Source organism: Dechloromonas sp. ARDL1 (assembly GCF_051122455.1).
Taxonomy (GTDB): Bacteria; Pseudomonadota; Gammaproteobacteria; order Burkholderiales; family Rhodocyclaceae; genus Azonexus.
This window is the reverse complement of sequence record NZ_CP168939.1, coordinates 57,672-169,703: the sequence shown is the minus strand read 5'-3', so window position 1 is coordinate 169,703 and position 112,032 is coordinate 57,672. Positions and strand designations below refer to the sequence as shown.

Annotated in this window: 111 protein-coding genes, 1 tRNA gene and 1 pseudogene (2 of these 113 running past the window's edge); 27 read left to right on the top strand and 86 right to left on the bottom strand. The window is 61.6% G+C overall.

Annotated features, from left to right (window positions below; genetic code table 11):
* From AB6Q56_RS00825 to motA, 5 genes are all read right to left on the bottom strand, one after another.
* Positions 1-1,936, bottom strand: partial view of a chemotaxis protein CheW gene (locus AB6Q56_RS00825; protein ID WP_434517110.1) — the 5' portion only. It extends 332 nt beyond the left edge of the window; the window shows 1,936 of its 2,268 coding nt (coding positions 1-1,936); it begins with the start codon at positions 1,934-1,936; the stop codon falls past the left edge of the window.
* 152 nt (positions 1,937-2,088) lie between these two features.
* Complete coding sequence (locus AB6Q56_RS00820) at positions 2,089-2,454, bottom strand: response regulator (RefSeq protein ID WP_434515315.1); 366 nt, start codon at positions 2,452-2,454, stop codon at positions 2,089-2,091.
* A gap of 18 nt (positions 2,455-2,472) precedes the next feature.
* Positions 2,473-3,177 carry a methyl-accepting chemotaxis protein gene (locus tag AB6Q56_RS00815; protein WP_434517109.1) on the bottom strand — a complete coding sequence of 235 codons (705 nt, stop codon included), beginning with the start codon at positions 3,175-3,177 and terminating at the stop codon, positions 2,473-2,475.
* Between the two features lie 547 nt (positions 3,178-3,724).
* The gene (motB, locus tag AB6Q56_RS00810) at positions 3,725-4,672 is read right to left on the bottom strand and encodes a flagellar motor protein MotB (protein ID WP_434515314.1); all 948 of its coding nucleotides are present in this window, start codon (positions 4,670-4,672) and stop codon (positions 3,725-3,727) included.
* Between the two features lie 26 nt (positions 4,673-4,698).
* Positions 4,699-5,556, bottom strand: coding sequence for a flagellar motor stator protein MotA (gene motA, locus AB6Q56_RS00805; protein ID WP_434515313.1), 858 nt, complete (start codon positions 5,554-5,556; stop codon positions 4,699-4,701).
* Positions 5,557-5,717: 161 nt separating this feature from the next.
* Here motA and AB6Q56_RS00800 point away from each other — a divergent pair.
* A pseudogene (locus AB6Q56_RS00800) lies at positions 5,718-5,801 on the top strand (hypothetical protein); the annotation flags it as partial.
* 96 nt (positions 5,802-5,897) lie between these two features.
* Positions 5,898-6,275: an NUDIX domain-containing protein gene (locus tag AB6Q56_RS00795; protein ID WP_434517108.1), complete on the top strand. Its 378-nt coding sequence runs from the start codon at positions 5,898-5,900 to the stop codon at positions 6,273-6,275.
* Positions 6,276-6,280: 5 nt separating this feature from the next.
* On the opposite strand, the gene AB6Q56_RS00790 is transcribed toward AB6Q56_RS00795, so the two are convergent.
* From AB6Q56_RS00790 to AB6Q56_RS00740, 11 genes are all read right to left on the bottom strand, one after another.
* Positions 6,281-6,895 carry a hypothetical protein gene (locus AB6Q56_RS00790; protein WP_434515312.1) on the bottom strand — a complete coding sequence of 205 codons (615 nt, stop codon included), beginning with the start codon at positions 6,893-6,895 and terminating at the stop codon, positions 6,281-6,283.
* 98 nt (positions 6,896-6,993) lie between these two features.
* On the bottom strand, positions 6,994-7,098 hold the full coding sequence (locus tag AB6Q56_RS00785; protein ID WP_434515311.1) for a hypothetical protein: 105 nt from the start codon (positions 7,096-7,098) through the stop codon (positions 6,994-6,996).
* Positions 7,099-7,164: 66 nt separating this feature from the next.
* A complete protein-coding gene (locus AB6Q56_RS00780; RefSeq protein WP_434515310.1) occupies positions 7,165-7,686 on the bottom strand; it encodes a FixH family protein in 522 nt (173 codons plus the stop codon).
* A gap of 1 nt (position 7,687) precedes the next feature.
* Positions 7,688-9,094: a cytochrome c oxidase accessory protein CcoG gene (gene ccoG / locus AB6Q56_RS00775; RefSeq protein ID WP_434515309.1), complete on the bottom strand. Its 1,407-nt coding sequence runs from the start codon at positions 9,092-9,094 to the stop codon at positions 7,688-7,690.
* Positions 9,095-9,227: 133 nt separating this feature from the next.
* A complete protein-coding gene (gene ccoP, locus AB6Q56_RS00770) occupies positions 9,228-10,127 on the bottom strand; it encodes a cytochrome-c oxidase, cbb3-type subunit III (protein ID WP_434515308.1) in 900 nt (299 codons plus the stop codon).
* Positions 10,128-10,141: 14 nt separating this feature from the next.
* On the bottom strand, positions 10,142-10,318 hold the full coding sequence (locus AB6Q56_RS00765; protein ID WP_434515307.1) for a cbb3-type cytochrome oxidase subunit 3: 177 nt from the start codon (positions 10,316-10,318) through the stop codon (positions 10,142-10,144).
* A gap of 5 nt (positions 10,319-10,323) precedes the next feature.
* Positions 10,324-10,965, bottom strand: a complete 642-nt coding sequence (ccoO, locus tag AB6Q56_RS00760; RefSeq protein WP_434517107.1) for a cytochrome-c oxidase, cbb3-type subunit II — start codon at positions 10,963-10,965, stop codon at positions 10,324-10,326.
* Between the two features lie 10 nt (positions 10,966-10,975).
* Complete coding sequence (gene ccoN, locus AB6Q56_RS00755; protein ID WP_434515306.1) at positions 10,976-12,403, bottom strand: cytochrome-c oxidase, cbb3-type subunit I; 1,428 nt, start codon at positions 12,401-12,403, stop codon at positions 10,976-10,978.
* 295 nt (positions 12,404-12,698) lie between these two features.
* A complete protein-coding gene (gene ccoS, locus AB6Q56_RS00750) occupies positions 12,699-12,890 on the bottom strand; it encodes a cbb3-type cytochrome oxidase assembly protein CcoS (protein WP_434515305.1) in 192 nt (63 codons plus the stop codon).
* Positions 12,890-15,331: a heavy metal translocating P-type ATPase gene (locus AB6Q56_RS00745; RefSeq protein ID WP_434515304.1), complete on the bottom strand. Its 2,442-nt coding sequence runs from the start codon at positions 15,329-15,331 to the stop codon at positions 12,890-12,892. The genes ccoS and AB6Q56_RS00745 overlap by 1 nt, the downstream gene beginning before the upstream one ends.
* Before the next feature lie 58 nt (positions 15,332-15,389).
* A complete protein-coding gene (locus AB6Q56_RS00740) occupies positions 15,390-16,157 on the bottom strand; it encodes a 3-hydroxyacyl-CoA dehydrogenase (protein ID WP_434515303.1) in 768 nt (255 codons plus the stop codon).
* A 151-nt stretch (positions 16,158-16,308) separates the two neighbouring features.
* On the opposite strand from AB6Q56_RS00740, the gene AB6Q56_RS00735 reads away from it, so the two are divergent.
* On the top strand, positions 16,309-17,295 hold the full coding sequence (locus AB6Q56_RS00735) for a GGDEF domain-containing response regulator (protein ID WP_434515302.1): 987 nt from the start codon (positions 16,309-16,311) through the stop codon (positions 17,293-17,295).
* 41 nt (positions 17,296-17,336) lie between these two features.
* Here AB6Q56_RS00735 and AB6Q56_RS00730 read toward each other — a convergent pair whose 3' ends face one another.
* Both AB6Q56_RS00730 and AB6Q56_RS00725 read right to left on the bottom strand, forming a co-directional pair.
* On the bottom strand, positions 17,337-17,594 hold the full coding sequence (locus tag AB6Q56_RS00730; protein ID WP_295008375.1) for a transcriptional regulator: 258 nt from the start codon (positions 17,592-17,594) through the stop codon (positions 17,337-17,339).
* Between the two features lie 152 nt (positions 17,595-17,746).
* Positions 17,747-17,822 (bottom strand) — tRNA-Thr (locus AB6Q56_RS00725).
* 103 nt (positions 17,823-17,925) lie between these two features.
* Here AB6Q56_RS00725 and murJ point away from each other — a divergent pair.
* Both murJ and AB6Q56_RS00715 read left to right on the top strand, forming a co-directional pair.
* Positions 17,926-19,476: a murein biosynthesis integral membrane protein MurJ gene (gene murJ / locus AB6Q56_RS00720; protein WP_434515301.1), complete on the top strand. Its 1,551-nt coding sequence runs from the start codon at positions 17,926-17,928 to the stop codon at positions 19,474-19,476.
* A gap of 16 nt (positions 19,477-19,492) precedes the next feature.
* Positions 19,493-20,119, top strand: a complete 627-nt coding sequence (locus tag AB6Q56_RS00715) for a YbhB/YbcL family Raf kinase inhibitor-like protein (RefSeq protein WP_434515300.1) — start codon at positions 19,493-19,495, stop codon at positions 20,117-20,119.
* Between the two features lie 93 nt (positions 20,120-20,212).
* Here AB6Q56_RS00715 and AB6Q56_RS00710 read toward each other — a convergent pair whose 3' ends face one another.
* Both AB6Q56_RS00710 and AB6Q56_RS00705 read right to left on the bottom strand, forming a co-directional pair.
* Positions 20,213-22,072, bottom strand: a complete 1,860-nt coding sequence (locus AB6Q56_RS00710; protein ID WP_434515299.1) for a TolC family outer membrane protein — start codon at positions 22,070-22,072, stop codon at positions 20,213-20,215.
* Between the two features lie 566 nt (positions 22,073-22,638).
* The gene (locus AB6Q56_RS00705) at positions 22,639-23,958 is read right to left on the bottom strand and encodes a sigma-54 interaction domain-containing protein (protein WP_434515298.1); all 1,320 of its coding nucleotides are present in this window, start codon (positions 23,956-23,958) and stop codon (positions 22,639-22,641) included.
* A gap of 355 nt (positions 23,959-24,313) precedes the next feature.
* On the opposite strand from AB6Q56_RS00705, the gene ccoG (AB6Q56_RS00700) reads away from it, so the two are divergent.
* The 5 genes from ccoG (AB6Q56_RS00700) to AB6Q56_RS00680 all read left to right on the top strand — a co-directional run bounded on the left by ccoG (AB6Q56_RS00700) (position 24,314) and on the right by AB6Q56_RS00680 (position 28,464).
* Complete coding sequence (gene ccoG / locus AB6Q56_RS00700; RefSeq protein WP_434515297.1) at positions 24,314-25,729, top strand: cytochrome c oxidase accessory protein CcoG; 1,416 nt, start codon at positions 24,314-24,316, stop codon at positions 25,727-25,729.
* 161 nt (positions 25,730-25,890) lie between these two features.
* On the top strand, positions 25,891-26,934 hold the full coding sequence (locus AB6Q56_RS00695) for an inorganic phosphate transporter (RefSeq protein ID WP_434515296.1): 1,044 nt from the start codon (positions 25,891-25,893) through the stop codon (positions 26,932-26,934).
* Positions 26,931-27,575: a DUF47 domain-containing protein gene (locus AB6Q56_RS00690; protein ID WP_434515295.1), complete on the top strand. Its 645-nt coding sequence runs from the start codon at positions 26,931-26,933 to the stop codon at positions 27,573-27,575. Before AB6Q56_RS00695 ends, AB6Q56_RS00690 begins: the two co-directional genes overlap by 4 nt.
* Before the next feature lie 84 nt (positions 27,576-27,659).
* Positions 27,660-27,896, top strand: a complete 237-nt coding sequence (locus tag AB6Q56_RS00685) for a hypothetical protein (protein WP_434515294.1) — start codon at positions 27,660-27,662, stop codon at positions 27,894-27,896.
* 10 nt (positions 27,897-27,906) lie between these two features.
* A complete protein-coding gene (locus tag AB6Q56_RS00680) occupies positions 27,907-28,464 on the top strand; it encodes a 1-acyl-sn-glycerol-3-phosphate acyltransferase (protein WP_434515293.1) in 558 nt (185 codons plus the stop codon).
* 3 nt (positions 28,465-28,467) lie between these two features.
* Here the strand turns inward: AB6Q56_RS00680 and AB6Q56_RS00675 are convergent, their stop codons facing one another.
* The 6 genes from AB6Q56_RS00675 to AB6Q56_RS00650 are packed head-to-tail and all read right to left on the bottom strand — an operon-like array spanning position 28,468 to position 33,154.
* A complete protein-coding gene (locus AB6Q56_RS00675) occupies positions 28,468-28,683 on the bottom strand; it encodes an RNA-binding S4 domain-containing protein (RefSeq protein ID WP_434515292.1) in 216 nt (71 codons plus the stop codon).
* Entirely contained in the window at positions 28,680-29,330 is a 651-nt protein-coding gene (locus AB6Q56_RS00670) for a LutC/YkgG family protein (RefSeq protein ID WP_434515291.1), read from the bottom strand. Before AB6Q56_RS00670 ends, AB6Q56_RS00675 begins: the two co-directional genes overlap by 4 nt.
* On the bottom strand, positions 29,327-30,238 hold the full coding sequence (locus AB6Q56_RS00665; protein WP_434517106.1) for a D-2-hydroxyacid dehydrogenase: 912 nt from the start codon (positions 30,236-30,238) through the stop codon (positions 29,327-29,329). Before AB6Q56_RS00665 ends, AB6Q56_RS00670 begins: the two co-directional genes overlap by 4 nt.
* A gap of 44 nt (positions 30,239-30,282) precedes the next feature.
* Positions 30,283-30,981, bottom strand: coding sequence for an aldehyde dehydrogenase family protein (locus tag AB6Q56_RS00660; RefSeq protein ID WP_434515290.1), 699 nt, complete (start codon positions 30,979-30,981; stop codon positions 30,283-30,285).
* A gap of 2 nt (positions 30,982-30,983) precedes the next feature.
* Positions 30,984-32,429 carry a lactate utilization protein B gene (locus tag AB6Q56_RS00655; RefSeq protein ID WP_434515289.1) on the bottom strand — a complete coding sequence of 482 codons (1,446 nt, stop codon included), beginning with the start codon at positions 32,427-32,429 and terminating at the stop codon, positions 30,984-30,986.
* Complete coding sequence (locus tag AB6Q56_RS00650) at positions 32,426-33,154, bottom strand: (Fe-S)-binding protein (protein ID WP_434515288.1); 729 nt, start codon at positions 33,152-33,154, stop codon at positions 32,426-32,428. The genes AB6Q56_RS00655 and AB6Q56_RS00650 overlap by 4 nt, the downstream gene beginning before the upstream one ends.
* 131 nt (positions 33,155-33,285) lie before the next feature.
* Here AB6Q56_RS00650 and AB6Q56_RS00645 point away from each other — a divergent pair, with 131 nt between their 5' ends.
* Positions 33,286-34,014 (top strand): IclR family transcriptional regulator, encoded by a 729-nt coding sequence (locus AB6Q56_RS00645; RefSeq protein WP_434517105.1) that lies wholly within the window; start codon positions 33,286-33,288, stop codon positions 34,012-34,014.
* 65 nt (positions 34,015-34,079) lie between these two features.
* Here AB6Q56_RS00645 and pbpG read toward each other — a convergent pair whose 3' ends face one another.
* Together pbpG and AB6Q56_RS00635 are read right to left on the bottom strand one after the other, a co-directional pair.
* Entirely contained in the window at positions 34,080-35,189 is a 1,110-nt protein-coding gene (gene pbpG / locus AB6Q56_RS00640; protein WP_434515287.1) for a D-alanyl-D-alanine endopeptidase, read from the bottom strand.
* 102 nt (positions 35,190-35,291) lie between these two features.
* Complete coding sequence (locus AB6Q56_RS00635; protein ID WP_434515286.1) at positions 35,292-37,571, bottom strand: NADP-dependent malic enzyme; 2,280 nt, start codon at positions 37,569-37,571, stop codon at positions 35,292-35,294.
* A gap of 246 nt (positions 37,572-37,817) precedes the next feature.
* On the opposite strand from AB6Q56_RS00635, the gene AB6Q56_RS00630 reads away from it, so the two are divergent.
* Together AB6Q56_RS00630 and AB6Q56_RS00625 are read left to right on the top strand one after the other, a co-directional pair.
* A complete protein-coding gene (locus AB6Q56_RS00630; protein ID WP_434515285.1) occupies positions 37,818-39,662 on the top strand; it encodes a phosphoenolpyruvate carboxykinase (GTP) in 1,845 nt (614 codons plus the stop codon).
* Positions 39,663-39,724: 62 nt separating this feature from the next.
* Positions 39,725-40,915: a pyridoxal phosphate-dependent aminotransferase gene (locus AB6Q56_RS00625; protein WP_434515284.1), complete on the top strand. Its 1,191-nt coding sequence runs from the start codon at positions 39,725-39,727 to the stop codon at positions 40,913-40,915.
* Here the strand turns inward: AB6Q56_RS00625 and ampD are convergent.
* The 4 genes from ampD to AB6Q56_RS00605 are packed head-to-tail and all read right to left on the bottom strand — an operon-like array spanning position 40,892 to position 44,614.
* On the bottom strand, positions 40,892-41,458 hold the full coding sequence (gene ampD / locus AB6Q56_RS00620; protein ID WP_434515283.1) for a 1,6-anhydro-N-acetylmuramyl-L-alanine amidase AmpD: 567 nt from the start codon (positions 41,456-41,458) through the stop codon (positions 40,892-40,894). The two genes, AB6Q56_RS00625 and ampD, sit on opposite strands and share 24 nt — an antisense overlap.
* Positions 41,458-42,813: a sigma-54-dependent transcriptional regulator gene (locus AB6Q56_RS00615; RefSeq protein ID WP_434515282.1), complete on the bottom strand. Its 1,356-nt coding sequence runs from the start codon at positions 42,811-42,813 to the stop codon at positions 41,458-41,460. The genes ampD and AB6Q56_RS00615 overlap by 1 nt, the downstream gene beginning before the upstream one ends.
* The gene (locus AB6Q56_RS00610; RefSeq protein ID WP_434515281.1) at positions 42,771-44,384 is read right to left on the bottom strand and encodes a sensor histidine kinase; all 1,614 of its coding nucleotides are present in this window, start codon (positions 44,382-44,384) and stop codon (positions 42,771-42,773) included. The genes AB6Q56_RS00615 and AB6Q56_RS00610 overlap by 43 nt, the downstream gene beginning before the upstream one ends.
* Positions 44,381-44,614 (bottom strand): PP0621 family protein, encoded by a 234-nt coding sequence (locus AB6Q56_RS00605; RefSeq protein WP_434515280.1) that lies wholly within the window; start codon positions 44,612-44,614, stop codon positions 44,381-44,383. The genes AB6Q56_RS00610 and AB6Q56_RS00605 overlap by 4 nt, the downstream gene beginning before the upstream one ends.
* A gap of 476 nt (positions 44,615-45,090) precedes the next feature.
* Here AB6Q56_RS00605 and paaX point away from each other — a divergent pair, with 476 nt between their 5' ends.
* Positions 45,091-46,038, top strand: a complete 948-nt coding sequence (paaX, locus tag AB6Q56_RS00600) for a phenylacetic acid degradation operon negative regulatory protein PaaX (protein WP_434515279.1) — start codon at positions 45,091-45,093, stop codon at positions 46,036-46,038.
* A gap of 18 nt (positions 46,039-46,056) precedes the next feature.
* On the opposite strand, the gene paaY is transcribed toward paaX, so the two are convergent.
* Positions 46,057-46,674: a phenylacetic acid degradation protein PaaY gene (gene paaY, locus AB6Q56_RS00595; protein ID WP_434515278.1), complete on the bottom strand. Its 618-nt coding sequence runs from the start codon at positions 46,672-46,674 to the stop codon at positions 46,057-46,059.
* Between the two features lie 73 nt (positions 46,675-46,747).
* Between paaY and AB6Q56_RS00590 the strand changes: the two genes are divergently transcribed.
* Positions 46,748-47,548, top strand: a complete 801-nt coding sequence (locus AB6Q56_RS00590) for an IclR family transcriptional regulator (protein WP_434515277.1) — start codon at positions 46,748-46,750, stop codon at positions 47,546-47,548.
* A gap of 54 nt (positions 47,549-47,602) precedes the next feature.
* Here the strand turns inward: AB6Q56_RS00590 and AB6Q56_RS00585 are convergent, their stop codons facing one another.
* The 15 genes from AB6Q56_RS00585 to paaN all read right to left on the bottom strand — a co-directional run bounded on the left by AB6Q56_RS00585 (position 47,603) and on the right by paaN (position 62,540).
* Complete coding sequence (locus tag AB6Q56_RS00585) at positions 47,603-48,730, bottom strand: ABC transporter substrate-binding protein (RefSeq protein ID WP_434515276.1); 1,128 nt, start codon at positions 48,728-48,730, stop codon at positions 47,603-47,605.
* 124 nt (positions 48,731-48,854) lie between these two features.
* Complete coding sequence (locus tag AB6Q56_RS00580; RefSeq protein ID WP_434515275.1) at positions 48,855-49,637, bottom strand: enoyl-CoA hydratase/isomerase family protein; 783 nt, start codon at positions 49,635-49,637, stop codon at positions 48,855-48,857.
* A gap of 8 nt (positions 49,638-49,645) precedes the next feature.
* Positions 49,646-50,419: an enoyl-CoA hydratase gene (locus tag AB6Q56_RS00575; protein ID WP_434514226.1), complete on the bottom strand. Its 774-nt coding sequence runs from the start codon at positions 50,417-50,419 to the stop codon at positions 49,646-49,648.
* A 70-nt stretch (positions 50,420-50,489) separates the two neighbouring features.
* On the bottom strand, positions 50,490-51,587 hold the full coding sequence (paaE, locus tag AB6Q56_RS00570) for a 1,2-phenylacetyl-CoA epoxidase subunit PaaE (RefSeq protein ID WP_434515274.1): 1,098 nt from the start codon (positions 51,585-51,587) through the stop codon (positions 50,490-50,492).
* 12 nt (positions 51,588-51,599) lie between these two features.
* Entirely contained in the window at positions 51,600-52,103 is a 504-nt protein-coding gene (paaD, locus tag AB6Q56_RS00565; protein WP_434515273.1) for a 1,2-phenylacetyl-CoA epoxidase subunit PaaD, read from the bottom strand.
* Positions 52,104-52,106: 3 nt separating this feature from the next.
* Positions 52,107-52,889: a 1,2-phenylacetyl-CoA epoxidase subunit PaaC gene (gene paaC / locus AB6Q56_RS00560; RefSeq protein WP_434515272.1), complete on the bottom strand. Its 783-nt coding sequence runs from the start codon at positions 52,887-52,889 to the stop codon at positions 52,107-52,109.
* Entirely contained in the window at positions 52,889-53,182 is a 294-nt protein-coding gene (gene paaB, locus AB6Q56_RS00555) for a 1,2-phenylacetyl-CoA epoxidase subunit PaaB (protein WP_434515271.1), read from the bottom strand. Before paaB ends, paaC begins: the two co-directional genes overlap by 1 nt.
* On the bottom strand, positions 53,179-54,192 hold the full coding sequence (gene paaA / locus AB6Q56_RS00550; protein ID WP_434515270.1) for a 1,2-phenylacetyl-CoA epoxidase subunit PaaA: 1,014 nt from the start codon (positions 54,190-54,192) through the stop codon (positions 53,179-53,181). Before paaA ends, paaB begins: the two co-directional genes overlap by 4 nt.
* A gap of 100 nt (positions 54,193-54,292) precedes the next feature.
* A complete protein-coding gene (locus AB6Q56_RS00545; RefSeq protein ID WP_434515269.1) occupies positions 54,293-55,438 on the bottom strand; it encodes an ABC transporter substrate-binding protein in 1,146 nt (381 codons plus the stop codon).
* A gap of 69 nt (positions 55,439-55,507) precedes the next feature.
* Positions 55,508-56,713 carry a 3-oxoadipyl-CoA thiolase gene (gene pcaF, locus AB6Q56_RS00540; RefSeq protein WP_434515268.1) on the bottom strand — a complete coding sequence of 402 codons (1,206 nt, stop codon included), beginning with the start codon at positions 56,711-56,713 and terminating at the stop codon, positions 55,508-55,510.
* Positions 56,714-56,723: 10 nt separating this feature from the next.
* Positions 56,724-58,049, bottom strand: a complete 1,326-nt coding sequence (paaK, locus tag AB6Q56_RS00535) for a phenylacetate--CoA ligase PaaK (RefSeq protein ID WP_434515267.1) — start codon at positions 58,047-58,049, stop codon at positions 56,724-56,726.
* 29 nt (positions 58,050-58,078) lie between these two features.
* On the bottom strand, positions 58,079-58,543 hold the full coding sequence (gene paaI / locus AB6Q56_RS00530; RefSeq protein WP_434515266.1) for a hydroxyphenylacetyl-CoA thioesterase PaaI: 465 nt from the start codon (positions 58,541-58,543) through the stop codon (positions 58,079-58,081).
* Positions 58,536-60,008 (bottom strand): 3-hydroxyacyl-CoA dehydrogenase PaaH, encoded by a 1,473-nt coding sequence (gene paaH, locus AB6Q56_RS00525; RefSeq protein ID WP_434517104.1) that lies wholly within the window; start codon positions 60,006-60,008, stop codon positions 58,536-58,538. The genes paaI and paaH overlap by 8 nt, the downstream gene beginning before the upstream one ends.
* A 61-nt stretch (positions 60,009-60,069) precedes the next feature.
* Positions 60,070-60,864 carry a 2-(1,2-epoxy-1,2-dihydrophenyl)acetyl-CoA isomerase PaaG gene (paaG, locus tag AB6Q56_RS00520; RefSeq protein WP_434515265.1) on the bottom strand — a complete coding sequence of 265 codons (795 nt, stop codon included), beginning with the start codon at positions 60,862-60,864 and terminating at the stop codon, positions 60,070-60,072.
* Positions 60,861-62,540 (bottom strand): phenylacetic acid degradation protein PaaN, encoded by a 1,680-nt coding sequence (gene paaN, locus AB6Q56_RS00515; RefSeq protein ID WP_434515264.1) that lies wholly within the window; start codon positions 62,538-62,540, stop codon positions 60,861-60,863. Before paaN ends, paaG begins: the two co-directional genes overlap by 4 nt.
* A 372-nt stretch (positions 62,541-62,912) precedes the next feature.
* Here paaN and AB6Q56_RS00510 point away from each other — a divergent pair, with 372 nt between their 5' ends.
* From AB6Q56_RS00510 to AB6Q56_RS00480, 7 genes are all read left to right on the top strand, one after another.
* Entirely contained in the window at positions 62,913-63,941 is a 1,029-nt protein-coding gene (locus AB6Q56_RS00510; protein ID WP_434515263.1) for a hypothetical protein, read from the top strand.
* A 274-nt stretch (positions 63,942-64,215) separates the two neighbouring features.
* A complete protein-coding gene (locus tag AB6Q56_RS00505) occupies positions 64,216-65,265 on the top strand; it encodes a 2Fe-2S iron-sulfur cluster-binding protein (protein WP_434515262.1) in 1,050 nt (349 codons plus the stop codon).
* 266 nt (positions 65,266-65,531) lie between these two features.
* Positions 65,532-66,407, top strand: coding sequence for a branched-chain amino acid ABC transporter permease (locus AB6Q56_RS00500; RefSeq protein ID WP_434515261.1), 876 nt, complete (start codon positions 65,532-65,534; stop codon positions 66,405-66,407).
* A 2-nt stretch (positions 66,408-66,409) separates the two neighbouring features.
* On the top strand, positions 66,410-67,342 hold the full coding sequence (locus AB6Q56_RS00495) for a branched-chain amino acid ABC transporter permease (protein WP_434515260.1): 933 nt from the start codon (positions 66,410-66,412) through the stop codon (positions 67,340-67,342).
* 2 nt (positions 67,343-67,344) lie between these two features.
* The gene (locus tag AB6Q56_RS00490) at positions 67,345-68,106 is read left to right on the top strand and encodes an ABC transporter ATP-binding protein (RefSeq protein ID WP_434515259.1); all 762 of its coding nucleotides are present in this window, start codon (positions 67,345-67,347) and stop codon (positions 68,104-68,106) included.
* A 14-nt stretch (positions 68,107-68,120) separates the two neighbouring features.
* The gene (locus AB6Q56_RS00485) at positions 68,121-69,437 is read left to right on the top strand and encodes an ATP-binding cassette domain-containing protein (RefSeq protein WP_434515258.1); all 1,317 of its coding nucleotides are present in this window, start codon (positions 68,121-68,123) and stop codon (positions 69,435-69,437) included.
* Between the two features lie 114 nt (positions 69,438-69,551).
* On the top strand, positions 69,552-70,094 hold the full coding sequence (locus tag AB6Q56_RS00480; RefSeq protein ID WP_434515257.1) for an isochorismatase family protein: 543 nt from the start codon (positions 69,552-69,554) through the stop codon (positions 70,092-70,094).
* Between the two features lie 61 nt (positions 70,095-70,155).
* Here AB6Q56_RS00480 and AB6Q56_RS00475 read toward each other — a convergent pair whose 3' ends face one another.
* Both AB6Q56_RS00475 and AB6Q56_RS00470 read right to left on the bottom strand, forming a co-directional pair.
* Positions 70,156-72,816, bottom strand: coding sequence for a PhnD/SsuA/transferrin family substrate-binding protein (locus tag AB6Q56_RS00475; protein WP_434515256.1), 2,661 nt, complete (start codon positions 72,814-72,816; stop codon positions 70,156-70,158).
* A gap of 50 nt (positions 72,817-72,866) precedes the next feature.
* Complete coding sequence (locus AB6Q56_RS00470; protein WP_434515255.1) at positions 72,867-73,709, bottom strand: ABC transporter substrate-binding protein; 843 nt, start codon at positions 73,707-73,709, stop codon at positions 72,867-72,869.
* An 81-nt stretch (positions 73,710-73,790) separates the two neighbouring features.
* Here AB6Q56_RS00470 and AB6Q56_RS00465 point away from each other — a divergent pair, with 81 nt between their 5' ends.
* Positions 73,791-73,973, top strand: coding sequence for a hypothetical protein (locus AB6Q56_RS00465; protein WP_434515254.1), 183 nt, complete (start codon positions 73,791-73,793; stop codon positions 73,971-73,973).
* A 305-nt stretch (positions 73,974-74,278) separates the two neighbouring features.
* Here the strand turns inward: AB6Q56_RS00465 and AB6Q56_RS00460 are convergent, their stop codons facing one another.
* On the bottom strand, positions 74,279-75,460 hold the full coding sequence (locus tag AB6Q56_RS00460; protein WP_434515253.1) for an acetylornithine transaminase: 1,182 nt from the start codon (positions 75,458-75,460) through the stop codon (positions 74,279-74,281).
* A gap of 254 nt (positions 75,461-75,714) precedes the next feature.
* Between AB6Q56_RS00460 and AB6Q56_RS00455 the strand changes: the two genes are divergently transcribed.
* Positions 75,715-77,703 (top strand): acyltransferase family protein, encoded by a 1,989-nt coding sequence (locus AB6Q56_RS00455; protein ID WP_434515252.1) that lies wholly within the window; start codon positions 75,715-75,717, stop codon positions 77,701-77,703.
* Positions 77,704-77,733: 30 nt separating this feature from the next.
* Here AB6Q56_RS00455 and AB6Q56_RS00450 read toward each other — a convergent pair whose 3' ends face one another.
* The gene (locus tag AB6Q56_RS00450; protein WP_434515251.1) at positions 77,734-77,889 is read right to left on the bottom strand and encodes a hypothetical protein; all 156 of its coding nucleotides are present in this window, start codon (positions 77,887-77,889) and stop codon (positions 77,734-77,736) included.
* 122 nt (positions 77,890-78,011) lie between these two features.
* On the opposite strand from AB6Q56_RS00450, the gene AB6Q56_RS00445 reads away from it, so the two are divergent.
* The gene (locus AB6Q56_RS00445; RefSeq protein ID WP_434515250.1) at positions 78,012-78,230 is read left to right on the top strand and encodes a hypothetical protein; all 219 of its coding nucleotides are present in this window, start codon (positions 78,012-78,014) and stop codon (positions 78,228-78,230) included.
* A gap of 95 nt (positions 78,231-78,325) precedes the next feature.
* Here the strand turns inward: AB6Q56_RS00445 and AB6Q56_RS00440 are convergent, their stop codons facing one another.
* From AB6Q56_RS00440 to AB6Q56_RS00335, 22 genes are all read right to left on the bottom strand, one after another.
* On the bottom strand, positions 78,326-78,754 hold the full coding sequence (locus AB6Q56_RS00440; RefSeq protein WP_434515249.1) for a GlcG/HbpS family heme-binding protein: 429 nt from the start codon (positions 78,752-78,754) through the stop codon (positions 78,326-78,328).
* The gene (locus tag AB6Q56_RS00435) at positions 78,739-80,010 is read right to left on the bottom strand and encodes an MFS transporter (protein ID WP_434515248.1); all 1,272 of its coding nucleotides are present in this window, start codon (positions 80,008-80,010) and stop codon (positions 78,739-78,741) included. Before AB6Q56_RS00435 ends, AB6Q56_RS00440 begins: the two co-directional genes overlap by 16 nt.
* Before the next feature lie 22 nt (positions 80,011-80,032).
* Complete coding sequence (locus tag AB6Q56_RS00430) at positions 80,033-80,425, bottom strand: MAPEG family protein (protein ID WP_434515247.1); 393 nt, start codon at positions 80,423-80,425, stop codon at positions 80,033-80,035.
* 26 nt (positions 80,426-80,451) lie between these two features.
* Complete coding sequence (locus tag AB6Q56_RS00425) at positions 80,452-81,666, bottom strand: Bcr/CflA family multidrug efflux MFS transporter (protein ID WP_434515246.1); 1,215 nt, start codon at positions 81,664-81,666, stop codon at positions 80,452-80,454.
* Between the two features lie 38 nt (positions 81,667-81,704).
* Entirely contained in the window at positions 81,705-83,159 is a 1,455-nt protein-coding gene (locus AB6Q56_RS00420; RefSeq protein WP_434515245.1) for an NAD-dependent succinate-semialdehyde dehydrogenase, read from the bottom strand.
* Positions 83,160-83,824: 665 nt separating this feature from the next.
* Positions 83,825-84,622 carry an aldolase/citrate lyase family protein gene (locus AB6Q56_RS00415; protein WP_434515244.1) on the bottom strand — a complete coding sequence of 266 codons (798 nt, stop codon included), beginning with the start codon at positions 84,620-84,622 and terminating at the stop codon, positions 83,825-83,827.
* A 17-nt stretch (positions 84,623-84,639) separates the two neighbouring features.
* Positions 84,640-85,443 (bottom strand): 2-oxo-hept-4-ene-1,7-dioate hydratase, encoded by an 804-nt coding sequence (gene hpaH / locus AB6Q56_RS00410; protein WP_434515243.1) that lies wholly within the window; start codon positions 85,441-85,443, stop codon positions 84,640-84,642.
* A gap of 16 nt (positions 85,444-85,459) precedes the next feature.
* Positions 85,460-85,855: a 5-carboxymethyl-2-hydroxymuconate Delta-isomerase gene (locus AB6Q56_RS00405; RefSeq protein WP_434515242.1), complete on the bottom strand. Its 396-nt coding sequence runs from the start codon at positions 85,853-85,855 to the stop codon at positions 85,460-85,462.
* A 19-nt stretch (positions 85,856-85,874) separates the two neighbouring features.
* The gene (gene hpaD / locus AB6Q56_RS00400; RefSeq protein ID WP_434515241.1) at positions 85,875-86,771 is read right to left on the bottom strand and encodes a 3,4-dihydroxyphenylacetate 2,3-dioxygenase; all 897 of its coding nucleotides are present in this window, start codon (positions 86,769-86,771) and stop codon (positions 85,875-85,877) included.
* A gap of 63 nt (positions 86,772-86,834) precedes the next feature.
* Positions 86,835-87,686 carry a 3,4-dihydroxyphenylacetate 2,3-dioxygenase gene (hpaD, locus tag AB6Q56_RS00395; RefSeq protein WP_434515240.1) on the bottom strand — a complete coding sequence of 284 codons (852 nt, stop codon included), beginning with the start codon at positions 87,684-87,686 and terminating at the stop codon, positions 86,835-86,837.
* Between the two features lie 3 nt (positions 87,687-87,689).
* Positions 87,690-89,144, bottom strand: coding sequence for a 5-carboxymethyl-2-hydroxymuconate semialdehyde dehydrogenase (hpaE, locus tag AB6Q56_RS00390; protein ID WP_434515239.1), 1,455 nt, complete (start codon positions 89,142-89,144; stop codon positions 87,690-87,692).
* A 19-nt stretch (positions 89,145-89,163) separates the two neighbouring features.
* Positions 89,164-89,937 (bottom strand): fumarylacetoacetate hydrolase family protein, encoded by a 774-nt coding sequence (locus tag AB6Q56_RS00385; protein WP_434515238.1) that lies wholly within the window; start codon positions 89,935-89,937, stop codon positions 89,164-89,166.
* Positions 89,934-90,578, bottom strand: a complete 645-nt coding sequence (locus AB6Q56_RS00380) for a fumarylacetoacetate hydrolase family protein (RefSeq protein ID WP_434515237.1) — start codon at positions 90,576-90,578, stop codon at positions 89,934-89,936. The genes AB6Q56_RS00385 and AB6Q56_RS00380 overlap by 4 nt, the downstream gene beginning before the upstream one ends.
* Before the next feature lie 15 nt (positions 90,579-90,593).
* Positions 90,594-91,922 carry a TRAP transporter large permease gene (locus tag AB6Q56_RS00375; protein WP_434515236.1) on the bottom strand — a complete coding sequence of 443 codons (1,329 nt, stop codon included), beginning with the start codon at positions 91,920-91,922 and terminating at the stop codon, positions 90,594-90,596.
* Positions 91,919-92,461: a TRAP transporter small permease gene (locus AB6Q56_RS00370; RefSeq protein WP_434515235.1), complete on the bottom strand. Its 543-nt coding sequence runs from the start codon at positions 92,459-92,461 to the stop codon at positions 91,919-91,921. Before AB6Q56_RS00370 ends, AB6Q56_RS00375 begins: the two co-directional genes overlap by 4 nt.
* A 22-nt stretch (positions 92,462-92,483) precedes the next feature.
* Positions 92,484-93,506, bottom strand: coding sequence for a TRAP transporter substrate-binding protein (locus AB6Q56_RS00365; protein WP_434515234.1), 1,023 nt, complete (start codon positions 93,504-93,506; stop codon positions 92,484-92,486).
* 104 nt (positions 93,507-93,610) lie between these two features.
* A complete protein-coding gene (locus AB6Q56_RS00360) occupies positions 93,611-94,141 on the bottom strand; it encodes a GNAT family N-acetyltransferase (protein ID WP_434515233.1) in 531 nt (176 codons plus the stop codon).
* A gap of 76 nt (positions 94,142-94,217) precedes the next feature.
* A complete protein-coding gene (locus AB6Q56_RS00355) occupies positions 94,218-95,648 on the bottom strand; it encodes an aldehyde dehydrogenase family protein (RefSeq protein ID WP_434515232.1) in 1,431 nt (476 codons plus the stop codon).
* Positions 95,649-95,682: 34 nt separating this feature from the next.
* Positions 95,683-96,681, bottom strand: coding sequence for a WD40/YVTN/BNR-like repeat-containing protein (locus tag AB6Q56_RS00350; protein ID WP_434515231.1), 999 nt, complete (start codon positions 96,679-96,681; stop codon positions 95,683-95,685).
* A 13-nt stretch (positions 96,682-96,694) separates the two neighbouring features.
* Entirely contained in the window at positions 96,695-99,088 is a 2,394-nt protein-coding gene (locus AB6Q56_RS00345; protein ID WP_434515230.1) for an efflux RND transporter permease subunit, read from the bottom strand.
* An 81-nt stretch (positions 99,089-99,169) separates the two neighbouring features.
* The gene (locus AB6Q56_RS00340; RefSeq protein WP_434515229.1) at positions 99,170-100,807 is read right to left on the bottom strand and encodes a DUF1302 domain-containing protein; all 1,638 of its coding nucleotides are present in this window, start codon (positions 100,805-100,807) and stop codon (positions 99,170-99,172) included.
* 32 nt (positions 100,808-100,839) lie between these two features.
* Entirely contained in the window at positions 100,840-102,228 is a 1,389-nt protein-coding gene (locus AB6Q56_RS00335) for a DUF1329 domain-containing protein (protein ID WP_434515228.1), read from the bottom strand.
* A gap of 450 nt (positions 102,229-102,678) precedes the next feature.
* On the opposite strand from AB6Q56_RS00335, the gene AB6Q56_RS00330 reads away from it, so the two are divergent.
* Both AB6Q56_RS00330 and AB6Q56_RS00325 read left to right on the top strand, forming a co-directional pair.
* Positions 102,679-102,891, top strand: a complete 213-nt coding sequence (locus tag AB6Q56_RS00330; protein WP_434515227.1) for a hypothetical protein — start codon at positions 102,679-102,681, stop codon at positions 102,889-102,891.
* Positions 102,892-102,911: 20 nt separating this feature from the next.
* A complete protein-coding gene (locus AB6Q56_RS00325) occupies positions 102,912-103,265 on the top strand; it encodes a hypothetical protein (RefSeq protein WP_434515226.1) in 354 nt (117 codons plus the stop codon).
* A gap of 186 nt (positions 103,266-103,451) precedes the next feature.
* Here AB6Q56_RS00325 and AB6Q56_RS00320 read toward each other — a convergent pair whose 3' ends face one another.
* From AB6Q56_RS00320 to AB6Q56_RS00265, 12 genes are all read right to left on the bottom strand, one after another.
* The gene (locus AB6Q56_RS00320) at positions 103,452-103,898 is read right to left on the bottom strand and encodes a c-type cytochrome (RefSeq protein ID WP_434515225.1); all 447 of its coding nucleotides are present in this window, start codon (positions 103,896-103,898) and stop codon (positions 103,452-103,454) included.
* A 10-nt stretch (positions 103,899-103,908) separates the two neighbouring features.
* Positions 103,909-104,355 carry a c-type cytochrome gene (locus AB6Q56_RS00315; RefSeq protein ID WP_434515224.1) on the bottom strand — a complete coding sequence of 149 codons (447 nt, stop codon included), beginning with the start codon at positions 104,353-104,355 and terminating at the stop codon, positions 103,909-103,911.
* Complete coding sequence (locus AB6Q56_RS00310; protein ID WP_434515223.1) at positions 104,352-104,897, bottom strand: methylamine dehydrogenase light chain; 546 nt, start codon at positions 104,895-104,897, stop codon at positions 104,352-104,354. Before AB6Q56_RS00310 ends, AB6Q56_RS00315 begins: the two co-directional genes overlap by 4 nt.
* Positions 104,898-104,900: 3 nt before the next feature.
* Complete coding sequence (mauD, locus tag AB6Q56_RS00305) at positions 104,901-105,521, bottom strand: methylamine dehydrogenase accessory protein MauD (protein ID WP_434515222.1); 621 nt, start codon at positions 105,519-105,521, stop codon at positions 104,901-104,903.
* On the bottom strand, positions 105,518-106,063 hold the full coding sequence (locus tag AB6Q56_RS00300; RefSeq protein WP_434515221.1) for a MauE/DoxX family redox-associated membrane protein: 546 nt from the start codon (positions 106,061-106,063) through the stop codon (positions 105,518-105,520). The genes mauD and AB6Q56_RS00300 overlap by 4 nt, the downstream gene beginning before the upstream one ends.
* Position 106,064: 1 nt before the next feature.
* Positions 106,065-107,231, bottom strand: coding sequence for an amine dehydrogenase large subunit (locus tag AB6Q56_RS00295; RefSeq protein WP_434515220.1), 1,167 nt, complete (start codon positions 107,229-107,231; stop codon positions 106,065-106,067).
* Between the two features lie 89 nt (positions 107,232-107,320).
* On the bottom strand, positions 107,321-108,316 hold the full coding sequence (locus AB6Q56_RS00290) for a helix-turn-helix domain-containing protein (RefSeq protein WP_434515219.1): 996 nt from the start codon (positions 108,314-108,316) through the stop codon (positions 107,321-107,323).
* A 358-nt stretch (positions 108,317-108,674) separates the two neighbouring features.
* A complete protein-coding gene (locus AB6Q56_RS00285) occupies positions 108,675-109,730 on the bottom strand; it encodes an NADH:ubiquinone reductase (Na(+)-transporting) subunit F (RefSeq protein ID WP_434515218.1) in 1,056 nt (351 codons plus the stop codon).
* 61 nt (positions 109,731-109,791) lie between these two features.
* Positions 109,792-110,151 (bottom strand): phenol hydroxylase subunit P4, encoded by a 360-nt coding sequence (locus AB6Q56_RS00280; protein WP_434515217.1) that lies wholly within the window; start codon positions 110,149-110,151, stop codon positions 109,792-109,794.
* 12 nt (positions 110,152-110,163) lie between these two features.
* Positions 110,164-111,708 carry a YHS domain-containing protein gene (locus tag AB6Q56_RS00275; RefSeq protein ID WP_434515216.1) on the bottom strand — a complete coding sequence of 515 codons (1,545 nt, stop codon included), beginning with the start codon at positions 111,706-111,708 and terminating at the stop codon, positions 110,164-110,166.
* A 25-nt stretch (positions 111,709-111,733) separates the two neighbouring features.
* Complete coding sequence (locus tag AB6Q56_RS00270) at positions 111,734-112,003, bottom strand: MmoB/DmpM family protein (protein WP_150430686.1); 270 nt, start codon at positions 112,001-112,003, stop codon at positions 111,734-111,736.
* A 10-nt stretch (positions 112,004-112,013) separates the two neighbouring features.
* A protein-coding gene (locus tag AB6Q56_RS00265) for a phenol hydroxylase (protein WP_434515215.1) crosses the window boundary here: on the bottom strand, positions 112,014-112,032 show its 3' end. Its footprint extends 974 nt past the window's final position; only the last 19 of its 993 coding nucleotides appear in the window; its start codon lies off the right edge, out of view; its stop codon occupies positions 112,014-112,016.

Genomic DNA, 112,032 nt, shown 5'->3' with positions numbered 1-112,032 from the left:
TGATGTCGCCGCTCTGCGGCTGGAAGGACTCGATCACATACGACAAGGGCAAAATGTAGGTCTGGTCGCCAACGGCAATCGACATGCCATCCAGAATCGCCAAGGTGAGCGGGAGCCGCACCGTCATCCGAGTCCCCACTCCGAGCATCGAATCGATTTCGACACGCCCGCCCATGGATTGGATATTGCGACGCACCACATCCATCCCGACGCCCCGACCGGAAACATCGGTCACCTGCTCCGCTGTCGAAAATCCCGCTTCGAAAATCAGGTTGAAGACCTCCTGATCGGTCATCTGGTCTGAAACCTGCAGGCCGCGCTCGCGCGCCTTGGCCAGAATCTTGTTGCGTGGCAAGCCACCGCCATCATCGCCGACCTCGATCACGATGTTCCCACCTTGGTGGTAGGCCTTCAGGGTAATCGTCCCGATCGGATTCTTGCCAGCGGCAATGCGCTTCTCCGGCAGCTCGATCCCGTGGTCCAGGCTATTGCGAATGAGGTGTGTCAGCGGATCCGCGATGCGCTCGATCAGCCCCTTGTCCAGCTCGGTCGTCTCCCCCGACGTCTTGAGCTCGACCTGCTTGCCGAGCTTGCCGGACAGATCACGAACCACACGCGGGAAGCGGGAAAACACGAAGGAAATCGGCAGCATGCGAATGGACATGACCGACTCCTGCAAATCACGCGTATTGCGCTCCAGCTGGGCCAATCCATTGACCAGACGCTCCGGCGCGCTCTCCTGCATCTGAGCCGCTGTCTGCAATAGCATGGCTTGTGTGATTACCAATTCACCAACCAGATTGATCAGCTGATCCACCTTTTCGACGCTTACCCGGATGGAGGAGTCCCCCCCAGCGGCAGCCGAAGCTGCCTTGGTCGCGCGCACCCTCGTCTCGGCCTGCGGCTTTTCCTGCACCGCGGCAGGTACAGGAGTAGCTTGCTCGACGACTGGGGAATCTGGTGGCGTCTGCAGCGAAGGCACATCGGGCAATGGCTCGAAAAACCCGAATCCCTCCCCCTCTTCGGCCACCTCTGGCAAAGTGTTCGAAGCTGAAGGCAGCAGTTCGAAGAAGCCGTAGCCCTCCCCCTCCTCTACACCCACCGTGACGCTGGGCGTTTCTTCGCGCGCCGGGAGGGGCTCGAAAAAGCCATAGCTTTCCTCTTGCACACCTGCAGCAGACAAATCTTCCAGTTCAGCCGGCTTTTCGAGCGGAGCGAAAAATCCGTAGGCGGCATCGTCCTCGGGAGCCCCTGGCGAATCATCGAAAAAGCCGAACGCAGCATCCTTCGCTTCGCTGGCAGGGTGATTTTCAAGCACCCTCCAGGCGCCGTTGTCGGCAACAAAATCGATCTGATCGGCAAATGCCTCCTGACCACAATCACCATTCAGGCGCAGTTGCCAGTATCCAACGTTGTGTACGCCATCATCCGGCTGACTCAGAATTTCAAGTTCGCCAAGCGAGCGCAGTTCGGCCAACAGATTCGTGACCCCCTCTCCCTTCGCCGACACCTCCGTTGGCACGAACTGAATGTCGAAGACCCGAGCTCCGGCCTTGGGGGGCATCGCACCGGGAAGAGGGGCACTAGCTCCAGCCGGCTGCGTCGGCACCTGCCCATCCGTGGACAACTTGCGTAGACGAGTGCAAATAGCCTCTACCGCTACAGCGTCGACTTCTCCTCGCCCCTGGTGCGCCTCCAACATGTCACGCAGGAGATCGCCGCTCTCCAGAAAGGCGTCCACCATTTCGGCGCGCAGACCGAGCTCCTGTTTACGGATACGGTCCAGCAAGTTTTCCAGAATATGCGTTGTTTCCGCGAGATCGGTAAACCCGAATGTTCCCGCGCTCCCCTTAATGGAATGCGCGGCGCGGAATATGGCATTGAGTTGCTCCGGATCCGGATTTTCGATATCCAGATCAAGCAGCAACCCCTCCATTGCCGCCAGGTGCTCCGCCGACTCATCGAAGAACACCTGATAAAACTGACTCATGTCGATAGCCATGCTACCCCCCGAGCACAACCGCCACCCCTTGGCAGCCGATATTGGTATGCAAACGACCTGCCTTTGGCAGGCGGATCGGCCGTTGGTCAGCCGATGACTTTGCGCACGACTTCAATCAGTTTCTGGGGGTCGAATGGCTTGACCAGCCATCCCGTCGCACCGGCAGCTCTGCCTTGTGCCTTCATGGCATCGGACGACTCGGTCGTCAGCATCAGGATCGGCGTCTTGGCATACTGCGGCAGGCCGCGCAGGCTCTTGATCAAGGTCAGCCCGTCCATACGCGGCATGTTCTGATCCGTCAGAACCAGATTGATGCTTTTGACCTTGGCCTTATCCAAGCCATCCATCCCGTCCACTGCCTCAACCACGTCGTATCCAGCGCTTTTCAAGGTAAATGAAACCATCTGGCGAATGGAGGCGGAATCATCAACTGCTAGAACGGTTTTTGCCATCGTTACCTCTCGATATATTCAGAACAACTCGACTTCACCGCTGGCAAAGCCTGTTTGATTAACCGGATTATTATCCACCTTTTGAGAAATCACACCCATTTTTTGCGAAATCTGGTCAACGTGAAGGCAGATTTCTGAAAGAGCGACCAATGCAGCCTCCGGATTGACGGTATCGTTCATGATGCCTGCCATTCGCTGCTCGTCGACAAGAATCTCATCCAGCACGTCTAGACGACGCTCGGCATGCCCCAATAGTTGAGTCACCATATCCTGAAATTGCAGCGACATGATGGCCTGATTGATCGATTTTTCAACCTGATCGGCGATATTGTTCAATTCAGCGACTCGTTCTCCGGTATGCCTATTCATCTCGTTAATGCCAACCATGGCCACCTCGACGTCGCTCTTCGAGGTAAGCGCAAATGTCATGTCCTGCGCCGCCATCTGGTTAATGGCTCGTTCGGTTGCCTCGATGGTGGTCTGCATATTGCCCAGAGAGCCCCGAATTTGCTGACTGAAATGATTGGTCCGACCGGAAAGATCCCGAACCTCATCCGCCACGACGGCAAATCCCCGTCCCGCCTCGCCGGCGCGGGCAGCCTCAATCGCGGCATTGAGCGCCAATAGATTAGTCTGCTTGGCAATGCCTTCTATTTCCCCCAACATACCCCGGACCTCACTCATCTGCTGAATGATGCGATCAGTCATTTCAACCAACGACATAGCCAGTCTGGAGTTTTCGACGACGCTATCGACGAACTGACGCAGCGTATCCGATGTCTTGGCCGCAAAATTCTGAAACTCGCTGACTGCCCCCTCTTCGCCGCCTCCGCTGATGACCTGCAGACCCAATGACTGCTGACGCTGGAGTTGAGCATTCATGCCATGAAAGCTCGCCACAAGCTTTTCAATGGCCTCGCCAAAAATCCCCTGAGTCCGCCGGATTTCGTTTCTCATCTCGAGAACCTGCCTGGAGGCCTCTGCCGACACATGCAGGATTGCCTCGCCACTTCGCTCAACGATTTCCCGGCGAGCGCTTGCGCCATCGCTAGCGCCTTGGCTCGCTATTTTTGTTTTTCCCGAATGCAAACCAACAAACACCCAGCCTGCAAGTAGCAGGACGAAGACACCAATGATCAAGGGAGAGCGGGCCGCCGGCTCCCATACGACCAATCCGCCCATTACCGCAAAGGAGGCTGCAACAGCCCTCCATACCACCTTACCACTTGAGGCCATTCCCTCTCCCTGTGATTCAGCCAGCCTCAGCAGGTCAGCCGGCAGTCCCCTTGCCGGCATTCGGCAAGGTCAGCCCCTCGGGCAGCGACTCTTCGCCCCCCACCTCGGATTCTGGCCCCTCCTCCTGGAGAATGGCCTGTTCCGTTTTTTTATTCAGCACGACAATGCTGATACGACGGTTGATTGAACTTAACGGATCGTTCTTATCGAAAAGCACCGTCGAAGCGAGGCCGACTACCCGCAAGACCTTGCTGTCATCCATTCCACCGAGCACCAACTCGCGTCGCGAAGCGTTGGCCCGATTGGACGACAATTCCCAATTTGAAAAGCCTTTTTCGCCTCCGGCAAACTGCGCCGCATCGGTATGACCGGCGAGACTGATCCGGTTCTGCACCCCGTTCAAAGCCTTGCCAATCTGATGCAGAATGTCTCTGGTATAGGGTTTGAGCTCTGCACTGCTTGAGTCAAACATAGGCCGATTTTGCTCATCGACGATCTGGATACGCAAACCTTCGGAGGTGATATCTAGCAGCATCTGTTTCTTGAATTGGGCCAACTGTGGGCTCTTTTCAATCATTTTCTCGATATCTGCCTTCAAGGCCTCGAGGCGCTCCTGCTCCTTGCGACGAAACTCGGCCTGCGCTTCCTTGGAGAAGGATGTGGATTTTTTTGCTTCAACATCCCCTCGCTTGACCTGTCCGGCCTGGCGGGTAAGATCCTTGCCCCCCCCCTGCAGCACGCTGGTTGCGTCCCCGGAGCCACTGCCGCCCTGCTGGGAAACCTTCAGCGGATTCTGGAAAAACTCTGCAATACCCTGCAGATCACCTTTTGCCGTAGAGCCCAGCAGCCACATCAACAGGAAGAACGCCATCATCGCCGTGACGAAGTCGGCATAGGCGATCTTCCAGGCGCCACCATGGCCGCCGCCGGCGACGACCTTTTTGCGCTTGATGACTATGGGGCGTGTGGAATCGTCGCTCATCGAATCGACTCAAGGGTTGGGCAAGTTTACTTGCCTTTGCGGGCCTTCAATTCTTCCTCCAGCTCGCGGAAGCTGGGGCGCGAATGGGAATCAAGCGTCTTGCGCCCGAACTCAATAGCCACCTGGGGCGCATAGCCGGACATCGAGGCCAGCAGCACCATCTTGATGCACTTGTAGATGGTTCCCTCCTCCGCAGCCTTCTGCTCAAGAAGTTTGGCGACCGGCTCCACAAAACCGTACGAAATCAGAATACCAAGAAAGGTACCGACGAGAGCCCCCCCGATCATCTTGCCAAGAACTGCGGGAGGCGAGCCGACGGACCCCATCACGTTCACCACGCCCATCACCGCGACAACGATACCGAATGCCGGAACGGCGCCGGCCACTGCTGCCACCACATGCCCGGGCTCGGCTGCCTCATGGTGATGCGTTTCGAGCTCGACATCCATCAGCCCTTCGATTTCCACTGTGTTCAGGTTGCCCCCCACCATCATCCGTAGATAGTCGGTGACGAACTCCATGATGTGGTGATCGTGGACCAGATTTGGATACTTGGAAAAAATCGGGCTGGCTTCGGGATTTTCGATATCGCCTTCAATGGACATCAAGCCCTCTTTCCGAACTTTCGCAAGCACTTCGAAAAGCATTGCCAAGGCATCGATGTAAAAGGCCTTGTTGAACTTAGAGCCTTTCAGTATCCCGGGAACCGCCCCGACAGTAGCCTTGATGATCGTAATGTTGTTGGCTGCGACAAAATACCCAATCGTCAAGCCGATAATGGCAACGTACTCCGTTGGAACCCAGAGGGCGAGCAGACTCCCGTGGATCGCATACGTCCCCAGAGCCGAAGCCAAAATAATGACATACCCGACGATCAAAAACATTCAAGCCCCCCCCTACGCCGATTAGCAAACCGGCGCAAATCCATCCCGGCATTAGTTTCCGCTATTGTAGCCACATGAATTGCCGGAGTGCAAAGAAAGAAATGCCCGCCACAAGGGCAACTCCGAGGGGCCGGAAGGCAAGGTGTTAAACTTGGGCACCCGTGAAATACCTCGGAGTTGTTGTGATTCAATTTTGCGCTCGATGCGGCTCCAGCGTCTTATTCGCCATTCCCACCGGCGACAACCTCCCTCGACACATCTGCAGCACATGTGGCCACATCCACTATGAAAACCCACGTCTTGTCATATGCTGCGTCGCCGAATGGAAGGGGAGCATCCTGATGTGCCGCCGCGCCATCGAGCCGCGCCACGGTTTCTGGACGCTACCGGGCGGCTTCATGGAAAACGGAGAAACCACCAGCCAGGCAGCCTGGCGCGAGACCCACGAGGAAGCTGGAGCAGACGTCGCCGTGGATGCACCATTCGCCATGGTCAATATCCCTCACATTAACCAGGTCCATCTCTTCTATCGCGGAAACCTGCGGACAGCAGAAGTAATGGCGGGAGAGGAAAGTCTCGAAGTGCGCTTGATCCCACCCAATGAGATTCCATGGGACAAACTCGCGTTCCGCAGTGTCCGCCTTTGCCTCGAGCGTTACCTCGCCGATCGCGAAAGACAGTGCTACGGCTTTCACGAAGCAGTTCTTTCTCCGCTGTGATTGGCTCACGGAGCCTGGCGAAACTCCATCACGAAAAGCATTCTGAAACCGTCGGCATCAGGTAGCTGCACCCTTGTCACGGCCTCCCTCAAGCTAGCCACAGCCATCTCATCGAGATTTGCATGGCCGCTTGAGCGTTCGACGGACACTACCGGCGCGTACAAACCGGCTCGATACGAGATGACGAGGCGAACGCTGGCGCCCTGCGCAAACGTACCCCCCTCATGCGACAGTTTTCCTGCCTTGCGCAACTCTCGTGCGATATTGAGCCGATAGGCGCCCTCAACCTCGGCCGGCAAGCCGGGCACGCTTTGCAACTCAGGCGACGTCAAGGGCTCTACCCGATGTGAAGCTTGCAAACGCATCCCGGAAGGTCGCTGCCTGCTGGCCGTTGTCGAAAATATACGCCTCTCGGAATGCGCCTCAGGGGCAATCCTTGGCGCATTGCCCGGACGATCTGAGACAGCACTCTCCAACGCCTTCAAGACGGCAAGCTCCACCGTTATCACCGATCGCCCCTTGTCCGCCGAATGCGTATAGGCGGGGAGTAGCCGCAACTCTGACAACCCCAAGAGCACGAGCACATGAACGACAAGAGATATGACAATGCCACGACGCATGTAGCATATCTTACTTCCAAAAAAACAAACCCCTGCCCGAGCTAACGGAACAGGGGTCTTGTATTTCTCCCGCTCGAGGCAGGCGATTGCAAGCGATATTACTTGCCACCGAGTTTGCGAGACTCCTCTTCGATCTTGTTCGAATACATCTTGCCCATCACAGCGCCGATAACCAGAACGCCGACAATGACAACAAGGCTCATCAAACCGATATCGCTACTAAACAACAGTTCCCATGCCATAAAGTCACCTCCCAGTAACAAAAAAAATTACTTCCCCGCTTGCGCCGTCAGACGCAGTGGCTCCACCGAGTCAGCCTGCCACTCCCCATGAAGCCGCCACTGCCCTGCAGGATCTTCGATGGAAACAAGCCAGCGCCCCGTCATCTCTCCAGCGATTTTCCCGCTGTAGAAACCCTGCCCCTCCGACCCCATGGCAACAATCTGATCTTGACCAGCCCGGGTTGGGTGCGCCAGCTTGAGATCAATAGCCGAAGGAAGAACGACACCATCATTGCCTCTGATGAGCAGGCGGACACCGCTACCCGCTCGCATAACGTCTGCCTGCAAGCCAAGACTGAACGCACGATGATCCCGTTCCAACGCCTGGTTCACGGCAAGACCTTGCTTGTAATAGTCGTCGGTCACCAAGCCATCGTTACTGATCACAGCCAACCAAACCGTAATAACGCCAGCAACGACAACCAGTCCGGGGCCGACCATGAGTAGCCACGGCCAACGTTGTTTGTACCAAGGCTGATTGTCACTGCGTAGGGTCATCGTATTACTCATGTCATGGCATCAGGAAAGTGGCTTTTTCATGAACCGCTATTCCGTCATGGTTCATGGCTTTGATATCAAAATAAATCGTATTGGCTCCCGCCTTGCCCGATTCCGCAGGCACGCGCACGACAACTGTTACTTCATGATTCTCCGCGCTGGCAACCTCAACGATACGATCACCAGCAATCTCCATCCCCTCTATCCCTTCAACAGAAAGGGCGTAACGCTTCGGCTCCTCGGTAGTATTCATTATTTTGAGGTTGTAGACGTTCTCAATACGCCCATCGTCGGCCTCACGAGCCAGTATGGAGCGGTCGCGAATAACATCGACCTTGAGCGGGACGCGCGTAGCCAGCGACCAGATTGAGGCCACGGTAATAGCCACCAAAATTGCGGTGTACAGAAGGATACGCGGGCGCATGATATGCCCGACAACCTCCTTCGGAGAAAAATGCCGCTCCAGCGCATTCTCGGTCGTATAGCGGATAAGGCCTCTCGGCTTGCCAACTTTGTCCATGACCGGGTCGCACGCATCGATGCAAGCGCCGCAACCAATGCACTCGTACTGGATTCCCTTGCGGATATCGATCCCCGTGGGACAAACCGCCACACATAGGCCGCAATCCACACAGTCGCCCAATGCCTTCGCATCGCCCCCCTTCTTGCGCGCCCCGCGCGGTTCGCCACGCTCAGGATCATAGGTAATCACCAGGGTATCGGGATCAAACATCACCCCCTGGAATCGGGCGTAGGGGCACATATACTTGCACACCTGCTCACGCAAGAAACCGGCCTGCATATAGCAGAATCCGCCATAGAAAAAAATCCAGAACAGCTCCCAACCAGAGAAATTGATAGGCAAGGCCGCCAGCAACTCATCAACGGGCGTGAAGTAGGCGACCAGCGTGAATCCAGTCCAGATTGAGATCAACAGCCATACGGCATGCTTGAGCGCCTTCAGGGCAAACTTGCGCAACGTCAGCGGCCCCTTGTCGAGTTTCATTCTTGCAGAACGATCCCCTTCGATGCGGTTCTCCACCCACATGAATATTTCCGTATAGACCGTTTGTGGGCAGGCATACCCACAGAACAATCGACCGGCGATCGCGGTAAACAGAAATAGTGCGTAAGCCGAAATAATCAACAGCAGTGCAAGATAGAAAACATCCTGTGGCCACAAAACCAAGCCAAAGAGATAAAACTTGCGCTCAACCAGATGAAAGAGAACAGCTTGGCGGCCGTTCCATTCAATCCATGGGGCGCCATAGAAAATAATTTGGGTAACCCAGACGAGAACCCAGCGCCACGTATTCCACCAGCCTTTTACGTCCCGGATATATATCTTTTTATGTTTCTCATAGAAAGAAACCGGTGCTGGAGCGGGGACTGACTGTGTTGTATTTTCTTTTGGGTCCATCAGGGCTATATCCGTATCGAAATTACGCTGGGTGGTAGCAACTCAGGGAGAAGACGAACGCAATTTTGATACAGATCAGACATCACTGGTATAGGAATAAACGGGGCGGCGTCGCCGCCCCGTTCGAGAGCTATTACTTGGCGCCCTGGCTCAGACTAAGCACGTAGGCAGACAGCAAGTGAACCTTGGCATCGCCGAGGAACTCCTTCCAAGCCGGCATCTGGTTCTGACGTCCCTTGGTAATCGTCTCGGTGATGACAGCCTCGGAAGAACCATACAGCCAGACCTTGTCGGTCAGATTCGGGGCTCCGATAGCATGCATACCCTTGCCTTCCGGACCATGGCAACCTACGCAGCCGGCGGAGGTAAAGGCTTCCTTGCCTTTGGCGGCACGGGTAGCATCGTTCGGCAAACCGGACAGCGAGCGAACGAAGTTGGCCACATCCTTGATCGTATCGCCACCAAGTTGGGCATGCGGAGGCATAACACCCATGCGGCCATTGGAGATGGTTTCCTTGATCTGCTCCGGTTCGCCGCCGTACAGCCAGTCGGAATCGGTCAGATTCGGGAAGCCCTTGGCCCCACGAGCATCAGCACCATGGCACTGCATGCAGTAGGTCAGATACAGGCGCTTGCCCATTTCCATGGCTTGCTTGTCGGCGGCTACCGCTTTCAGATCCATGGCCATGAACTTGTCGAACAACGGCTTGACGGTATCGTCCATTTTCTTGACTTCCGCCGTATGCTGACCGGCCGAGGTCCAACCCAGCATGCCCTTGAAGTTACCCAGACCCGGATAGAGCGCCAGATAGACAAAGGCAAAGATGACCGTGATGATGAACATCCAGCTCCACCACTTCGGCATCGGGTTGTTGTATTCCTCGAGAGTTTCATCCCAGACGTGACCCATGGTCTTGCCCGGCGTGAAAGTCGCCTTGCCCTGCACAACCAGTAGAACCACGCAGAAGAGGATACTCCCCAGCACGATAGCCACGACATACAGGTTCCAAAAATCGCTAACGAAATCGCTCATTTGCTTTCCTTTTTTCAGCGCGGGTGCGTCGTTTTTGACGACGCACCGTGATCATCATCCCCGGAGAACGGCAGGTTCGCAGCCTCGTCAAACCCCTTTTGGCTGCTACGGCCGTAGGCCCAAGCCACAATCGCCAGGAAGCAGAGCAACCCGACAACAGTGACGACGGATCGGAGATCGTTGATGTCCATGGCTATTACTTGACGTTCTTCAGCGCCAGACCCAAGCCTTGCAGGTAGGCAATCAGGACATCCATTTCAGTCTTGTCGCCGATGGCAGCCTTGGCACCCTTGATTTCCTCATCGGAATAGGTCGGAATACCACGCGCCTTGGCATAGCCACGCATGATTTCCATCTTCTTCTCGATATCGGCGCCAACCGAATCCTTGGCCTTGGTCGCTGCCAGGAAGGCAAAAGCAGGCATGTTGGATTCCGGAACCACGTCACGCGGATTCATCAGGTGAGCACGCTGCCATTCATCAGAATAGCGACCGCCAACGCGATGCAGGTCAGGACCGGTACGCTTGGAGCCCCACTGGAACGGGTGGTCATAGACGAACTCACCAGCGACTGAATAGTGACCATAACGCTCGGTTTCGGCACGGAAAGGACGGATCATCTGCGAATGGCACAGGAAGCAGCCTTCACGGATATATACATCACGACCAGCCAAACGAACGGCATCGTAAGGCTTGGTACCTTCAACCGGATTCGTGGTCGACTTCTGGAAGAACAGCGGAACGATTTCGAGCAGACCGCCCCAAATCACGGTGAGCAGCGTCAGCACAATCAGCAGGCCTACGCTCTTTTCAATTTGCTCATGCTTAAGCATTGTTATCTCTCCCTAATCAGGCGTGATGACCAGCCGGAGCAACTACCGGCATATCCTGGGTCTTGCCGCCAGCCATGGTCTTGAACATGTTGTAAGCCATGATCAGCATGCCGGACAGGAACAGGACACCCCCCAGCCAACGGATCGCCCAGAACGGATAGGAGCCCTTGACGGATTCGACGAAGCTGTAAGCCAGCGTGCCGTCGGCATTCACCGCACGCCACATCAGGCCTTGCATCACACCGGCGATCCACATGGAAGCGATATACAGAACGGTACCGATGGTGGCAATCCAGAAGTGTGCAGTCACCAGCTTGGTGCTGTACATCTCGGATTTACCGAAGAGACGCGGCAGCAGGTAGTAGATCGATCCGATGGAAACCATGGCCACCCAACCCAGGGCACCCGAGTGCACGTGGCCGACAGTCCAGTCGGTGTAGTGCGACAGGGCATTGACGGTCTTGATCGACATCATCGGACCTTCGAAGGTAGACATGCCGTAGAAGGAAAGCGAGGTGATCAGGAACTTCAGGACGGGGTCGTCGCGCAGCTTATGCCAGGCACCTGACAGGGTCATGATGCCGTTGATCATGCCACCCCAGGACGGAGCCAGCAGAATCAGGGAGAACAGCATACCGACGGACTGAGTCCAATCAGGCAACGCGGTATAGTGCAGATGGTGCGGACCCGCCCACATGTAGGTAAAGATCAGCGCCCAGAAGTGCACGACCGACAGGCGATAGGAATAGACTGGACGACCAGCTTGCTTCGGCACGAAATAGTACATCATGCCCAAGAAGCCCGCAGTCAGGAAGAAGCCCACAGCGTTGTGGCCGTACCACCATTGAATCATGGCATCCTGCACGCCAGAGTACATGGAGTACGACTTAGTCAGGCTAACCGGCATAGCCATGCTGTTGACGATGTGCAGCAGCGCCACGGCGATGATGAAGGCGCCAAAGAACCAGTTCGCCACGTAGATATGCGAGACCTTGCGAACGGCGATGGTGCCGAAGAAGACCAGCGCATAGGACACCCAAACAGCGGTAATCAGCAGGTCAATCGGCCACTCCAGCTCGGCGTATTCCTTGCCGCTGGTGATACCAAGCGGCAGGGTAACTGCTGCCAGGACGATAATCAGCTGCCAGCCCCAGAAGGTAAAAGGAATCAGCGGGCCACCCCACAGACGGGCGTGGCTGGTGCGCTGAACGCACCAATAAGACGTTGCAAACAAAGCGCAACCACCGAACGCAAAAATAACTGCGTTAGTGTGCAACGGACGCAGGCGCCCGAAATGCAACCAGGGCCCAATGTTAAGCTCCGGCCATACTAGCTGAGCTGCAATGATGACACCGACAAGCATACCGACGATGCCCCAAATGACGGTCATGACGGCAAATTGCCGTACGACCTTATCGTTATATGTGGTTTGCGTTCCAGACATGAACCCACCTCTCGTTAATAAAAAACGGGATGCCCACCTCCCTGAGACCAAGGGGGCACATAGAAACGGATGGTATTCTAGTTGAGTGGAGGCGTTTTGACCTAGATCAACCTACCGATTATCTAAGTCAAATTAGTCCGAATTGCCTAGCCCCACCTTGCAATCCGGGCATATCTGTGGACAAAAAAAGGGTGCGTCGTAACGCACCCCAACCCCAACAGAGAATTGCTGCGAAGCACTCACCTCGCAATACGCGCATTATTGGCTTTGGGCACAAATAGCACGTTGACACAGGTCAAACTTTCTCTGCTTTCTCCGTCGCCGTTTTTTCGACTGGGGGTTGCGGGAGATCATCATCCATCAGAACCCGGAATCCCGGCCCTTCCAGATCATCGAATTGGCCGCTACGCACCGACCACCAAAACGCGAGTGCAATCCCGAAAACGAGAAGCACAGACACCGGGATCAACAGATAGACGCTTTCCATCAGTCGTCAGCCTCCTGGCGCTGAATGCGCAAAGAATTAAGAACGACCAGCAAGGAGCTGGCCGACATGCCGATACCCGCCAACCATGGGGTCACATACCCGGCAATAGCCAAAGGCAAGGCCACGAAATTGTACGCGAAGGACCACCAGAGATTTTGCCGAATAATCGACAGACTTCGTTGCGCACGCCGTACCCCGCGACGCAGATGATCAAGATTCTCCGACAGCAGGACGAAATCGGACTGCGTGCGCGCCAACTGAGCGCCACCGCCCATTGCAATGGAAACCTGCGCCTGTGCGAGCACCGGGGCATCATTGACGCCATCACCAACCATCGCCACCACCGCCCCCTGCGCCTGCAAGGCCTTGACACACTCATGCTTGCCCTGCGGCGTCACCCCTGCGCGCACGTCGTTGATCCCCAAGGTCGCTGCGACACGAAGCGCCACACTTTCTGCATCCCCGGTCAACAACACAACATGCCTACCCTGCCCGCGCAACTCGGCAACCAGACGCGCCGACTCCTGGCGCACCTCGTCACCGATACGAAACAACGCAAGACACCCCACCTCGCCCCCAAGAACGACAACGGTATCGCCACTCTGCAGCCAATCGCCTGCCGTTTCTGGCAAACGAGCACCAGAAAGTGTCAGCGCATAATCTGGCCGACCAATCCGGTAGCGTCGACCATCCACCTCAGCCTCGACGCCCTGCCCCGGCTCACTCCGGGCATTTATAGTCGCCCGCTGCCCCCCCTTCGCGGCACGCTTTAGCGCACCGGCCAACGGATGCTCTGATGCCTCTTCGAGAGCCGCCGCCAAGGCCAGGCACTCTTCGCGACCAAGATCCGCCGTCGGCAATACATCAACCAAATGCATCTGGCCTGTGGTCAGCGTCCCCGTTTTGTCGAACACAAAGTGTGTGGCCCGAGCCAGGGTTTCGATGGCATGCCCACGCGTAACCAGCAAACCATCCTTGGCAAGCGCCCCCGCCGCAACCGTCAGGGCAATCGGCGTCGCCAGCGACAGGGCACAAGGGCAAGTCACCACCAATACCGAAACGGTAATCCACAGCGCGCGCGACGGGTCGATCACATACCAGGCAATTGCAACCAGAATGGCGACAGCCAGCAAAGCCGCGACGAAATAGCTGGCAACACGATCCGCCATCTCGACGATTTTCGGCTTTTCCGCTGCCGCCCGCTCCATCAACTGGATAATGGCCGAAAGACGCGTTCCCTCACCCACCTGCTCGACGCGAACAACCAAGGGGCTTTCGGCATTGATCGAACCGCCGGTCACCGGATCGCCCGGCATTTTCGTTACTGGCTTACTCTCGCCAGTCAGCAGCGACTCGTTGGCGCAACTACGCCCCTCGATCACACACCCATCAGCCGGCACGATGTCGCCAGCCCTCACCAGCACGTGATCGCCAGCGCGCAGATCGGCCACCACGCATTGCTCGACCGAGCGATCCGCCGGAAAAGCCCGCATCTTTTGTGCGAAGGCAGGCAGCAACTTGGCCAAGGCCTCCGTCACGCTGACGGCCTTTTGGCGCGCAGTCATCTCAAGGAAGCGCCCCCCGAGCAGGAAGAAAACGAACATGGTGACCGAGTCGAAATACACCTCGCCAGCCTGGACAAAGGTTGCCCAGCAACTCGCCAGAAAGGCCGCCCCAACGCCAAGCGCTACCGGCACATCCATACCGACCCGACGCAGCTTGATATCCCGCCAGGCATTTTTGAAGAAAGGTGCCGACGAGTAAAAAACGACCGGCAAGGTCAACAGCAAACTGGCCCAGCGCATCAGACTCTCAATATCGGGCGCCATGTCGCCGTCGGCGATGTATACCGGGTAGGCATACATCATCACCTGCATCATTCCAAAACCAGCTACCCATAGACGCCACAGTGCGTCACGACGCTCCTTGCGTGAAATCTCCTCGTTCTTCGCGGCATCGTAGGGATACGCGCGATAACCAATGGCCGCGATGGCCGCCAGGATATCGGATAGCTTGATGCGCGACTCATCCCAGCGAACCCGGGCACGGCGCGTCGCATAATTGATATCGACCGCAGTCACGCCGGGCAATCGGCCAACATGCTGCTCGTTCAACCAGATGCAGGCCGCACAGGTAATCCCCTCGAGCAGCAGCGATGCCTCACGTTCACTCTCACCCAATTCCTTGACAAAGCTCTTCTGAAATTCGGCGTGATCGTACAAGGCCAGTTGATCCAGAACGGCCGGCATGGCCTCGCGCGGCGACTCCGGTAGCGCATCACGGCTCCGGTAATAGTCCTCCAGGCCATTGTCGACAATCGACTGCGCCACCGCCTGGCAACCATAGCAACAGACCGACCTCGCCTCCCCCGTTATCCTGACCGACAACTCGACATCATCGGGAATGGGTAGGCCGCAGTGGTAGCACGAACTCAGGGACATAAAAACCAAAAAAGGCACCGAAGTGCCTTTCGAATCAAGGGCGGAGCCGCAGTATAGATTATTTGGCGCCCATCCGGATGGCGCCATCCAGGCGAATGACCTCTCCATTGAGATAAGCATTCTCCGCAATATGCTTGACCAGTGCAGCGTACTCCGCCGGCTTTCCCATGCGTGTTGGGAACGGAACCATCTTGTTCAGCGCATCCTGCACCTCGGCCGGCATGCCGAGCAGCATCGGTGTCTCCATGATCCCCGGAGCAATGGTCAGGCAGCGAATGCCGCTGCGCGCTAACTCTCGCGCCACCGGCAGGGTCAATGCCACGATGCCGCCCTTGGAAGCCGCATAGGCAGCCTGTCCAAGCTGCCCCTCGAATGCCGCGACAGATGCCGTATTGATGATCACCCCACGCTCAGCGCCAGCATCCGGCTCGTTCCTGAGCATCGCTTCGGCGGCAAGGCGGAGCATGTTGAAGGTACCCACCAAATTGATGTTGATGGTGCGCGCGAAGCTCTCCAACTTGTGCGGACCTTCCTTGCCAACGACCTTTTCAGCCGGAGCCACGCCAGCGCAGTTCACCAGGCCATGCAGGGCACCGAATTTTGTGACGGCGGCATTCACCGCGCTAACCGCGGAAGCCTCGCTGGCCACATCGGTCTCGACGAACATGGCATTGGCGCCAAGCTCACCCGCCAGCTTTTGGCCGGCCTCGCGATTAAGGTCGGCCAGAACCACTTTGGCTCCAGCCTCAATCAACGCCACCGCTGTCGCCGCGCCCAGCCCCGAACCGCCACCTGTGACCAGAAAAACCTTGTCCTTGATCTGCATTTGCCGCTCTCCTCTGTGTTACCGGCCGTTATCCCAGACGGTACCGTATGGTAAAGACAACATATTACTCCGGGATCAACGAAAGAAAAATCCCCGCACCGGGTCCGATGCTATGATTGACAAGTGATCACCTGCAGTCCGCTTTCCGACCATGCCTGATCGTCCCACCGTCCGCAGCCACCACGCCGTCGTACTGGTCATCGACCCATCGCTGGCGGATCGCGCCCAGATTTGCGAGTGCCTGAACCAACTGCCGGACATCAAGGTCATCGCCGCAGGAGAGGCCGAGCAGGCACTCCAGATCGTTCGCGAGGCCAGGCCGAGCATGGTCCTGCTCGACAGCGCACAGAAAGGCATCGACGGAATATCGCTGACACGCGCCATCCGCAATTGGGAACAGGCTGGCGGTAGCGCAGCCTATGCCCCTTGGACGCCGATCGTATTTCTGTCGTCCGTAAACGACGAAAATCTTCTCGCGCAAGGGATTCTGGCCGGTGGCGACGATTTCATTTGCAAGCCCGTCTCGGAAGTCGTACTGCTCGCCAAGGTGCGCGCCATGCTGCGTATCGCGGCACGCCAACGCGAGATTTGCGACGTCCATCGCCAACTCAAGGACATCGCAACCCTGGACAGCCTGACCGGGATTCCCAACCGGCGCTACTTCGACGACACGCTGGCTGCCGAATGGAAGCGCTGCCTGCGTACGGAAACACCGCTCAGCATCATCCTCAGCGACGTCGACTTCTTCAAGCAGTTCAACGACATCTACGGACATCAAGCCGGCGACGCATGCCTCAAGGCAGTCGCCAGCACGCTGAGTGAATCGCTTTTCCGGGTGGAAGACAGCGTCGCCCGTTACGGCGGCGAGGAGTTTGTCGCCATCCTGCCCGGAACGGATGCCGATGGCGCCTATGCGGTGGCCGAGCGCATGCGGCAATCGGCCCGCGAGCTCTGCATCCCGCACGAACGCGGAATTGGCGGCCAGCTGTCTTGCAGCTTCGGGGTCGCCAGCACTCATCCACGCGCTGACAAGGCCCCGCAGCAACTCCTGCGCTTTGCCGACGCCGGGCTATACGCCGCAAAGCGCGGCGGACGAAACCGCGTCGAAATCAACAGCGACACGGCTAGCTACGCCTAACCCCTCCCAGCACATGGAAGGGGCACTCTCAATAGCGGAGTTTATTCGGCCGGCTTGCTGGCCGGCTTGCGCCCCGGAGCGGGCTTGGGGAAGTAGCCAAAAATACGGCACTGAATCGCCTCAACAGGCTTGCCGTTCTTGAAGCTGGTCACGCTGCACATCGAGATTTCCTGTTGCGCGGAAAGCTCGGAAAGCGCCACGCGCACTTCCTCAAGGGGAATCTTGATCGCATTTGCGATTTCGAGGTCGAGCAACTGCCCGTGCTTTTTCAAATGATCAAGAACCTTGGGAGTAGTCATCGCCAATCCTTTACTTCGTTTGTTGCATGGCGCCACCGGGTATCTCAATAGGGGCAGGAGCCCCGGTGAGACAAACCGGAAACGGCTGAACCACACGGATGAACGCAAAAAGGCCAACTCCGCGCGGAGTTAGCCCAAGTGCATGGAATTACTGGTGCCGTTGAAGTGAATCGAACACTCGACCTACTGATTACGAATCAGTTGCTCTACCAACTGAGCTACAACGGCACGCTTACCAAAAGCCTCGGAATATCAGGCTTTCGCCGCTTCCGAAAAAGCAGAGCGTAGAATTATAGCTTTTTCGCCCACGTTCAGGCAACGTCACCAACCCATGAATCTGCTTCGCGCGCTGGCCACGGTCAGCGGAATGACCTTGTTGTCGAGAATTCTCGGCTTTGTTCGCGACTTCGTCATCGCGCGCGCCTTCGGCGCCGGGCTGGCCACCGACGCGTTTTTTGTCGCCTTCAAGTTACCAAACCTCCTTCGCCGCATGTTCGCCGAAGGGGCTTTCTCACAGGCCTTTGTCCCCATCCTGGGAGAGTACAAAAACAAGCGCAGCATTGACGACACTCGCACACTGGTCGATCACGTCGCCAGCCTGCTATCGATGCTGCTGTTCGCCATCACTGCCCTCGGCATTGCCACCGCTCCGCTACTGGTCTGGCTCTCCGCTCCTGGCTTCAGCTCCGACGCCGGCAAGTTCGAACTGACCGTCACGCTGACTCGCATCTGCTTTCCCTACATATTCTTCATGTCGCTGGTGGCGCTGGCCGGCGGGCTACTCAACAGCTGGAGCCGATTCGCCCTGCCTGCCTTCACCCCCGTGCTGCTGAACCTTTCGTTCATTGCCATGGCGCTGTTCGCGGCCCCTTATTTCGACCCGCCCGTCTTGGCGCTGGCCTGGGCCGTCTTCATCGGCGGCCTATTGCAACTGGCGATCCAGATTCCGGCTCTGCGCAAGATCGCCATGCTGCCGCGACCAACGCTGAATTGGCGCGCCGCATGGGCCGACCCCGGCGTACGCCGCATTGCCACACTAATGGGACCAGCCCTGATCGGCGTTTCGGTCTCCCAAGTCAGCCTACTGATCAATACGATCTTTGCCTCGTTCCTGAAAACCGGTAGCGTCTCCTGGCTCTATTATGCCGACCGCCTAATGGAGTTCCCTTCCGGCATGCTGGGCGCTGCGCTCGGTACAATCCTGCTCCCCTCGCTGTCTCGTTACCACGCCAGCGCAAACCATGTCGAATACTCCCGCCTGCTCGACTGGGGGCTGCGCCTAACCTTGTTGCTAGCCGCTCCGGCCGCCGTCGGGCTGGCCATCCTCGCTGTGCCGCTGATCGCGACGCTGTTCTTCCATGGCGCCTTTTCCCCCGAGGACGTCTTCCGCACCCGCGAAGCCCTGGTTGCCTATACCGTCGGCCTGACCGGCCTGATTCTCGTGAAGGTCCTGGCACCGGGCTTCTACGCCCAGCAAAACGTCAAAACCCCGGTACGCATTGCGCTGATCTCGCTCACCGCCACACAGATCATGAATATTGCCTTCATCGGCTGGATCGGCCACGCCGGGCTAGCCCTCTCAATCGGGCTGGCCGCCTGCCTCAACGCCGGCATGCTCTATCGCGGCCTGCGCCGACTCGATATCTACCACCCCCAGCCGGGCTGGATGGGATTTCTGCTCAAGCTGACAGGAGCGCTGGCCGTCATGGCTACCGTACTCTGGTTCGCCATGGGCACCGAGACCGGCTGGCTGGATGCCTCCTTTGCAACCAGAGGCCTCCGTCTCGCCTGGCTGGTGCCGCTTGGCTGCGGCGCTTATTTCGCTACACTATGGCTTCTCGGCTTCCGGCTTCGCGACTTCAAAAGACGCACAGCCGCCTAAACAGGAGACTACACCGATGAAACTGAGCAGCACCAGTTTTGCAGATGGCCAGAAAATCCCCGGCGACTTCGCCTTCTGTACGCCCGACCCCGCGCACCATGTCTGCCTCGGCCGCAACGCCAACCCGCAACTGGCCTGGAGCGAGCCGCCCACCGGCACCCGGTCGTACGCAGTGATCTGTCACGATCCCGACGTGCCGAGCCAGGGAGACGACGTCAACCAGGAAGGGCGCACCGTTCCGGCCGCGTTGCCACGCGTTGATTTCTTCCACTGGGTTCTGGTCGATCTTCCCGCCTCGCTCACCTCCTTAAAGGAAGGCGAGTTCAGCAACAAGGTCATCCCGCGCGGCAAACCGGGCCCCCTCGCCGCCCATGGCGCCCGCCAGGGAATCAACAACTATACCGACTGGTTTGCCGGCGACAACGACATGCGCGGCGACTACTACGGTTACGACGGCCCGTGCCCGCCATGGAACGATGAAATCGTTCATCGCTACGTCTTTACCGTCTACGCCCTGGACGTGGAAAAACTCCCCGTCGATGGCCGGTTCGGCGGCCCGGAAGTGCGCGCCGCCATGCGGGGACACATCCTTGCTGAAGCCAGCCTGACCGGTACCTACACCCTGAATCCGACGCTGGCTTAACAAGCTTCGCCGGAAATGCAAAAGGCCATGCAGAAATGCATGGCCTTTGTTGTCTTATGACCACCGGCCGAAAGCCGGCAGCCTCATCGCGCATCAGCGCACAGGTTTGCAGCCGCCGACCGTATTGCCAACGCAAGGCACCGAGCTTTCGCGGTTGATCAGCCACTTGCCACCGACACGGATCATCTCCAGCGACTTCTGCGTCGTATCGCGGAAAGCATTCGAACTGTAGACCTGACGGAACTCGGCGAAGGCACGATCGTTGCCATCCATGCGGATCTTCAGATCCTGAATCTCGACGCTGATATCGGCACGCGTTGAAATACGGCTACGACGGAGTTGCGCCCAATCTTCACGGGACAACCCGCCATCCGGCGTGAAGCTCGGTGCGTAGAAGCTCGAATAAGCCGAGTAATCACGTGCCGACCAAGCCGCAGCCCAGGATCTGACCCGACCTTCAACCTCGACATCAGGGCCGGCAGTCACCGCAGGAAGGGGCGCAGGAGCGACCGGCGGACGCACCGCATTCATCGCGGCAGCCCGGGCATCGAGCGCCTCGCGATCGGTGATATCCAGCGCGATCGGATCAGTCGGACAGAGCTGCGCAGGGTCGACGTCAGCCAGCTCCCCGGCTTCCGGCGTCCTGGCGTCGAGACGTTGCAGCCCCAGGTACTGCAGCAGCGTCCCCATGCCGGCATAAGTCCGCAAATAAGCCAAGGTCAGATCACTATCGGCGTTGACAGCGGAACGACGCGCCGACAACAGTTCGTTTTCGGTATCGAGAAGGTCCAGCAGGGTACGCTGGCCGACATTGAACTGGTCGCGATAGGCATCGCGTGTTTTTTCGAGCATCGACACCTGGCGGGCATGGTGGGCCGATTGCTCCTTCAGGCGCAGAACATCGTTGTAGGCAATCAACAGGGTCTGGCGGGTATCGCGACAAGCCTTCTCACGCATGTCGAAAGCCAGATTTTTCTTTTCGATGGTCTGCTTTTCGCGGGCGCGATCAGAACCGCCATTGAACAGGTTCCAGCTGACCACCAGTTCGGCCACGTTGTAGTCACGCTGACCGATATCGCCGAGATAATTGCGAGTCTGGTCGGTGCGCGCCCGGAAATCGAGCTTGGGCGAATAGGCAGCACGACGCGCATCGATTTCATACTGACTGGCTTCGATGTTTTCGCTGGCCGCCAGCAAGGCCGGGTTGTTGCGCAGCAAGGTGTCGAGCGCGGCTTTCGCCTGCCCCGGGAAGGCACCGTTCACCTGCGTCGGCGCAATGATCGTACCGCTCGGCTGGGCACCAACGAGGCGCTGGTAGCGCGCCGACACATCGTGCAAATTGGCGTTTTCGGTCACCAGATTGATTTCGGCCAGCGCCAGACGGCTACCCGCCTGCTCAAAGTCAACGCGACGCCCAACGCCGCTCTGCACACGACGTTGAATCTGTTCATGAGTTGCCTTGTGCTGGACATAGTTGTCCTTGGCAAGATCGACGAGATGCCGGTAGCGGAGAACGTCAAGGTAGGTGCGAGACGCTTCGAGCGCCACGTTTTCCGATGCGTCGAGCAACTCGTAATAGCGAACCAGCCTGGCCTTGTCGAGTCGACGCACCTCGCTGCGTGTCGCAAAACCGTCGAACAGCATCTGGTTCAGACTGAGCACATAGCCAGTGCGGTTGTAGTCTCGCTCGGCCGCCGACGGCGTACGTAGGCTTTCCCGCCCGCTGCCGGCCGTCAGATCAATACGCGGAAAATAACCGCCACGGGCCACGCCGATTTCCTCTTCGGCAGCCCGATAGTTGTGCCACTTGGAAGTAACTTCCGGGCTGTTGATGACGGCACGCTGCGCGACATCCTTCAGCGTCGCCTGAACAGGTACGGAGGAAGAGGAAACCTGAGCAATCGCCGGTATGGCAGAAAGCGTGCAGAGGACGGCAATGGCTTTATTGTTCATGGGAGGCAACCAGAAAGTTGAAGCTTGAAGCCGAGCATGGCGCAATCGACCAAGGTAAAAACAAGCTTGAAACGATCACCACTCGGCCTTAATGCCCACAATTATAGGTAGCACATCCTATGTGATTGTAAGAATTCGTAAAACCAACCGAGAAATAAATCACACACCAGCCAAGATTTTGAGTCTTCGGCACCTTGAGCGCCGGCAAAAAGTCGCACCAGAAGAGACAAATTCGGGTTATCGCCCCCTCTCCCCCATGGCCGCGACCTAGATAACACTAATACCAAGCATCGGCAAAAAAAAACAAAAAACCCACAATCACCCAAAAAACAACACAAAACCAACCTTTGAACAAGCCTTAACAAAAACGCAACAAACTGAATAAAAACACTTATTTCAATGACAAATGAATTTTAATTTAAGTGTGAAAATCAAATTTTTTCACATTATCTACCCCCCTCCCGGCACCCAGGGGACAAATAACGTACTTATGCGAAATGCCGGACAGGCAACCAAGAACAGGGGAAAAGCCTTTCCCCACGCAACCCGGCTTAATGAACAGGCCATCAGCCTAAGCGCAGCGCTCGAACTTTCCGGTATAGCGTCCGCTGACTGATCCCCAAACGTTCGGCCAGGCCGGCCGTGCCATGCTCCGGCCGCGACTTGAGCCAAGCGAGATAACGACGCTCCAGTTCCGCAAGGGGAAGCACTTCGTCGACCACGAAATCACCTTCTGCCGAAACGGCCTGGGTGGGCTGCTCGTCAGCCAGTTCAGTCAGATGCGAACGATCGATCACGTCGCCATCGGCAAGCAAGCTGGCCCGCTCGATCAAATTTCGCAGTTCGCGGATATTGCCCGAAAACCGTCGCCCCGACAGCCAAGCCAGGGCTTCCGCCGAGATACGCCGGCCGGCGCGTCTATCGACGCGCTCGAGCAGCGATTCGGCAAGCAGCGGGATGTCGTCGCTACGCTCGTGCAACGCCGGCGTGCGAATCGGAAAGGTGTTGATCCGGAAATACAGGTCGCGGCGAAAGCTCTCGGCCTGCACCATGGCGTGCAAATCGCGATGCGTGGCCGTCACCAGCCGGAAATCCACGGGCAACCAGTCCACTCCACCGACCCGGCGATACGTCCCGGTTTCCAGCAAACGCAGCAACTTGACCTGGAGCGCCAGCGGCAATTCGCCGATCTCGTCGAGAAACAAGGTGCCTCCGGACGCGGCCTCGACCAACCCCTGCTTGCGCGTCATCGCCCCCGTGAATGCGCCCTTCTCGTAACCAAACAACTCGCTCTCGAACAGCGTTTCCGTCATGCCGGCGCAATCGACCGCCACGAACGGTCCATCCTCGCGCACACTGGCTTCGTGAATGGCGCGCGCCACCAGTTCCTTGCCGGTCCCCGTTTCGCCAAGCAACAGGACTGCCGCATTCGAATTGGCGACTCGCAGGATTTTTTCGAGCATCCCGACAAAAGCCGGCGAGCGCCCGACGAGTCCCTGCGCGGCTGCCCGGCTGCTGGCCTGGCGCACGACCCGCATGGTCTCGACAAAATAGACGATACGCCCCAGAGCATCGCGGATCGGCGTCGTTTCGACGGCGACATGCTCCTCGCCGCGCGGCGTGTGATGCAGGTGCAGGACGCGCTGCGCCCCCCCGCTCTCCATACTCAGCCGGAGCGGACAGGACTCCCCGGCTTGATCGCAAGGGACGTCGAAATGGTGCGATACCTCGTAGCAAAAGCGACCGGGCAACGCCTTGCCCACACCGAATTCGCGCATGTACGCCGCGTTTGCAGCAACGATCCGGTAATCGGTACCCATCACGATACGTGGCTCCGGCAGGCCGTCGAGAAAGGAAATGAGTTCACTCAGCACAGGATCAGTCATGTCAATTTTGTCACCAATGTCAGCCAACGATGACATTATTGTCACAAGCCACCCTGCCAACACAAGTACCACGCTCTCGAGCAACGACAGGGCATTGATTTAATGGAACTTAGCAAAGCCAATGGCGACAGGCATGCATCTTGATAAGAAGCCCGGCGGAAACCGGCGAAAGGCTGCACCCGACGCGCTCCTCAGCACGCGCAAGGACAACCATGGGCGGCATCGAAAATCCAACTGGCGGCATATCCCCCTTAGTTCGCCCCGCAGGCAAGCTTGATGCGGCCAGTTGGCTCCGATATCGCCCATCCCGGTTTCCACCCCGATTCATAACCAGCCCCACGCCAAACGAGGACCGATGAGCCAGCCCGAAGCCACCACGCAACCGGAGAACGTTGTCAAAGTCTCCTTTTACGAAAAGCGCAAGAAGATATTCGCCAAGGGCATCCGAGGCTATTTCGACAACTGGCGGATCGCCCTCGTCCTCCTCACCCAGGCCATCTTCTACGGCGGCCTGTGGCTGGAATGGAACGGACGACAGGCCATCCTGCTGCACCTGGTCGAGCGCAAGTTCTATATCTTCGGCGTCGTTTTCTGGCCGCAGGACGTGATCTACCTCGCCGCCCTGCTGATCGTTTCGGCCTACGCCCTGTTTCTCGTCACCGCCATCGCCGGACGCCTGTTCTGCGGCTACGCCTGCCCGCAAACGGTCTACACCGAACTTTTCATGTGGATCGAAAACTGGATCGAAGGCGACCGCAACGCCCGCATCAAACTCGACAAGGCCCCGCTCGACGCGCGCAAGCTGAGAATCCGGGGGATCAAGCACGCGCTTTGGCTGCTGCTCTCTCTGTGGACGGGCTTCACGCTGGTCGGCTATTTCACGCCAGTCAGCGAACTGATCAACAACGTGCGGACCGGCAACCTCGGCCCGTGGGAAACCTTCTGGATCTTCTTCTACGGCGGCTTCACCTACCTGATGGCCGGCTTCATGCGCGAACAGGTCTGCAAGTACATGTGCCCCTACGCCCGCTTCCAGAGCGTGATGTTCGACCCGGATACGCTGATCATCACCTACGACCCGGAACGCGGCGAAACGCGCGGGGCGCGCAAGAAGGGTGTCGACGCCAAGGCTGCGGGGCTGGGGGACTGCGTGGACTGCGGCCTATGCGTCCAGGTCTGCCCGACCGGCATCGACATCCGCAACGGCCTGCAGTACGAGTGCATCGGCTGCGCCGCCTGCATCGACGTCTGCGACCAGGTGATGGACAAAACCGGCCAGCCGCGCGGCCTGGTGCGTTACTCGACCGAAAACGCGATGTCGCAGCACCTCGACCGCAAGGCCATCCTGGCCCATATCGTTCGCCCGCGCATCCTGCTGTACTCGGCCATCCTGGCGATCATTCTCGGCGCCTGCGCCTGGTTCCTGGCGAACCGGATTCCGCTCAAGGTGGACATCATCCGCGACCGTTCGATACTGGCCCGCGAAGCCGACGACGGCCGCATCGAAAACGTCTACATGCTGCAGATCATGAACACCGAGGAGCGCCCCCACCGCTACCGCATCAGCGTAGACGGCCTGCCCGGCGCCGAGATTGCCGGAAATCCGGAGGTCGACGCCGCAGCGGCCGGGCTGACCTCACATAACACCATCGTCCGCGTGCCGCCCGATGCCGGCAAGGTCGGCTCCAACCCCATTCACTTCGATATCGTCGCCGTCGACAACCCCGACATCAAGGTCCGGGAAAAAGCTGCTTTCCTCCTGCCCCAGTAGCACCGAGGCAGACTCCGCTTGGGCGGGAGGCGATCTCCCGCCCTTTTTTCGTCTCGCGAGAGCGCAACCATGCCTGGCGCAAACGCCACAGCACAACGCCTTCTTCGGCGATATACTGAAAAAAATAACCGGAGACAACGCCCTCACCGGGATCGATGCGCATGGACACGATCTTCCTGCTCGCTGTCGTCACTGTCGTCGTCGTGTTGGTGTTCGACTACACCAACGGCTTCCACGACGCCGCCAACATCGTCGCCACGGTCATCGCATCGCGTGCGATGACGCCGGCCCAGGCGGTAATCATCGTCGGCGTCTTCGAATTTCTCGGCCCCTTGCTGGGCGGCACCGCCGTCGCCAACACCATCGGCAAGTTCGTCGTCCTTGACGGCGTTCTCCCCATCCTCTCCCTTTCCATCCTGCTGTGCGGGCTGATCGGCGCCATCACCTGGAATCTCGCCACCTGGTACTTCGGCATCCCGTCGTCGTCGTCGCACGCGCTGGTCGGCGGGCTGATCGGCGCCATCGTCGTTTCGGTGGGTGCCGACCATGTCCTCTGGGGCTTTGGCGAACTGGCCGCCGGACACCTGACCGGCATCGTCAAGGTACTCGCCGCCCTGATCCTGTCGCCGCTGATCGGCTTCTGGGTCGGTTTCCTCATCCACCGCCTGCTCCACGCCCTGCTCATGGCCGCCAACCCGGCCGCCAACGCCCGCCTGCGCGGCCTGCAGTTCGTCACCGCGGCCGGCCTGGCCTTCTCGCATGGCGCCAACGACGCCCAGAAGAGCATGGGCATCCTGACCCTGGTCCTCGTGCTCGGCGGCTTCATCCCGTCGTTCGAAGTCCCCTTCTGGGTCATGCTCGCCTGCGCCTCGGCGATTACCCTCGGCATCCTCTCCGGCGGCTGGCGCATCGTCCGTACACTGGGCTTCGCCATTTATCGCGTGCGCCCCATCCACGCCCTCGGTTCGCAACTGACCTCGGCAGCCGTCATCATGGCCGCCTCGGCTGTCGGGGCACCGGTATCGACCACCCATGTCGTCGCCACCTCGATCATGGGGATAGGCGCCTCGGAACGCCCACGTGCCGTGCGCTGGGCCAAGGCAAAGGACATCGCCACCACCTGGCTGATCACCATTCCCGGCGCGGCCATTGTCGCCATTCAGGCCTACGCGCTGGTTCATCTCTTTCTCGGAGGCACGCCATGAGCGATGAAAAACGACAATCGATCGTCAGCCGCCTGTTCGAACGGGTCTTTCCGAAAATGCCCGATTTTTTCAGCCTGCTCGCCGAGCAATGCCAAAACGTCGCCCAGACCGCCGGGCGCCTGGTCGAATTCATGGAAACAGGGGACCCCGCCGTCGGCCAGAGCATTCGCCAGGATGAGCACGACGCCGATCGCATCAAGATACGCAACCTGCACACGCTGAATGAGGCCTTCTCGACGCCGATCGACCGCGAGGACATCTACCGCGCGATCGTCGATCTCGACGAAATCGTCAATTACTGCAAGAGCACGGTCAGCGAGATGGAGGTTCTCGGCCTCGCCCCCGACAAGCACTGCCTGGAAATGGCCATGCACATCAAGCTGGGCACCGACGCGCTGGTCCAGGGCTACTCCCGATTGGCGAAGGCCCCCCAGGCCGCTGCAGCCGATGCCGACACTGCGCGCAAGGCCGAACGCAGGGTGGAAAAGAACTACCGCCGCGCCATCTCCGAACTGTTCGTCGGCGACGACTACATCCACATGTTCAAGCGCCGCGAAATCTACCGGCATCTTTCCAACGCCGCCGATCGCATGGCCAACTGTGCCAATACCCTGCACGACATCGTGGTCAAGATGTGCTGACGACCGTTAAAAGGAACACGGAAAAAGACATGGAAGGCCTCCTACAATAGCACCTGCAAAGACGGGGCAGAGGGGAATTGGGGCATGGAAAAGGAACAAAAGGCACGCGCGACGAGCGACCGTCGCGACGACGATTGCGGGCCGCCCAGCGGCTGGAAGGAACGTCGGCGAACGCCCGAACGACGCATTCCGTCCGTCGAGGAAACCGACATGACGGAAGCTGAATGGATCAGCTACTTCGGCGCAAAGGAATCCGCCCCGGCGCCATCCGCCGAGGCCCATGAAATCGCCGCCGAAATACTCGGCAAGGCACGCCGCTGAAGCCCTCCCCATGCTGCAAGCACTTGCACGCCTGCTCCTCGGAGCGCTCGGCTGGCGCCTGATCGAGCCGATGGAACGTCCGAGCAGGATGCTGATCCTGGCCTACCCCCACACCTCCAACTGGGATGCGCTGTATGCCCTGCTCACCGGCCTGTGCCTCGGGTTACGCGCCAACTGGGCGGCCAAGGACAGCCTGTTTCGCTGGCCCCTGGGCGGCATTTTGAAGAAGCTGGGCGGCATTCCCGTCAATCGGCGGCAGCGCACCGGCTTTGTCGAGCAGATGACCGAACGCTTTGCCGGCGATGTGCATTGCGCGCTGATCATGGCCCCGGAAGGCACCCGCCGCCGGACGGACGGCTGGAAAAGCGGCTTCTACCGGATCGCACTGGCCTCCCAGGTTCCCGTCGCCCTCGGTTTTGTCGACTACGCACGGCGCGAAGCCGGCATACTCGCCTACATTACCCTGAGCGGCGATCCGGTCGCCGATATCGCCACGCTGGCCAAGCATTACGCCGGCCGCTCGGGCAAGCACCCCGAGCTCGCCTCGCCGGTGTGCTGGCTGGACTAGCGCCTACTCGGCAACGAGTTCCACCGCTTCGCCGGCGAACTGAACCGCCTGCCCCGGCCGCAGCTTCGCCCGCTTGCGCGTATCGACCGTTCCGTCGACCTTGACTCGCCCTTCAGCAATGGCCGCGTGAGCGGCGCCACCGGATTCGCACAGGCCGGTGGCTTTGAGCAGTTGGTCGAGCTGGATAAATTCGCCGCGTACGGCAAAACGGATGGTCATGACGAGGTTCCGATCAGGATCAGATGTACGCGGCAAGGCCCGTGGGCGCCGAGGACGATGGTTTGTTCGATGTCGCCGGTCCGCGACGGGCCGGAAACGAAGTTGATGGCCCGCGGGATCTCGCCCCGCTCGGCCCGCAGCAGGGCAAAGGCGTCTTCCATCGTGGCAACGACGCGAGACGCGTCGACCAGCGCAATGTGGGTTTCCGGCAGCAGGCTGACCGTGGCCGGAGAGTCCGGCGCGGAGAGCAGCATCAGCGTCCCCGTTTCGGCCACCGCGCAAAAGCAGGCAGTTACGCCAACCCGGTCGGCATCTGCCGCCGCACGTGCCGTGCCCCGTACGCCGTGAGCGATCCAGTTCAGGGCAGCAACATCCGGGGTCATGACGACCTCCGTACCCAGATTCTGCGCGGCGAGGTAGCGCGCCACGGCAGCCGGCACCGCGCCACGATCGGCAACCGCCTCGACGGTGCTGGACAGGCTTTCCGCCTTGTTCCGGAAACGTTCGAGCAAGTCGCCCGCCAGAGCGGGCTGCGGCCCTCGCGTTCGCGCCGTCAGCCAGGCTTGCGCGTCGATCTTGCGCTGGGCAAAGTCGCCCTTGCCGACGCCCTTGCGGACACGCCCGAGAATTTCGTCCCTGGCCGTCATGCCACCCGGTTCCTCGGTGATCCCGCCGCGAAGGCTTCGATATTGTCGATGAGCTGATCGGCCAGCGCCTGCATGGCCGGTCGGCTGGACCATGCCACATGCGGCGTCAGCAGGAAGTTGGGCAAGGCCAGCAGCGCCGGATCGACCAAGGGATGATCGTCGGCCGGCGGCTCGGCGGTGAGCACGTCGAACCCGGCGCCGCCTATCCATCCTTCCCGCAGCGCACGCGCCAGTGCCGCTTCATCGACAATGCCACCACGCGCCGTATTGATGAGCAGCGCCGAAGGGCGCATGGCCCGCAGCTCGGCCTCACCGATCAGCCCCCGCGTCTCGGGCGTCAGCGGGCAATGCAGGCTGATCGCATCGGCCTGCGCCAGCACTTCTTCGAAGGCCGTATAGCCGGCGCGAACGCTGGCAGCCCCCTTGCGCTCGGCGAGCAGGACGCGCATCCCGAAAGCCTCGGCCAGGCGGGCGACGCCATGGCCGAGCGTGCCGCTGCCGATCAAACCCAAGGTCGCCCCATGCAGGTCGCGGATCGGGTGGTCAAACAGGCACCACTGGCCGGATTGTTGCCACCCTCCGGCAATCAGGGTCTCGCGCCAGGCGACGAGATTGCGGGAGAGTGCGAGCAGCAGCGACATGACATGCTCGGGCACGGTATGCACCGCATAGCCCCGGATATTCGAGACGACGATACCGCGCGCCTTGCACGCCTCCAGGTCGACGCAATTCGTGCCGGTCGCCGCGACGGCGATCATCTTCAGATCGGGCAAGCGCCCGATCGTCGCGGCGTCGAGCACCACCTTGTTGATGAGGGCCACATCCGCCCCCAGCAGGCGCACGACGACCTCCTCGGGGCGCGTCTTGCCGTACTCGACCCAGTCGTGGGCAAAGCCCGGACGACGCATGCCGGGAATGACGAAATCGCCTTCGAGCTGGACGATGCGCACGCTCAGGCCGCCTTCATCTCGAAGGCTTTGCCGACGGCCTCGGCCATCGCGCCTACTTGCGCCCCGAGCGTGGCATTGCCGCAATAGAGCAGGCGATCAACGGCGCTGGCACACAAGCCCTCGACGGCGGCGGAGTCCCCTTGCAACAGGTTCACCACGCCAGCCGGCCACTCCTCGCGAGCGGTCAGTTCGCACAGGGCAAACACCGCCGACGGCGCCTTGGGACTCGGCTTGACGACCAGCGTGGCACCCGCCATCAGGGCAGGCGCCATGACTTCGGCAAAGCCGGCCAGCGGGCGGCTGGCATCAAGCACGATGCCGAGCACGCCGGTCTGCCCGACCGTGGCCCCGCGCAGTGCAGCGACCGCCTCGCCGACTTCGGCCGTCGCCCGTGCTTCGTCGAAGCCGCACTCCTGGATCAGCAACTTGGCGAAATGACCGGCATAGCGATCGAGCCCTTGGGCGAGCCGCTCCAGGCAGACGCGGCGGGCCGGCATGCCCATCATCGCCCACTCCGGTTGCGCAGCCTGCGCGGCTTTCACGGCCTCAGCGGCCTCCTCGCCACCGCATAATGGCACACGCCGCAGCGCTTCACCGGTCGCCGGGTTGGTGACGGTAAAAAACGCCGGGGTGACGGTCAAAAAGGCGTGACCGTTAACCCACATGGGGATGGCCATCGGGCCGTCGGGGGCAAATTCCATGCTCAAGCTCGCTTTCTTGCTTTGTAGAGTTCGTTGAATGTTCGGCCGGAGGCGACCGGCAGATCGCGCCCGGCGGTCCACCCAGGCGCCAGGCCGAAGATACGGATACGGCCATCATCGCCGGCCAACCAGTTCAGGTAACGCACCGCACGGCGCATCACCCAGCCGTAGAGCGCGGGGCGGGCGGCCACCCACGCCCAGGCCTTGAGCGCCAGGCGCTCGGACCAAGGGCGCAAACCGCGCTCGACCTGTTCCTCGCGCAGTCGGTGCATCAGTTTGGGTAGCGGAATGCGCACCGGGCAAACGCTACCGCACTGGTTGCAGCCGGTGGAGGCGTGCGGCAGGTCGAGGGCGTTCTCGATTCCCGTGTAGAGCGGCGTCAGCACCGAGCCCATCGGGCCGGGGTAGACCCAGCCGTAGGCGTGGCCGCCGAGCGAAAAATACACCGGGCAATGATTCATGCAGGCGCCGCAGCGGATGCAGCGCAGCATGTCCTGATAGGCCGAGCCGAGCAGATTGGCGCGGCCATTGTCGACCAGGATGAATACCGTCTTTTCCGGGCCGTCCCGGTCGCCTTCCCGCTTCGTTCCGGTCAGTAGCGACACGTAGTTGGAAATGCTCTGGCCGGTCGCCGAGCGCGGCAGCAGGCGCATCAGCGTCGCGAAATCCTCCAGCGTCGGAATCACCTTCTCGATACCGGTGACCACCACATGCACCTTGGGCAGGGTCGTCACCATACGGCCGTTGCCCTCGTTGGTGACCAGCGCCGCCGTCCCGGTTTCGGCAATCAGGAAATTGGCGCCGGAAATGCCCATTTCCGCCGTCAAAAAGTGCTGGCGCAGCACTGCGCGCGCCTCGCGGGTCATGTCCGGGATGTCGGCCGAGGTGCGCGTTTCGATGGGACGGCCATGCTCGGCCGCAAACAGGGCCTCGACCTCTTCGATCGTCTTGTGCACCGCCGGCGCGATGATGTGTGACGGCGTTTCGCCAGCCAGCTGGACGATGTACTCGCCAAGATCGGTCTCCACCGGCCGGATGCCGGCAGCGGACAGCGCCTCGTTAAGGTGCGCCTCTTCAGAGAGCATGGACTTCGACTTGGTGGCCTTGGTCACACCGTGACGGCGGGCAATATCGACGACCAGCCGACCGACCTCCTCGCCATCGCGCGCCCACAGCACCTCGGCGCCGCTCGCTGTGGCCCGTTCCTCGAAAATATCGAGCCAGACATCGAGATCGGCCAGCGTCCGGTTGCGTATGCCCTCGCAAGCGCTGCGCAGGCTCTCGAATTCGAGGCCATCGTCGGCCAGCGCCGCGATGCCCTTGGCCCGCTTGCCGACAAACAAGGGCTTGGCTTTCTGCAAGGCCCGCTGCAGGACAGGATTACGCACCTTCTCGCCAGCCCGTGCCTGGAAATGCATGGCCTGCGAATGTTTTGCGGCAGCACTCACGCGTCGCCCCCGGCCAGCACCTCGGCGATGTGCAAAACGCGCGTCGTTTCGTCGCCGCGCCGACGCAGCCGGCCCTCGATATTCATCAGGCAGCCCAGATCGCCGCCGACGACGGCATCCGCCCCGGCGCCGGCAATCGCATCGCATTTGCGGTCGACAATCCGGGTCGATACATCACCAAATTTCACCGAAAAGGCACCGCCGAAGCCGCAGCATTCCTCGCAATCGCCCATCTCCTTGAGCGCCAGGCCCGGCACGCGCTGCAGCAAGTCGCGCGGCTGCCGCTTGATACCGAGACCGCGCAAACCCTTGCATGAATCGTGATAGGTCACGCTGCCGTCGAAAGCACCGGGGACGGCCGACACCTTGAGGACATCGACCAGAAAACTGGTCAGTTCATAAGCCCGCCCGGCGAGTGCCCGGGCGCGCGGCCCCCACTCCGGATCATTGGCAAAGAGTTGCGGATAAACATTACGCAACTGGTCGGCACACGAACCAGAGGGGATGACCACATAGTCGAAAGTCTCCAGCTCGACGACGGCCTTCTTCGCCAAGCCTTCGGCAGTGGCGCGCTCGCCCGCGCTCCAGGCCGGCTGGCCGCAGCAGGTTTGTCCTTCAGGAACAATCACTTCGCAGCCGGCTTCCTCAAGCAGGCGCAACGAGGCGAATCCGACCGACGGTCGCATGAGGTCGACCAGACAGGTGACGTAGAGAGCTAAGCGCATGCTAATATTGCGGCGCACAAGAAAAGTGAAGTGGCTAATGCTACTCAAACCACACCAATAAAGGAATCCAGTTGTCCGAAGCAGCCAACGGATCCGGCAAAGCCCCCGGATCCATCCAGGTCATCGAGCGCATGATGTCGTTGCTCGACGCGCTCGCCGCATCGCCCGATGCCGCCAGCCTGAAACATTTGGCACTCGCCACCGAACTCCACCCGTCGACAGCGCACCGCATTCTGGCAGCCATGACTGCCGCCCGCTTTGTCGAACGTCAAGACACCGGCTCTTACCGCCTCGGTATCCGCCTGCTCGAGCTGGGCAATATCGTCAAGTCGCGCATCAACGTCCGTGAGGTCGCCCTGCCTTACATGCAGGAATTGCATGAACGCATCGGCGAGGCGATCAATCTCGGCACCCGCCACGACGACGAAATCGTCTATCTCGAACGCACCTCATCGGGCCGCGCCCTGGTGCGCGTGGTCTATCTGGTCGGCGGCCGGGCACCGCTGCACCTGACTTCGCTGGGCAAGCTTTTCCTCGCCACCGACGGCCCCCAACGGGTTCGCGACTATGCCAAGCGCACCGGCCTGCCCGGCAAGACGCCGCACTCGCTGACCTCGCTGGCCGCGCTGGAAAAAGAACTCGACAAGGTCCGCCGTCATGGCATCGCCTACGACGACGAAGAAGCCGAACTCGGCCTGAAGTGCGTCGCTGCGCCAATCCACGACGACGAAGGTAGCATCGTTGCGGCACTCTCGGTGTCTGCGCCAGCCGACCGGCACGACCCGGACTGGGCGCTGCAGGTCAAGACCACGGCCGACGCCGTATCCCAGGCGCTCGGCTATACCGGCTTGCGCAAGTAAGTTCGTAGCCGCTCCGACATGAAAAAGGCCGCTTGCAAGCGGCCTTTTTGCTAACTAGAGGCCAATCAGGCCTTGCGGCGATCCGCCGCCAGCGACGCGCTTTCCATCCAGCGCTTGATCCGTTGTGCGTCACCGACGCGGGTCATCTTGCCGACCGAATCGAGCAGCACGATGACGACCGGTTTGTCGGCGACACGTGCCTGCATGACCAGACAGCGGCCAGCCTCGGAAATATAACCGGTCTTGGAAACGCCAATCTCCCAGTTGTCGCTGCGTACCAGCGCATTGGTATTGTGGAAATCGCGAATGCGGCCATTCAGCTCGACCTTGGCTTCGGCAGTCGTCGAATACTGACGAATTTCCGGATAGCGCGCAGCAGCGGCAACCATGCGCGCCAAGTCATGCGCTGTCGACACATTATTGCTCGACAGGCCAGTCGGCTCCTCGAAGCGCGAGTGGTACATGCCCAAGGCATGGGATTTCTTGTTCATGGCCTGCACGAAGGCAGGCAATCCGCCAGGATAGTGGCGGCCCAGCGCATTGGCGGCGCGGTTTTCCGACGACATCAAGGCCAGCAGCATGGCCGCTTCACGGGTCATCGTGGTTCCCACCGGTAGGCGCGAACGCGTTCCCTTCAGGCCATCGACATCCTCTTCGCTGATGGAGATAACCTCCTGCAGGTCGAGTTTGGCATCGAGCACGACCATGGCCGTCATCAATTTGGAAATCGACGCGATGGGAACCACGGCATCGGGCTGCTTTTCGATCAGCGGTTGACCGCTGGTCTGATCAATCACCAGCGCGGAAGCTGAATACAACGCCAGGCGACGCGGATCGACATCCAGTTCGGACATCGCAACATGGCGAACCGGCTTGGCCTGAGGTTTGGAGGCGAGCGAAGCCGACTTGCCCGAGGGTTTTGCCGCCCCCGCAACCGCCTGCCGTTTCGAGGAGTTGGCTGAAACCGCCTGGCTTTGCGCGGCCTTGCCCGCTGATTTGGACAGCGACCTACCGGTGGACTTGCCGGTTGAAGCAGCCGCCACAGGCGCTTTCTTGGCTGCCTTTTTCTGGGCGCCCTGTTCGACCTTCTTGGTCTGCGCCGCAAGAACGGGGGCTTGCACGCACAACCCCAGGACAGCGCCGACCAGCAAGGCAGATTTCAATTTTCGCATCATTCAACATCCCCTGCCAATTGCGGCAATTTTACCCCAGTTTAGCAGGAGACGAAGAATTTTCAATAAAAATAAATAGATACAAAAACAAATTAAAGCAATAACTTACCCCGCATCAACCACAGTCAGGGCCGTCATATTTACAATTCGACGCACTGTGGCGGTCGGCGTCAATATGTTCACCGGTTTTGCGGCGCCGAGCAGGATGGGGCCTACAGTCAGGTTGTCACCGGCAGCCACCTTGAGCAGGTTGAACGAGATGTTGGCGGCATCGAGCGTCGGCATCACCAGCAGGTTGGCCTGCCCCTTGAGGCGGGAGTTCGGGAAGGCCTTCAGGCGAATCTGCTCGTCGAGCGCCGCATCGCCGTGCATTTCGCCCTCGACTTCCAATTCCGGAGCGCGCTGATTGAGTTGCGACAGCACCTCGCGCATCTTCAACGACGTCGGCGTATCCTCGGTACCGAAGGTCGAATGCGACAGCAGGGCCACCTTGGGCGTGATGCCGAAATTGCGGATTTCCTCGGCCGCCAGCAGCGTCATCTCAGCCAACTGATCGGCGCTCGGGTCGTAGTTCACGTAGGTGTCGCCGATGAATACCGTGCGCTCCGGCAGCATCAACAGGTTCATTGCGTAGTAGCGATCGTGGCTGGCCCGCATGCCAATCACGCTCTGCACATATTCGCGGTGCGTTTCGTGGCGACCGAAGGTGCCGCAAATCAGCCCATCGGCGTAACCCAGATGAACCATCAGCGAACCGTACAGCGTATTGCGGCGACGTACTTCACGACGGGCGAACTCGGGCGAAACGCCCTTGCGCTCCATCAGGCGGTGATAGGTCGTGCAGAATTCCTCGTAATGCGCATCGAAGAAGGCGCAATTCTCGGAATGCACCACCTCGAAATCCTCGCCTTCGCGGATGCGCAGGCCGGCTTCCTCAATACGGCGGTTGATCTCGGCATGGCGACCGATCAGCACCGGCCAGGCGATGCCTTCATCACGCACCACCTGCACGGCACGCAACACGCGCTCATCCTCGCCTTCTGCGAAGACGATGCGCTTGGGCGCCAGCTTGGCCTGCGAGAACACCGGCTTCATGATCATGCCGGAGTGGTAGACGAATTCGTTCAGGCTCTGGATATAGGCATCCCAGTCGGTGATCGGACGGGTGGCGACGCCGGAATCCATGCCGGCCTTGGCCACAGCCGGGGCGATCTTGACGATCAGGCGATGATCGAAGGGCTTGGGAATCAGATATTCCGGACCGAAACCGGAGATCTTCTCACCATAGGCGGACGCCACGACTTCCGACTGCTCGGCGCGGGCCAGTTCGGCGATCGCCTTGACCGCCGCCATCTTCATTTCCTCGGTGATGGTCGTCGCACCAACATCGAGCGCACCACGGAAGATGAAAGGGAAGCAGAGGACGTTGTTGACCTGGTTTGGGTAGTCCGAACGACCGGTGCAGATGATCGCGTCATCGCGGACGGCCTTGACCAGTTCAGGGGAAATTTCCGGCGTCGGGTTGGCCAGCGCCATGATCACCGGGGTCGGGGCCATCTTGGCGACCATGTCCTGCTTGAGGACGCCACCGGCGGAGAGACCGAGGAAGACGTCGGCCCCCTCAATCACTTCGCCCAACGTGCGGGCGTCGGTCTTCTTGGCGTAGCGGGCCTTGATCTCATCCATTTCCTCGACGCGACCTTCATAGACCACGCCCTTGATGTCGGTGACCCAGATGTTTTCGACCGGAGCACCAAGCATGACCAGCAGGTCGAGACAGGCGAGCGCAGCAGCGCCAGCACCCGAGGTGACGATCTTGACCTTGGACAGGTCCTTGCCGATCAGGTGCAGGCCATTGAGGATGGCGGCGCCGACGACGATGGCGGTGCCGTGCTGGTCGTCGTGGAAGACGGGAATCTTCATGCGCTCGCGTAGCTTCTTCTCGATATAGAAGCACTCGGGCGCCTTGATGTCTTCCAGGTTGATACCGCCGAAGGTCGGTTCGAGCGAGGCGATGGTGTCGATCAGCTTGTCCGGGTCGCGCTCCTCGATTTCAAGGTCGAAAACGTCGATATTGGCGAACTTCTTGAACAGCACGCCCTTGCCTTCCATGACCGGCTTGGCGGCCAGCGGACCGATGGGGCCGAGGCCGAGGACGGCCGTGCCGTTGGTAATGACGCCGACCAGATTGGCGCGCGAGGTCAGCGTGCTGGCTTCGGACGGATCGGCGACGATCTCTTCACAGGCGTAGGCTACGCCCGGCGAATAGGCCAGCGACAGGTCGTACTGGTTGGTCAACTGCTTGATCGGCGTGACCGCGATTTTCCCTGGCTTCGGCTGGCGGTGATAGTAAAGCGCTGCTTCACGTAACTGGCGAGGATCCATTTTGTCTCCGTTTTACATTATGAAATGCCATCTCGAATTATGGAATATCTTAGCATGCCAAACGTGAAATTCCACACTATCGGATATCACGTAGCCCGCCAAGTCAAGTAGATGTTTACCCTAATTTGATGCATAATTACGCGCTTCCCAGCCGACGGCCTCCAGCCGCTCGAAGTCTTGGTGGCAGCTCCCGGCGACTGGCGTGAAACCTAGCTTTATCAGCAACTTAGAGAGAGACATATCGCCATGACCGCACCGCTGAACGCGCCCGATTACGTCAAACACGAAGGCCTGAAAAAATGGGTCGCCGAAATCGCCGCCCTGACCCAACCTGACCGTATCCACTGGGCCGATGGCACGCAGGAAGAATATGACCGCCTGTGCGCCGAAATGGTCAAGGCCGGCACCCTGATCAAGCTCAACGAACAAAAGCGCCCGAACTCCTACCTCGCCTTCTCCGACCCGTCCGACGTTGCCCGCGTCGAAGACCGCACCTACATCTGCTCCGAGAAGAAGGAAGACGCCGGCCCGACCAATAACTGGGAAGAGCCCGCCAAGATGCGCGAAACCCTCAACGGCCTGTTCAAGGGCTGCATGAAGGGCCGCACCATGTACGTCATCCCGTTCTCGATGGGCCCGCTCGGTTCGCCGATCGCCCACATCGGCGTCGAGATTTCCGACTCCGCCTACGTCGTCGTCAACATGCGCACCATGACCCGCATGGGCAAGGCCGTGCATGACGTGCTCGGCACCGATGGCGAATTCGTACCCTGCGTGCATACCGTCGGCGCCCCGCTCGAAGCCGGCCAGCAGGATGCCAAGTGGCCGTGCAACCCGACCGTCAAGTACATCGTGCACTACCCGGAAACCCGCGAAATCTGGTCCTACGGTTCCGGCTATGGCGGCAACGCCCTGCTCGGCAAGAAGTGCTTTGCCCTTCGCATCGCCTCCACCATGGCCCGCGACCAGGGTTGGCTGGCCGAACACATGCTCATCCTCGGCGTCGAATCGCCGGAAGGTGAAAAGTCCTACGTCGCTGCTGCCTTCCCGTCGGCCTGCGGCAAGACCAATTTCGCCATGCTGATCCCGCCGAAGACCCTCGACGGCTGGAAGATCACCACCATCGGCGACGACATCGCCTGGATCAAGCCGCGCGTCGACAAGGATGGCGTCACCCGCTTCTACGCCATCAACCCGGAAGCAGGTTTCTTCGGCGTCGCCCCGGGCACCAGCGAGAAGACCAATTTCAACGCCCTGGCCACCCTGAAGGAAAACATCATCTTCACCAACGTCGCGCTGACTGACGATGGCGACGTGTGGTGGGAAGGCCTGACCAAGCAGGCGCCGGATCACCTGATCGACTGGCAGGGCAACGACTGGACGCCGGAAGACGGCAAGGCCGGCAAGAAGGCGGCCCACGCCAACTCCCGCTTCACCGCCCCGGCCGGCCAGTGCCCGTCCGTCGATGCCGCCTGGGAAGATCCCGCCGGCGTGCCGATTTCCGCCTTCATCTTCGGTGGCCGCCGTGCCACCACCGTGCCGCTGGTCTACCAGGCCTTCAACTGGAACTATGGCGTCTACATGGCCGCTACCCTCGGTTCCGAAACCACCGCTGCTGCCTTCGGCCAGCAGGGCGTCGTCCGTCGCGATCCGTTCGCCATGCTGCCGTTCTGCGGCTACCACATGGGTGACTACTTCAACCACTGGCTGCGCATGGGCAAGACCGTCGATGCCACCCCGAAGATCTTCTGCGTGAACTGGTTCCGCATGAACGAGAAGGGCGAATTCATGTGGCCGGGCTTCGGCGACAACATGCGCGTCCTGAAGTGGATCGTCCAGCGTTGCAAGGGCACCGTCGCCGCCAAGGAAACCGTCCTCGGCTGGATGCCGAAGTTCGAGGATATCGACTGGACCGGCCTGGAAATCAACAAGGACGAGTTCGAGGCGCTGACGACCATCGACGCCGATGCCTGGAAGTCTGAACTGGCAGGCCACAAGGAGTGGTTCGACAAGATGGGCGAAAAGATGCCGCGCGAACTCGTGCTCAAGCGCGAACTGTTCGAAATGGGCATTTTCAAGGACGCTGCCTGATCATCGCCTGAGCGATAATGCAACGGCCACCTCCGGGTGGCCGTTTTTATTTGAGGATTGCCATGACCTACCGCCCCGCCCGCCGCCTGGCTGATATCGAGCCTTTTCACGTCGTCGAGTTGCTAACCCGGGCCCGACAACTGGAAAGCGGAGGACACGACATCATCCACATGGAAGTGGGCGAACCCGACTTTCCGACGCCCGAGCCGATTGCCCGCGCCGCCATACGCGCCATCGAAGGCGGCAAGACACTCTATACGCAGGCCCTCGGCCTGCCTGAGTTGCGCGCTGCAATCTCGACCTTCTATCGCGAACGCTACGGGGTTGCCGTACCGGCCGGCCGCATTGCCATTACCAACGGCGCCTCGGGCGCGCTGAACCTAGCCTTCGCCGCGCTCGCCAACCCCGGCGACGAATGGCTGCTGGCCGACCCCGGCTACCCGTGCAACCGCCACATCCTGCGCACGTACGAAGGCTGCCCGGTCAGCATCCCGGTCGGCCCGGAGAGCAATTTCCAACCGACACCGGCCATGCTTCGCCAGTACTGGACCGACAAGACAGCCGGGCTGCTCGTCGCCTCGCCGGCTAATCCGACCGGCACCCTGCTGACGCTCGCCCAGATCGAGGCGCTGGCCGCCACATGCCGGGAGCTGCAGGGCCACTTCATCGTCGACGAGATTTATCACGGCCTGACCTACGCCCCGAAGGAAGCCCCCGAGGGGAATGAAACGGACGCACCGACTGCCTGCGCCGCCGGCAACGACATCTGGGTCATCAACAGCTTCTCCAAATACTTCCAGATGACCGGCTGGCGCCTCGGCTGGATGGTCATTCCGGAAACCTATGTGCGCGACGTGGAGAAACTCGCGCAGAACCTGACGCTCTGCCCGTCCACCCCTGCCCAGCATGCCGCACTCGCCGCTTTCGAACCGGAAACGATTGCCATCCTGGAGGAGCGCCGCGCCGAATTTCGTCGCCGCCGCGATTTCCTGGCCCCCGCCCTCGAAGCACTCGGCTTGCGCGTCACGGCCCGCCCGGAAGGTGCGTTCTATCTGTATTGCGACTGTTCGGCCTTGTCCGACGACAGCTACACGCTGGCCCGCGACCTGCTGGAAAAGGCCGGCGTCGCGGCGACACCGGGACTGGACTTCGGTAGCAACGCCCCGGAGAAACACATCCGCTTCGCCTACACCACGCAAATACCGCGGCTGGCCGAAGCCGTCGAGCGCCTAGGCCGTTACTTCGGGCGGTAAGGCCAGGTCGGGATGGCGGGCGACCAGCGCCGCCCAGTCGAAATGCGACCCCGGGTCGGTCTTGCGCCCCGGCGCCACATGGCTGTGCCCGGCAACGGCGGTCAGCGGGTAGCGCTCGCGCAAGGCTTCCAGCAGCGACCACAGTGCCACGTACTGCTCGGGCGCGAACGGCGTCGTGTCGGCGCCTTCGAGTTCGATACCCACGGAATAGTCGTTGCAATTGGCGCGTTCGCACCAGCACGACTGACCTGCGTGCCAGGCGCGCCGGTCACAGCCGACGAACTGGATGACCCGTCCGTCGCGCCGGACGTAGAAATGGGCCGACACCTGCACATCGGCGATGGTCGCGAAATAGCTATGCGCATTGCGGTCGAGCCGGTTCAGAAAGAAGTCCTCAACCCAGTTGCCGCCGAACTGATCCGGCGGCAAGCTGATATTGTGGATCACGACCAGCGACACCTCGGCATCGGCCGGGCGTTCACCAAAGTTGGGCGAAGGCAGCCAGTCGACACCTTCCAGCCACCCGTCGTCCCGCCAGGCCATCAGTCGATACCCAGGCGTTCAAGGCGATAGCGCATCGAGCGGAAGGTTACGCCAAGCAGGCGCGCCGCCGCCGTGCGATTGCCTTCGGCCTTCTGCAGCGCCTCAAGGATAGCTTGGCGCTCCAGGCGATTCAGGTAATCGTCGAGCGTTTCGCTACCCCTGCCCTGGGCTTCGCCCTCGTGTATTTCCTCCGGGCCAAGATGCAGGTCGTCGACCTCGATGCTATCGTCGGAACACAGTGCAGTCGCCCGCTCGAGGATGTTTTCCAGCTCCCGTACGTTGCCGGGAAACGAATAGAACTGCAGCGCCTTGAGCGCGCCGCTCGACAGCCGCGGCGGCGTGTCGCCGAAAACCCGGCGCAAGATGGCCTCGAGCAGCGGCGGAATATCCTCCAGCCGCTCGCGCAGGGGCGGCATGCGTAGTTCGATGACATTCAGGCGGTAGTACAAATCCTGGCGGAAGGCCCCTCTGTCCACCAACTCGCGCAGATTCTTGTGCGTCGCGCAGATAATGCGGACATCGACCGGCTCTTCGGTCACGCTGCCAACCTTGCGCACCCGTTTTTCCTGGATGGCGCGCAGCAGCTTGACCTGCATGGCGAGCGGCAGGTCGGCCACTTCGTCGAGAAAGAGGGTGCCGCCGCTGGCTGCCTGGAAGAAACCTTCCCGATCATCCTGCGCGCCGGTAAAGGCGCCCTTGCGGTAGCCGAAGAACTCGCTTTCCATCAGGTTTTCGGGGATGGCGCCACAGTTCACCGGCACGAATGGGCTGGCCGCGCGTGCACTGCGGCCGTGGATCAGGCGCGCCGCCAGTTCCTTGCCGCTACCCGACTCGCCGGAGATGTAGATCGGTGCCTGGCTGCGCGCCAGTTTCTCGATCATCGTCCTCACCTGCTGCATGGCCGGCGAATCGCCGATCAACGCCTGCAAGGGGTTGGCCTCGTCCTGGCTGCCGCCCGGCAGGCGCAGCGCCGACTTGATCAGCGCCCGCAACTGCTCCAGCCCGACCGGTTTGGCCAGGTAATCGAAAGCGCCGGCCTTCAGCGCGGCGACCGCATTCCCCGCGCTGCCAAAGGCAGTGATCACGGCAACCGGTGTCTGCGGGCAGTGCTCGGTGATGTAGCGAACGATCTCCAGCCCCTCGCCGTCCGGCAGCCGCATATCGGTCAGGCACAGCTGAAAATCGCCAGCCTCCAGCGCCGCCCGCGCCTCGGCGACCGAGCCGGCGCATTCCGTGGCCAGCCCCATCCGGGCAAGTGTCAGATCAATCAGTTCGCGGATGTCGGCCTCGTCGTCAACGACGAGCACCCGGCTCATTTCGCCGCGGGGGCGTCGTTCGGATTTGGCAGCTGACACGTGTCGTTTCTCCCTGCAACAATAAAATGCGCCCCCTGGTCCGCAACCAGCAGCTCAAGGCTCGCGCCGTTGGTGGCGCACAATTCCCGGGCAATGAAAAGCCCGAGGCCGGTTCCTTGCGTATGCGTCGTGAAGAAGGGCTCGAAAATCTGCTCGCGCACGGACTCCGGAATGCCCTGGCCATCGTCGATCACGTGCAATTCTACTCGCCCCGGCGTCGCGCCGTTCTGAAACACCACGCGAACCGCCCCCGGCCCGCCTGTCGAGTGGCGGACAGCATTGCTGACAAGATTCCACAGCACCTGGTGCAAGTGCGAACGATCGAAGCAGATACTGAAATCGTCGCGCACCTCAAGCACAACCACGCCATCGGGAAGACTGTCGCAACCCGCCAACTCATCCAGGAAAGCAACGCAAAAGGCTTCGACGGCCAGGGTTTCCGGCTCCGCCCGGTTTTGGCGGCCGAGCTCCAGAACATCCTTGACGATGCGATCAAGGCGGATCACGTTGTCGTTCAGTATCCGCAGCAGGCGATCCTGCATTTCGCCCCGGCGCTCCTCACGCAGCAGTTCGCCGGCATGACCGATGGCCGACAGCGGATTGCGGATTTCGTGGGCGATGCTCGCCGTCAGGCGCCCCAACGAAGCCAGCTTGAGCTGCTGCGCCCGCTCCTTGATGCGCCCAAGATCCTCCAGAAAGATCAGGATCTCGCCATCAGAACTACTGGTGGATTCGAAGCGCGCATGCAAGTCGCGACCGCCCGCCCGGGCAAAGTTCAACTGGCCGATCTTTCCCGTACCACGCCAGGCGGCCAAGGCGTCGGCCAGGACGCCTGAGGACTCGGCCAACGGCGCCGGAACACCGGTATCCGGCAGACCGAGCATTTCCTGTGCGATGGGATTACAGCGGATTACCTCGCCATCCCGACCGACAATCACAACGCCGTGCTGAACCCGCTCGACAACCCGCTGGCTGATCAGTATCTGGTTTTCCAAGGCCACGCCCCGGCGCCGGGCCAGATCTTCGTTGATCATCACGCGCTGGCCGAGCAAGCGCGCCAGAACAGCTGTGGCGAAAAAACCGGCGGAAATGAGGCCGGCCTGGACGATGGTCGCCGGTTCGAACTGCTCGGCGAGGATGCCGTAGGACTGCATCAGCAGTACCGCCAGGGTGGCAATGGCCGCGTAGAACAGCACCAGGCGCCCGCGCCCGACCAGGCTGGCCGCAGCCAGGGAGACCAGCAGCAGGATACCCAGCCCGCTGCCGACGCCGCGCGCCTGCAGCATCAAGGCCGTGACAACCGCAATATCGATCATCACCTGCGCCGAGAGCTGCTTGTTGAAATGCTGCTGCCAGTGCGTTGCCAGGAGCAGGCCGCCCAAGGTTGCCGACAGGTAGAAAGCCGTCAGCACCAGAATCGGCGATGTCGGCAGGAGATTGAGACGGGCGGTCCATTCGTTGGGAAAAAGCAGCGCCAGGCAAAATAGCAGTGCAAGAACCAGCCGATACAGATTGAAATACTGAAAGGAGCGCCAGTTGGCCTCCCAGGTCGACGAGAGCCAGTCGGTCATCGACGCTCGGCCGATCGGCCCTGTGCGCGGTGCGCCTCGCAGCAATACGCCTGCCCGCCCTCGGAAATGCTGTCGCTTTCCGGCAAGTAAACCCCGCACTGCGCGCAGCTGACCATTTTTTCCGCATCCGGCGACGCCGGCCGCGCCGGCGGCACGTCGGCTGAGGCCTTGCGCTTCGACCAAACCCACCAGATCACTGCAAACAGCCCGAACAACAACAGATATTTCATCGCATATCCCACTGTGCGGCCAAACACCCAGCCATTGGCCTCGGATGCAAACCCCGCTCGCAAGCAAGCGGCTGCACGCCTCGCCCGACAAGCATATCCAGCACGCAACAGATCATTGAATTCAAATACTTGGAAGAAAATTTACCAAGAGCGGAAATGAATCTACCACACTTCACCCATTCGCCTGGAGCGGCTCCGAGCCGCAACGGGAAAGCCCCCTCCATCGCCCATGCCTCCGCCTTGACGGCCTGCAGCCAAGCGAGGGGATTTTTTTTGCTGCAAAGCAAGGCAAACGCGATACACCAAACAAAAACTTGCAAACAACTTTGTATCGACAAATCACGAAATCAATCGAAAATGCCCAATTTCAGCGAGCAAACCGCGCCCGGAACCGATACGCAACTGCAGTATAATTTGCCTCGAACTGCACAGGGCTCGCCTAGAGCCCCCTTTCCGTTTCATCGCCGCCAAACATCGTGAGCACTCTCGTTCAGCAACGCCTCGACACTTTCCGACAACAGCGCCGGGTTCAAGCCGGTTCGCTGATCATCACCGTGTTCGGCGATGCCATCCTGCCGCGCGGTGGACGGATCTGGCTGGGCAGCCTGATCCGTTTACTCGAGCCATTGGAACTGAACGAGCGGCTGATTCGCACCTCCGTTTTCCGCTTGGCCAAGGATGAATGGCTAAGAACGGAAACCATCGGCCGACGTGCCGATTACGTTTTGACGCCATCCGGTCGACGCCGATTCGAGGAGGCCGCCCGGCATATCTACGCAGCGCATGCTCCCTTGTGGGACCGACGCTGGCGCCTGATCCTGGTGGTCGGCGAACTTGACCCGAAGACCCGCGAACACGTGCGCAGCGCACTGTTCTGGCAGGGTTTTGGCGCACTCGGCGCCGACTGTTTCGTCCACCCGAGCGCCGAACTGCCGAGTGTTCTCGACGCCCTGATCGCCGAAGGCCTGTCGTCGTCGCTGAGCGCCTTGCTGCCGCTGTTCGCGGCCGACTCACGCTCCGCCCAGTCGGCAAGCGATGCCGACCTCGTTGGCCGTGCCTGGAATCTCAGTGCGCTGGCCGACGACTACAGCCAGTTCGTCGCCGCCTATCAGCCCATTGTCGACGAGCTTCGGCGCGACCACCTGGCGACGATCACCGACCAGGATGCCTTCCTGTTGCGCATCCTGCTCATCCACGACTATCGCCGACTGCTGCTGCGCGACCCGGAACTGCCCGAAGTGCTGCTCCCCGCCGACTGGCCCGGCCAACAGGCCCGGCTCTTGTGCAAGGAACTCTACAAGCGCCTCGAATTGCCATCCAACCGGCATCTCGACGAGCTGCTCTGCCTTGCCGACGGCAGCGTTCCGGTTGTCGACGTTTCGCTGGCCGCTCGCTTTTCGCAATACGACCCGCTCAAGGCCTGAGTCTTGGCGAAGCGCGGATCAGCCGCTCCGTTTTTTCAATTCGACCAGCGGAACCACATCGGGCATTTCGATGCGCTTGCGCCCCGCCTCGACTTCAGTCAGCGGTACCGTCTCGACCATGCTCGCCAGGCAGCGACGGGTCAGATCCTGATAAGTCCGCGTCCCTTCCGTCTTCCAGGCGATTTCCTCGTCGCTCAGCGGCCGGATGACCTTGGCCGGCATACCCGCCACCAGCGTACGCGCCGGGATTTCCTGGCCGGCCTTGACGAAGGCCGAAGCCGCCACGATGCTCGCCTCGCCGACCACGGCATTGTCCATGACCACCGCATTCATGCCGACCAGGGCATTGCGTCCGACGCGACAGCCATGCAGCACGGCCCCGTGGCCGATGTGGCCGTTCTCCTCGACCACCGTATCGGTACCGGGAAAACCGTGCATCACGCAGGTATCCTGCACATTGGCGCCAGCTTCCAGGACCAGGCGCCCGAAATCGCCGCGCAGGCTGGCACAGGGACCAACATAGCAGCCGGGGCCGACGATGACGTCGCCGATCAGCACCGCGCTGGGATGTACATAGGCCGTCGGGTCGACCACCGGAACGATGCCATCGATGGCATAGACTCTCAAGGCTTGCATGGGAATACTCTCTTCGGAATGGCAGTGCTATATTATAGAACCGATTTTAAATAACAGAACTTAAGGAGATGCCATGAACGACGACATCGACGGCAAGCACGGCGTACAGTCGCTGGAGATCGGCATGGGTATCCTGCGCGCCATGGTGAACGGCCAGCGCTCGATGATGCTCAAGGAAATCGCTGCTGCGGCCGACATGCCGGCCTCCAAGGCCCACCGCTACCTGGTCAGCCTGATCCGCGCCGGGCTGGTCGAGCAGGATCCGATGTCCTCGCGCTATGACCTCGGCCCCTTTGCCATGAACATCGGCCTGGTCGCCCTCGACCGGCTGGATCGCGTCCGCCTGGGTCTTGCTGCCATCGCCGAGATGCGCGACGAAATCAACCAGACTACCGCCCTCGCCGTGTGGGGGGACAAGGGACCGGTCATCGTGCGCTGGGAGCGGCCGCGCCGACCGATCACGGTCAACGTCATCACCGGCACCGTACTCGATTTGCTGTCCTCCGCAACAGGCCGCGTCTTCGCTGCCTGGATGCCCAAAAAGACGGTGGCGCCGATGATCGCCGACGAACTGAAACATGCCAGGCTGCCGCCCGAGCTAAGCACCCGTACAGCTGTCGAGGCCATGCTGACCGAAGTCCGCACACAAGGTTTCGCCGCCACCGGAGGGCAACACAAGGTTCCCGGCGTCGAAGCCGTAGCCGCGCCGGTCTTCAACTTCAAGAACGAAATCAGCATGGCCGTACTGGTCGTCGGCGTGCAGGGGATGTTCGACACCCACCCCGATGGCGAGGTGGTCAGCAGCCTGAAACGCCATGCCGAAGCCTTGTCGGTCAGACTGGGCGCGCACGGCGAGCCGAAGATTCCGACCTGATCACTGAATCTCCAAAGCGTTCCGGAGCGCCAGCCCCCGGAACGACAGCAAGGCCTACTGAATAAACTGCCCGTTGCCGCGAATCATCGACAGGTCAACGAACGTCGAACCGACATGCCGGCCGTTACCGTAGTCGACCACGAAATCCCCGAGGTCGAAACGACGCAATCCATCCAGCGCGCCAAGCAAGGAACTGCGCGTCGGGTTCTGACCGGCTCGCCGCAACCCCTCAACCATCACGCGAGCGGCAACGAAGCCTTCCAGGGAAGCGTAGTGCGGCTCCTCGCCTTTGCTGGCGAGCGCCTCACGATACTGGCGCACGATCCGGTATTTGCTGCTCCATGGCGAGGGAACCACCTGTGCGACGATGATACCGGCCGTATCGCCCTTCAGGTCATTGAGCAGTTGCGCCGCGCTGACCACGGAAAGCCCGATGAGTTGTGGTCGAAGCCCACTTTTCAGAGTCTCGGCAATGACCGCCGACGAGACCTTGCCGGCCGTCGCCAGGACCACCGTGGCCGGCTTGCCCTTGCCCAATTCGGCAACCTTTGCGGCTACCGACTCATCCAGCCTGGCGGGATCGACCGCCAGCACCGCGGCCGGCTTCAGCTTGAAATGGCTCATCGCCGCCTCAAAGCCTTTCAACCCGGCTTTGCCGAAATTGTCGTCCTGATAAACGATGGCTATATCCTTCACGCCGAGCGTAGTTTGATGCTCGACGATCTTGAACATTTCGTCGCCGTAGCTCGCCCGGAGGTGAAACAAAACCGGGCTCACCTTGGCCCGCAAGCCGTCCGAGCCCGAATAAGGCGCAATGAATGGCGTCTGGGTTTTCTCGGCCAAAGGCAGCGATGCCATGGTTGACCCGGTTCCCGCATAGCCGAGCAGCGCAAAAACCTGCTTCTGTTCGATCAACTGCCGTGTGTTCTCTTCTGCCTTCTGGGGGCTGTACGCATCATCAAGGGTCAGTAGCTCGATCTTGCGACCGTTAACGCCGCCGCTCTTGTTGACCTGATCGAGATAGAGACGAATGCCCTTGGTGTATTGAACGCCGTTCTCGGCGAGCGGCCCGCTCAGGACGACGGATTGGCCGAGCACAATGCTGTCGCCGGTAACGCCGTTTTCAGCGCTTGCCGTGCTCAGCAGAGAGAGTCCAACGAGTAGCGAGATACCAAGTTTCATGCGTTCTCCTTTGGGTTTATTACCGTTTGACGATCCGCTTCCCGATTGACGAAGCCGACCGTTGTTGTCGCTTCGATTTGGTGCGCGACTCGGCCAGGCGAGCGCGCACACCAGCACGAACGGTTCAGGACAACCAGCTCGCCGGCCGCTTGTCGAGGAAGGCGCCGATGCCGTCCTTTGCCTCGTCGGTGGCGCGCTGGCGGGCGATGCGCTGCGCGGTTTCCTCGCTGACAGCGTCGTCAATGGGCCTGCCGCTGACCGCGGCGATCAGGTCCTTGGCCGCTTTCTGGGCCAGAGGGCCGCACTGGAGCAAGGTGTCGACCAGCTTGCCGAGGCAGGCGTCGAGCTCAGCGAGCGGCACGACATCGCCGACCAGACCGATGGCCAGGGCGCGTTCGGCGCTTATCCGCTCGGCACTCTGGAAATAGCGCAGGGCGTGTCGGGGGCCGATGGCACGCAGCACGTAGGGGCTGATCACCGACGGAATAATGCCGAACCTGGCCTCGGAGGTAGAAAACACGGCATCGTCGCTGGCCACAGCCATGTCGCACGCTGCCGTCAGACCAGTGCCGCCGCCCAGAGCCGCCCCCTGCACGCGGGCGATGGTCGGCTTGGACATGCCGGACAAGGCACGCAGCATCCCGGCGAACTTGCGGGCATCCTCGACGTTTTGTTCGTGGGTAAATTGCGAGGCGCGCTTCATCCAGTTGAGATCTGCACCGGCCGAGAAGTGCTTGCCGCGCCCGCCGAGGACAACGACACGCACGCCGCTGTCGGCATCGAGTTCTTTGCAGGCGGCGGCCAGTTCAGCGATCAGTTGTTCGTCGAAGGCATTGAAGACAGCCGGACGGTTCATCCAGATGGTGGCGACCTTGCCTTGGCGTTCGATTTCGAGAGTCTGGTACATGGTTTGCCTCAGCGGTTCTTGAACGTTGGTTTGCGCTTCCCGGCGAAGGCGGCCATGCCTTCCTTCTGGTCTTCGAGGGCGAAGGCGGAATGGAAGACGCGGCGCTCGAAGAGCAGTCCTTCGTTGAGGCTCGATTCGAAGGCGCGATTGACCGATTCCTTGATCATCATGACCACGGGCAGCGAGAAGCTGGCGATGGTCTGCGCGGCCTTGAGCGTTTCTTCGAGCAGTTGATCGGCCGGGATGACGCGGGCGACCAGGCCCGACTTCTCGGCTTCGGCCGCGTCCATCATGCGGGCGGTCAGGCACATGTCCATGGCCTTGGCCTTGCCGACAGCACGCGGCAGGCGTTGCGTGCCGCCGGCACCGGGCAGGGTGCCGAGCTTGATCTCCGGCTGGCCGAACTTGGCGGTATCGGCGGCGAAGATCATGTCGCACATCATCGCCATCTCGCAGCCGCCGCCCAGGGCAAAGCCGGCTACTGCAGCGATCACCGGCTTGCGGGCCGTCTTCACGCGTTCCCAGTTGCGGGTGATGAAGTCGGTCTTGTAGGCGTGCATGTAGTCGAAGTCCTTCATGAAGCCGATGTCGGCTCCCGCAGCGAAGGCTTTTTCATTGCCGGTGATGACGATGCAGCCGATGGCTTCGTCGGCTTCGTAGCGGTCGATGGCGGCACCGATGCCGTCGACGACGTCGTTGTTCAGGGCGTTCATCGCTTCCGGTCGGTTGATGCGGATCAGGCCTACCTTGCCGATGACTTCGGTGAGGACGACTTGGGACATGGGGTTCTCCAAAAAAATGGCCGCCCCCGAAGGGACAAGAGGGCGGCCCAAGTGCAGTGTCTTGAAAAAATCAGCGGTCGTCGAAGCTGACCGTCAGTTGCGGCGTGGTAGCGCGGGCCTGACAGCTCAGAACATAGCCCTGCTGCATCTCGTCGGCCTCAAGCGTGAAGTTCTTGTCCATGACCACCTCGCCGCACAGCACCTTGGCGCGGCAGGTGCAGCAGACGCCGGCCTTGCACGAGAACGGCAGATCGAGTCCGGCCTCGATGGCGGCATCGAGTACATGCTCGTCGGCGCCGATCTGCAATTCATGCTGCTTGCCGTCGAGGACGATGGTCAGCGCGATGTCCTTGGCGGCAGCCTTGCGGCTGGCCGAGGAGTCGGTATCCGCCTGAATCTTGGCCGCCTGTGCCGGGCCGCTGGTGAAACGCTCGGTATGGACGCGGCTGTCCGGCACGCCGGCTTCGATCAGCGCCTTTTCGGTCGCATCGATCATGGCTTCCGGGCCGCAGATGAACACTTCGTCCATGCTGGCCACCGGCAACAGCGCCTTGATGATGGCCTTGACCTTGTCGCCATCGATGCGGCCTTGCAGCAGATCGACCTCCTGCGCCTGGCGGGACAGGATGTGGATCAGCGTCAGGCGATCGGGATAGCGGTCCTTGAGATCCTGCAGGGCTTCGTTGAACATCACGCTGGACATGCGGCGGTTGCCGTAGACCAGGGTGAATTTCGATTCCGGCTGTTCTTCCAGCGTGGTGGCGGCAATCGACAGGATGGGCGTGATGCCCGATCCGGCCGCAAAGCCGACGCGGTGGATGGCACGCGCTTTCTTGACGACGAAGCGCCCGTCCGGCGGCATGACGTCGAGGCGGGCACCCGCCCTCAGGGTTTGCGCGGCCCAGTTGGAAAACAGGCCGCCCTCGACCGGGCGGATGCCGATTTCCAGCTCGCCGACCTTGTCCAGGCGGCTCTTCGGGCTGCTGATCGAGTAACTGCGGCGGACTTCCTGTCCTTCGACCTTGGCCCGCAGCGTGAGGAACTGGCCGGGCTGGAAGCTGAAGGTCTCGCGCTCGGCGGCGGGAATGTCGAAGGTGATGGCCACCGAACCGGCGGCCTCGGGGCTGACCCGCTTGATGGTGAGTTCGTGAAAACGGAGGGCTGACATGACGATGCCTCGCTAGTAAGGCTTGAAGTAGTCGAACGGTTCCTGGCAATCGAGGCACTTGTAGAGCGCCTTGCAGGCCGTCGACCCGAAATGTGAGGATTCGACCGTATGGCCCGATCCGCAATGCGGACAGGGCACGGTCTCGGCGGAAGCCGGTTTGCTGATGAAGCGAACGACGCTACTGCCCGGCGGCGTCCGGTGCGGTGGCGCGATACCGTAGGCACGAAGCTTTTCCTTGCCGGCATCGCTCATCCAGTCGGTCGTCCAGGCCGGCGACAACTGCGTGAAGACGCGGGCGGCAATGCCGGCATGGTGGAGCGCGGCACGCACATCGTCCTCGATTTGTCCCATCGCCGGACAACCGCTGTAGGTCGGGGTTATGACCACTTCCAGGCCACCATCCGCTGCCGGGCGGACATCGCGCAGGATGCCGAGTTCGCGCAGGGAAATGACCGGGATTTCCGGGTCGGTCAGTTCCTCCAGCGCAGCCCAGGCCGCCTCGACGTTCGCATTCATCGCTTACCAGACGCCGTTCGGGTGGGCGCGGGCCAGGCTTTGCATTTCGGCCAGCAGAAAGCCGAGATGTTCCGAATGGATGCCCTGCTTGCCCTCGGTGACGTAACCGCTCATCGCCGGACGCTGCAACGTGGCTTCGTCCAGTGCCGCATCGACGATGGCATCCCAGTCGGCCTTCAGCGTCGTCACATCGACGCCGATGCCGGCGGCGATGGCGGCTGCCTCGGCCGGGCTGTGCGCCCAGAACTCCTGGGTATAGGCGAACAGATGGTCGAGCGAAGCCTGCACGCGGGCATGCGACTCGTCGGTGCCGTCGCCGAGGCGCACTAGCCAGTCGCGCGAATGGCGCAGGTGGTAACGCACTTCCTTCAGCGACTTGGCGGCAATGGCAGCCAGATCGGCATTGGTCGACTTTTCCAGCGCTTCCCAGAGCAGCGCCATCAGGGCGCTGTACAGAAAATTGCGGACGATGGTCGTGCCGTAGTCGAGGCTGCTCTGCGCGTAGCCAGACAGCGGGCCGTGGTGCGGCAATTCGAGCAGCGTGTAGTTGCGGAACTCGTGCGTGTCGCGGAAATAGGCCAGCTTGTCTTCGGTGCAGTCGCCGCCCTTGAGCGTGGCGACCAGCTGGTAGAGCAGGCGGGCCTGGCCGATCAGGTCGAGGCTGACATTGGACAGCGCGATGTCCTCTTCGAGGATCGGGCCGTGGCCGCACCACTCGGCATTGCGCTGGCCAAGGACCAGGGCATTGTCGGCGAGGTGCAGCAGGTAATCGACGGCGGCGCTCATTACATGTGCCCCATTTCTTCCGGGATTTCGTAGAAGGTCGGGTGGCGGTAGATCTTGTCGGCCGCCGGATCAAACAGCTCGCCCTTTTCGTCGGGATTGCTGGCGGTGATCGCCTTCGATTCGACAACCCAGATGCTCACGCCTTCCTGGCGGCGGGTATAGACGTCGCGCGCCATTTCCAGCGCCTGGGCGGCGTCGGCGGCATGCAGGCTGCCGCAATGCTTGTGTTCGAGGCCCTGCTTGCTGCGGACGAAAATTTCCCAGAGGGGCCATTCTTTCAGTTGGGTGCTCATGCTGCCTCCTTGATGCTACGGGCTTGTTTTTTTGCGGCGTGGGCCAGCGCGGCTTCGCGCACCCACTGCCCTTCGTTGTGCGCCTTGACGCGGGTGGCCAGGCGTTCCTTGTTGCACGGGCCGTTGCCGTTCACGGTTTCCCAGAACTCGGCCCAGTCGATCTGGCCGTAGTCGTAGTGCTGGCGCTCCTCGTTCCACTTGAGGTCGGGATCGGGCAGCGTGACGCCGAGCACCTTGGCTTGCGGGACGGTGGCATCGACGAATTTCTGGCGCAGCTCGTCGTTGGAGACGCGCTTGATACCCCAGCGCATGCCAAGCGCGCTGTTCGGGCTGTCGGCGTCGGGCGGGCCGAACATGGCCAGGCACTTCCACCACCAGCGATTGACGGCATCCTGCACCATCGCCTTCTGTTCATCGGTGCCGGTCATCATGACGAGCAGGGCTTCGTAGCCCTGGCGCTGGTGGAAGGATTCTTCCTTGCAGACGCGGACCATGGCGCGGGCGTAGGGGCCGTAGGAACAGCGGCAAAGCGGCACCTGGTTCATGATCGCGGCGCCGTCCACGAGCCAGCCGATAACGCCGACGTCGGCCCAGGTCAGGGTCGGGTAATTGAAGATGGAGCTGTACTTGGCTCGGCCGCTGTGCAGGCCTTCGAGCATCTGGTCGCGGCTGGTGCCCAGCGTTTCGGCGGCGGAATAGAGGTAGAGGCCGTGACCGCCCTCGTCCTGCACCTTGGCAATCAGGATGGCCTTGCGCTTGAGACTCGGGGCCCGCGAGATCCAGTTTCCTTCGGGCAGCATGCCGACGATTTCGCTATGGGCGTGCTGGCTGATCTGGCGCACCAGGGTCTTGCGATAGGCCTCGGGCATCCAGTCCTGTGGCTCGATGCGTCCATCGGCATCGATGCGGGCATCGAAAGCCGCCTGCAGGGCGGAATCTTCGGCGGAAGGAGCCAAAGCGACGCTCTTCGCGCCGGGAGAATCCGGCACGTTGAATGACTGTGTATACATGATGTTCTCCGTGGGGTTGGAGGGGTTTGCCGGGTTCGGCCCCTGAGGGGTCCGCACCCGGCTTATGATTTTTTTGTACTACCGGTACTGCGCTAACCGATTACTGGGCAAGGCTCCAGTCGCCGTTCTTGATTTCCAGCATGCGGAAGGCCGACAGGTCGAGACCCATGTGGTCGGTAGCCGACATGTTCACGACACCGCCGGTACCAACGTAGCCCTTGGTCGCTTCGATGGCGTCGCGGACCTTGGCCTTGTCGGTGGAGTTGGCGCGCTTGATGGCGTCGACCACGATCATCAGGCCATCGTAGGCATGGCCGCCGAAGGTCGACACATCGGTTTTCCACTTGTCCTGGAAGGCCTTGGTGTAATCGACGGCAACCTTCTTCTGCGGGTCGTTGGCCGGCAGCTTGTCGGCGACGAGCAGGGCGGCGGCAGGCAGACGGACACCTTCGGCAGCCGGACCGGCGAGCTTGATGAACTCTTCGGAAGCGACGCCGTGGGCGTGGTAGAGCGGCAAGGTGACGCCCAGCTGCTTGTAGTTCTTGGTGGCGATGGCCGGACCCTGACCGAGACCGAAGATGAAGACAGCCTGGACACCCGGCGTGCTCTTGATCTTGGTCAGCTGCGGGCTCATGTCGGTATCCTTCGGGCCGTAGGTTTCGCTGGCCACCAGGGTGATGCCGTACTTGGCGGCGACGCCTTCGGTTTCCTTCTTGCCCGATTGACCGAAGCCGGAGGTTTCGGAGAGCAGCGCCACCTTGCTGATGCCGCGCTTCTTCATGTCCTCGAAGACCTTTTCAGCGGCCATGCGGTCGGTGTGCGGGGTCTTGAAGACGAATTTCTTGACCGGCTCGATGATGACCACGGCGCCAGCCAGCGAGATGAAGGGCACGCCGGCCTTTTCCACCAGCGGCACCATCGACATGGTGGCGCCCGTCGTGGTGCCGCCGACGATGACGTCGACCTTGTCGTCGTCGATCAGGCGCTTGGCGAAGCCGTTGGCCTTGTTGGCGTCGCTACCGTCGTCGTAATGAACGAGCTGCAACTGGCGACCGAGGACGCCGCCCTTCTTGTTGATCTCGTCGACATACTGCTGCAGGGTTTTCAGTTCCGGATCGCCCAGAAAAGCGGCTGGACCGGTCACGGACAGGACCGACCCGACCTTGATCGGATCGGCGGCGAAAGCACCGAATGCAGCCATGGTCAGGGCAGCGCCGGCGACCAGTTTCTTCATCATCTTCTTCATTGGGTTTGTCTCCTTCGTTAAGATATTAGCGTTCCTTATTATGGAACGCATTCCAGAAAAAGCAATAGCTCAGATACGCTCAATGACCATGGCGATGCCCTGCCCAACCCCGATACACATGGTGCACAAGGCATAGCGGCCGCCACGACGCTTGAGTTCGTAAGCTGCGGTGGTGACCAGTCGGGCACCGCTCATACCGAGCGGATGGCCGAGCGCGATAGCACCGCCATTGGGGTTCACATGCGCAGCATCGTCGGAGAGCCCAAGGTCGCGCAGCACGGCCAACGCCTGGGCGGCAAAGGCCTCGTTGAGTTCGATGACATCCATCTGATCGAGCGTCAGGCCGGTCTGGGCCAACACCTTGCGTACGGCCGGGGCCGGGCCGAAACCCATGATGCGCGGCGCTACACCGGCGGTCGCCATGCCGACCACGCGGGCCAGCGGCTTGAGCCCGTATTTGCCGGCGGCTGCTTCCGAAGCCAGCAGCAGAGCGCAGGCCCCGTCGTTGACACCCGAGGCGTTGCCGGCGGTAACGCTGAGGTCCGGGCCATTGACGCCCTTCAGCTTGGCCAGTTGCTCCAGCGTGGTTTCCGGACGCGGATGCTCGTCCGTGTCCACAACCTTGGGGTCGCCCTTCTTCTGCGGAATGACCACCGGCACCAGTTCGTCAGCGAAACGGCCGGCGGCATGGGCAGCGCCCCAACGCTGCTGCGAACGGACGGCAAAGGCGTCCTGGTCGGCGCGGCTGATGTTGAAATCGGCAGCGACGTTGTCCGCCGTCTGCGGCATCGAGTGCGTCTCGTACAGCTTCTTCATCAGCGGGTTGATGAAGCGCCAGCCGATGGTCGTGTCGTAGATCGCCGCCTGACGGGAGAAGGCCGACTCGGCCTTGCCCATCACGAACGGGGCGCGCGACATGCTTTCGACACCGCCGGCGATCATCAGGCCGGTTTCGCCGGATTTGATCGAACGGGCGGCCAGACCGACCGCATCCATGCCGGAACCGCACAGGCGGTTGACCGTCGTGCCAGGCACCTCGATCGGCAGGCCGGCGAGCAGGCCGGACATGCGGGCGACGTTACGGTTGTCTTCGCCGGCCTGGTTGGCATTGCCGTAGATGATGTCATCGACGGCCGTCCAGTCGACCTGCGGGTTGCGCTCCATCAGCGCCTTGAGCGGGATGGCACCGAGATCGTCGGGGCGCACGCCGGACAAGGCGCCGCCGTAACGGCCGATCGGGGTGCGGATGGCGTCGCAGATAAAGGCTTGGGTCATCGTCATTTCCTCAGTTTTGCTTCGGGCGCTCGTCGAGCACGCGCTTGGCCTTGCCGACCTGGGTACGCGGGATGGCGTCGAAATCCATCACGGTGATCTTGGTCGATACGCCGATATTGGTCTTGATGCGGTGCTGCAATTCCTTGCCGATCTGCTGGATGTCGGCGGCCGCCAACTTGCCGGACAGCTCGCGCTGGATCTCGCAACGCACTTCGAGGTTGTCCATGTGGCCATCGCGGGTGACGACCACCTGGTAATTGCCGGCCAGACGCGGGTCGCGCAGGATCATTTCCTCGATCTGGGTCGGAAAGACATTGACGCCACGGATGATCAGCATGTCGTCGGAACGGCCGGTAATCTTGCCGATGCGACGGAAGGAACGGGCGGTCGGCGGCAGCAGGCGAGTCAGGTCGCGGGTACGGTAGCGGATGACCGGGAAGGCTTCCTTGGTCAGCGAGGTGAACACCAGCTCGCCTTCCTCGCCGTCGGGCAACACTTCGCCGGTTTCCGGATCGATAATTTCCGGGTAGAAGTGGTCTTCCCAGATCACCGGGCCGTCCTTGGTCTCGATGCACTCGTTAGCGACGCCCGGGCCCATCACTTCGGTCAGGCCATAGATGTCGATGGCGTCGATGCCCAGCTTGCGCTCGATTTCGGCACGCATGCCCTCGCCCCAGGGTTCGGCCCCGAAAATGCCGACCTTGAGGGAAATGTCCTCGGGGGCAATGCCCTGCTTCTCGAACTCCTCGGCAATGACCAGCGAGTACGACGGGGTGACCATGATGGCGTCCGGCTTGAAATCCATGATCTGCTGGACCTGCTTTTCGGTCTGCCCGCCGGACATCGGCACGGCGATGCAGCCGGCGCGCTCGATGCCGTAATGGGCGCCAAGACCACCGGTGAACATGCCGTAGCCGTAGGCGTTATGCACCATGTCGCCGGGGCGGACGCCGGCGGCACGCAGCGAGCGGGCGACGACATTCGCCCAGTTGTCGAGGTCGTTCTTGGTGTAGCCGACGACCACCGGCTTGCCGGTGGTGCCGGACGAGGCGTGCAGGCGGGCCAGCTTGTTGCGCGGCACCGCGAACAGCCCGAACGGGTAGTGATCGCGCAGATCGAGCTTGGTCATGAACGGAAACTTGCTCAGATCGGACAGCGTCTTCAGGTCATCCGGATGCACACCCTTGGCGACACATTTCTGGCGATACGGTTCGACGTTATCGTAGGTGTGGCGCACCGACCACTTCAGGCGCTCCAGCTGGAGGGCGGCGATTTCGTCGCGACTGGCGGTTTCGATTGGCTCGAGATCGCCGGGCAGGGGCTTCTTGACGGGCATGGTTGTCTCCTCTCTCTGGTCAGGTCGGCTTAGTCGGCCTGTTGCAGGCCGGCGATGACTTCGCCGTTGATACGATAGCTCTTGCCCCGGAATAGGGCGATGGTTTTGCCACCTGTGGTACGCACCGTGATGTCATAGACCCCGGTACGCCCGGAGGCCGATTGCTCGACGGCTTCCGCTTCCAGCGTCTCGCCTTCCTTGGCGGGCGCCAGGAAATCGATGTGGCAGGCGGAAGCGACGGTGTTCCTGTTGTAGCTGTTGCAGGCATAGGCGAATGCCGTATCGGCCAGGCTGAAGATCATGCCGCCGTGGCAGATGTGGTGGCCGTTAACCATGTCGGAACGCACGGCCATGGTGAGCAGCGATGCGCCCGGCTGGACACGGACGATCTTGATGCCTAGCGCCTGGGCGGCACGGTCACGCGAGAACATGGCCTCGGCGGTTGCCTCGGCCAGTGCCTGCGCTTCGGCCGGCGAAAGCTTGTGTTCAGTCATGAATCTTCCTTCCGGCAAACACGGCACGCTGGATCAGCGGCGAAATGCGATAGCGGTCCTCGCCATAGCTGGCGCCGAGATTGGCCAGCACGTCGCGAATCGCGGCGACGCCCACCTGATCGGCCCAGGCCAGCGGGCCTTGCGGATAATTGACGCCGAGGCGCATGGCCTGATCGGCACCCTTTTCGGTACACACGCCCTGATTGACTGCGTCGGCAGCCTCATTGGCCAGCATGGCCACGGTACGCATGACCGCCAGACCGGGGACATCCAGGAAACGCGACACGGCAAAGCCGGCCGCCTGCAGCAGGCCGACCGCCGCCGACATGGCCGAGGGATCGCACTGCTCCGCCGCAGCGACCGCAAGGCGGGTGGCCTTGGCGTAGTCGAGGGCCAGGTCGATCAGCACCGTATTGGCGACGCCGCTTTCGCTGGCCCGCTGCGTGGCGCTGCGCCCGTCGGTGATGTAGAGCACGGCGCGGCCGATTTCCAGCAGCCGGCCATCGGAAGCCAGCGCCCGCCCGAAGGACAGCCCGCTGTGCTGCAGACGCTCGACCATGGCATCGGCAATGTCGCATTCGCCATAGACGGTGATCTTGCCGGCCGGCGTTTGCGGCGCCTCGGTCTGCGGCACGGGTTTTTCGGCACCGTCCCGGTAGTCGTAGAAGCCGCGCCCGGTCTTCTTGCCGTAGAAGCCGGCATCGACCAGTTCCTGCTGGATCAGCGACGGCAGGAAGCGCGGGTCGTTGTAGAAGGCCCGCCAGACCGAATTGGTCACGGCGAAATTGACGTCGTGGCCGATCATGTCCATCAGCTCGAACGGCCCCATGCGGAAACCGCCGGCCTCGTGGCAGCAGGCATCGATGGTGGCGTAGTCGGCGGCGCCTTCCTGGGCGATGCGCAGCGCTTCGGCGTAGTACGGACGGGCAACGCGATTGACGATGAAGCCCGGCGTCGACTTGGCATGCACGGCCGTCTTTCCCCAGGCATTGGCGGTGGCGAACAGGGTTTCGGCAACCACCTTGTCGGTCGCCAGGCCGGAAACGATCTCGACCAGCGCCATCAGCGGTGCGGGATTGAAGAAATGCAGGCCGGCCAGGCGCTCAGGGCGCTGCAACGCCGAACCGATGGCGGTCACCGAGATCGACGACGTGTTGGTGCCGAAGATGCAATCGGCGCCGACGATGGCTTCGAGGTCGGCATACAGCTTCTGCTTGGCTTCGAGATTCTCGACGATGGCCTCGACGACCAGCGCGGCATCGGCCAAGTCGCTCAACTGCTCGACGGCAACCAGACGCTCGCCGGCCGCCTGCGCGGCCTCGGCGGAAAGCTTGCCCTTGTCGGCCAGCTTGGCGAACTGGGCACGAATGCCGTCAACCGCCTTGGCAGCGGCCCCCGGTCGGTTATCGAGCAGCTTCACGACGTGGCCGGCCTGGGCGGCGACCTGGGCGATACCGGCGCCCATGGCACCGGTGCCGACCACAGCGACGACGGCCTGTTGGGATAGGGGTGCGTGGCTCACGATTTCACTCTCCGGTGAATTTCGGTGCGCGCTTTTCCATGAAAGCCTGGACGCCCTCGGCGTAGTCCGGGCTCCAGCCCAGTTCGCGCATGAAGCTGCCTTCGAAGGAAAGTTGCTGCTCGAGCGTATGCCCCGGCGCGGCATGCATGGCCTGCCGGGTACGGACCAGGGCCTTGGTCGGCATCACCGACAATTGCTTGGCCAGCGCATCGATGCGGGCGGCGAAATCGGCGTCCTCAGTGCATTCCCAGATCAAGCCCCATTCGGCGGCCTTTTCGGCCGGCAGCTTGTCGGCGAGCAAGGCCAGGCCCATGGCGCGCGCCATGCCGACGCGCTGCGGCAGGAACCAGGTGCCGCCGGTATCCGGCACCAGGCCGATCTTCGAAAAGGCCTGCAGGAAGGAGGCTGACTTGGTGGCGACAACGAGGTCGCAGGCCAGCGCCACCGAGGCGCCTGCACCGGCAGCGATACCATTGACCGCGGCGATGGTCGGCACGCGCAGGTTCTGCAAACGCATGACCAGCGGCTTGTAGTTGCGCTCGACGACATTGCCGATATCCGGCATGCGGCCGTCGATCTTGGCCATGTCCGGATCGGCCAGATCCTGGCCGGCACAAAAGGCGCGCCCGGCACCGGTGAGGACCAGCACGCGGATCGAATGGTCGCTCTGCACGCGATCCAGCGCTGTGCGCAACTCGGCGTGCATGTCGCCGGTGAAGCTATTCAGCTTGTCCGGCCGGTTCAGGGTCAGGCGGGCGATGCCGGCCTCGACGGTGAAGGTGATGTTTTCGAAATTCATGCTGCGTTCTCGATGTGGTAACGACGCTGGACAACCACGAAACGGTTGGCAACGAAGGCTGCATCTGCGTACGAAGCGTTGGCAGCCGGGTTGCCGCCGGTACCGTGGTAGTCGGAGTAAGCCGCCGACTGGTTCACGAACACGCCGCCGGTCAGGTTGATCGACAGGGCGACCTTGGAACGCATGGTGGCGGCGGTCATGGCATCGATCACTTCCGGCTTGGTCGAGTAGATGCCGGCGGTCAGCGCGCCGTGGGTCGATACGATGCGCTCGGACAGGGCGATGGCAGCCGCCGTATCGGCGACCTTGACGATGAAGCTGATCGGGCCGAAGCGCTCTTCCATGTAGGCATGCTCGTCGGCGGCATCGCAGGCGAGCAGCACCGGGGTACGCACGACGGCCTTGGGGAATTCCGGGTTTTCCAGCTTGCTCGAGGCCAGCACGACCTTGCCCAGCGTACCGCTGTCAGCCATCTCGATGCGCTTCAGGGTATCGGCCGACTGCACGGCGCCGAGCACGGCATGGGCGACTTCCGGCTTGGACAGGAAGCCGGAAACGGCCTTGGCCAGGTCGGCACAGACGTCGTCGTAGGACTTGTGGCCGTCTTCGGTTTCGATGCCGCCGGCCGGGACGAAGATGGCCTGCGACGTGGTGCACATCTGGCCGGAATACAGCGACAGCGTGAAGGCCAGGTTGCGCAGCATCGGCTTGTAGGCGTCGGTAGAGTCGACGACGATGTTGTTCACGCCGGCCAGTTCGGCATAGACGCGGGCCTGGCGGCAGTTGTCGATCAGCCACTGGCCGAAGACGTTGCCCCCCGTGAAATCAATGGACTTGACGGCCGGATGGGTGACCAGCTTCTGGGTCGTCGCGCGATCGCCGGCGACGCACAGGGTCACCAGGTTGGGGTCGATGCCGTTCTCGGCCAACACGGCGCGGATGGTGCGTACAGTGATGGCGGCCGGCAGGATGGCATTGCTGTGCGGCTTGACGATCACGGCATTGCCCGTCGACAAGGCGGCAAACAGGCCGGGATAGGTATTCCAAGTCGGGAAGGTGCCGCAGCCGACGACGACGCCGACGCCCTGGCCGACCTGCTCGAAATGCTTCTTCATGACCAGCGGCGGGTTCTTGCCCTGCGGCTTCTCCCAAACCGTTTCGGTCGGCACGAAGCTCATTTCGCGATAGGCGTAGGCCAGCGTTTCGAGGCCGCGATCCTGCGCGTGCGGGGCGCCGGCCTGGAAGGCCATCATCCAGCCCTGCCCGGTCGTCATCATGACCGCATGAGCCAGCTCGAAGCTTTGCTTGTTCAGGCGATCGAGGATCTCCAGACAGATGCCGGTGCGGCCATCGGCCCCGACCTTCTGCCAGCCGACCATGGCCTGCCGGCCAGCGGCGATCAAGGCCTCGTGGTCACAAACGGGATATTGCACGGCCATGTCGATACCGTAGGGCGACTGCTCACCGCCAGCCCAGCCCTTCTGCCCCGGCTGATCCAGCACGAACTGCTTGCCGAGGTGCGCCTCGAAAGCCTTCTTGCCATCGTCGGCCGCCGTTTCGCCATAGGCCTTCGGGCTTGGCATCTCGTTATAGGCCGACCAATAGCCGCGGGTGGCGATGGCGTTCAGGGCGCCATCCAGCGTGGCGCGGTGTTTCTCGAGCAGGGGGTGGGACATCGATATCTCCTAGTTGAAGCTTGTTCTTGGGCGAAGGCGCGTTGGATGGCACCAACTCAACACACGATACGAATGATATTGAAACAAGTCAATCAAAAGTATCGTAAAAAATGACGCGATTTGCAATTCCGTTTTGAGGAACAAGTTTCCAAATTGCAAAAATGTCCTTTTTAATCAATAAATTTTATCCGACAAAAAAGTCATTGATCTTTTGAGTTTTAAAATTCAGAATTGGTTCCCTGAAAATTATTTTGCGATTTGATACAAAATTTGTTGACTCAAACCACGAACACGTATCATTATTCACCCCACGCCACCCGGATACCGGACTGGCTTACCGAACCATTGATGAAGCCCTATAAGGAGTGAGACATGGCAAGCAACAAGGAACGTTTTGCAGACAAGATGGAATTCCCGCCGGCTACGCCGCAGCCGAACATCTACCCGCTGTCCTGGACCAGCAAGACCAAGAAGCTGCAGGAAGTCTGGGAAGCCGCGCTGCGCGAGAACTGGGACCCGGAAAAGCTGCCCTGGGACACGCTGGACGTCGACAGCTACACCTGGGAAGAGCGCGAATCCATCGCCTACTGGTGGAGCCTGCTGTCGGTGTTCGACGCCTCCGCCCCCCCGGTCTTCGCCGAAGCGCTGATCAAGACCTATGAAGTGCACGAGGAAGATCCGGTCCGCAAGTGCTTCTTCTCCGTCACCCGCGACGAGCAAAACCACGAAATCATGTGCGGCCTGGCCATCACCAAGCTGCTCGGCCATTCGGACCCGCTGACCTACACGCCGAAGACCGAACTCGGCAAGCGCCTGCAGAAGAACGTGCAGTGGCTGTATTTCAACGGTGGCCGTTACTGGACCGGCTACAAGCAGGCCGTGCCGAAGTACGACCTGGCCGTGCTGTTCTCCTCCTTCCTGATGGGCGAAATCGCCGCTGCCACCATCTTCAAGCAGATGTACGACAACTCCCGCGAAGCCGTCTTCAAGGAAGGTTTCAAGAACATCGGCCGCGACGAAGGCCGCCACATGGCGATCTGCATGGCCGTCATGGAGCGTGACTACCCGGGCCTCGACGAGTCCACCAAGGCCATCGTCACCAAGCAGATCCGCGCCGGCTACCTGTTCCTGTCCGCCGTGCTGTTCGAGCCGCCGATGGAATTCTGGGACCTGCCGTCCGACTTCATCGCCAACCAGCGTGAAGCCGAGGAAGTTGCCCGCGGCGCCGGCTTCGGCATCCCGACCTACGAGGCCAAGCTGCAGAACTGGAAGAATGCGATGATCAACCTGAAGGGCGTGCTCGATCGCTACAACATCCCGTTCCCGGCGATTCCGGAAGTCGGCATCACCGGCCAGGAAGTCTCCGAGATCGACATGGAAGACATCATCCCGGTGTTCTAAACCGCAAAAACCAGACGATTTGCTTCGGCCGACGTCCCGACAAAGGGCGTCGGCCTTGCCGCAACAGAGAAACAACCCGGAGTGTTCGTTAGGGCTTGGGATGGCAGCGAGGACAGTTGCGAGGCAGTTTTGCCCCGACTGAGGAACCGATACCCAATGGTATCGGCGACGAAGAGGGGAAAAAATGACCGCAAATGGCCCGCTGACACCCAAGCAGCGCCAAGGGCGCGCCTAATGGACAATCCGGGTTCCAAACCAACAGGGGAAGACGAAAATGGCTCGTATCATCATGCAACCGTCCGGCAAGTCGGTCGACTGCGCCTACGGCGACACCGTGCTGATGGCACTCGAAAAGGCAGGCTATGCACTGCCCAACAACTGCCGCGCCGGCGCCTGCGGCGAATGCAAGGTCAAGGTCACGCAGGGTCAGTTCGACCAGGGCATGGTGCTCGACATGGCCTTGTCGCAGGACGAACGTAAACAGGGCTACGGCCTGATGTGCATGGCCAAGCCGATTTCCGAGGAACTCACCATCGAGTGGGGCACCGAGGATGCCAAGCCGAAACTCTTCCCGCCGCGCGAAGATGCCCTCTTCGTCGTTACCGACAAGAAACAGATCGCCGCCCGCGTCGTCGAGCTGCGCCTGCGCCCGGTCGGTCAGCCGATCCGCTATTGGCCCGGCCAGTACGTCACGATCGGCAACCCGCGCGCCGACATTCCGGCCCGCGCCTACTCGATTTCCAACGCCCCGCGCCCCGACGGCGAACTGGTTCTCCAGGTCGCCCGCGCCGAAGGCGGCGTAACCAGCAACTGGATTCACGATCAGCTCAACATCGGTGAGAGTGTCAAGGTGTCCGGCGCCTACGGCACCTTCATCGGCGACCCGTCGGTCGACACGCCGGTCCTGTGCATTGCCGCCGGCACCGGCCTCGCCCCCGTTCTCGCACTGGCCGAAGCGGCGCTGCGTCGCGGATTCCGCAAGCCGGTGACCATGCTCTTTTCGGCGCGCACCAAGGAAGACGTCTACAGCCTGGGCATGATGGCCTGGTGGCGCACCAAGCACCGCAGCTTCGACTACAAGATCACGCTGACCCGCGAACAGCAGGAAGGCTTCCTGAACGGCCGCATCGATACGGTGCTGCCGCAGCTCTTCCCCGATCTCTCCAAGCACACCATTTTCGCCGCCGGCAGCCCGGAATTCGTCGACGCCTGCGTTGCCGCCGTCAAGAAACAGGGTGCCAAGGATGAACTGATCCATACCGAAGGCTTCTTCGCCCAGCAGCAACCCGTGGTTGCCGATGCCGACCATCTGCTGCCAGGCTGAGAGCGCTCCTCTCGGTTTCGCGATGACCGGGCGGGCACCTGCCCGTCACCATCGCGGGGCAAGCCTTCGACTTGACTCACTAACATCGTAGTGATTTAATCGATCACATATTAGTAAAACAACCAAGAGACCGGAATCCGACACGGAAAACCCGGCAACTGGAAGATGAACAGAATAATCACAGGAGAAGACATGAAATCCGCAATCATGAATTCCGGCCTGCAGCCCCCAACGGTTGTCCCGGCCATCGGAACGGAGGGCGTGTGATGCTGGCCCAGTTCCTGCAATTCCTCTTTTCCGGGATCACGGTCGGCGCCACCTACGCGCTGGCCGCACTCGGCTTCACGCTGATCTACAACGCCAGCAACGTGATCAACTTCGCCCAGGGCGAATTCATCATGCTCGGCGGCATGCTCGCCGTGTACTTCACGCAGGCCGGCCTGCCGCTGCCGGTCGCGCTGCTGCTCGCCATCCTGATCCCCGCCATCGTCGGCGTGCTGGTCGAAAAGCTGGCCATCGAGCCGGTGAAGGGTGCCGAAACGGTGACCCTGATCATCATTACCATCGGTGCCTCGCTGGTCATCCGCGGCCTGATCCAGGTCTGGCTCGGCAAGAACACCTTCAGCCTGCCCGCCTTCTCGGGCGACGAACCGATCCAGATCCTCGGCGCCACGCTGCTGCCGCAGAGCCTTTGGGTGCTCGGCGTCACCGCCATCGTCGTCATCGCGCTGTGGTACTTCTTCAACCGCACGCTGCAGGGCAAGGCCATGCTCGCCACCTCGTACAACCGGCTGGCCGCCGAACTGGTCGGCATCAACACCAGCTGGGTCCTGTTCATGAGCTTCGCCATGTCGGCCGCGCTCGGTGCGCTGGGCGGCATCCTGGTCACGCCGATCACGCTGACCTCCTACGACGTGGGCATCATGCTCGGCCTCAAGGGCTTCGTCGCCGCCGTCGTCGGCGGCCTGGGCAACGGCCTCGGCGCCGTGCTCGGCGGCCTGCTCGTCGGCATCCTCGAAGCCATGGGCGCCGGCTACATTTCGTCGAGCTACAAGGACGCGATCCCCTTCGTGCTGATCCTGTTCATTCTCTTCTTCATGCCGCGCGGCCTGTTCGGCGGCAAATCGACGGATCGGGTGTAAGCATGAACAAGAACGTCTATTTCGGCCTCTATCTGGTGGTGGCGATCCTTGCCATCCTGCCTTTCGTGGTTCCCAACAGCTTCTATCTCGACCTGGTCATCCGCATGGCGATCAATGCCGTGATCGTCCTCGGTCTCAACCTGCTGATTGGCTTCGCCGGCCAGATCAGCCTCGGCCATGCCGGCTTCCTCGGCATCGGCGCCTACGCCTCGGCCGTGCTGCCGACGCACTTCGGCTGGCATCCGCTGCTCGCCATGGGCGCCGGCGCGGCAGCAACCGGCATCCTGGCCGCGCTCGTCGCCCGTCCGATCTTCAAGCTCAAGGGCCACTACCTGGCCATGGCGACGCTCGGCCTCGGCATCATCATCAACATCGCGCTGCGCAACGAGGCGCAATGGACCGGCGGGCCGGACGGCATGCCGGTGCCGGCGATGGGCCTGTTCGGTTTCGAGCTGAGCAACGACAAGCAGTGGTACTGGGTCGTCGCGCTGCTGCTGTCGGTTTCCGTCTGGGCCTCGCTGAACCTGATCGACTCCCCGTTCGGCCGCGCGCTGCGCGCCCTGCACGGTTCGGAAGTCGCTTCGCAGGTGGTCGGCGTCGATGTCGTGCGCTACAAGGTGGCGATCTTCGTGCTGTCCGCCGTCTTCGCCAGCCTGATGGGCAGCGTCACGGCGCACTACGTCGGCTTCGTCAGCCCCAACTTCGCCGACTTCTTCCATTCCATCGAACTGGTGACCATGGTCGTCATCGGCGGCATGGCCTCGGTATACGGCTCGCTGGTCGGCGCCGTGCTGCTGACGGCGCTGCCGCAGGCGCTGGCCACCTTCGAAGGCTGGGAAACCGTCGTCTTCGGCGCCATCCTGATGGGTTGCATGATCTTCCTGCCCAAGGGCCTCGTTCCGACCCTTGCCGCCAAATTCGGAAAGGGAGAATGATCATGAGCATGCTCGAAGTCAAAGACCTCTCCATCCACTTCGGCGGCGTCAAGGCCGTGCAGAACGTATCGTTCAACATCGATTCCGGCATCGTCTATTCGGTGATTGGCCCCAACGGCGCTGGCAAGACCACCCTGTTCAACCTGATCACCGGGGTGTACAAACCGACCACCGGCGAAATCAAGCTGGACGGCGAGGCCATCCACGGCAAGTCGCCCAACCAGCTGGCCCAGCGCGGTGTCGCCCGCACCTTCCAGAACCTGCAGATCTGCATGAACATGAGCGCCGTCGAGAACGTGATGGTGGGCGCCCACTTGCGGCTTGACCGCAATCTGGTCAAGGCTGCCCTGCGTTTCCCCGGCCTCAAGAAGCGTGATCGCGAGTTGCGCAACGAGGCCGCCCAGCTGATGGATTTCGTCGGCCTCGGCCAGTACGTCGAAACCCGCGCCGATGCGATGTCCTATGGCGCGCTGAAGCGCCTGGAGATCGCCCGCGCCCTGGCCATGAAGCCACGCCTGATCTTCCTCGACGAACCGGCGGCCGGCCTCAACCCCAAGGAGACCATCGAGGTCGACCATCTGGTGCGCAAGATCGCCGACTCCGGCGTCACCGTCGTGCTCGTCGAGCACGACATGAAGATGGTCATGAACCTCTCCGACCGCATCCTCGTCCTCGACTACGGCAAGAAACTGGCCGAGGGCACAGGCGAGGAAATCCGCAAGAACCCGGATGTGATTGCCGCCTATCTCGGCGCTCACGCATAAGAAGAGGAGAGAACATGGAATCCCTGCGCATCATCACCGAAGAGCACCAGAACCTCTGGCGCATCGCCACCACCCTCGACCTCGTCGCCGACGAGATCGATCAGGGCGGCAAGGTCGAAGCCCCCTTCTTCTCCTCGGTCTTCGACTACATCGAACAGTTCATGGATCGTTCGCATCACGCCAAGGAGGACGAGTTCCTGTTCCGCCTGCTGCGCCAGCGCTCCGCCGAAGCCGCCAACGTGCTCGACCGTCTGCAGGCCGAGCATCGGAACGGCCCGGAACTGCTCCGCGACCTGCGCGCCAAGCTGACCGCCACGGCCGGCAACGGCGAGCACAACGCCGCCTTCACCGCCGCCTTGCGCAACTACACGCAGGGTCTCAAGGGGCATATCCGCAGCGAGGAAAAGGACGCCATGCCGCTGGCCCGCGAGGCGCTGACGGCTGACGACTGGGCCGAGATCGACAAGGCTTTCCTCGATAATGACGACCCACTGTTCGGCGGCAAGGCACGCGCCGAATTCCGCGAGCTGTTCCACCGCATCGCCAGCCTGGCGCCGGAATCCATCGGCCTCGGCGCCCACAGCGCCGGCTCGCTGCAACCCGGCACCGCCTCCGGCAAAGGCGATGTGCTGCTCTCGGTCAAGGGCATGGAAAGCTGCTACGGCCGCATCAAGGCGCTCAAGGGCATTGATCTCGAAGTGCGCAAGGGCGAGCTGGTCGCCCTGGTCGGCGCCAACGGGGCCGGCAAGACGACCTTCCTGCGCACCCTGTCGGGTGTGCAGCCGATGAGCGCCGGCCAGATCACCTTCGACGGCGAGGACATCTCGAAACTGCGTTCCGACTTGCGCATGCGCCGGGGCATCTGTCAGAGCCCGGAAGGCCGCCAGGTCTTCGGCCCGCTGTCGATCGAGGACAACCTGCGCCTGGGGGCCTACACGCAGCCGAAAGGGCAAGTCGATGGCGACATGGAAAAGGTTTTCTCGATGTTCCCCATCCTCAAGGAAAAACGCGCCCTGCCGGCCGGTACGCTGTCCGGCGGCCAGCAGCAGATGCTCGCCATCGGCCGCGCCCTGATGGGTCGCCCGAAGATGCTGCTGCTCGACGAACCGTCGATGGGCCTCGCCCCGTTGCTGGTCGAAGAGGTGTTCAACGTGGTCAAGGCACTGAAGGCTCAGGGCATGACCATCTTCCTCGTCGAACAGAACGCCTTCGCCGCGCTGGCCATCGCCGACCGGGGCTACGTGCTGGAAACCGGCGGCATCACGCTGACCGGCACCGGCCAGGAGCTGATCAGCAACGAGCAGGTGCGGGCGGCCTACCTCGGCATGTAACACCGGACGGTGCCTGCTGGCGGGTCTCCTCCCCAGCAGGCGCCCAACTTGCCGCCCGTCGCGATATCGCGGAGGATGGATGGCACATCGTCCATGAAGCCAGAGGCTCGTATCGTGAAAATCGCACCGTCCAACTCCGTCCTGCTCGTCGTCGACATCCAGAGCGCGTTGCTGCCCGCCATCGACGGCGGCGACGATGTTCTGGCCAATACCCTCTGGCTCCTGGATATCGCCGCCTTGCTCGGCATCCCGGCACTGGCCACCGAACACTGCCCGCAGCGCATCGGGCTGTCCGAACCCCGCTTGCGCAGCCGCCTGACGGCGGACAGGATCGTCGAGAAAACCTGGTTCTCCGCAGTCGCCGAGGGGAATCTACTGCGTGCGCCATCCGCCGAACGCACGCAATGGATCGTCACCGGCATGGAGAGCCACGTCTGCGTCCAGCAAACCGTGCTCGATCTGCTGGCGGCCGGCCGCGAAGTATTCGTGGTCGATGAGGCGGTCGGCTCGCGCCGCCCCCGCGACAAGGAACTCGCCCTGCAGCGTATGCGGCAGAACGGCGCCGAGATCGTGAGCCGTGAAATGGTCGCCTTCGAATGGCTGGAAAACGCCGACTCCCCGGCATTCCGCGAGATTCTGAAAGGCTTTATCCGCTAAGGCGTGCACAGCAAGTGCGAGCAGCATTTGTACCCCTGCCTTGTCGTTCATGCCACTGGCTTCAGGATGCGTCGCGCTTCTCCAACCACTTCAGCAGCTTGGCATAGAGTTGATCGGGAGCGACCGGCTTGGACATGAAATCGCTCATGCCGGCAGCCAGACAGCGCTCCTGATCTTCGGCAAAGGCATTGGCGGTCATGGCGATGATCGGCGTGTGCCGCCTGTCCGCAGCTTCGCGAATGGCGCGGGTGGCTCCGAGACCATCCAGCCGGGGCATCATCATGTCCATCAGGATCACGGCATAATCAACGGCCAAGGCCTTGTCGACCGCCTCCACGCCGTCGCACGCGAGGTCGACCTGCAGGCCTACAGCTTCCAGCAGGCAGATCGACACCTCTTGATTGATCGGCTCATCCTCAGCCAAAAGCACTCGCGTTCCAGCGAACGAGGTATTCAACGCAATCTCCGCCGAAGGTCCTTCGGCGACACACCCCATCTCGTCGACGGCCAGGTTTTTTTCCAACCGGGTCGTAAACCAGAACGTACTCCCCTTGCCCGGCTCGCTATTGACGCCGATATCCCCACCCATCATCTGGACCAGACGCTTGCTGATCGCCAGCCCCAGTCCGCTGCCGCCATATTTTCGGGTAATCGAATCGTCGGCCTGCACAAATGCCGAGAACAGGCGTTCCTGATCCGCCGTGGCGATCCCGATCCCGGTGTCCTCTACCTCAAAGCGCACCAGCAGATTATCTTCATGCTCGTCGAGCAAGCATCCCCGAATATGAACGCTTCCCCGCTCGGTAAACTTGATGGCGTTGCTACCCAGATTGATCAGTATTTGTCCCAGGCGAACCGGATCACCGGACAAGGAGCGTGCAGCCAGTTGCGCAGGCATTTCCATGTTCAGTTGCAGGCCTTTGCCAGTGGCAACCTGATCAAGCAATCCGGACACCTTGTCGAAAACAGCCCCCAGATCGAAGGGAATATTCTCCAGTACCAGTCGATCAGCTTCGATTTTCGAGATATCGAGAATATCGTTGATAACGCCCAGCAAATGCCTGGAAGCGCCGATGGCCTTGTTCAACTGGTCGGCCTGCTTGGTATCCGTCGTACGCCGTAGCGCCAGATCGGTCATGCCCATGATGGCGTTCATCGGAGTGCGCAGTTCATGGCTCATGTTGGCCAGGAAGGCGCTCTTCGCACGACTCGCCGCTTCGGCTGCTTCCTTGGCAACCTGCAGGGCCTCCGTCCGCTCGGCAACCAGTTCCTCCAGATGATCGCGGTGGCGCAGAAGTTCTTCTTCTGCCAGCTTGCGTTCGGTAATGTCCATATGGGTGCCCGTGAAGCGCACGGGCCGCCCCTGCAGATCGCGCGTTGCCCGCCCCCGGGTAAGCACCCAGCGCCAACCACCATCGCGATGGCGCAAACGCATGACGAACTCGTACTCGTCGCCTGGTGTATCCAGATGGAACTGCACCCGCTGCCAGAGCTTTTCCCAATCATCAGGGTGCATGATCGCCTTCCAAGCGTCGAAGTCAGCTGGAAGCTCCTTCGCGTCATAGCCCAGCATCGCGTACATCCGTGGCGAATGATAGAGCGCACCGGTCACCAGATCGTTGTCCCAGACGCCCTCCTCGGCCCCTTCGATCGCCAGCTGAAAGCGTGTTTCACTCAGTTCGAGACGTCGTTTCTGGTCAAGGACGGTTTCATGCTGACGCAACAACTCCCGGCGGGTCAGGAAAAGCCGGAATCCCAGAATCAGGATCAGGCCCAGCGCCATGAAGGCAGCCAGCATGGGCCACTGGTAGCGAGACCAGACATCGCGCAAGGTAAATATCGGAGCGTGCTCGAACGGCGGCATCCGCAATTCCCGAAGGAGATCGGCTACCGGCGTGTAATCGGCCGGAACGGAAAAACCGGCAATACCCATCGACTGCGCACGGGCGCCCCCTTCGGGCAGCAGGAACAAAGCCGCCAAGACCTGGCGTGCCAGCGCCTCGTTGACATGCGGCAAGGAAAAAAAGGGCCACTCGGGATAAAGGCGGGTCGAGACCAGCACCGGAAATCCGGGCAGTGACTGCCTATTGAGTACCGAAACCTGATTCAGGTCGAGTTTCCCTTCACGGGAAAGCGACTCGAGGAATCCGCTGCGGACCAGCCCAACGTCAGCCCGTCCTGACAGTACCGCGTCAACGACATTGCTCTGCGGAAAATCGGTCACCAGTACCCTGGCATCTTCAGCCAATCTCACACCGGCCTTGTTGAACTCGTAGGCCTGCATCTGATAAGCCCCGAGCGACCACGTGCTCGGTGTCGCCACGGTTTTTCCTTGGACATCCGCCAATGCCCGAATATCAGGCCGATCCGAACGGCTGAAAATGGCGCCGCCAAAGACGGAGACGGCCTGCCCGTCCTCCTTCGTCACCAACGTCGCCAAAGGAGCCGACACCCCTACCGTCCGGTTAAGAAAAACGAAATGCCCCGGATTGGTCAACACGAAATCGAGTTGGCGGCCTGCAACAGCCAGATTCAACTCGTCGTAGCTCAGGGCTTCGACGACAAAATCCTCGTTTGGAATAGCCTGCTTCAGGGCGGCCTCCAGAGGCTGCCACTGCTTCATCGTTTCCGCCTTGGAGCGATAGGCCAGTACGCCAATCTTCACGGGCTCATCGGCCAGTGCGCCCCCACCGACGAACAAGGAGAGAAGCAGCGCAATCACACGCAATATGCGGTGACGCAGCGCGACAACGAGGGAGCATGGAGAAAGAATCATCGCGCGACCAGATCCACTGGAATGAACTCGGCGCTGACCAGCGCGTTGAGCTTGTCCGGCTGTTGCAGCAGCCCGTTTTCGACCAGCGCTGCCGAGACCTTTTGGGCCGTAAGCAACATCGGCGGCTCGCGTCCGGCCAATAATCGCCGGTTGGCCTGCGCATCGGGTAGAAGCAAGCCCTTGAAGGCAGAGAGTACATCGCCCGCCGGCAAATTCAGGTGCGTTGCCATCCGGTAGGCGGCATCGTGAGGACTGCGGGCCAGATGATCAAGTGCCCGGAAATGCGCACGTACGAGATGACGAAGCTCGCCTGCATGCGCCGCCACCAGGTCGCTGCGAATCGCCAATACATCGACAATGGTGTTCGGAATCTGGCGACTGTCGAACAGCTTTCGGGCGCCAAGATCGAGCAACTCGCTCGCTACCGGCTCATAGGTGATGGCGGCATCGAAAGCTCGCGCGCGCCAGCCCGCAACTTGCTTGTCCACACTCAACGGCACAAGCGTGACATCGCGCTTGCTCAAGCCTGCCTTGCTCAGTATCTCGCCAAGCAACAACGCCCCTACCGAGCTCTGTTCGTAAGCCAGGCGTTTGCCGCGCAGCGCCGACAGCGAACCCAACTCAGGACGGGCAACCAGCATGTCCGCACCGGCCGAGATGTTGAAAACCAGAACGACCGTCAGTTTCTGGCCACTCTGTCGGGCCTGCAATACCTCGTCCAACGTCAACGCAGCGCCGTCCACCTTGCCTTCTGCCAAGGCCAGCAAGGATTCCGTCGCATTTTGGGTCTCGTATAAACGCGCCTTCCGGTCTTCCAGCCACCCCTCGTTACGCGCCATGAACATCGGCTCGTAGCCTACCCAGGTGTGCGCAGCAATCGTTATGGGCCCGCTGTCGAACCTGGCGCAAGCGGAAATCCCGTGGAGCCCCCCCACGGCGGCAAAAGCCTTGATCAATTGACGGCGATTCATTGGGCTGAAGGCGATGTGTTTTCTGACTTGATCGGCAAAGCAGCGAACATCAAAAAAGCAACAGGTATGGCAAAGCCACATCCTAAATCACAAAACCCTGATCCAGAGCGCCTCTCGCCAAAAAAACCATAACAAAAAAATGGTATTTCGCCGGTACGCCAAGTAGAGGCCATCCAGCCTCTGCCAGCGCATGATTGCAAAATTCGCTATCGTGCGGACACCACGCGGGACAAAGCACGACTCCCGCAACATCCGGAACATCCGCAACATCCGGAACATCCGGAACATCCGGAACATCCGGAACATCCGGAACATCCGGAACATCCAAAGCGACATCCCGAACGGAGGCTATCAATCACCAGCAGGACACGACCCTTTTCCTGGCATGAGCAGCCAGGGGACCAACCCCGGTTGGCCTTACCCTTGGATCAACGAGCCTAGCGCTGCAACAAGCCGTCGAGCATGCCCACCATCTGGTCGATTTCCACCTCGCTCACATTCAACGCCGGCATGAAGCGCAACAGGTTGGGGCGCGGGGCGTTGAGAAGGAGGCCGACGGGGGCCTGCACCAGGGCTTTCGAAACGATCTCCGGCCCGCGCTCGTCGTCGAGAATCAAGGCGCGCAGCAGGCCGGAACCGCGCTCGCCCTTCAGGCCATGCTTGGCCGACAGTTCGAGCAGGCGCTTGGCAAGATATTGGCCCCGGGCATCGACTTCGGCGAGGAAGCCCGGCGCCAGCATGCGCTTGACCACCGCCAGGCCGACCGCCGTCATCAGCGGATTGCCGTTGTATGTGCCGCCCTGATCGCCCGGAACGAAACAGCAGATCGCTTCGCGGGCCAGCAGCGCCGCCAGCGGCACACCGCCGCCAATGCCCTTGCCGAGCGTCATGATGTCCGGGGCGATGCCGGCATGTTCGTGCGCGAACAGCTTGCCGGTACGCCCGACACCGGTCTGCACTTCGTCGACGATAAGCAGGATGCCGCGCGCCTCGGTCAGCCCGCGCAAGGCCTTGAGAAATTCCAGGTCGGCCGGGATCACGCCGCCCTCGCCCTGCACCGGCTCGAGCATGACGGCGACCGTCTTCGGCCCGATCAATGCCTCGACCGAGGCGATGTCGTTGTAGACCGCCTTCGGGAAGCCGGACACCTGCGGTGCAAAGATCGTGTCCCAACCGGCCTTGCCGGAAGCCGACATGGTCGCCAGCGTGCGGCCGTGGAAGGAGTGGCCAAAGGTGATGATCTCGAAAGCGCCGTCGCGGTTCAGCTGCCCCCACTTGCGGGCCAGCTTGATCGCCCCCTCGTTGGCCTCGGCCCCGGTGTTGGCGAAGAAGACGCGGTCAAAGCAGGAATTCGCCGTGAGCAAGCTCGCCAGCTCGACCATCGGCCCGTTGTAGAAGGCAGGGCTGGGATTGAGCAGCTTGCCGGCCTGCTCGGTCAGCGCAGCAGTGATCTCCGGCGGGCAGTGGCCAAGACAATTGACCGCCCAGCCCTGGATGAAATCGAGATAGCGCTTGCCTTGATGATCGAACAGCCAGGACCCCTCGCCGCGCTCGAAAACGAGATCCGGCCGGTTGGTAATGGTCATCAGGGAATCGGTATTGGCAGCGTGGTATTGCATGGTCGACTTTCCGTGGTCTGAAGCGGCAAGGGTAAAGATGCGATGTTACCGAATTACACGCGCCTGCGTCAGCTTGCTACGGGCGCATCACCTCGAACGGGCGCTAGCGGACAGATTCGGCCATCCACGGCACGGAAGATCGAGGAAACTGAATGTCCGACTTAGCCCGGGAAAAACCGGCATCCTGTTTGAATACCGCTCCAACCATGTAACTTATAATCCATACAAATTAAATATTTGAAACCAGGTTAGCGATGGCATTTCGTTCGGATATCAATGGCCTACGTGCCTGGGCCGTCGTGGCAGTCGTCCTATATCACTTTGGATTCCCGGGATTTTCCGGCGGATTCATCGGCGTCGACTTGTTCTTCGTCATTTCCGGATACTTAATGACATCCATTGTCATTAAAGGCCTCGAAGTTGGCGGCTTTTCCGTATTGTCATTTTACGCGGCACGGGTGAGACGAATCGTGCCTGCGTTGCTGGTGTTATGCACGCTCATTCTCTTGATCGGCTATTTCGTTTTAGCGCCGCTGGATTACAAAACACTGGCGACCCATGTCATTTCCTCCCTGGGTTTCTTTTCCAATATCAAATTCTGGAGCGAGGCAGGCTATTTTGACGTCGCGTCTCACGAAAAATGGCTGCTGCACACATGGTCCCTGTCCATCGAATGGCAGTTTTACCTACTACTTCCCATCATCCTGGCCACCATTTGGCACATCAGGCCGGGACGCAGCGCCCAGGTTTTAGCCATTCTGTTTGGCGGAGTGCTATCGTTCGCGGCCTCCGTGTTGCTTACGCTTGAGTCGCCAAGCAGTGCCTTCTATTTCTTGCCGGCACGCGCGTGGGAAATGCTGGCAGGCGGGTTAGTGTTTTTGCTGGCGGTGCACTTTAGGTTGGAATTTCGGGCAAAAGCGGGTTTGGAGTTCGCGGGTTTTGTGCTTATCGTCGCCTCCATTCTCCTCTTTGACGGCCTCGTTCCTTGGCCGGGTTGGCGGGCGGCAATTCCCGTGCTCGGGACCATGATGATCTTGGTGGCCCACCGAGAGCGCTCCATCTGGACGACCTTCCCACTGGCGCAGTGGCTCGGTGATCGGTCGTACTCGCTGTATTTGTGGCACTGGCCGGTCGTGGTTGGCCTGGCGTTTGTCGAACAGCAGCAGAATCCATTCGCCATCGCGGCAGGGATAGCCGCCACCATCCTGCTTGGTCACGTTTCCTGTCAATGGGTTGAATTGCCATTCAGGCGCTTTATGGGCCGTTTGCCTCCCGCGCGCTTTTGGGGTGTGGCAAGCCTCGCCTTTGCCGTTCCCGCCACGCTCGCTATTTCGATTCGACTGGCAGAAGGAATTGAAGGACGGCTTAGACCCGACGTGGAACGCGTTGCGGCCACCTCTTCCAACGTAAACCCGCGGCGGGACGCATGCCATGCCATGGGCGGGCGCGACTCCCCTTCGTGCGTCTGGGGCGGCGAAGCGTGGCGGGTCATCGCGCTGGGCGACAGTCACACCTCAGCGATGGTATCCGCACTTTCTGCCGCCGGTGGGCAGCACGCCGGGGTTGTGCAATGGTCATATAGCGGCTGCTCGTATGTGCTGGGCCTAAAAATCGCCCCGGAAGTCAAGGCACGGCAGAAGAATGACTATTTGTGCGAGGAGTTTATCAAGTGGGCTGCGGAACGCCTTGATGAATTAGCAGCGGATATACCTGTCGTCATTGCAAATCGTTACGCTGCGAATGTGCTTGGAGCCAACGAAGAAGGCAAAGCGGTTTCGAAGCCTGGCGTCTATTTTTCGATGCCTTATGAGCAGAATGACGAGCGAATCTTCGCGGAATTTGCAAACGCAATCGTACAGACGGCCTGCCATGCCGCAAAAGGACGCAAGGTTTATCTTGTTCGCCCGATTCCGGAAATGGGTTTTGACGTACCGAAGGTGCTGTCGCGGCGACTGGGGTTCGGTTTTCGTGAAGATGTTTCCATTTCCCGGACAGAGTATCTGACACGAAATCAATGGGTATGGGAGGCTCAGGATGAGGCGGTGCGACTGTGTGGTGCGATCATTCTCGATCCGACCGAGCACTTGTGTGATGCGGAGCGTTGTTATGGTAGCCGTGACCTACAACCGATATATAGCGACGACGACCATTTGAGCGAGGCAGGCAATAAGTTGCTGGTTCCGATGTTTAGTCAGGTCTTCACTGAAAGCGCGGCTCCCAGCCATCGCAAAAGCAATCAATGAGTCAAGCTTCGAGAAATATGCCTTTCGCCTCTACATCCACCAAGGGTCTGAGCCAGTGTCTTCATCCTCGTCGGTGTCGCCCACCTCATCATGAAAGGGATGATCCGGTTTGCGGCGCTGGTAGATCGGGTCTTGGGGATTTGGGGAGTCGGGCTCGATGGGTTGGTGGCCAGGCGAAGTCGGCATGGTATTCCTTGCAGCGATTGTTCTGGCCTATTGGGCAGAAATCCCTGTACAAGGTTTCACCTCATTGAAACGGTAGTACACCGCGGTATAGTGGTCGCCTACTCCTCTTCCGAGCTTTTGCCATGTTCACTGTCATCGTCGCCCTTGTTCTGCTTGCCGCTGGCGTGGCGGTCATTTATCAGATCCTGAAGAACATGAGCGAAGACGGTATCGATATTGCGGCGCCGGGGAGTTGCAAGCGGAACGGCTGCGGGTCGTCGAAATGCGCGTCGCCCCGGGAAGGCGTGGAGGCCCCGCTGCTCACGGAAGAACAGGACGGCCAACGCAAAGTCAGCCCCTGACGGTTTGCCTCACCGGGAGAGGCATCGTGAATCCCTGGCCCCCAGACTAAGCCAGCCATCCGCGCCCCACCGGGCCTTCCCAGCCTGCTGACCGCTCAAGCGCCGGCTGCCAAGCCCGCCAGCGCCGCCTCGGCGAATGCCACGTCCTGCGCCTCGCTGCCACCGGAAACGCCTATCGCCCCGACCAGCACGCCGTCGTGCTTGACCGGCAGGCCGCCGCCGAAGCCGATGAAGCGGTCGCGCTGCATCAGGCCGTGGCGCAGCATGTCCGAACCTTTGGCCAGGCGCGCATCCCACTTGGCGGTGGCCGGGCCGAAACTGACCACGGTGTAGGCCTTGTCGAGCGCGATGTCGATGGAGTGGAAGGGCGCGCCCGGGTGGCGCTTGAAGACCAGCGGGTAGCCGGCACGGTCCACGACGGCGACGCAGATCTTGACGCCGGCTTCGCGGGCGGCGGCCAGGGCACCGTCGGCGAGTTGTTCGGCGCTAGCGAGGCCGAGCGAGGCGATCATTTCAATGTCCATGCGATGAATCTCCGTGGGCTTCGGCGACCAGGGCCAGCAGGCGCTGTCGCCGGGTAAAGAGGAAGACGACGAACAGCAGCAAGGCGCTGCCTTCGACCAACAGGGTGTACCCCGCCCCCAGCCAGGAGGCGACGAAACCGGCAAGCAGCCCTCCCAGCGCATCGAAGCCGAAGCGGGCCGAGGTGAAGAAGGAGACGATCCGCCCGCGCAGCGTTTCCGGCGCAATGCTCTGCAACACCATGTTGATGCCGACATTGCACACCGAGATGCCGAAGCCGAGGCCGACCATGCCGACCAGCGCCAGTGGCAGCCAGGTGGTCAGCGCAAAGGCGAGCATCGATACCATGCTGATCGCCACGCCGGCGACGATGGCCGACACCACGGCTGGCACCGCCTTGCGGGTGGCCAGGTAGATGGTCGAACAGGAAGGCGCCGCAACCGGCCGCCCCCCACAGCCAGCCGAGGGTTGTCGCATCGCCGGCAAACACGTCGCGGGCGAACACCGGCAGCAGCACGGCGTAGGTCGAGGCGGTCAGGTTCAGGGCAATGAGCGTCAGGATCAGGGTGCGGACGCTCCACGTCTGCCATGCGTACTGCAGCCCTTCCTTGAACACCTCGCCCATCGACCCCTTGGCGCGCGGCGGCGGCGTGCCGTGCACCAGCAGGATGCCGGCGATCAGGGCCAGGAAGGAAAACCCGTTGATGGCGAAGCAGAAGGCCTCCGAGGTCGTGCCGAGCAACAGGCCGGCGATGGGCGGCCCGACGAAGCGCCCGGCATTGAACAGCATGGCGTTGAGGGCCAGCGCGTTGGGCAGGTCGTCACGACTGCCGACGAAGCTACCAATGAGCGACTGGCGCAGGGGGGCATCGAAACTGCTCAGCGTGCCGAGTACGAGGGCCATCAGCACGATGAAGGGCGTGCCGATCCAGTCGGCCCAGGTCAGCCCGGCCAGCACGAACGCCTGCACGGCCATCAGCGCCTGCACGCCGACCAGCCATTTCTTCTTGTCCTGCTTGTCGATCCACGCCCCGGCCAACGGCCCGACCAGCAACTGCGGGATCAAGCCGCAGAACGCCGTGACGCCGAGCAAGGCGGCCGACCCGGTCAGGCGATAGACCAGCCAGGCGAGCGCCACCTGCTGTATCCACGAGCCGAGTATGGAGACGGCCTGTCCGGCAAAATACAGGCGAAAATTGCGATGCGCCAGCGCGCGCATGCCGGCTGGCAAACGTGGTTTTGCGGCGGCCGGGCTCATGCGGCGAACAGCGCTGCCCGCCTCACCCGCCCACCACCATCAAGACCGACAGCGCGACACCGCACAGGTAAGTACCCAGGGCGCCGATGAAGCGAGGCGGGTTTGGTCGGGACATACTCGGCCAGGCGATGAGGCCGATAACCAGCAGGAAGCGACTCACAGTGGCTGCGACAATGAGCCAGACGGCCAGGTCGGAGGGTCCACGCCAGCCGAAGTACAGATAAATCACAGCCAGGAAGGGAGCAAACTCAGCCGTATTGGCATGCGCCCGGATAACCCGGTTGAGCGGCGCGTTCTTGTCCGGAGCGGGGCCGGACCCGATACCGGCGCGGCGGCGCAACATGGAGACGGAGAGCCCGAGCAGGAAGAGCAGGCAGCCCAGGGCAGCGGTGCAATACAGGATGACAGGATGCATGATCAGCCTCGCTAGCGGGATTCGAATCAGCGCACGGCGCGCCGGTAGAGCAGATAGCCGAACACCGAGATCGTCATGGTCGCCACGATCACCCAAGCCATGGGCCGGCCGCTGCCGTCGTGAGTGTAACTGACCGCCGCGCTGGCCCACATGCCGAAACCGAACTGGCTGGAACCGAACAGGGCTGCCGCCGCACCGGCGTTCTGCGGATAGCGCGCCATGAGCAGGCCGACACAGTTGGCGCCGAGCAGGCCGGTCATGCTGACCACGACGAAGAGGCCGGCAATCACCAGCGGCAGCAGGTCACCGCCGAACACCGCCCCCGCCAGCAGCAGCGCCCCGGCAAGGCCGCAGGCGCATCCGATACCGGCCATCCCCGCTGCTCCCCGGCTTTTGACCAGACGGCTGTTGGCGTAGTTGGCCGCGAAAATGCCCAGGGCGTTGGCCGCGAACAGTGCGCCATAGGCAACTGGCGACAGCTTTTGCAAGGCGATGAAATAGAAGGGACTGGCCGTGATGTAGGCGAACATTGCGGCGAAGGACATGCCACCGGCCAGCAGCAGGCCGATGGCGACCGGATCGACCGCCAGGCGGCCATAGGCCGCGAAGGCCGCGGCCAGCGACATCTGCCCCCGTTTCTCGGGGGGCAGGGTTTCCGGCAACAGGCGCCAGACGACCGCCAGGCTGAGCACGCCCCAGGCCAGCACGGCGGCGAAGGTGCCCCGCCAGCCGAAACCGGCCAGCAGCGCGCTGCCGAGCAAGGGGGCGAGCAGCGGCGCGATGGCCGTGACCATGGCCATCAGCGACAGCTTGCGAATCGCCTCGGTCGACGAATAGACGTCGCGCACGACGGCCCGCGCCAGCACCGAGGCGGCGCCGCCCCCCAAGGCCTGGACAAAACGGGCCAGGATCAGTTGCTCGACCGCCGTGGCCAGCATGCAGGCGAGGCTGGCCAGCGCAAACAGCGCGATTCCGCTCAACATCACGGTACGCCGTCCGTAGCGATCGGAAATCGGCCCGTAGAACAGCATGCCGACCGCGAAGCCGGCCAGGAAGACGGTGATCGACGACTGCACCGCCTCGGGCGACGCGCCCAGGCCCGCCGCTATCGCCGGCAAGGCAGGCAGATAGAGATCGATGGCCAGCGGCCCGAAGGCAACGAGCGCGCCGAGCAGCAAAATGAAACGGCCCTCGCGGGCCGGTTCGATGGAAGCGTTTGGCATCTGCATGTACGGGGTCAATTCGTTATCCCCGCCTGTGCGGGAATAACGCGTTGGTGTTACAGGCCGCCCAATGCCAAATACTTGGTTTCCATGTACTCATCCAGGCCATGGCTGGAACCTTCGCGGCCGACACCCGACAATTTGACGCCACCGAACGGCGCCACCTCGGTCGAGATGAGCCCCGTATTGATGCCGACCATGCCGTATTCGAGCTGCTTCGATACGCGCCAGACGCGGCCATGATCCTTGGAGAAGAAGTAGGCGGCCAGGCCGAACTCGGTGTCGTTGGCCATCTGCACGGCCTCGGCTTCGGTCTTGAAGCGGAACAGCGGCGCCACCGGCCCGAAGATTTCTTCCTTGGCGACGGCCATGCCGGTCGTCACATCGGCCAGGATGGTCGGCTCGAACCAGGTGCGGCCCAGCGCATGGCGCTTGCCGCCGGTCACCACGCGGGCGCCCTTGGTAACGGCGTCCTCGACAAGTTCCTCGACCTTGTTGATGGCCGCATCGTCGATCAGCGGGCCTTGTGTGACGCCCTCCTCCATGCCGTTGCCGACCTTCAGGCCGGCGACGGCGGCGGCCAGCTTGCTCGCGAAGGTGTCGTAGATGCCTTCCTGGACCAGGAAGCGGTTGGAGCAGACGCAGGTCTGGCCGGCGTTGCGGTACTTGGACGCCAGCGCACCGGCGACCGCTGCGTCGACATCGGCGTCGTCGAACACGATGAACGGCGCGTTACCACCCAGTTCCAGCGACATCTTCTTGACCGTGCCGGCGCACTGCTGCATCAGCAACTGGCCGATGGGGGTGGAGCCGGTGAAGGTCAGCTTGCGGACGATGGGACTGGCCGTCATCACGCCGCCGATGGCCGACGCCTTGCCGGTGACGACGCTGAACACACCGGCCGGCACGCCGGCGCGCTCGGCCAGTTCGGCCAGCGCCAGGGCGGACAGCGGGGTCTGCTCGGCCGGCTTGAGGATGATGGTGCAGCCTGCGGCCAGGGCCGGAGCGACCTTGCGGGTGATCATCGCCGACGGGAAATTCCACGGCGTGATGGCGGCGCAAACGCCGACCGGCTCCTTGGTGACGACGATCTGGCGGTCCTTGAACGGCGACGGAATGACCTCGCCGTAGGCGCGCTTGGCCTCCTCGGCGAACCATTCGACGTAGGCGGCGGCGTAGGCGATCTCCCCCTTGGCCTCGGCCAGCGGCTTGCCCTGCTCGGCGGTCATCAGCGCGGCGAGGTCTTCCTGGTTGGCCATCAGCAGGTCGAACCAGCGGCGCAGGATGCGCGAACGCTCGGCCGCGGTCGTTTCGCGCCAGGTCTTCAGCGCCTTGTTGGCGGCCACGATGGCGCGCTCGGTCTCGGCTGCGCCGCAGCGGGGGACGGTGGCAATGGTTTCGCCGGTGGCCGGGTTGGTGACGTTGATCGTTTCGCCACTGTCGGCGGGGGTCCAGGCGCCGTCGATGTAGCAGGCTTGGCGGAGGAGGTTGGAGTCTTTCAGGGACAGCATGGTTGTTCTCCTTGGGTGTTCTTGGTTGGGTGTTTTCGACTATGCCGGAGTTGGTTCTGATTGCATGCGCTGCTTTCCGCCCTTGCGGGGCGTCTCACTTTCTTTTGCTTCGCCAAAAGAAAGTAAGCAAAGAAAAGGCGACCCCGGGTCGGTGCCCCGCTGCGCGGGGTTCCCTGCGCTACTCGAAACGCCGGGCGGCTTGCCTGAACTCGCCTGCGGCTCAGACAAGGCAAGCCGAAGGCCCCCGGCATTTCTGCGTTGCTCGGCACCTCTCAAGGGGCCCGGAAAAGCGTCCGGATTCAACCAGTGGCGCCTGACGTTTGGGTTTTTCAGCGACCGGCGAACGCATTCATGCTTGTAGACGGTGCCTATCCCCGCGACGCCTTTCGGGTCCCCATCTGCAGCGCCGAGCAACGCAGCTGCCGGCGGAAAGAGCGCGAGGACTGTCTGAGGGCCAAAGGCCCGAGTTCCGCAGCGCCCGCCGGTGGCGAGTAGCGCAGGGGAGTCGGCGCAGCCGACCGCGTAAGCTGGGGTCGCCTTTTCTTTGCTTACTTTCTTTTGGCGAAGCAAAAGAAAGTGAGACGCCCTCAAGGCGGAAAGCAACGGTTGTCCCCGCCCTCCCACTTCAATCGCGAAACCCACAGCCAGAAAAGGCAAAAAACCCATCAGTAAGCCGCCCCGCCCTGAGCGGAACCAGCCGACTTGAACTTGTCAGCCAAGGCCACGGAAGCATTCCGCAACAACAGCGCATCAACGCCAACGAGCAAAAAGCTCGCCCCCATCTCGCGATAGGCAGCCGCAATCGCCGGATCGGCCGAGAACACGCCAGCCGCCTTGCCTGCAGCGGCGATCTGGCGAATGGCGCCCTCAACCGCCGCCTTGACTTCCGGATGCCCCGGATTGCCAAGGTGTCCCATCGACGCGGCCAGATCGGACGGCCCGATGAACACGGCATCGACCCCCTCAACCTTGAGGATATCGTCGAGACCGGCCAGACCGGCAACCGATTCGATCTGCACGATCAGGCACATTTCCTGGTCAGCCTTGGCGAAGTAGCCGTCGACACCGTTCCAGCGGGCAGCACGGGCGAGCGCCGTGCCGACGCCGCGGATACCGTGCGGCGGATAGCGCATGGCGCGCACCAGCGATTCGGCTTCTTCAGCCGTTTCGACCATGGGCACCATCAGCGTCTGGGCGCCGCCGTCGAGCAACTGCTTAATGCGGGCAACATCGTGGTCGACGGTGCGCACCACCGGCCGCACCGGGTACGGTGCCAATGCCTGCAGCTGGGCGATGATCGAGCGCAGGTCGTTGGGGCCGTGCTCGCCGTCGATCAGCAGCCAGTCGAAACCAGCCGTGCCGACCACTTCGGCAGCGTAGGCGTTGGCCAGGCCGAGAAAGAGACCGATCTGGGTTTCACCGGCGGCCAGGGCGCGCTTGAAGGTGTTGAGGGGCATGTCCATATGGGGCGGGTTCCTGCTTAGACGAAACGGGCGGTGATGTTGCCCAGCGGGCCGTAATCGACATGGATTGTATCGCCCGGCACCACTTTCACGGGGCGGGTGAAGGAGCCGGCCAGGATGATCTGGCCCGGTTCCAGCGCCACGCCGTGCGGCGCGAATTTCTTGGCCAGCCAGGAAATCCCGTTGGCCGGGTGGTTCAGCACGCCGGCGGCGACACCGGTTTCCTCGATGATGCCGTTCTTGTAGAGCAGTGCGGCAGCCCAGCGCAGGTCGATATCCAGCGGCTTGATCGGACGGCCGCCGAGGATGATGCCGACGTTGGCAGCATTGTCGGAGATGGTATCCATGACCTTGCGCGGACGCTTGGTTTCAGGATCGATGCGGTGGCAGCGGGCATCGATGATCTCGACGGCCGGGGTCACGTAGTCGGTGGCCGACAGCACGTCGAAGATGGTGACGTTCTCGCCCTCGAGACGATCCTTGAGGATGAAGGCCAGTTCGACCTCGACCATCGGATCGATGAAGCGCTCGCAGGGAATCTCGGCGGCGTCCTTGTAGACCATTTCGTCGAGCAGCGTGCCGAAATCCGGCTCGTTGATCTGCGACGACATCTGCATGGCACGCGAGGTCAGGCCGATCTTGTGGCCGACGATCTTCTGGCCCTCGGCCAGCTTCATTTGCACCCAGGCCTTCTGGATGGCGTAGGCGTCGGGGATGGTGATTTCCGGGTGGTCCAGCGAAATCTGGCGTACCGGCTTGCGGGCCTTTTCGGCTTCGTGCAGGCGGCGCGCGGCCGCTTCGATGATCTCTTGGCTGAGCATTTTTGTATCTCCTCTGTCAGTTCTTTTTGTAGCGGGGGTGAATGTTGTTTTTCTTCCAGGTGCCGGCTTCGCTGAATTCGGCGATTTCCATCGACAAGGCCAGTCCGTGGCGTTCGAAGAAGGCGGCAAAGTGTTCGCTCAACAGCGCGAACAGTTCGTCGCCGACCTTCTTCTTGGCTTCGTCCGAGCGCCCGGCGCCGATCTTCAGCGTGGCGTGCACGAAGGCGTCGCTCGATAGGGCACCATCGGCCACGCAGTAGTCCTTGAGCCAGATGACGCGGGAGCGGATGCCGCCGGTCGGAAACACGCCCCCCTGATCGATCAGGACCTGGTTGCTCTTCTTCAGCAGGCCTTGAATGTCAGCCTCGGCCACGTTCAGGTTGTCGGTGATTTCATAGATCAGATGGGGCATTTTTCGCTCCTTGCGTGAATCAGGAAACCGGCATTTCCATGCCGACGCCGCGTGCCAGCGGCGGGATACCGGCGACCGGCAGATTGACGACGACCTGGCCGGTGCCCGAGCTTTCGAAGTACGGGCAGACGATCTCGGCCTTGCCTTCGTACCTGTCCCAGCCGATGGCGCCGAACAGCATGGCGGTGTCGTGCATCTTGCCCTCGCCGGTGCAGTACTGGGCGTACTCCGGCAGCATGCGCAGGAAGGTGGCCCATTCGCCCCCCTCCCACAGTTGCAGGGCGCGCAGGTCGACCTGCTTGTTGAATTCGCGGCTGATGGTGTTGAAGCCCTGCTCGACCAGACGGTTTTCCCAGATCTGGTGCGACATCGAGCCGCTGGCGACGATGGCCACCCGGCAGTTGCTGCGGGCGACGGACTTGGCCAGCGCCTCGCCGAGGATGCGCGACTCTTCCAGCGAACCGAAGGTACTCCAGCCGGCGATCGAGACGACCTTGATCTTGCCTTCCGGGTTCATGTAGCGCATGGGCAAGATGGTGCCGTACTCAAGGTCGAGCGAGGCCACTTCGTGTGCACGGGTCTTGACGCCCATGGCGGTGGCTTCCTCGGCGATCATCCGGCCCAGTTCCGGGTTGCCCGGGAACTCGTAGGGCAGGTCCTGGATGAAATGCGGGAACTCGTGGCTGGTGTAGTTGCCCTTGTGTACCGCGTTGTTGTTGATGTGATAACCCGCGTTAACCAGCCAGTGCGTGTCGAACACGATGAAGGTATCGACACCGAGTTCGACGGCGCGACGCCCCAGCTCGCGCTCGGCATCAATGGCAGCCTGGCGGCAACCATGCGCCGGCCCCGGTTGTTCGGAAATAAGCATCGAGGGCACATGCGTGCACTTGATGGCCATGACGATTTCACCCATTTTTCTGTCTCCTGAGATGGTGTGGATAGGCTTCTCTGTCAGGGTTATCGTTGGCTTTTCGCTCTATTGGATGGGGAACACGACGTTGATCTGGCCGGTACCCGACGAACCGAAGTAAGGCGTGACCACCTCGGCCTTGCCGGTGTACTCCTCGGCGCCGAGCACGCCGAGCAGCATCGCCGTGTCGTGCATCATGCCTTCGCCGTGGCACTTGACCGCGTACTCCGGCAGCATGCCGCAGAAGGTCTTCCAGTCACCGTTCTTCCACAGTTCGACAACGTGGTGGTCGACGGTTTCCAGGAACGGATCCCAGACCTTGTGCAGGAACTGTTCGGACACGCCGTTCTGGGCGAAGCGGTGTGACAGCGAACCGGAAGCCAGCACGGCGACGTTGCCGTCGAACTTTTCCTCGATGGCGCGGCGCACGGCGCGGCCCAGTTCGATCGAATCGGCCAGGTTATGCACGGTGCACAGCGCGGAGACGGAGACGACCTTGAACCGCTTGTCCTCGTTCATGTAGCGCATCGGGACCAGCGTGCCGTATTCCAGCGCCAGGCTGGTCGCGTCGTGGGCGCGGGTATGCACGCCGGCGACGGTCGCCGTCTCGGCGATGGCATGGCCGAGTGCCGGGTTGCCTTCATACGAGAACGGCATGTTCTTGATGAAGTGCGGCAGTTCGTTGGAGGTGTAGATGCCCTCCCACGCCGGCGCGCAGTTGATGTGGTAGCCGGAATTGACCAGCCAGTGCGTGTCGAAGACGACGATGGTGTCGACGTTCAGCTCACGCATGCGGCGGGCGATTTCCTTGTGGCCGTCGATGGCGGCCTGACGGCAGCCCTTGTGCGGACCATCCATCTCCGACAGGTACATCGACGGAACGTGGGTGATCTTGGCGGCGAGTACGAGTTTGCCCATGATTTACACCCCCCAGCGCGGAATGTGGTGGCTGCCGTACGAGACTGCGATGTTCTTGGCTTCGCAGAACACTTCGTAGCTGTAGTGGTTGCCTTCGCGGCCGGTGCCGGACGCCTTGCTGCCGCCGAAGGGCTGGCGCAGGTCGCGGACGTTCTGGCTGTTGACGAAGGTCATGCCGGACTCGATGGCCTTGGCCAGGCGGATGGCGCGGCCGGTGTTGTTGGTCCACAGGTAGGACGACAGGCCGTAGATGGTGTCGTTGGCGATCTGGATCGCCTCTTCCTCGGTCTTGAAGCGGATGATGCACGGCACCGGCCCGAAGATTTCTTCCTGGGCGATGCGCATCTTGTTGTCGACGCCGGCGAACACGGTCGGCTGGACCCAGAAGCCGTTCTTGAACTTGTCATCAACGACCGGCGTACCGCCCCCGAAGACGACTTCGGCGCCTTCCTGCTTGCCGAGTTCGATGTAGTAATTGACCTTCTCCTGATGGCCCTTGGAGATCATCGGGCCGATGATGGTGCTCATGTCGGTCGGGTCGCCCACCTTGATCTTGGCGGCGCGGGCGGCGAAATCGGCGACAAACTTGTCGTAGATACCGGCCTGGACGATGATCCGCGAGCCGGCGGTGCAGCGTTCGCCGTTGTTCGAGAAGATCATGAAGATGGCGGCGTCGAGGGCGCGCTCGTAGTCGGCGTCGTCGAAGATGATGAAGGGCGACTTGCCGCCCAGTTCCATCGAGAACTTCTTGAGGCCGGCCGCCTTGACGATGCGGTTGCCGGTGGCGGTCGAACCGGTGAAGGAGATCGAACGGACATCCGGATGGGCGATCAGCGGCTCGCCGGCGGTATTGCCGAAGCCATGCACGACGTTGAAGACACCCGGCGGGATGCCGGCCTCGAGCGCCAGTTCGCCGAGGCGGTTGGCGGTCAGCGGCGACAGCTCGGACATCTTCATCACGGCCGTGTTGCCGAAAGCCAGGCAGGGCGCGGTCTTCCAGGTGGCGGTCATGAACGGCACGTTCCACGGCGAGATCAGCGCGCAGACGCCGACCGGCTGCCACAGCGTGTAGTTCAGGTGGCCGGTGTCGGAATCGTAGGTTTCGCCGTGCATGTGCTGGATCAGCTCGGCGAAGTAGTTGAAGTTGTCGGAGGCGCGCGGCACCAGCACCTTCTTGGTCTGGTAGGTCACCTGGCCGGTGTCGGCGGTTTCCATGTCGGCGATCGGCTCGACATTGGCGGCGATCAGCTCGCCCAGCTTGCGCACCAGGCGGGCGCGCTCCTTGACCGGCGTCGCGGCCCAACCCGGGAAGGCAGCCTTGGCGGCGGCCACCGCGGCATTGACCTCGGCCTCGCCACCACTGGCGACGGTATCGATCACTTCACCCGTGGCCGGGTTGATGGTTTCGAAGTTTTCCTTGCTGCCGACCTTCTGGCCGTTGATGATGTGCTGGATCATGTGCTGTTCTCGCTTTCTCTTAAGCGTTGGCGAAATAGGTCTGGTCGTCGACGATGGTGTTGACCAGACAGCAGACGTTTTCGACTTCGGTTTCGATGACGTCGCCCGGCTTGACGTCGGCCAGGCCTTCCGGCGTGCCGGTCAGGATGACGTCGCCCGGATTCAGGGTCATGAAGGACGACAGATATTCGATCAGCGTCGGGATGTCGAAAATCATGTCGGCGGTCGTGCCTTCCTGCGTCGTCTTGCCATTGACGCGGGTGGTCAGCTTCAGCGCCATCGGGTTCGGCACGTCGGCGGCATCGACCAGCCAGGGGCCGAGCGGCGTGCAGGCGTCGCGGTTCTTGACGCGCAGGTTGGGACGGTAATAGTTCTCGAGGTAGTCGCGGATGGCGTAGTCGTTGGCCACGGTGTAGCCGGCAACCATCTCCATCGCCTCTGCCTTTTTCACGTTCTTGCCGGTCTTGCCGATGACCACGGCCAGCTCGCACTCGTAGTGCATGTAGGTGGCGTCGGCCGGGCGGCGGGTGTTGGCTTTGTGGCCGGTGATGGCGTTCGGCCCCTTGAGGAAGACGAGCGGCACTTCCGGCGCCTTGAAAGCCAGTTCCTTGGCGTGATCGGCGTAGTTCAGGCCGAGCGCGAAAACAGTGCCGACCTCGACCGGCGGCAGCCACTGGAAGTCGCCGTCGTTGAGCAGGCGGCCGTCGGCCATGCGAACCTTGCCCGCGTTTTCAACACCTGCGTCGGTGACTTGATGAACGGCGCCGTTGTAGGCGATGCGACCGCGCTTCATGCTGCGACTCCTTCGACAAGGGTGAAATTCAGACTACCGAGACCTTCGGCGCTGATACGAACGGTGCTGCCGGCCTTGGCCTGCGGCGCCATGTAGCGCACGCCGACGAGCAGGACGTCGCCCTGGCTCAGGGTCATCCATTCCGTCACATCGGCCAGCAGTTTGGCCGGCGAACGAATCAGATCGTTCAATGAACGGGTGTCGACCACCTGGCCGTCGATTTCCGTCGCCAGTGTCAGGCCGGCCAGATCGGCCAAGGGCTTGACCGAGGTCATCGGCAGCGAACCATCGAAGCACTTTTCGCGGATGGCCGGACGATAATAGCTGGTGTGCGGCAGGCTCAGGTCGGCGGCCAGCACGACGCCGGCGACCGACGCCAGCGCGTTGCCGGCTGCCAGTCGTCCGGCGGCGCGGCCCATGACCAGACCGATGGTGGCAGCGACTTCGACGCTGTCCGCGCCGGCCGGCAGGCTGACGACCGAACCGCAGCCGACGCGGGTATTGGCCGGTTTGATATAGAGCACCGGTGCCTTGGGAGCGCCCTTGTAGGGGGCCTCCTCCAGCGAACCGATTTTCTGGACGGAAACGGTGTCATTCAGGATGACGCCGAAAACCGTGCCGCACACTTGCTGTTTGATCATGTTTCTAGACTCCGCTCAGCCGAGGTAGTGGACCAGACCGAGACACAGGACAGGGAAGAAAACGAGGGCGATGATGCGCAGGAAGTCCGAGGCCAGGAAGGGCATCACCCCCCAGGCAGTTTCCTTCATCGGGACGTCCTTGGCGATCTTGTTGATGACATACAGGTTCATGCCCACCGGCGGGTGCACCAGGCCGATTTCGACAACCATCAGGGCCAGGATGCCAAACCAGATCGACTTGTCTTCGACCGCCATGCCAAAGAAATCCAGCCCCATGACCATCGGATAAAAGATGGGGATGGTCAAGAGGATCATGGCCAGCGAATCCATCACGCAGCCGAGCAGGATGTAGATGAGCAGGATGGAGAACAGCACGACCAGCGCCGGCAAGCCGCTGTTCTGCACCCACAGGGCCAGCTCGGTCGGCATTTGCGACAGGGCCAGGCTGGAGTTCAGCAGGTCGGCGCCGATCAGCACCATGAAGATCATGCCGGTCGCGTGGGCCGTACCGTAGACGCTCTGCAGGAAATCCTTGGTGCGCATGCCCCCGGAAACCGCCGCGATGATGCCGCAGGCGGCAGCACCGATCGAGGCGGCCTCGGTCGGATTGGCCCAACCGCCATAGATGCCGATGATGACCACCAGGAAAACGCAAAGCACCGGGATGATGTTGATCTGGGCCTTGATCATCTCGCCGAACGGCACCTTCTTGCCGGCCGGACCGGCATTCGGGTCGCGGCGGACGATAATGGCGATGACCAGCAGGTAGCCGAGGGCAGCGATGATGCCCGGCACCACGGCGGCGACGAACAGCTTGCCGATCGACTCCTGGGTCAGCACGGCGTAGATGACCAGCGGCACCGACGGCGGGATCAGGATGCCGAGCGTGCCCGAAGCCGCCAGCGTGGCGGTGGACAGCTTGCCGGAATAGCCGTTGGCCTTCAGTTCCGGCAGGGCGACCTGCCCCATGGTGGCGGCGGTCGCCAGCGAGGAACCGCAGATCGCGCCGAAAGCGGCACAGGCGGCGGTCGAAGCCATGGCCAGGCCGCCGCGCCAGTGGCCGATCAGCGTTCCGGCCGCCTTGAACAGCGCCTTCGACAAGCCGCCATGCGTGGCGAACTGGCCCATCAGGATGAACAGCGGAATCACCGCCAGATCGTAGTTGGAGACCCGGGCGTAGACCAGGTTGTTCAGGGTGTACAGCAAGCCGGCGGTTTCGCCGGCGTTCATGACCAGATAGATGCCGGCGCCGGTGACGAACATGGCCATGGTGATGTGGACGCGCACGGCCAGCATGGCCAGCAGGCAGCCGAAACCGATCAGTCCGATGGATGTACCGCTCATTTGCCCGCCCCCGGAATGCTCTTGCTCGGATGGAAATGGGCATAGGCCCGGTAGATCGCGCAGATCATCATCAGGAACAGGCCCGGAACGAGCAGCGCCGTCGGAATCCACAGCGGCAGCGAAACCAGCGTCGTCACTTCCTGCGACTCGTGGGTAGCGATGGCCGACAGGATGGTGCGCCAGACCAGCAGCGCAGAGACCGCGGCGAACAGGACTTCCGCGATACCGTCGATCGTGCGCTTCAATGTATCGCGCATGTTCTCGGTAAAGAAATCCACCTTGATATGCTCGCCGAGCAGCGTGCAGTACGGCAGGAAAGCCGTCGCCGCAACGGCCGTGCCGGCCTGCATCAGCTCGATGTCGCCGTTGACCGAGCCGAAGCCCAGTTTACGGCCGATGATCGACACCAACGACATCACGATCAGGAGGATGAACAATACGCCCCCTGAGATTGCCATCGCCTTGCCGGCCATGATCAGGTAGTGCTCGACCCTGTCGTGCTCCAGCAAATCATGGGGCATGCCCATCGGATCCTGCATGCTGTTCTCCCCGATCCTTGTTTTACTTGGTGGTGCCAGTCAGTTCGCGGGCGGCGGCAATCAGCTTCTTGCCGTCCAGGCCCTTTTCGCCAACCTGCTTGGCCCACTCGTCTTCGACGCTGGCCGTTGCCTGCTTCATGGCCGTCACCTGGGTGGCGCTCAGCGTGGTGATCTTGTTGCCCTGGGCGGCGATGCGCTTCCGGGTATCGGCCGCGACTTCGTCGAACATGGCGCCGAACTTGCCGACCATCACTTCGCCCGTGGTCTTGTCGACAATCGCCTTCAGGTCAGCCGGCAGGCCGTCGTATTTCTGCTTGTTCATCAGCACGGCCAGCACGGTGGCCGTCGGGTAGGCCACGCCATTGTCGGGCTGCAGGTGGAACTTGGTGACTTCGGACAGCTTGGTCGGATAAACCAGCTCCCAGGCACCGAGCGAACCGTCGACCACGCCCTTGGAAATCGCCTCGGTCACCTGCGCCGGCGGCATGGCCACCGGCTGCCCGCCCAGCGCCGTCAGCGTCTTGGCGCCGACGCGCGTCGACGTACGCAGCTTGAGGCCGGCAAAGCCGGTCAGGCCGGCGATCTGCTTGCTGGCGGTATGCACGGCCTGGCCACCGTCGGTGTGGAACGCCAGCACCTTGTAGGCGGCGAACTCCTGCTGGGCATTCTGCTGGTAGAACTTCCACAGCGCCTTGGAACTGGAGGACGAATCCTTGACCATGAACGGCAGCTCGAAGGCCTCGATGGCCGGGAAGCGGCCGGCGGAATACCCCGGGCCGGTCCACACCACGTCGGCAACACCGTTCTTCACTTGGTCAGCCAGCTGGGCCGGCGTGCCGCCGAGCTGCATGGCCGGGTAGAACTGGCACTTGATGCGACCATTGGACAGCTTGCCCATCTCGTCGCACCACGGCTGCAGGACTTTCTGCTGGGTCGGCGCGGCCGACGGCAGGAAGTGGGCGATCTTGAAGGTGACTTCCTGGGCAAAAGCCGGCAGGGAGAGGGCAGCCAAAGCGGCAACGACGGTCAATTGACGGGTGTTCATTCGGCATCTCCTCGAAGGGCGCGGGTCGGACCCACGTTTATTAACATATTAGTGATCAAATTAAATCACTAGGATGTTAGTGAGTGAACTGCTCTTCGATTTTTTTACGCTTTTTTTCCTGGGGCCGGATGGCGATAAATCTGGAAGCGCCCGCCGCGAAAATCGACTTCGTCTTCAAGATGCGCGCCGACCGCCAGCGCAACGCGGATCGACGCCCCGTTGTCGCGGTGAATGAAGCTGATCGGCGGCTGGCCGGGATACACCTCGGCCGCCATGGCCTGCACCGCCCGGGCGGCTTCGCTGGCATAGCCACGCCCCTGGAATGCGGGCAGCAGCGCCCACTTGATTTCGCGCTCCGGAAAATCGGCGGGATACCACAGACCGGCCGCACCGACCAAGGCACCGCTCGACTTTTCCTCCAGCGCGTACGGGCCGTAGCCACGCAGCAGCCAATGTCCGGCCAAGGTCGCCGTCAGGCGCCAGCTCTCGCCTTCGCTCAGTACCCGCCCAAGCGTATGGCGGGTGCACTCGGGATTGCTGTAATGGGTATGCATGCCACGCCAGTCTTCCTCGCGGAACGGGCGCAGGATCAAACGTGCCGATTCGATTCGGGTCGGTATTTCAAATTCGCTCATGGCAGAACTACCAAAAAAAAACCGGCCGCACGCGGCGACCGGAAACTCCGCAAAGAGGAGATGAACGCAGGAGAAATCAGGATTTCATGATCTTGAGGGTCTGGATCGAAGTGTATTCGGCCAGGCCGTGCGCGCCGAACTCGACGCCGATACCCGACTGCTTGACGCCGCCGAAGGGCGCGTCCGGCTGGATGGCACCATGCTCGTTAACCCAGGCGCTGCCACATTCGAGGCGCAAGGCCAGCGCGGCCGCCCTGGCCGTGTCGCTCGACCATACCGAGCCGCCGAGGCCGTTCGGACTGTTATTGGCGCGGGCGATGACCTCGTCGATATCGCTGTACTTGATGATGGGCAGGATGGGGCCGAACGGCTCCTCGTCCACCAGGCGCAGGCCATCGCTCACGTCGACCACGACGGTCGGCTCGTAGAAGTAGCCGGGGCCGGCCTTGCGCTTGCCGCCGCACAGGAAGCGGGCGCCGTGGGCGCGGGCGTCTTCGGCCAGTTCTTCGACCTTAGCCAGCTGCATGGCATTCTGGATCGGGCCGAGCTGGGTGTCCGGGTTCATGCCGTCGCCGACCACCGCGTTGCGCGCCAGATTGGCCAGTTCGCCGGACAGTTCGTCGTAGATGCTTTCATGCACGTAAAGGCGCTTGAGCGCGGCGCAAGTCTGGCCGTTGTTGTGGAAGGTGACGCCGAACAGCTTGGGCGCGATGGCCTTGACGTCGACATCGGGCAGCACGATACCGGCGTCGTTGCCGCCCAGCTCCAGCGTCAGGCGCTTCAGGTTGCCCGAGGCGTTGGCCATGATGCGCCGGCCGGTCGCCGTCGAGCCGGTGAACACGATCTTGGCGATGCCCGGGTGGCTGGTCATGGCCGGTCCGACATCGGAACCGGCGGCGCCGGTCACGAAGTTGAGCACGCCCGGCGGCAGGATGGCATTGGCCAGTTCGGCAAAGCGGGCGGTCGCTACCGGCGTCATTTCCGACGGCTTGAGCACCACGGTATTACCGGCGCGCAAGGCCGGAATGACGTGCCAGATGGCGATCATCAGCGGCCAGTTCCACGGCGTGATCGAACCGACCACGCCGAGCGGCTTGCGATGCACCTCGACACGCGCCTCGGCGTTGTCCTGAATGACTTCGACCGGCAATTCCAGATCGGCGGTGACGTGCGTCCAGGCAATCGAACCGCCGACTTCCATGCCCGCCCCGACACCGTTCAGGCCGCCCTGCGGCTTGCCGGTTTCCAGCGTGACCAGGCGCATCAGTTCGGGCATGTTGGCTTCGAGTGCGGCGCCGAGAGCGTGCATCAGCGCCTTGCGCTCGGCATCCGGCTTGCGGCCCCAGGCCGGGAAAGCCGCCTGTGCGGCCTTGACCGCCGCATCGACGTGGCTGGCATTGCCGGCCTGGGCCTGGGCAAACGCCTCGCCGGTAGCCGGGTTGATGACCGGAAAAGTGGTGGCTGCCTGAACGGCCTGTCCATCGATCAGCATGGAAATGGTTTGCATGTCGTCTCCTGTTTGATTGTTCGTGTTGCCTGGTTTACAAGCCCTGCCCGTCGGTGATCACGCCGTGCCGCGAGAAGCGGACCAGGCCCTGCCCGGCCCACAGCGCGGCCGTCAGCGACAGGCGGTCGTCGCGCTGCTTCCAGGTGAAGCTGGCGCCGCCGTCGGTGCTGTCGAGCAGCACGCCGTCCAGGCTGGTCCCGAAAACATGGCCGCCGCCCTCGACCAGATCGGTCACCGAGCTCTTGCTGCCGCTGACCACCGGCTGCCAGCTATGGCCGTCATCCTTGCTGCGATAGATCGTGCCACGCAGGCCGCCGACGAGCAACGTGCCATCCTTGAGCGCCACGCCCGTCCAGAAAGAGCCTTTGTAGCCGGTGTTCAGGTATTGCCAGCTCTGGCCATGGTCGGCGCTGCGCAACACCATGCCGCGCTCGGCGGCGACGAACAGCTCGCCCTTGGCCGAGGCAAAAATACGGAACAGGTTGCGGTCCGCCTTGCCGCCATCCGGTGGCGCCGGCAGATCGACCGGAGCCCACGTCTTGCCGCCATCCTGCGTACGCAGCACCAGCGACCACAGGCCGACGGCCAGACCTTCCTGGGTGTTGACGAAATGAACAGAGAACAGCGGCCGGTCTTCCTGGGTTTCCAGGCGCTGGATGCTCCAGTTCTCACCACCGTCGGCGGTATGGAGGATGGCGCCCCACTGCCCGACCGCCCAGCCGTTCCTGTCGTCGGAGAAATGCACGGCGGTCAGGGTTGAGGACAGCGGCACGGAAGCGGCCTGGCGGAAGGTCTTGCCGTCGTCGTCGGAGAGCAGGATGGTGCCGTAGTCGCCCACGGTAACCAGGCGCTTGCCGGCGAAGGCGGCGCCCTGGATCGGCGCCAGCGTGGCAGCCGCACTATTCTTGGCCGGCTGGGCCTGTAGCGGCACTGGAGCGGCCGGCGCCTGGGCCGTGGCCGGGACGGCGATCAGGCTGCCGAGCAAGGCGGCGATCAGGGTGGTGGCGCGGAGCGTCATGGGTTGCTTGTTCATGTTCGGCTCCCGATTAGTGGTTGAGGATGCCCGGCGCACGGACCGGCGTCTTGCGCGGGAACAGTTTTTCCAGCCACACGGCGAAGGCCGGCAGCGCGGTCATGGCCATGACCATATTGACCATGAACATGAAGGCGAGCAGCTTGCCCATGTCGGCCTGGAACTTGAGGTCGGAGAAGGCCCAGGTGGCGACGCCGATAGCCAGCGTGATGGCGGTGAAGATGGTTGCCGTGCCGACTTCCAGGATCGAGTGTTCGAGCGCCTTGACGATGTTCTCGCCCTGCGACAGGTGCAGTTGCAGCCGGTTGTAGATGTAGAAGGCGTAATCGACGCCGATGCCGACGGCGAGCACCATGACCGGCAGCGTCGCGACGGTGAGGCCGATCTCCAGCTCCTTCATGAACCAGTAGCCGATGAAGGTGCCGACGGTGAGCGGCAGGCAGCAGGCGAGCACGGCGCGGAAATCGCGATAGACCATGGCGACCAGGAAGACGATGGCGGCGTAGACGTACATCATCATCGGCATTTCGCTCTTCTCGACCTCGTCGTTGACCGCCGCCAGCACGCCGGCGTTGCCGGAAGCGAGGCGGATGGTGACGCCGTCGAGCTTGTTCTCGGCGCGGAAGTCCTTGACCTTGTCGATGACGCGATTGATCGTCGTCGCCTTGTGGTCGTTGAGGAAGAGGTGTACCGCCGTCATGCTGCAATCCTTGCGCATGTAGCCGCGCATGCGGCCGATTTCGGTGGCCAGCGCCGCATAGTTGCCCGGATCGATGGGGATGGCGTTCATCTTCGGATTGCCTTCGTTGTAGCCCTCGTTATAGGTCCGCAACTGGCCGGAGAAGGAAATGGCCGACAGCACGCCCGGCGTGTTCTGCATGTGCCAGACGAACTGGTCCTGGTAGAGGCCGATGGCGACGTTCTCGCAGGATTCCGGCGCCGCCTCGAAAACCACGGTCAGCCAGTCGAGACCGGTGTCGTAGGCTTCGGAAATAGCCACCGCATCGCGGTTGAAGCGGGCTTCCGGACGCAGTTCCGGCGCGCCGGGTTGCAGCGTGCCGATGACGCGGTCGCTGCTCTGCCACACGTAAACCGCGAAGACGGCAGTGGTCAGCGCGATGACGATAGCGGCATTGCGCGGCTCGGCCACCTTGGCCAGCGCCTTGAGCCAGCGAGCCCGCTTGTCGCGCTTCATCATCGCCTTGTCGGCGTATTCCTTGGTGAAGGTGAAGTACGAGGCGGCAATCGGCAGCATCGCCAGGTTGGTGGTGATCTTGAAGAAGACGCCGAGCGAGGCGGTGATCGCCAGTTCGCGCACCATCGGAATCGGAATCAGGATCAGCGTGATGAAGGAGACGAAGGCGGTGACCAGCGCCAGCACGCCGGGAATGAGCAGGCCAGAGAAGCTGGCGCGGGCGGCCTGCTCGGTGGTCTTGCCGTGCGCCAGTTCGCGCACGATGAAGTTGATCTGCTGCACGCCGTGCGAGACGCCGATGGCGAAGACCAGAAAAGGCACCAGCACGGCCAGCGGGTCGAGGCCAAAGCCAAGCAGGCGCAAGGCGCCGAACTGCCATATCAGCGAGGTGAAGGAGCAGATGATGGGGAGCAGCGTAAAGCGCAGCGAATGGCAGTACCAATACACCGCCCCCGCCGTCAGCAACAGGGCCACCGCGCAGAACTCAAGCACCGACGAGGCGCCGTCGGCGATGTCGCCGATCTGCTTGGCGAAGCCGATGATCTGGATTTCGAAATCGGCGTCCTCGAACTGCTTGCGCAGGGCTTCCAGCTTGTCGTTGTAAGACACGTAGTCGATCTTGTTGCCGTCCTTGTCCACCTCGGCCAGTTCGGCGACGATCATCGCGCTGGTCTGGTCGCGCGAGACCAGCGTGCCGACAAAACCGCCCTGGCTGGCCGAGCGCTGGATGCCGGCGATGATCTCGGAATTCAACTGGTCCGGCGTCACCGTGCCGGAAATCAGCGGATCGGCGCGAAAACCTTCCTCGGTGATTTCATTGACGAAGCTGTTCGGCGTCCACAGCGATTGCACGCCCAGACGGTCGACGCCCGGCAGGTAGATTACCGCCTGGGTCACGTCGTACAGGCGCTTCAGGCCGGCCTGCGTCCAGATGGTGTCTTTTTTGGCCTTGACCACGACGTTCAGGCGGTTGGCGCCGAGCACGTCGTTGCGGTATTTGTGGAAGGTCTCGATGTATTCGTGGCCGGTCGGCATCTGCTTCTCGAAACCGGCTTCCATGCGCAACTGCAGCGCGAAATAGCCCATCACGGCGGTGAACACGGCCAACCAGATCAGGAAAGGCGTGCGGTACTTGAAGCAGAAGTTCTCCAGCCCGGTCAGAGTGCGGGTCAGGTATTTGTCGACATCGTCGACGCTGAATAGGTTGAGCATGATGTGCTGTCCTGCGGGGGGTAATCTGTTTTTATCGTTGCAGTCGGGAAGCGGGGAGTCGCCTCCCGACCTTATGTCGCCTTAGAAATTGCGCGAGACGTACATGCCGAAGAAGTCGCGGTCCTTGTACGGCTGGTCGTAGACGCGCGACCCGCCCCAGAACTTGGCGTAGTTCACGCCCGCCTGCCACTTGGCCGGGTTCTGCGTGAAGCTGACGATGAAGTTGGCCGACTTGGCGCCTTCCATGAACAACGCGGATGCGTTCGGGGTGCGGCCGCTGACTGCCTGGAAGTAGTAGATCTCCGGCGTCACCTGCCAGCCCGGAATCAGATTGCCGTCGTAGGTCCAGCTGAAATCCAGGTTATAGCCCCAGGACAGCTTGTCGCCCACCGCCTCGGCCGTATTGCCCAGGTTGTACTCCTGGCCCCAGGCCCAGACGCCAGCACCGATCGGCTCGCTGCCGTAATACTTCTTCAGCTTCGGGTAGTAACTGGCTACGGCTTCGATCATGAAGGTTGCCGTCGAGGCATTGCCCAGTGCCTTCAGGATGCCGCCGTAATCGCCTGGCGTCATGCTCAGCAAGCCGGTCAGGTGCCACTGGAACTTCTTCTCGTCCACCCAGCATTTGCCATTATTCGCGGCGCACAGGTCGAGACCCGGATTGAGCGAAACGGCATCCTTCGGCCGGTACGACAGCTCCGTGCCGATAGCCCAGTCGCCGACCGGGAAATTGGCGGAAATGCCGTATAGACGGCGATCTTCGGCATATTGCCAGGAGAAGGCCGTGGTATTGGGATCGACGGCCAGGTTCGGTGCCTTGTCATGGTAGGCCATGGCGTAGAAACCGAGGTTGAGCTGGGTTCCCGAGGGCTGCCAGCGAACCGCCGCGCCGTACTGCCCTGAATCCTTGGCCTTGCGGCGGTTGATGCCGTAGGTACTGTCGCCGACACCCAGGCCGTTGACTTGCGACCAGTAGCTCCCGGTCGGCGGGAAGTAATGGGCGTTCCACTCGGCCTGGTAGTAGGCCTCGAAGTTCACACCCCGTCCCAGACCCGTTGCGAAGCTGACGATGGGCGCAGGCAGGAAGACTTCCTTCAACTGTGTACCGGGTTGCGACAGGCGCATGATGTCCATGGCGTTGGTCTGGTTGATGCCGCCGGGCAGGAACAGGCTCTCGCCCCAGCTGATCACCTGGTTGCCGGCGCGGACGCGGGCGCGCTGCTCGCCGACCGAGAACTCCTTGCTCACCCACAAATCGAGCAGGCGGGTCTTGAATTCCAGATCGTCGCGCGCATCGTCGGACAGCGACGCCGAGTAGCCATTGGGGCCGGTCGCTGCACTGACGAAACCGGTGGTCTTGGTTGCCGTGAAGTCGCGCAGCCAGCTAAAACGGCCCATGAACTTCCAGTCGTCCGGCATCTTGAGCAGCAGTTCGTGCGTGCCCTTCAGGTAAGTGGTGAAGGCGTCGCCCTTCTTGTAGTTGATGTTGCCCTGGTCGCCGACCCCCTGAAAAGTCGTGTTGCCGGTCGGTGCGCCGTTGCCGGTGGCGCCGGCGACAACCAGGTCGCTGGAAGGGCCCTGGGTACGGATGCCGGTCCCCAGCGACACGGTCGAATCGAAGCTGCCGGAAATGCTGCCCGTTTCAAACGTGAAGGCGGAGGCCGCCCCCACATAGCCGATCAACACAGCCAGAACGGTTTTCTTGAAGATGTTGTGCATGGTTATTTACCCTCCGAGTCCATTCCGGCTGATCAGCGCTCGCTGATGGCGCGCAGGTTGTCCGACGTATAGAAGCCTTCCTTCAGCTTGGGGTCGTTGGCCTCGACAAACCAGCGCATATCCTTGCCGCCGCCCAGCGAGCTCTGGTCGACCAGGTAGCGGTTGTCGATCAGGTTGTACTGGACGAAGGCCGGGTTGTCGCAGCTGCCCGTTTCATAGACCGGGATGACGAAGCCTTCGCGCAGCTTCCAAAGCTTGCCCTGGGCGTCGTAGTCCTCGGCGACGACGATGGCCCAGCTGTCCTCGTCGATATAGAAGGTGCGCTTCGGCGCAACGTGGCGGACACCGGCCTTGACGGTAGCCTCGACCACCCAGACGCGGTGCAACTCGTAACGGCGATGGGCGCTATCCACACCATTTTCCTTGGTCACATCGCTGAACTTGACGTTCGGGTCATACATGCCGAAGGCGTTGTAGCCGACGATCAGTTCCTTCTTGCCGACCAGCTTCCAGTCGAAACGCTCGATGGTGCCGTTGAACATGCGCGGCTCGTCCATCGTGTACTGGTTCTCGAAGCCAATCTGCGGTGCGTCGTAGGCGTAGGTCGGCATGCGACGGACGCGACGCTGCCCCGGGAAGTAGTAGAAAACCTCGTTGGTCTTGTCGGTGAACACGGTGATCGCCAGCGACTGGCCGGCCAGCGCGGTCGGCGACTTGTAGGCGAAGTAGGTGTAGTACTCGACCGGCGGCATGCTGGAGAACGCGGTCGAACCCTTCTTGCCCCATGGGAAGAAGTAAGTCTGCGTCGAGGTGGCGGCAATCCATTCGCTGGAGCCGGCACGCGGCGACAGCGCGGTGTACAGCGTCGGCCACTCGAAGCCGACGCCGGCGTACTTCATCTTGGTATTCCACATCACCTCGGTGCCGGTATGCGGCACCGGGAACGGCACGCCGGGAACGTTGGCTTCCTTCAAACTCCAGCCATCGGCGCCGATCTTCGCGGTGGTGACGTTCTTCCGGGTATTTTCGGCGACGAAATCGGGGTTGCCGCAGGTACGGCGGGACGGATAAACATCCATCTTGTAGCCCTTGTTCTGCTTGATCTGCTGAACCTGGCCCGGCGACAGTTGCGCCGCGTACTTGTCGACATTGCTCGCGTCGATCGAATACAGCGGTTTGTCGCCCTTGTGCTTCCAGGCATCGGCGCGGCTCTTGCCGTAGCTCCAGCCGGAGGCCTGCGGTTCGTTACCGCCCCACGCCGGGATGGAACCGTCCTTGTTGGCTCCCTTCTCGGCACCGACCGGGGTCAGCTCCTTGCCGAGCTTGGCGGCATCGGCGTCGGTCGCTGCATGGACAGACAACGACGCGGAAAAAATGGTGGCGAGGATCGCTGCGGCCCCGGCCTTCTTGAACATGATCATTTCAACCTCCTGTGTGGTGAACAGCGCCAACCCCTCCGGCCGGCCGCAACCAATGTCACTGGTTGGAGGCAGTGTAGAAATCGCTCCCCTTTGCCCGTTATCAAAAATCGGCAACTTTTTTGACCCACATCAGATCACGTTCAGGAAATCGCAGCACGCGCCAAGAAGGAAGCGGCCATCCGACAGTTGATGGTCGGTACGAAGAAGAGATAAGCAGGAAAGCTGTTCGTCGAAATCGGATCAGGGACCGCTCGCGCCCTGATCGGCCGCGAGATTCCCGACGGAACCCAAAGCACCGCCGGGCCGTGCCAGGCTAGCCCGACTGACCGCCATGCCGATCAGTGGCCAGATGCTGTTTGATCCAAAACCATGCCTCACCGCGCAGTATTGATATGGCGGCCAGCACGGGATAGTCTCGGCGTAAATCAAAATCTCGCAGGAGACTTGATCGTGCCCGAAGACATTGAAGAATCATCGGTTAGAAGCATGACGGTCAACGAACGTCTGTTCCACTTTGGCCTGTTCGAGCCCTTCGATGCCGCCGCAAGGGCGCGGGATGTTCCTCTCCTAACGCAAGTACTGCTGCAGGCAAAGCTTTCGAAAAAACAGGCATTACAGACCGCCGAGGCGATAGTGGCCGCTCCCAAGCGCTATGGCTTCTGAACAACGGCAGGCTCTTCAAAATGGACAGTAACTTCTTCTACGACAATCTTGATTCCGTTGGGGACGAGCCCGTTCTCGTCGAGGCGACCATTTCTTTACTCGCTACGGACCAAGGTGGGAAAGAGCGGCCAATTGCGCATCATTACCGCCCAAACCATAACTTTGGCGGCCCAGACAATAGAAACATGTTCATCGGCCAAGTGGAGCTTGAAGATGGCGAGCTTCTTTATCCAGGCCAAACAAAAAATCTCATGGTCAGGTTTCTGAATGTACGTGGCCTACGAGAACATCTCGCCATCGGTACAGAATTGCGCATTCAAGAAGGTATGCACCTTGTCGGTTTTGGAGTCGTTAAATGTGTTCGTGAAACCTGAGCATCCAATGCACTGGGGCTTTGGCCAGCTACGCTGGACATCGTCCGGTTATTGTCAGCATTCCAGAATGCAAGCTTTTCCAAATCTTCACGACCACTAGCGCTTCAATCGCATATTACAGATGACTGCTGAAAGCGGGAGGCGACTACCGCCGTTAGCGGAAAGTTCGGCCTACTCGGGCAGGGATCAGCGAACCACCCCGACCTGATTGACTTCAAGTTGCTTGACCAGCCGCACCCGCATACCCGGGATATCCTGCGGCACGCTGGCCCGGTAGGCCTTCACATCCTCGGCGGTGTAGGGTTTGAAGTCGGCCGGGATACTGTTGCGCCCGATATTAACCATCACCCAGTTCAGCAGTTCGGCCGTTTCGCCGTCGCCGAGCGGCGTATTCAGCGTGCCCGGCACCTGCGACAGGTATGCCCTCCCCTCCGGCACGCGCAGGAAATGCCCAACCTCGTCGCGCATGCTGGGGATGCCGTTTTCCGGCGATCCTGAGCCATCGGCCTGATGGCAGCCCATGCAGTACAGACGGTAGTTCTTCTTGGCGGCATCGGCCATGGCCTCGCCGGACAGCAAGCCACTCAGGCCGGCGAGCAGGAGGAGGCTGCGGGTGACGAAAGCGAAGCGCATGGCGTTTTCCTTACTGGGACGCAGCGCGCCAGGCGCGCAGTTCCTTGGCCGTCGGCTTCTTGGCGCGGGCGGCGGCCAGTTCGTCGGCCTCGATGGGCTTGAAGTCGGCCGGTAGTTCGGCGGCGTTGAAGGTGGTCAGCACGTGGTTGAGCACGGCGGCCAGTTCGGCATCCGAGAACTGCTGCCAGTTCGGCATGATGCCTTCGTACATGACGCCCTTCGATTCCATCTTGCCGGCCAGCCCGGCAATGACGATACCGGGCAGGTACTTGCGCCCTTCGGGCACCGCCATGCGCTTGCCCAGCGTACCGGCCAGCGGCGGCGCCAGGCCGAGGGCACCGGCCCCGTCCGGCTGGTGGCAGGCGGCGCAGTTGGCGTCGTAGACCGCCTTGCCGTCCGCGGCGCCGGCAACTCCGGCGGCCAGCGCCAGGATCAGGCTGGAAAGCAAACGCTTCATGACTGCCCCTCTTCGAGGCCGACGATGATCGACACCGTGCAGTGGTAGTGGCTGCTCTGGTTGGCCATGCACCAGTTGATGTCGTTGTGCACGCCCATCCGGTAGCCCGGCCGTTCGCGGATATTGGTGTTGCAGAAGCAGCGGCCGCAGGCCGTCTTGCCGCAGCAGTCGTTGTAGCTGACCAGGTAGTCGCGCCCGTCGGCCGGGTTGCGGCAGGTGCCGACCCAGGACACGGCGGAAGGCGTGCTGCCCGGCGGGCAGGTGGTCATCGTGCCGCCGCAGCAGGAGCAGAGGAAGCCATCCACGCTGCAGTAGCGCCAGTAATCGCAATCGGTCTCGGTCGGCTCACGCTTTTTGGGCGCGCCGCCGTGGCCGCCGGCGGCATGGGCGTTGGTACGGTCGAAGGGCAGGACCGGCAGGGCGAAAGCACCGGCCACCAACAGCTTGCTGACGCCGACCAGGAAGCCGCGCCGGCCGGTATTGCTGGCCACCGCACGCGTCCGGCGTTCGGTGAAGCGGTCGAGTAGTTTGAGGAAGTCCATGGCTCAGGCCTTTTCCGGATGGGCTTCGGCAGCGAGCAGCTGACGATCGATATGCTCCTGCACCGAGGCGATGCCGCTTTCGTAGGCCGTCATCAGGCTTTCAACCTGCTCGCGGGAATTGACCAGGCCCTTGGCGCGGACAAAGCCATTGGCGTCGAGCAGTACGCAGTAGGGCAGCTTGGAAATCTTGTAGGCCATGCCCAGCGGCTGCGAGAGCACGTAGGGGAAGTCGCCGAGCTGGTGCTTCTCACGGAAAGTCGCATGTTCGGGTCGGTCGCCGTCGGAGGCCAGCACCACGTTGAGCCAGCGGTTTTCACGCTGCTGGACGGAACGGATGATGGGCAGCAGCTTCTTGCACACCGGGCAGGTCGGCGATACGAAGAAGAGCAGCGTGCTCTTGGCGGTGGCCGTGCCGATGGTCAGCCCCTTGCCTTCCCAGGTGGTGACTTCGACCGGCGGCGCCTGTTCGCCGACCTTGGGGCCGTGATCCATCATCAACGCCCCCATCGGCGCGACGCGTTCGTAGAGGATGCCGATCTGGCGGGACAGGGCGAGAACGCAGATGCCGAGGGCCACAACGACGACCCACAGGGCGATTACGGACAGGGCGAGCGGATCCATCATGATTGCAACTCCTTCAAAAGCGGTTGATTGGCGAGCAGCTGGTTGGCGCTGGCATAGACGACCAGCAAGGCCAGGATGGCGCCCGCCACACTGAAATAATCGAGTGCGCCGAGGCTGCGCGGCAGCTCGTCGGCAGCGGCCAGGACAAGAGCCGCACAGAGGAACAGATTGCGCACGACCAGGCCCCACGAGATGCGCTGGCCGCCGCTGCCGCAGCCGCACTCGATGCGCCCGGTGTCGCGCAGCAGCTTGATCGCCACGCCGCCAGTGGCCACGACCATGACGGCGAGGCCGAGCAGCACGCCGAGCGGGCGCGTGGCGTCGAGGATCAGCGCCAGGCCGGCGAGCAGTTCAGCCACCGGAAAGAGGCGGGCGAAGCGCACGGCTGAACCGCCGCTGAGCAGCCCGTAGTTCTCCACGGCGTAGCGGAACAGTTCCAGGTCGCGCAGTTTGCCCAGCGCGCCGGTGATCAGGATGATGCCCATGGCCGCCGCGGCAGCATGGACGACGACCGGATCGAACAGGAAATTGGTCGCTCCCATGTCAGCGCACCTCCATGAACAGCGAGGTTTCACCGACGCCGCTCATCGTCCTGGCAACCGGATAGCCCTTGGCGATCTTGCGGGCGACGATCTCGCCCTTCTCTACGTTCAGCGAATAGAGCAGCGGTTCCGCCCCCTGGCTGGCGGCCAGCGAAATAGCGCCATTCGATGGAATGCGCGCCACCCGCTTCTGGCTGGCGACATCGAAGGCCCAGATTTCCTTGGAGGGATTCTTGTGCGACCCTTCTTCGCCCTTGTCGTGCATGTTCACGTAGAGCGTGCCGCTGGCCCGGTGCATCGCGGTCACCGCCATGCCGCCAGGGCGCCAGTTGGCCTTGCGGTCGCGGGCATCGAGCAGCGACCGGGGTGCGGCAAAGGTCGGCTTGTCGCCGCCCAGGGTCACCTTGTACAGGTTGCCGTAATAGGAAACGAAGTAGCGGTCCTCGCCGAGCATTTCCGGATGCACGTAGATCGGGTCCTTGTCCGGATCGAAGAAGCGCTGGCTGCGTTCGCGGCCAGCCGGCTGGCCGGCTTCGTCCAGCGTCACGGTCATCAGGGTGCCGTCGCCGCAGATGGTCGAGAAGCGATATCCCTTGTCCCATCCCTGAATCGACCAGCAGCCCGGCGTCGGAATCTCGGCTACGAACTTCTTGCTGTGCAGGTCGACCACGGTCACCGATGTGGCCGGCGTTGCGTTCTGCACGTAGAGGAAACGCCCATCAGCGCTTGGCACCAGCATGCCGCGATAAGAGGCGGCTTGCGCCTTCTTGGGCGGGATGTCGATCTCGGCCTTCAGTTCCAGCGTTTCGGCATCGTGGATTTCGACGACGTCGCTGCGCTGGCCGCGATACAGACGCGGGTAGTAGGTTGTCGCCACGTAGATGGATTTGCCGTCCGCCGACACCGTGGTCAACGCACCATAGCCGGCCATCACGACGCCGAGATAGCGCGCCGCCTTGCCATCCAGCACATGCACGCGGCCATCGACCATGTGGTTGAAGACAAAATCGGTGACGTACAGCCGGTTACCGTCCGGTGCGGCCGCCCGCTCGATACGGATTTCCTCTTCCGGCAGTGGAGGCGGCCGGTCCTTGCCAGCCTGTGCCGTGGCCGCCGCCAGGCAGAGCGGCAGCGCTAGCAGCGCCAGCCGCGATGAGATGTTTTGCATTGTGTGACCTCGTTCGACGCGTTAGGGAGCGTGAGGTCAGTATCCGGCGGGACCCTTTCGGGGCTGTATCAAGAATTGGAAAAAGTGGCTTACGAAATGTGGACGCAGGGCGTCTGCGACGGCAGTTCGCCGAACAGCTTGCGGTAGTCCTGGGCCAGTTGGGACAGGTGCCAAAAGCCCCAGCGGGCAGCTACGTCGCCGATCGATTCGCGCTGCGGCTCGCGCACTTTCAGGGCACGGCGGAAGGCATTGAGACGGATGGCCTTGAGGTAGTGTTGTGGTGAGATGCCGAACACTTCCTGCGTGGCATTCTGAAGCGTGCGCCGGGTAACACCTATTTCATCGCAGATATTGACGATGCTGAGTGCCGACTCCGGGGATGCATCAAGCAAGGATCGGAAACGACGTACGATGCGCTCGCGATTCGGGCACACCGCATGCGTTTCCGGCCCGCGCGACGTACGCAGCAATTCGATCAGGATGCTGTAGAACTCCTCCTCCAACTGGCGAAGGTTGCTCGGAATCATCATGTGATCGGCAGCGCTCTTCCCACACTCATAAACCCGACGCAGGAAATCCGTCAGTTGCGAGGTGTTGGATGGCCCGATGGTCTTGCAGGAGCGGCGCAACTCCTGCTCCAGCTCGAGATGGTCAAACCCGGGATCATCCAGGTTTCGCGCCAGGTCGCTGGGCGAAAAAACGGCGGCGATCAAATCAAAAATCTCCGGTGTGCGAATCTCGAACTCCGTCCCCGGCTCGAGAAGCGCAGCCGTATGCGTGGCCATGAGTTCGCCGCAATGAAAACCGCTGCCGCCGGTAGTCATCAGCGCTCCAATGGCAAATACGCCCTCCGGCGTACACCCTTTTTGCAGGATGACCCGATTGCTCGTTTCACGGATCAGCGTAAAGGATGGAAACGACATTTCCTCAAGCGAGCCGCAGAAACGTCCGCCCGAAAGCTGGTCGTAGCGCTGATCCCAGCTTTGATAGATCAAGGCACCGGCCTGCGCATCGACATCGGCGTTCTCCGTCAGGCGACACGCAAGCCGGCCATGACCGACGACAGATTCGAGCAGCTGGTTCATCACGACTCTCCGTTCAAGGTAGCCGAAGGGGCTGGCCTTCATTGCTAATATGTTAGTATAAAATCTGCAATAGTCAATTTGTTTACTAAAACGTAATTTCCTGACCACTCCCTGACCGGCTTGAATATGCAAATCAAATACACTTGCAGCTGGACGCTACTTTGCAGACGGCAACACGGCAGCGTATTGATTTTTAAGGATTACAAAATCGGAGCGCGGCAAAATACGGGGGCTTGACGTACAAAAACGACGCACAGGCCAAGCTGCCCCCTGTTTTGTCTCGGGGGGCGCGCAGGCAATTCGATTAAAAAAAGACCGCGACGAGCGCGGCCTTAAAGAGGGGATGCAGAGGAAAAGGTTACACCCGCTTGAACAGCGGGCTGCGCACCTGTTGGGCATCGGCGGCCGAGAAAAATTTCTCGGTATAGATGTCGCGCTCGAACAGGCGGCCCTGCATCAGAGTCGTGATACAGGCTTCGATCATCACCGGCGGGCCGCACAGGTAGGCCTTGTTGCCGCGAAAATCGTTGTCGAAATGGGCTTTGGCGGCTTCGTGCACGAAACCGCGGAACCCGGTCCAGCCGCTGTCGGCCGGCTCGTCGTTGAGGGCTGGCACATAGGTGAAATTGGCGTGCTTGGCGGCCAGCTCGACGAATTCCTGGTGGTAGTACAGCTCGCCTTGGTTGCGCGCGCCGTAAACCAGTGTGATCGGCAGGTCGCTCCCCTGCTCCAGCAGATCGAGGACCATCGAGCGCGGGCTGGACAAGCCGGAACCGCCGGCCATGAACAAGGACGGCACGTTGGCCGACTTATGCACAAAGAAGCGGCCGTAGGGGCCGGAAACAGTGATCTTGTCGCCGACCTTCAGTTCGTTATGGATCCAGGTCGTGCCGGCACCACCGGGAACGATACGGATATTCAGTTCGATTTCGTCGCCGGTCGAAGGACTGTTGGCCAGTGAGAAGGCACGATGCCCCATGTCGTTGGGCAGGTTGAAATTGACGTACTGGCCGGCCTGGAAATCGAGCGCCTCGTCGAGTTTGAGCCAGATGCCCTTGATGGTCGGCGTCAGGTTTTCGATGCGGCTGACCGTACCGTGGAAATCCTTGACCGGGATGTCACGGGCGTCCTCGTCGATTTCCATCTCGACTTCGATGACGGTATCGGCTTCCAACGTCGCGCAGCAGGCCAGTGCCTTGCCCTCTTCACGCTCGTAGTCCATCAGCGCGAAGCTGGAAGCGTTCTGGTGATCGACTTCGCCGTCGGTGATACACACCTTGCAGGTGGCGCAATAGCCTTGCCCGCAGGCGTGTGGCAGGTAGATACCGGCGCGCAGGGCGGCGTCGAGGATGGTCTGGCCGTCTTCGACTTCAATGCTGCGGCCAAGCGGCTCGATGGTCAGTTCGTAGCTCATGTTCTTGTCTCTCTGCGGGTTTTGGCGGGGCTACCGCGTCCGGCGCGGTGCCCCGTTGGTTTTAGTAGCCGGTGCCGGCGATGCCGTCCAGACCCGGCGTCCGGAAGCGGATCAGGTCTTTGTGGCCGATGCCGTTTTCGGCCAGGGTCTTGTTGCGATCCGGCGTGAAGGGTGTGTTGCCGTTCTGCCAGATGGCCTTGTCCCAGTCGATATGCTGCCAGTCCGGGTGGTAGCTGAAGCAGGCGGCCATTTCGTCCACCACGGCGGAGAAAAGCGTTTCCGGCTTCATGGCCAGCACGAAGGGACGCGAGAACATGCGGTGGCGCTCCCAATTCACGTACAGCAGCTGGCGGCCCTTGTAATTCTCGACCGCATCGCGCGACTTGAACTCGTACGGAGCGAGGGTTTTCAACATGGTCATAGCTGTCTCCTTTTAGTTTTTCGTGGCCTGCTCGCGCCAGGCGGCGAAGTTCTTCTGGTCTTCGGAGCCATTGAAGTCGCCGAGCGCACGCTTGTCGAGCTTCCAGTAGTCGAGAATCTGCTTGCCGGGCTGGAAGTCCGGTGCATTGACGTCGACGCCTTCCGGCTCGCAATTGCCCTGCAGCACCTGGTGCGAGGAAATGAAGGTCTGGATGTACTTCTCCGGCTCGTTGTCGAAGATTTCCTTGCAGTGGTCGGAGCAGGTGTGGAACTTCTCGCCCTTGTAGATCGACTCGCGGAAGCACATTTCCATCGGGTCGCCCGGCTCGTTGAACTTCATGGTGCTGACGCAGACCTGGCAGTTCATCGGCGCCGTCTTGTTGTCGAAGCGGTTGCCGGCCTTTTCCTGGGCATCGAAGAATTCCAGCACCGGGCGGTAGTACTTGTCGAAGGTGTTGGGATATTTCTCGGACAGCCAGTCCATTTCGTCCGGGGTCGGAATCCAGGTGTGGAACGGCGTGGCGCCCGGCTTCATGTAGAAACCGATCCACGACTGGTGCGACACGTGTTCCTTCTCCTCGATGGTCTGCCCGAAGCACTTCGGAATGGTGATGCCGTAGCGGGCCAAATCCTTGAACAGGGCACCACCGTTTTCCTCGACGTACATTTCCCAGGCTTCCTTGAAACTCATGATGCGCTTAGGCAGCATGTAGTCCATCATCATGCCGACGGCAGCCAGCTTGCGGGTGCCGCGCCAGGTCCATTTGTCGATCCAGCGCTGGACGATGGGCAGGTTGTCCGGGTCCTGCTCAAGCATGAACTTGATGCACTCGAGGCCCAGCGTCATGTGACGCGCTTCGTCGGATTGCGCCGAGAAGCCGACGGTCATCGCGGCCATGTCGCCGTTGTAGGCGGCGCCGGAGATGAACGGCACGAACAGGATGTTGGTCAGTACGTATTCGAAGGCGAAGCCGATGGCGACCATGAATTCGAACGGGCCGGCGGTGATCGCGTCGTCGAAGAAGGACTTGCCGTCCGACAGGTACCACATGCGGGACTGCTGATGGGCGAACTCGTCCATCCCGTTGTAGTACTTGTTGTAGTTCGAAATCGAGTGGATCTGCGTCTGGAAATGGCGGTACTCATCAACGGCCTGCATCTGGCAGGCGACGCGCGGACCGGCGCCGTTCATCTGGCGCCCCATCATCGAGAAGCCGCGGGCAGCCATCAGTTCCAGCGGCGGCGTCGAGCCGAGGAAGAGCTTCAAAACGTTGATGTAGCGGGCGTCGGTGACCGACAGATGGCCGTTGTTCTGGTTGAAACCGTCGAGGATGGCGTACAGCTTGCGCTCCTTTTCCGACTGGTACTTCCAGTAGGCGTCCATGGTCAGGCGGAAAGGGTCTTCCCACTTGTCCCAGTCGTGAATCTTGATGCCCTCGTAGGAGGTCTGCGGGAAAACGTCCTCCATTTTCTGGTAGGTCGTGTCCCAGGCCAGATCGCGGGTCATCAGGGAGTAGCGCTCCTTGAGGCCGAGCTTCTTGGTTGCTTTCATATCCATGGTGTTCTCTCCTTGCCAGCCGGAATCAGGAATTCCAGCTCAGGGTAAATTCGTCGTCGGTCTCGTCCAGGTTGCCGGAGATGGTGATCAGGTGCAGTTGCAGCTCCTGCAGGTCGAACGAGCGGCCCATCTTTTCCTCGACGGTTTCACGCTTGATGACCAGGCGGTTCGGCACGTCGATCTTCACCATTGACGGCTGGTCGTCGACCATGGCGTTCGGGTTGTCCTCGAGGATGGCCTCGACGATGCAGCGAGAGTCGTCGTTCTTCTGGAAGGCGATGAATGCGTTAGACATGCGATTTCCTTTACAGGGCGATGCCGGCC

What these genes read in the sequence shown, in the direction of transcription:
- AB6Q56_RS00685 (WP_434515294.1), top strand. Translation starts at nt 27,660, where the DNA reads ATGGAAAAGGAACAAAAGGCACGCGCGACGAGCGACCGTCGCGACGAC.
- pbpG (WP_434515287.1), bottom strand. Translation starts at nt 35,189, where the DNA reads ATGATGCGAAAATTGAAATCTGCCTTGCTGGTCGGCGCTGTCCTGGGG.
- AB6Q56_RS00495 (WP_434515260.1), top strand. Translation starts at nt 66,410, where the DNA reads ATGAACAAGAACGTCTATTTCGGCCTCTATCTGGTGGTGGCGATCCTT.
- paaA (WP_434515270.1), bottom strand. Translation starts at nt 54,192, where the DNA reads ATGTATACACAGTCATTCAACGTGCCGGATTCTCCCGGCGCGAAGAGC.
- AB6Q56_RS00350 (WP_434515231.1), bottom strand. Translation starts at nt 96,681, where the DNA reads ATGAACAAGCAACCCATGACGCTCCGCGCCACCACCCTGATCGCCGCC.
- paaB (WP_434515271.1), bottom strand. Translation starts at nt 53,182, where the DNA reads ATGAGCACCCAACTGAAAGAATGGCCCCTCTGGGAAATTTTCGTCCGC.
- AB6Q56_RS00415 (WP_434515244.1), bottom strand. Translation starts at nt 84,622, where the DNA reads ATGGACATGCCCCTCAACACCTTCAAGCGCGCCCTGGCCGCCGGTGAA.
- paaH (WP_434517104.1), bottom strand. Translation starts at nt 60,008, where the DNA reads ATGGGCGCCGGTATCGCCCAGGTCGCCGCCCAGGCCGGCCACGTCGTG.
- AB6Q56_RS00660 (WP_434515290.1), bottom strand. Translation starts at nt 30,981, where the DNA reads ATGGAATTTGCCCCCGACGGCCCGATGGCCATCCCCATGTGGGTTAAC.
- ccoP (WP_434515308.1), bottom strand. Translation starts at nt 10,127, where the DNA reads ATGAGCGATTTCGTTAGCGATTTTTGGAACCTGTATGTCGTGGCTATC.
- AB6Q56_RS00665 (WP_434517106.1), bottom strand. Translation starts at nt 30,238, where the DNA reads ATGCGTCGTCCGGGCTTTGCCCACGACTGGGTCGAGTACGGCAAGACG.
- ccoG (WP_434515309.1), bottom strand. Translation starts at nt 9,094, where the DNA reads ATGGACCCAAAAGAAAATACAACACAGTCAGTCCCCGCTCCAGCACCG.
- AB6Q56_RS00290 (WP_434515219.1), bottom strand. Translation starts at nt 108,316, where the DNA reads ATGAACCAGCTGCTCGAATCTGTCGTCGGTCATGGCCGGCTTGCGTGT.
- AB6Q56_RS00340 (WP_434515229.1), bottom strand. Translation starts at nt 100,807, where the DNA reads ATGCACAACATCTTCAAGAAAACCGTTCTGGCTGTGTTGATCGGCTAT.
- AB6Q56_RS00625 (WP_434515284.1), top strand. Translation starts at nt 39,725, where the DNA reads ATGACCTACCGCCCCGCCCGCCGCCTGGCTGATATCGAGCCTTTTCAC.
- AB6Q56_RS00690 (WP_434515295.1), top strand. Translation starts at nt 26,931, where the DNA reads ATGAGCGATGAAAAACGACAATCGATCGTCAGCCGCCTGTTCGAACGG.
- AB6Q56_RS00275 (WP_434515216.1), bottom strand. Translation starts at nt 111,708, where the DNA reads ATGGATATGAAAGCAACCAAGAAGCTCGGCCTCAAGGAGCGCTACTCC.
- AB6Q56_RS00630 (WP_434515285.1), top strand. Translation starts at nt 37,818, where the DNA reads ATGACCGCACCGCTGAACGCGCCCGATTACGTCAAACACGAAGGCCTG.
- AB6Q56_RS00420 (WP_434515245.1), bottom strand. Translation starts at nt 83,159, where the DNA reads ATGCTGTCCCTGAAAGACTCCAACCTCCTCCGCCAAGCCTGCTACATC.
- ampD (WP_434515283.1), bottom strand. Translation starts at nt 41,458, where the DNA reads ATGGCCTGGCGGGACGACGGGTGGCTGGAAGGTGTCGACTGGCTGCCT.
- AB6Q56_RS00310 (WP_434515223.1), bottom strand. Translation starts at nt 104,897, where the DNA reads ATGGACTTCCTCAAACTACTCGACCGCTTCACCGAACGCCGGACGCGT.
- hpaD (WP_434515240.1), bottom strand. Translation starts at nt 87,686, where the DNA reads ATGGGCAAACTCGTACTCGCCGCCAAGATCACCCACGTTCCGTCGATG.
- AB6Q56_RS00735 (WP_434515302.1), top strand. Translation starts at nt 16,309, where the DNA reads ATGCCTGATCGTCCCACCGTCCGCAGCCACCACGCCGTCGTACTGGTC.
- AB6Q56_RS00280 (WP_434515217.1), bottom strand. Translation starts at nt 110,151, where the DNA reads ATGACCATGTTGAAAACCCTCGCTCCGTACGAGTTCAAGTCGCGCGAT.
- paaE (WP_434515274.1), bottom strand. Translation starts at nt 51,587, where the DNA reads ATGTCAGCCCTCCGTTTTCACGAACTCACCATCAAGCGGGTCAGCCCC.
- AB6Q56_RS00705 (WP_434515298.1), bottom strand. Translation starts at nt 23,958, where the DNA reads ATGACTGATCCTGTGCTGAGTGAACTCATTTCCTTTCTCGACGGCCTG.
- AB6Q56_RS00680 (WP_434515293.1), top strand. Translation starts at nt 27,907, where the DNA reads ATGCTGCAAGCACTTGCACGCCTGCTCCTCGGAGCGCTCGGCTGGCGC.
- AB6Q56_RS00695 (WP_434515296.1), top strand. Translation starts at nt 25,891, where the DNA reads ATGGACACGATCTTCCTGCTCGCTGTCGTCACTGTCGTCGTCGTGTTG.
- ccoN (WP_434515306.1), bottom strand. Translation starts at nt 12,403, where the DNA reads ATGTCTGGAACGCAAACCACATATAACGATAAGGTCGTACGGCAATTT.
- mauD (WP_434515222.1), bottom strand. Translation starts at nt 105,521, where the DNA reads ATGATGGATCCGCTCGCCCTGTCCGTAATCGCCCTGTGGGTCGTCGTT.
- AB6Q56_RS00360 (WP_434515233.1), bottom strand. Translation starts at nt 94,141, where the DNA reads ATGAGCGAATTTGAAATACCGACCCGAATCGAATCGGCACGTTTGATC.
- paaG (WP_434515265.1), bottom strand. Translation starts at nt 60,864, where the DNA reads ATGAATTTCGAAAACATCACCTTCACCGTCGAGGCCGGCATCGCCCGC.
- paaY (WP_434515278.1), bottom strand. Translation starts at nt 46,674, where the DNA reads ATGCAAGCCTTGAGAGTCTATGCCATCGATGGCATCGTTCCGGTGGTC.
- paaC (WP_434515272.1), bottom strand. Translation starts at nt 52,889, where the DNA reads ATGAGCGCCGCCGTCGATTACCTGCTGCACCTCGCCGACAATGCCCTG.
- motB (WP_434515314.1), bottom strand. Translation starts at nt 4,672, where the DNA reads ATGAGCGACGATTCCACACGCCCCATAGTCATCAAGCGCAAAAAGGTC.
- hpaH (WP_434515243.1), bottom strand. Translation starts at nt 85,443, where the DNA reads ATGCTCAGCCAAGAGATCATCGAAGCGGCCGCGCGCCGCCTGCACGAA.
- paaN (WP_434515264.1), bottom strand. Translation starts at nt 62,540, where the DNA reads ATGTCCCACCCCCTGCTCGAGAAACACCGCGCCACGCTGGATGGCGCC.
- AB6Q56_RS00335 (WP_434515228.1), bottom strand. Translation starts at nt 102,228, where the DNA reads ATGATCATGTTCAAGAAGGCCGGGGCCGCAGCGATCCTCGCCACCATT.
- pcaF (WP_434515268.1), bottom strand. Translation starts at nt 56,713, where the DNA reads ATGACCCAAGCCTTTATCTGCGACGCCATCCGCACCCCGATCGGCCGT.
- AB6Q56_RS00610 (WP_434515281.1), bottom strand. Translation starts at nt 44,384, where the DNA reads ATGACCGACTGGCTCTCGTCGACCTGGGAGGCCAACTGGCGCTCCTTT.
- AB6Q56_RS00345 (WP_434515230.1), bottom strand. Translation starts at nt 99,088, where the DNA reads ATGCTCAACCTATTCAGCGTCGACGATGTCGACAAATACCTGACCCGC.
- AB6Q56_RS00605 (WP_434515280.1), bottom strand. Translation starts at nt 44,614, where the DNA reads ATGAAATATCTGTTGTTGTTCGGGCTGTTTGCAGTGATCTGGTGGGTT.
- AB6Q56_RS00320 (WP_434515225.1), bottom strand. Translation starts at nt 103,898, where the DNA reads ATGCGCTTCGCTTTCGTCACCCGCAGCCTCCTCCTGCTCGCCGGCCTG.
- AB6Q56_RS00635 (WP_434515286.1), bottom strand. Translation starts at nt 37,571, where the DNA reads ATGGATCCTCGCCAGTTACGTGAAGCAGCGCTTTACTATCACCGCCAG.
- ccoS (WP_434515305.1), bottom strand. Translation starts at nt 12,890, where the DNA reads ATGGAAAGCGTCTATCTGTTGATCCCGGTGTCTGTGCTTCTCGTTTTC.
- AB6Q56_RS00460 (WP_434515253.1), bottom strand. Translation starts at nt 75,460, where the DNA reads ATGCAATACCACGCTGCCAATACCGATTCCCTGATGACCATTACCAAC.
- murJ (WP_434515301.1), top strand. Translation starts at nt 17,926, where the DNA reads ATGAATCTGCTTCGCGCGCTGGCCACGGTCAGCGGAATGACCTTGTTG.
- AB6Q56_RS00440 (WP_434515249.1), bottom strand. Translation starts at nt 78,754, where the DNA reads ATGGACATTGAAATGATCGCCTCGCTCGGCCTCGCTAGCGCCGAACAA.
- AB6Q56_RS00385 (WP_434515238.1), bottom strand. Translation starts at nt 89,937, where the DNA reads ATGAAGCGCGGTCGCATCGCCTACAACGGCGCCGTTCATCAAGTCACC.
- AB6Q56_RS00645 (WP_434517105.1), top strand. Translation starts at nt 33,286, where the DNA reads ATGATGTCGTTGCTCGACGCGCTCGCCGCATCGCCCGATGCCGCCAGC.
- AB6Q56_RS00365 (WP_434515234.1), bottom strand. Translation starts at nt 93,506, where the DNA reads ATGAACACCCGTCAATTGACCGTCGTTGCCGCTTTGGCTGCCCTCTCC.
- AB6Q56_RS00455 (WP_434515252.1), top strand. Translation starts at nt 75,715, where the DNA reads ATGGCATTTCGTTCGGATATCAATGGCCTACGTGCCTGGGCCGTCGTG.
- hpaD (WP_434515241.1), bottom strand. Translation starts at nt 86,771, where the DNA reads ATGGGTGAAATCGTCATGGCCATCAAGTGCACGCATGTGCCCTCGATG.
- AB6Q56_RS00585 (WP_434515276.1), bottom strand. Translation starts at nt 48,730, where the DNA reads ATGAAACTTGGTATCTCGCTACTCGTTGGACTCTCTCTGCTGAGCACG.
- paaD (WP_434515273.1), bottom strand. Translation starts at nt 52,103, where the DNA reads ATGAATGCGAACGTCGAGGCGGCCTGGGCTGCGCTGGAGGAACTGACC.
- AB6Q56_RS00270 (WP_150430686.1), bottom strand. Translation starts at nt 112,003, where the DNA reads ATGTCTAACGCATTCATCGCCTTCCAGAAGAACGACGACTCTCGCTGC.
- AB6Q56_RS00285 (WP_434515218.1), bottom strand. Translation starts at nt 109,730, where the DNA reads ATGAGCTACGAACTGACCATCGAGCCGCTTGGCCGCAGCATTGAAGTC.
- AB6Q56_RS00470 (WP_434515255.1), bottom strand. Translation starts at nt 73,709, where the DNA reads ATGGCGCGTAACGAGGGGTGGCTGGAAGACCGGAAGGCGCGTTTATAC.
- AB6Q56_RS00490 (WP_434515259.1), top strand. Translation starts at nt 67,345, where the DNA reads ATGAGCATGCTCGAAGTCAAAGACCTCTCCATCCACTTCGGCGGCGTC.
- AB6Q56_RS00815 (WP_434517109.1), bottom strand. Translation starts at nt 3,177, where the DNA reads ATGTCGTTGGTTGAAATGACTGATCGCATCATTCAGCAGATGAGTGAG.
- AB6Q56_RS00820 (WP_434515315.1), bottom strand. Translation starts at nt 2,454, where the DNA reads ATGGCAAAAACCGTTCTAGCAGTTGATGATTCCGCCTCCATTCGCCAG.
- AB6Q56_RS00740 (WP_434515303.1), bottom strand. Translation starts at nt 16,157, where the DNA reads ATGCAGATCAAGGACAAGGTTTTTCTGGTCACAGGTGGCGGTTCGGGG.
- AB6Q56_RS00710 (WP_434515299.1), bottom strand. Translation starts at nt 22,072, where the DNA reads ATGAACAATAAAGCCATTGCCGTCCTCTGCACGCTTTCTGCCATACCG.
- paaK (WP_434515267.1), bottom strand. Translation starts at nt 58,049, where the DNA reads ATGCCCGTCAAGAAGCCCCTGCCCGGCGATCTCGAGCCAATCGAAACC.
- hpaE (WP_434515239.1), bottom strand. Translation starts at nt 89,144, where the DNA reads ATGATCCAGCACATCATCAACGGCCAGAAGGTCGGCAGCAAGGAAAAC.
- AB6Q56_RS00730 (WP_295008375.1), bottom strand. Translation starts at nt 17,594, where the DNA reads ATGACTACTCCCAAGGTTCTTGATCATTTGAAAAAGCACGGGCAGTTG.
- motA (WP_434515313.1), bottom strand. Translation starts at nt 5,556, where the DNA reads ATGTTTTTGATCGTCGGGTATGTCATTATTTTGGCTTCGGCTCTGGGG.
- AB6Q56_RS00590 (WP_434515277.1), top strand. Translation starts at nt 46,748, where the DNA reads ATGAACGACGACATCGACGGCAAGCACGGCGTACAGTCGCTGGAGATC.
- AB6Q56_RS00435 (WP_434515248.1), bottom strand. Translation starts at nt 80,010, where the DNA reads ATGAGCCCGGCCGCCGCAAAACCACGTTTGCCAGCCGGCATGCGCGCG.
- ccoG (WP_434515297.1), top strand. Translation starts at nt 24,314, where the DNA reads ATGAGCCAGCCCGAAGCCACCACGCAACCGGAGAACGTTGTCAAAGTC.
- AB6Q56_RS00785 (WP_434515311.1), bottom strand. Translation starts at nt 7,098, where the DNA reads ATGAGCCTTGTTGTCATTGTCGGCGTTCTGGTTATCGGCGCTGTGATG.
- AB6Q56_RS00780 (WP_434515310.1), bottom strand. Translation starts at nt 7,686, where the DNA reads ATGAGTAATACGATGACCCTACGCAGTGACAATCAGCCTTGGTACAAA.
- AB6Q56_RS00315 (WP_434515224.1), bottom strand. Translation starts at nt 104,355, where the DNA reads ATGAAGCGTTTGCTTTCCAGCCTGATCCTGGCGCTGGCCGCCGGAGTT.
- AB6Q56_RS00450 (WP_434515251.1), bottom strand. Translation starts at nt 77,889, where the DNA reads ATGCCGACTTCGCCTGGCCACCAACCCATCGAGCCCGACTCCCCAAAT.
- AB6Q56_RS00355 (WP_434515232.1), bottom strand. Translation starts at nt 95,648, where the DNA reads ATGCAAACCATTTCCATGCTGATCGATGGACAGGCCGTTCAGGCAGCC.
- AB6Q56_RS00295 (WP_434515220.1), bottom strand. Translation starts at nt 107,231, where the DNA reads ATGCAAAACATCTCATCGCGGCTGGCGCTGCTAGCGCTGCCGCTCTGC.
- AB6Q56_RS00575 (WP_434514226.1), bottom strand. Translation starts at nt 50,419, where the DNA reads ATGTCCCAAGTCGTCCTCACCGAAGTCATCGGCAAGGTAGGCCTGATC.
- AB6Q56_RS00675 (WP_434515292.1), bottom strand. Translation starts at nt 28,683, where the DNA reads ATGACCATCCGTTTTGCCGTACGCGGCGAATTTATCCAGCTCGACCAA.
- AB6Q56_RS00745 (WP_434515304.1), bottom strand. Translation starts at nt 15,331, where the DNA reads ATGTCCCTGAGTTCGTGCTACCACTGCGGCCTACCCATTCCCGATGAT.
- AB6Q56_RS00300 (WP_434515221.1), bottom strand. Translation starts at nt 106,063, where the DNA reads ATGGGAGCGACCAATTTCCTGTTCGATCCGGTCGTCGTCCATGCTGCC.
- AB6Q56_RS00650 (WP_434515288.1), bottom strand. Translation starts at nt 33,154, where the DNA reads ATGCGCTTAGCTCTCTACGTCACCTGTCTGGTCGACCTCATGCGACCG.
- AB6Q56_RS00405 (WP_434515242.1), bottom strand. Translation starts at nt 85,855, where the DNA reads ATGCCCCATCTGATCTATGAAATCACCGACAACCTGAACGTGGCCGAG.
- AB6Q56_RS00375 (WP_434515236.1), bottom strand. Translation starts at nt 91,922, where the DNA reads ATGAGCGGTACATCCATCGGACTGATCGGTTTCGGCTGCCTGCTGGCC.
- AB6Q56_RS00790 (WP_434515312.1), bottom strand. Translation starts at nt 6,895, where the DNA reads ATGCGTCGTGGCATTGTCATATCTCTTGTCGTTCATGTGCTCGTGCTC.
- AB6Q56_RS00580 (WP_434515275.1), bottom strand. Translation starts at nt 49,637, where the DNA reads ATGTACCAGACTCTCGAAATCGAACGCCAAGGCAAGGTCGCCACCATC.
- AB6Q56_RS00500 (WP_434515261.1), top strand. Translation starts at nt 65,532, where the DNA reads ATGCTGGCCCAGTTCCTGCAATTCCTCTTTTCCGGGATCACGGTCGGC.
- AB6Q56_RS00545 (WP_434515269.1), bottom strand. Translation starts at nt 55,438, where the DNA reads ATGAAGAAGATGATGAAGAAACTGGTCGCCGGCGCTGCCCTGACCATG.
- AB6Q56_RS00370 (WP_434515235.1), bottom strand. Translation starts at nt 92,461, where the DNA reads ATGCAGGATCCGATGGGCATGCCCCATGATTTGCTGGAGCACGACAGG.
- AB6Q56_RS00505 (WP_434515262.1), top strand. Translation starts at nt 64,216, where the DNA reads ATGGCTCGTATCATCATGCAACCGTCCGGCAAGTCGGTCGACTGCGCC.
- AB6Q56_RS00325 (WP_434515226.1), top strand. Translation starts at nt 102,912, where the DNA reads ATGGACAGTAACTTCTTCTACGACAATCTTGATTCCGTTGGGGACGAG.
- AB6Q56_RS00430 (WP_434515247.1), bottom strand. Translation starts at nt 80,425, where the DNA reads ATGCATCCTGTCATCCTGTATTGCACCGCTGCCCTGGGCTGCCTGCTC.
- AB6Q56_RS00765 (WP_434515307.1), bottom strand. Translation starts at nt 10,318, where the DNA reads ATGGACATCAACGATCTCCGATCCGTCGTCACTGTTGTCGGGTTGCTC.
- AB6Q56_RS00670 (WP_434515291.1), bottom strand. Translation starts at nt 29,330, where the DNA reads ATGACGGCCAGGGACGAAATTCTCGGGCGTGTCCGCAAGGGCGTCGGC.
- AB6Q56_RS00715 (WP_434515300.1), top strand. Translation starts at nt 19,493, where the DNA reads ATGAAACTGAGCAGCACCAGTTTTGCAGATGGCCAGAAAATCCCCGGC.
- AB6Q56_RS00445 (WP_434515250.1), top strand. Translation starts at nt 78,012, where the DNA reads ATGTTCACTGTCATCGTCGCCCTTGTTCTGCTTGCCGCTGGCGTGGCG.
- AB6Q56_RS00380 (WP_434515237.1), bottom strand. Translation starts at nt 90,578, where the DNA reads ATGATCAAACAGCAAGTGTGCGGCACGGTTTTCGGCGTCATCCTGAAT.
- paaI (WP_434515266.1), bottom strand. Translation starts at nt 58,543, where the DNA reads ATGACTGAACACAAGCTTTCGCCGGCCGAAGCGCAGGCACTGGCCGAG.
- AB6Q56_RS00795 (WP_434517108.1), top strand. Translation starts at nt 5,898, where the DNA reads ATGTGCCGCCGCGCCATCGAGCCGCGCCACGGTTTCTGGACGCTACCG.
- AB6Q56_RS00485 (WP_434515258.1), top strand. Translation starts at nt 68,121, where the DNA reads ATGGAATCCCTGCGCATCATCACCGAAGAGCACCAGAACCTCTGGCGC.
- AB6Q56_RS00510 (WP_434515263.1), top strand. Translation starts at nt 62,913, where the DNA reads ATGGCAAGCAACAAGGAACGTTTTGCAGACAAGATGGAATTCCCGCCG.